82 protein-coding genes and 3 pseudogenes (2 of these 85 cut by a window edge) are annotated in these 115,343 nt (G+C 42.4%); 20 read left to right on the top strand and 65 right to left on the bottom strand.

The genetic code is table 11. The annotated features are described in order from the left end of the window. Nucleotides 1-321 carry the 3' portion of a M16 family metallopeptidase gene (locus tag ACYIA1_RS16370; protein WP_195320053.1) on the top strand. The gene continues 2,502 nt to the left of window position 1, outside the view, so 321 of the gene's 2,823 nt are visible here — the last part of the coding sequence; its start codon lies off the left edge, out of view; it ends in the stop codon at nucleotides 319-321. A 39-nt stretch (nucleotides 322-360) separates the two neighbouring features. Here the strand turns inward: ACYIA1_RS16370 and ACYIA1_RS16365 are convergent, their stop codons facing one another. The 29 genes and pseudogenes from ACYIA1_RS16365 to ACYIA1_RS16225 all read right to left on the bottom strand — a co-directional run bounded on the left by ACYIA1_RS16365 (nucleotide 361) and on the right by ACYIA1_RS16225 (nucleotide 42,759). After that, on the bottom strand, nucleotides 361-1,257 hold the full coding sequence (locus tag ACYIA1_RS16365) for a YitT family protein (protein WP_259013188.1): 897 nt from the start codon (nucleotides 1,255-1,257) through the stop codon (nucleotides 361-363). Between the two features lie 646 nt (nucleotides 1,258-1,903). After that, on the bottom strand, nucleotides 1,904-2,470 hold the full coding sequence (locus ACYIA1_RS16360; RefSeq protein WP_259013187.1) for a GNAT family N-acetyltransferase: 567 nt from the start codon (nucleotides 2,468-2,470) through the stop codon (nucleotides 1,904-1,906). A gap of 9 nt (nucleotides 2,471-2,479) precedes the next feature. Further along, nucleotides 2,480-2,635, bottom strand: a complete 156-nt coding sequence (locus ACYIA1_RS16355; RefSeq protein ID WP_154396191.1) for a hypothetical protein — start codon at nucleotides 2,633-2,635, stop codon at nucleotides 2,480-2,482. Nucleotides 2,636-2,773: 138 nt separating this feature from the next. Next, nucleotides 2,774-3,241, bottom strand: a complete 468-nt coding sequence (locus ACYIA1_RS16350) for a hypothetical protein (protein WP_480335905.1) — start codon at nucleotides 3,239-3,241, stop codon at nucleotides 2,774-2,776. Nucleotides 3,242-3,625: 384 nt separating this feature from the next. Then, nucleotides 3,626-6,526: a TIM-barrel domain-containing protein gene (locus ACYIA1_RS16345; RefSeq protein WP_480335903.1), complete on the bottom strand. Its 2,901-nt coding sequence runs from the start codon at nucleotides 6,524-6,526 to the stop codon at nucleotides 3,626-3,628. 19 nt (nucleotides 6,527-6,545) lie between these two features. Continuing rightward, a complete protein-coding gene (locus ACYIA1_RS16340; RefSeq protein WP_005863635.1) occupies nucleotides 6,546-8,234 on the bottom strand; it encodes a RagB/SusD family nutrient uptake outer membrane protein in 1,689 nt (562 codons plus the stop codon). A gap of 26 nt (nucleotides 8,235-8,260) precedes the next feature. Next, on the bottom strand, nucleotides 8,261-11,575 hold the full coding sequence (locus ACYIA1_RS16335; protein ID WP_480335901.1) for a SusC/RagA family TonB-linked outer membrane protein: 3,315 nt from the start codon (nucleotides 11,573-11,575) through the stop codon (nucleotides 8,261-8,263). Nucleotides 11,576-11,678: 103 nt separating this feature from the next. Then, entirely contained in the window at nucleotides 11,679-12,617 is a 939-nt protein-coding gene (locus tag ACYIA1_RS16330) for a FecR family protein (protein WP_480335899.1), read from the bottom strand. 105 nt (nucleotides 12,618-12,722) lie between these two features. Beyond that, entirely contained in the window at nucleotides 12,723-13,310 is a 588-nt protein-coding gene (locus ACYIA1_RS16325) for an RNA polymerase sigma factor (RefSeq protein WP_005863638.1), read from the bottom strand. Between the two features lie 174 nt (nucleotides 13,311-13,484). After that, entirely contained in the window at nucleotides 13,485-14,282 is a 798-nt protein-coding gene (locus ACYIA1_RS16320) for a carboxylesterase family protein (RefSeq protein WP_480335897.1), read from the bottom strand. A gap of 271 nt (nucleotides 14,283-14,553) precedes the next feature. Continuing rightward, nucleotides 14,554-16,347: a family 43 glycosylhydrolase gene (locus ACYIA1_RS16315; protein WP_122114995.1), complete on the bottom strand. Its 1,794-nt coding sequence runs from the start codon at nucleotides 16,345-16,347 to the stop codon at nucleotides 14,554-14,556. An 18-nt stretch (nucleotides 16,348-16,365) separates the two neighbouring features. Continuing rightward, nucleotides 16,366-18,642, bottom strand: a complete 2,277-nt coding sequence (gene bglX, locus ACYIA1_RS16310) for a beta-glucosidase BglX (protein WP_122114994.1) — start codon at nucleotides 18,640-18,642, stop codon at nucleotides 16,366-16,368. 14 nt (nucleotides 18,643-18,656) lie between these two features. Further along, the gene (gene bglX / locus ACYIA1_RS16305; protein WP_122114993.1) at nucleotides 18,657-20,912 is read right to left on the bottom strand and encodes a beta-glucosidase BglX; all 2,256 of its coding nucleotides are present in this window, start codon (nucleotides 20,910-20,912) and stop codon (nucleotides 18,657-18,659) included. Nucleotides 20,913-20,924: 12 nt separating this feature from the next. After that, complete coding sequence (locus tag ACYIA1_RS16300; protein ID WP_373133249.1) at nucleotides 20,925-22,319, bottom strand: glucoamylase family protein; 1,395 nt, start codon at nucleotides 22,317-22,319, stop codon at nucleotides 20,925-20,927. A gap of 9 nt (nucleotides 22,320-22,328) precedes the next feature. Further along, on the bottom strand, nucleotides 22,329-24,485 hold the full coding sequence (locus tag ACYIA1_RS16295) for a family 43 glycosylhydrolase (protein WP_480335894.1): 2,157 nt from the start codon (nucleotides 24,483-24,485) through the stop codon (nucleotides 22,329-22,331). A gap of 140 nt (nucleotides 24,486-24,625) precedes the next feature. Continuing rightward, nucleotides 24,626-26,791, bottom strand: coding sequence for an exo beta-1,2-glucooligosaccharide sophorohydrolase (locus ACYIA1_RS16290; protein ID WP_480335892.1), 2,166 nt, complete (start codon nucleotides 26,789-26,791; stop codon nucleotides 24,626-24,628). 112 nt (nucleotides 26,792-26,903) lie between these two features. Continuing rightward, the gene (locus tag ACYIA1_RS16285; protein ID WP_270645896.1) at nucleotides 26,904-28,373 is read right to left on the bottom strand and encodes a RagB/SusD family nutrient uptake outer membrane protein; all 1,470 of its coding nucleotides are present in this window, start codon (nucleotides 28,371-28,373) and stop codon (nucleotides 26,904-26,906) included. 28 nt (nucleotides 28,374-28,401) lie between these two features. Continuing rightward, a complete protein-coding gene (locus ACYIA1_RS16280) occupies nucleotides 28,402-31,443 on the bottom strand; it encodes a SusC/RagA family TonB-linked outer membrane protein (protein WP_272060385.1) in 3,042 nt (1,013 codons plus the stop codon). 334 nt (nucleotides 31,444-31,777) lie between these two features. Beyond that, on the bottom strand, nucleotides 31,778-34,636 hold the full coding sequence (locus ACYIA1_RS16275; RefSeq protein ID WP_196006818.1) for a triple tyrosine motif-containing protein: 2,859 nt from the start codon (nucleotides 34,634-34,636) through the stop codon (nucleotides 31,778-31,780). 91 nt (nucleotides 34,637-34,727) lie between these two features. Beyond that, nucleotides 34,728-35,556: pseudogene (locus ACYIA1_RS16270) on the bottom strand (glycoside hydrolase family 16 protein). Nucleotides 35,557-35,969: 413 nt separating this feature from the next. Next, the gene (gene tyrS / locus ACYIA1_RS16265; protein ID WP_008778966.1) at nucleotides 35,970-37,262 is read right to left on the bottom strand and encodes a tyrosine--tRNA ligase; all 1,293 of its coding nucleotides are present in this window, start codon (nucleotides 37,260-37,262) and stop codon (nucleotides 35,970-35,972) included. Nucleotides 37,263-37,365: 103 nt separating this feature from the next. Next, a complete protein-coding gene (locus ACYIA1_RS16260; protein ID WP_317198466.1) occupies nucleotides 37,366-38,037 on the bottom strand; it encodes a TatD family hydrolase in 672 nt (223 codons plus the stop codon). Next, complete coding sequence (yidD, locus tag ACYIA1_RS16255; RefSeq protein ID WP_005863660.1) at nucleotides 38,021-38,242, bottom strand: membrane protein insertion efficiency factor YidD; 222 nt, start codon at nucleotides 38,240-38,242, stop codon at nucleotides 38,021-38,023. The genes ACYIA1_RS16260 and yidD overlap by 17 nt, the downstream gene beginning before the upstream one ends. Beyond that, a complete protein-coding gene (gene rnpA / locus ACYIA1_RS16250; RefSeq protein ID WP_036630613.1) occupies nucleotides 38,242-38,628 on the bottom strand; it encodes a ribonuclease P protein component in 387 nt (128 codons plus the stop codon). Before rnpA ends, yidD begins: the two co-directional genes overlap by 1 nt. After that, nucleotides 38,628-39,383 (bottom strand): uroporphyrinogen-III synthase, encoded by a 756-nt coding sequence (locus ACYIA1_RS16245; RefSeq protein ID WP_029257164.1) that lies wholly within the window; start codon nucleotides 39,381-39,383, stop codon nucleotides 38,628-38,630. Before ACYIA1_RS16245 ends, rnpA begins: the two co-directional genes overlap by 1 nt. Next, nucleotides 39,380-40,105, bottom strand: a complete 726-nt coding sequence (locus tag ACYIA1_RS16240; protein WP_005860300.1) for a DUF4271 domain-containing protein — start codon at nucleotides 40,103-40,105, stop codon at nucleotides 39,380-39,382. The genes ACYIA1_RS16245 and ACYIA1_RS16240 overlap by 4 nt, the downstream gene beginning before the upstream one ends. 36 nt (nucleotides 40,106-40,141) lie before the next feature. Continuing rightward, nucleotides 40,142-41,488 (bottom strand): dihydrolipoyl dehydrogenase, encoded by a 1,347-nt coding sequence (gene lpdA / locus ACYIA1_RS16235; protein ID WP_122377437.1) that lies wholly within the window; start codon nucleotides 41,486-41,488, stop codon nucleotides 40,142-40,144. Between the two features lie 10 nt (nucleotides 41,489-41,498). Beyond that, nucleotides 41,499-41,903, bottom strand: coding sequence for a PH domain-containing protein (locus ACYIA1_RS16230; RefSeq protein ID WP_009016772.1), 405 nt, complete (start codon nucleotides 41,901-41,903; stop codon nucleotides 41,499-41,501). Nucleotides 41,904-42,054: 151 nt separating this feature from the next. Next, on the bottom strand, nucleotides 42,055-42,759 hold the full coding sequence (locus ACYIA1_RS16225; protein WP_005860303.1) for a TapB family protein: 705 nt from the start codon (nucleotides 42,757-42,759) through the stop codon (nucleotides 42,055-42,057). A 237-nt stretch (nucleotides 42,760-42,996) separates the two neighbouring features. On the opposite strand from ACYIA1_RS16225, the gene ACYIA1_RS16220 reads away from it, so the two are divergent. Further along, complete coding sequence (locus ACYIA1_RS16220) at nucleotides 42,997-44,196, top strand: hypothetical protein (protein ID WP_480335887.1); 1,200 nt, start codon at nucleotides 42,997-42,999, stop codon at nucleotides 44,194-44,196. 49 nt (nucleotides 44,197-44,245) lie between these two features. Here ACYIA1_RS16220 and ACYIA1_RS16215 read toward each other — a convergent pair whose 3' ends face one another. The 6 genes from ACYIA1_RS16215 to ACYIA1_RS16190 form a co-directional block, all read right to left on the bottom strand. Continuing rightward, nucleotides 44,246-45,823 carry an outer membrane protein assembly factor BamB family protein gene (locus ACYIA1_RS16215; protein ID WP_480335885.1) on the bottom strand — a complete coding sequence of 526 codons (1,578 nt, stop codon included), beginning with the start codon at nucleotides 45,821-45,823 and terminating at the stop codon, nucleotides 44,246-44,248. Nucleotides 45,824-45,909: 86 nt separating this feature from the next. Beyond that, nucleotides 45,910-46,281 (bottom strand): glycosyl transferase family 2, encoded by a 372-nt coding sequence (locus ACYIA1_RS16210; protein WP_480335883.1) that lies wholly within the window; start codon nucleotides 46,279-46,281, stop codon nucleotides 45,910-45,912. Nucleotides 46,282-46,346: 65 nt separating this feature from the next. Further along, the gene (locus tag ACYIA1_RS16205; RefSeq protein WP_057329586.1) at nucleotides 46,347-47,210 is read right to left on the bottom strand and encodes a leucine-rich repeat domain-containing protein; all 864 of its coding nucleotides are present in this window, start codon (nucleotides 47,208-47,210) and stop codon (nucleotides 46,347-46,349) included. 2 nt (nucleotides 47,211-47,212) lie between these two features. Further along, on the bottom strand, nucleotides 47,213-48,919 hold the full coding sequence (locus ACYIA1_RS16200; protein WP_480335881.1) for a hypothetical protein: 1,707 nt from the start codon (nucleotides 48,917-48,919) through the stop codon (nucleotides 47,213-47,215). Nucleotides 48,920-49,035: 116 nt separating this feature from the next. Continuing rightward, entirely contained in the window at nucleotides 49,036-49,425 is a 390-nt protein-coding gene (locus ACYIA1_RS16195; RefSeq protein ID WP_233524018.1) for a DUF3244 domain-containing protein, read from the bottom strand. Between the two features lie 132 nt (nucleotides 49,426-49,557). Continuing rightward, entirely contained in the window at nucleotides 49,558-51,327 is a 1,770-nt protein-coding gene (locus tag ACYIA1_RS16190) for a tetratricopeptide repeat protein (RefSeq protein WP_480335879.1), read from the bottom strand. A 213-nt stretch (nucleotides 51,328-51,540) separates the two neighbouring features. Between ACYIA1_RS16190 and ACYIA1_RS16185 the strand changes: the two genes are divergently transcribed. The 3 genes from ACYIA1_RS16185 (at nucleotide 51,541) to ACYIA1_RS16175 (ending at nucleotide 54,812) form a co-directional block, all read left to right on the top strand. Further along, a complete protein-coding gene (locus ACYIA1_RS16185) occupies nucleotides 51,541-51,918 on the top strand; it encodes a transposase (RefSeq protein ID WP_005862367.1) in 378 nt (125 codons plus the stop codon). A 26-nt stretch (nucleotides 51,919-51,944) separates the two neighbouring features. After that, nucleotides 51,945-52,907, top strand: a complete 963-nt coding sequence (locus ACYIA1_RS16180; RefSeq protein WP_009018803.1) for an IS3 family transposase — start codon at nucleotides 51,945-51,947, stop codon at nucleotides 52,905-52,907. Nucleotides 52,908-53,435: 528 nt separating this feature from the next. Next, entirely contained in the window at nucleotides 53,436-54,812 is a 1,377-nt protein-coding gene (locus ACYIA1_RS16175) for an MATE family efflux transporter (protein ID WP_087346916.1), read from the top strand. 44 nt (nucleotides 54,813-54,856) lie between these two features. On the opposite strand, the gene ACYIA1_RS16170 is transcribed toward ACYIA1_RS16175, so the two are convergent. Beyond that, nucleotides 54,857-56,524, bottom strand: a complete 1,668-nt coding sequence (locus ACYIA1_RS16170; protein WP_036616454.1) for a RagB/SusD family nutrient uptake outer membrane protein — start codon at nucleotides 56,522-56,524, stop codon at nucleotides 54,857-54,859. 16 nt (nucleotides 56,525-56,540) lie between these two features. Beyond that, the gene (locus ACYIA1_RS16165) at nucleotides 56,541-59,555 is read right to left on the bottom strand and encodes a SusC/RagA family TonB-linked outer membrane protein (protein ID WP_005863703.1); all 3,015 of its coding nucleotides are present in this window, start codon (nucleotides 59,553-59,555) and stop codon (nucleotides 56,541-56,543) included. 213 nt (nucleotides 59,556-59,768) lie between these two features. On the opposite strand from ACYIA1_RS16165, the gene ACYIA1_RS16160 reads away from it, so the two are divergent. The 5 genes from ACYIA1_RS16160 (at nucleotide 59,769) to nadB (ending at nucleotide 68,080) form a co-directional block, all read left to right on the top strand. Next, complete coding sequence (locus ACYIA1_RS16160) at nucleotides 59,769-60,380, top strand: RNA polymerase sigma-70 factor (RefSeq protein ID WP_057329613.1); 612 nt, start codon at nucleotides 59,769-59,771, stop codon at nucleotides 60,378-60,380. 23 nt (nucleotides 60,381-60,403) lie between these two features. Continuing rightward, complete coding sequence (locus tag ACYIA1_RS16155; protein ID WP_057327030.1) at nucleotides 60,404-61,405, top strand: FecR family protein; 1,002 nt, start codon at nucleotides 60,404-60,406, stop codon at nucleotides 61,403-61,405. Then, a complete protein-coding gene (locus ACYIA1_RS16150) occupies nucleotides 61,402-63,150 on the top strand; it encodes a RagB/SusD family nutrient uptake outer membrane protein (protein ID WP_196008805.1) in 1,749 nt (582 codons plus the stop codon). The genes ACYIA1_RS16155 and ACYIA1_RS16150 overlap by 4 nt, the downstream gene beginning before the upstream one ends. A gap of 16 nt (nucleotides 63,151-63,166) precedes the next feature. Continuing rightward, nucleotides 63,167-66,355 carry a SusC/RagA family TonB-linked outer membrane protein gene (locus ACYIA1_RS16145; RefSeq protein ID WP_480335875.1) on the top strand — a complete coding sequence of 1,063 codons (3,189 nt, stop codon included), beginning with the start codon at nucleotides 63,167-63,169 and terminating at the stop codon, nucleotides 66,353-66,355. 153 nt (nucleotides 66,356-66,508) lie between these two features. Then, the gene (nadB, locus tag ACYIA1_RS16140) at nucleotides 66,509-68,080 is read left to right on the top strand and encodes an L-aspartate oxidase (protein WP_057327032.1); all 1,572 of its coding nucleotides are present in this window, start codon (nucleotides 66,509-66,511) and stop codon (nucleotides 68,078-68,080) included. 75 nt (nucleotides 68,081-68,155) lie between these two features. On the opposite strand, the gene rbr is transcribed toward nadB, so the two are convergent. Beyond that, a complete protein-coding gene (gene rbr, locus ACYIA1_RS16135) occupies nucleotides 68,156-68,734 on the bottom strand; it encodes a rubrerythrin (protein ID WP_008777696.1) in 579 nt (192 codons plus the stop codon). Between the two features lie 289 nt (nucleotides 68,735-69,023). On the opposite strand from rbr, the gene ACYIA1_RS16130 reads away from it, so the two are divergent. After that, nucleotides 69,024-70,703 (top strand): SulP family inorganic anion transporter, encoded by a 1,680-nt coding sequence (locus ACYIA1_RS16130; RefSeq protein WP_005860327.1) that lies wholly within the window; start codon nucleotides 69,024-69,026, stop codon nucleotides 70,701-70,703. Between the two features lie 53 nt (nucleotides 70,704-70,756). On the opposite strand, the gene ACYIA1_RS16125 is transcribed toward ACYIA1_RS16130, so the two are convergent. The 4 genes from ACYIA1_RS16125 to ACYIA1_RS16110 form a co-directional block, all read right to left on the bottom strand. Further along, nucleotides 70,757-72,202, bottom strand: a complete 1,446-nt coding sequence (locus ACYIA1_RS16125) for a PA14 domain-containing metallophosphoesterase (protein WP_480335872.1) — start codon at nucleotides 72,200-72,202, stop codon at nucleotides 70,757-70,759. 104 nt (nucleotides 72,203-72,306) lie between these two features. Next, nucleotides 72,307-72,465: a hypothetical protein gene (locus tag ACYIA1_RS16120; RefSeq protein WP_005860331.1), complete on the bottom strand. Its 159-nt coding sequence runs from the start codon at nucleotides 72,463-72,465 to the stop codon at nucleotides 72,307-72,309. A 68-nt stretch (nucleotides 72,466-72,533) separates the two neighbouring features. Beyond that, nucleotides 72,534-72,989: a hypothetical protein gene (locus ACYIA1_RS16115; RefSeq protein ID WP_005860333.1), complete on the bottom strand. Its 456-nt coding sequence runs from the start codon at nucleotides 72,987-72,989 to the stop codon at nucleotides 72,534-72,536. Nucleotides 72,990-73,101: 112 nt separating this feature from the next. Beyond that, nucleotides 73,102-73,689: a DUF5025 domain-containing protein gene (locus ACYIA1_RS16110; RefSeq protein ID WP_480336322.1), complete on the bottom strand. Its 588-nt coding sequence runs from the start codon at nucleotides 73,687-73,689 to the stop codon at nucleotides 73,102-73,104. 228 nt (nucleotides 73,690-73,917) lie between these two features. On the opposite strand from ACYIA1_RS16110, the gene ACYIA1_RS16105 reads away from it, so the two are divergent. Continuing rightward, the gene (locus ACYIA1_RS16105; protein ID WP_005860338.1) at nucleotides 73,918-74,349 is read left to right on the top strand and encodes a hypothetical protein; all 432 of its coding nucleotides are present in this window, start codon (nucleotides 73,918-73,920) and stop codon (nucleotides 74,347-74,349) included. Nucleotides 74,350-74,427: 78 nt separating this feature from the next. Here ACYIA1_RS16105 and ACYIA1_RS16100 read toward each other — a convergent pair whose 3' ends face one another. The 3 genes from ACYIA1_RS16100 to ACYIA1_RS16090 all read right to left on the bottom strand — a co-directional run bounded on the left by ACYIA1_RS16100 (nucleotide 74,428) and on the right by ACYIA1_RS16090 (nucleotide 78,024). Then, entirely contained in the window at nucleotides 74,428-76,008 is a 1,581-nt protein-coding gene (locus tag ACYIA1_RS16100; RefSeq protein ID WP_005860340.1) for a hypothetical protein, read from the bottom strand. Nucleotides 76,009-76,087: 79 nt separating this feature from the next. After that, on the bottom strand, nucleotides 76,088-76,441 hold the full coding sequence (locus tag ACYIA1_RS16095) for a DUF3244 domain-containing protein (protein ID WP_005860342.1): 354 nt from the start codon (nucleotides 76,439-76,441) through the stop codon (nucleotides 76,088-76,090). A gap of 173 nt (nucleotides 76,442-76,614) precedes the next feature. Then, nucleotides 76,615-78,024, bottom strand: a complete 1,410-nt coding sequence (locus ACYIA1_RS16090; protein ID WP_480335868.1) for a hypothetical protein — start codon at nucleotides 78,022-78,024, stop codon at nucleotides 76,615-76,617. Nucleotides 78,025-78,681: 657 nt separating this feature from the next. Here ACYIA1_RS16090 and ACYIA1_RS16085 point away from each other — a divergent pair. Beyond that, nucleotides 78,682-79,788 carry an acyltransferase family protein gene (locus tag ACYIA1_RS16085; protein ID WP_057327035.1) on the top strand — a complete coding sequence of 369 codons (1,107 nt, stop codon included), beginning with the start codon at nucleotides 78,682-78,684 and terminating at the stop codon, nucleotides 79,786-79,788. Between the two features lie 77 nt (nucleotides 79,789-79,865). Here the strand turns inward: ACYIA1_RS16085 and ACYIA1_RS16080 are convergent, their stop codons facing one another. From ACYIA1_RS16080 to dinD, 7 genes are all read right to left on the bottom strand, one after another. Then, nucleotides 79,866-82,169, bottom strand: a complete 2,304-nt coding sequence (locus ACYIA1_RS16080; RefSeq protein WP_480335866.1) for a TonB-dependent receptor — start codon at nucleotides 82,167-82,169, stop codon at nucleotides 79,866-79,868. A 144-nt stretch (nucleotides 82,170-82,313) separates the two neighbouring features. After that, nucleotides 82,314-83,201, bottom strand: coding sequence for a LytR/AlgR family response regulator transcription factor (locus ACYIA1_RS16075; protein WP_196009294.1), 888 nt, complete (start codon nucleotides 83,199-83,201; stop codon nucleotides 82,314-82,316). A 108-nt stretch (nucleotides 83,202-83,309) separates the two neighbouring features. Then, the gene (locus ACYIA1_RS16070; RefSeq protein ID WP_480335864.1) at nucleotides 83,310-86,933 is read right to left on the bottom strand and encodes a glycosyl hydrolase 2 galactose-binding domain-containing protein; all 3,624 of its coding nucleotides are present in this window, start codon (nucleotides 86,931-86,933) and stop codon (nucleotides 83,310-83,312) included. 32 nt (nucleotides 86,934-86,965) lie between these two features. Beyond that, complete coding sequence (locus ACYIA1_RS16065) at nucleotides 86,966-87,745, bottom strand: radical SAM protein (RefSeq protein ID WP_122370271.1); 780 nt, start codon at nucleotides 87,743-87,745, stop codon at nucleotides 86,966-86,968. Nucleotides 87,746-87,778: 33 nt separating this feature from the next. Next, nucleotides 87,779-89,839, bottom strand: coding sequence for a ComEA family DNA-binding protein (locus tag ACYIA1_RS16060; protein WP_259013254.1), 2,061 nt, complete (start codon nucleotides 89,837-89,839; stop codon nucleotides 87,779-87,781). Between the two features lie 13 nt (nucleotides 89,840-89,852). Next, the gene (locus tag ACYIA1_RS16055; RefSeq protein ID WP_480335862.1) at nucleotides 89,853-90,662 is read right to left on the bottom strand and encodes a PorV/PorQ family protein; all 810 of its coding nucleotides are present in this window, start codon (nucleotides 90,660-90,662) and stop codon (nucleotides 89,853-89,855) included. 21 nt (nucleotides 90,663-90,683) lie between these two features. After that, on the bottom strand, nucleotides 90,684-91,511 hold the full coding sequence (gene dinD, locus ACYIA1_RS16050) for a DNA damage-inducible protein D (protein WP_480335860.1): 828 nt from the start codon (nucleotides 91,509-91,511) through the stop codon (nucleotides 90,684-90,686). 119 nt (nucleotides 91,512-91,630) lie between these two features. On the opposite strand from dinD, the gene ACYIA1_RS16045 reads away from it, so the two are divergent. Next, nucleotides 91,631-92,236, top strand: coding sequence for a DUF4294 domain-containing protein (locus ACYIA1_RS16045; RefSeq protein ID WP_008778681.1), 606 nt, complete (start codon nucleotides 91,631-91,633; stop codon nucleotides 92,234-92,236). On the opposite strand, the gene ACYIA1_RS16040 is transcribed toward ACYIA1_RS16045, so the two are convergent. Beyond that, entirely contained in the window at nucleotides 92,228-92,758 is a 531-nt protein-coding gene (locus ACYIA1_RS16040) for an RNA methyltransferase (protein WP_005863736.1), read from the bottom strand. The two genes, ACYIA1_RS16045 and ACYIA1_RS16040, sit on opposite strands and share 9 nt — an antisense overlap. A 696-nt stretch (nucleotides 92,759-93,454) precedes the next feature. Between ACYIA1_RS16040 and nadA the strand changes: the two genes are divergently transcribed. Next, nucleotides 93,455-94,441 carry a quinolinate synthase NadA gene (gene nadA / locus ACYIA1_RS16035; protein WP_005863738.1) on the top strand — a complete coding sequence of 329 codons (987 nt, stop codon included), beginning with the start codon at nucleotides 93,455-93,457 and terminating at the stop codon, nucleotides 94,439-94,441. 530 nt (nucleotides 94,442-94,971) lie between these two features. Here nadA and ACYIA1_RS16030 read toward each other — a convergent pair. Further along, on the bottom strand, nucleotides 94,972-95,934 hold the full coding sequence (locus ACYIA1_RS16030) for an IS3 family transposase (protein ID WP_009018803.1): 963 nt from the start codon (nucleotides 95,932-95,934) through the stop codon (nucleotides 94,972-94,974). Between the two features lie 26 nt (nucleotides 95,935-95,960). Next, nucleotides 95,961-96,338, bottom strand: coding sequence for a transposase (locus tag ACYIA1_RS16025; RefSeq protein ID WP_005862367.1), 378 nt, complete (start codon nucleotides 96,336-96,338; stop codon nucleotides 95,961-95,963). A 232-nt stretch (nucleotides 96,339-96,570) separates the two neighbouring features. Here ACYIA1_RS16025 and ACYIA1_RS16020 point away from each other — a divergent pair, with 232 nt between their 5' ends. Genes ACYIA1_RS16020 through ACYIA1_RS16010 form a run of 3 tightly spaced genes read left to right on the top strand, consistent with a single transcriptional unit; the run spans nucleotide 96,571 to nucleotide 101,449 of the window. Next, nucleotides 96,571-98,991 carry a TonB-dependent receptor domain-containing protein gene (locus ACYIA1_RS16020; protein WP_480335857.1) on the top strand — a complete coding sequence of 807 codons (2,421 nt, stop codon included), beginning with the start codon at nucleotides 96,571-96,573 and terminating at the stop codon, nucleotides 98,989-98,991. A 20-nt stretch (nucleotides 98,992-99,011) separates the two neighbouring features. Next, complete coding sequence (locus ACYIA1_RS16015) at nucleotides 99,012-100,454, top strand: MBOAT family O-acyltransferase (protein WP_048926947.1); 1,443 nt, start codon at nucleotides 99,012-99,014, stop codon at nucleotides 100,452-100,454. A gap of 35 nt (nucleotides 100,455-100,489) precedes the next feature. After that, a complete protein-coding gene (locus tag ACYIA1_RS16010) occupies nucleotides 100,490-101,449 on the top strand; it encodes a hypothetical protein (RefSeq protein WP_227154513.1) in 960 nt (319 codons plus the stop codon). On the opposite strand, the gene ACYIA1_RS16005 is transcribed toward ACYIA1_RS16010, so the two are convergent. The 6 genes and pseudogenes from ACYIA1_RS16005 to ACYIA1_RS15980 all read right to left on the bottom strand — a co-directional run. Further along, nucleotides 101,433-102,485: an acyltransferase family protein gene (locus tag ACYIA1_RS16005; protein WP_048926945.1), complete on the bottom strand. Its 1,053-nt coding sequence runs from the start codon at nucleotides 102,483-102,485 to the stop codon at nucleotides 101,433-101,435. The genes ACYIA1_RS16010 and ACYIA1_RS16005 overlap by 17 nt on opposite strands. Nucleotides 102,486-102,489: 4 nt before the next feature. Further along, nucleotides 102,490-104,820 (bottom strand): type IX secretion system anionic LPS delivery protein PorZ, encoded by a 2,331-nt coding sequence (gene porZ / locus ACYIA1_RS16000; RefSeq protein ID WP_480335855.1) that lies wholly within the window; start codon nucleotides 104,818-104,820, stop codon nucleotides 102,490-102,492. 1 nt (nucleotide 104,821) lies between these two features. After that, nucleotides 104,822-105,403 carry a non-canonical purine NTP diphosphatase gene (locus ACYIA1_RS15995; RefSeq protein WP_480335853.1) on the bottom strand — a complete coding sequence of 194 codons (582 nt, stop codon included), beginning with the start codon at nucleotides 105,401-105,403 and terminating at the stop codon, nucleotides 104,822-104,824. Between the two features lie 87 nt (nucleotides 105,404-105,490). Further along, complete coding sequence (locus tag ACYIA1_RS15990) at nucleotides 105,491-106,369, bottom strand: YitT family protein (RefSeq protein WP_005860386.1); 879 nt, start codon at nucleotides 106,367-106,369, stop codon at nucleotides 105,491-105,493. Then, a complete protein-coding gene (leuS, locus tag ACYIA1_RS15985) occupies nucleotides 106,366-109,206 on the bottom strand; it encodes a leucine--tRNA ligase (RefSeq protein WP_480335851.1) in 2,841 nt (946 codons plus the stop codon). The genes ACYIA1_RS15990 and leuS overlap by 4 nt, the downstream gene beginning before the upstream one ends. 89 nt (nucleotides 109,207-109,295) lie before the next feature. Next, a pseudogene (locus tag ACYIA1_RS15980) lies at nucleotides 109,296-109,451 on the bottom strand (ORF6N domain-containing protein); the annotation flags it as partial. 332 nt (nucleotides 109,452-109,783) lie between these two features. Here ACYIA1_RS15980 and ACYIA1_RS15975 point away from each other — a divergent pair. Next, the gene (locus ACYIA1_RS15975; RefSeq protein ID WP_480335849.1) at nucleotides 109,784-110,506 is read left to right on the top strand and encodes an Abi family protein; all 723 of its coding nucleotides are present in this window, start codon (nucleotides 109,784-109,786) and stop codon (nucleotides 110,504-110,506) included. A gap of 478 nt (nucleotides 110,507-110,984) precedes the next feature. Here ACYIA1_RS15975 and ACYIA1_RS15970 read toward each other — a convergent pair whose 3' ends face one another. From ACYIA1_RS15970 to ACYIA1_RS15955, 4 genes and pseudogenes are all read right to left on the bottom strand, one after another. Then, on the bottom strand, nucleotides 110,985-112,019 hold the full coding sequence (locus tag ACYIA1_RS15970) for a restriction endonuclease subunit S (RefSeq protein WP_480335847.1): 1,035 nt from the start codon (nucleotides 112,017-112,019) through the stop codon (nucleotides 110,985-110,987). An 8-nt stretch (nucleotides 112,020-112,027) separates the two neighbouring features. After that, complete coding sequence (locus tag ACYIA1_RS15965; RefSeq protein WP_480335845.1) at nucleotides 112,028-113,833, bottom strand: HsdM family class I SAM-dependent methyltransferase; 1,806 nt, start codon at nucleotides 113,831-113,833, stop codon at nucleotides 112,028-112,030. A 7-nt stretch (nucleotides 113,834-113,840) separates the two neighbouring features. Next, nucleotides 113,841-114,047 carry a helix-turn-helix domain-containing protein gene (locus ACYIA1_RS15960; protein WP_480335843.1) on the bottom strand — a complete coding sequence of 69 codons (207 nt, stop codon included), beginning with the start codon at nucleotides 114,045-114,047 and terminating at the stop codon, nucleotides 113,841-113,843. 217 nt (nucleotides 114,048-114,264) lie between these two features. After that, a pseudogene (locus tag ACYIA1_RS15955) lies at nucleotides 114,265-114,486 on the bottom strand (ORF6N domain-containing protein); the annotation flags it as partial. Nucleotides 114,487-114,925: 439 nt separating this feature from the next. On the opposite strand from ACYIA1_RS15955, the gene ACYIA1_RS15950 reads away from it, so the two are divergent. Next, nucleotides 114,926-115,343, top strand: the 5' portion of a protein-coding gene (locus tag ACYIA1_RS15950; RefSeq protein WP_480335841.1) for a tetratricopeptide repeat protein. It continues 1,259 nt past the right edge of the window; 418 of the gene's 1,677 nt are visible here — the first part of the coding sequence; the start codon lies at nucleotides 114,926-114,928; its stop codon lies beyond the right edge, outside the window.

The raw sequence follows: 115,343 nt of genomic DNA, 5'->3' as shown, positions 1-115,343 counted from the left end.
CAGATATTCTTCGATACGGACCCGGCTAAGTGGGAGCAGATGAACACAATTGTCCGCAATGAGTTGAAACGGCTTTCCGAGGTAGGCCCTCGTCAAGAAGATTTCAAGAAAACACAGGATAACCTGCTGAAACGTCATGCGGAAGTCTTGCAGGAGAACAGCTATTGGTTGAACGTATTGGATGATTATTATTATAAAGGATTTGATACCGATACGGATTATGAGTCGATTGTTAAGGCGCTGACTCCCGAGAAGATAAAGGCATTCGCCCAAAAGCTTTTGGGACAGGGTAACCGGGTAGAAGTTATCATGCAACCCTAGTTACTATTTTGAGAGGATGAGACGGGGCGTGCCCCGTCTCTACTTTGATTTCTTTAGTTTAAAATGATCGAATCCTTCCCCATAAACCCCGATTACGGCGCTTTGGGATACAAAGGCGGTCGGATCAATATCATTAATGATACGGAAAATCGTAGTGGATTGCCGTTTTTTAGCGAGCACGAACATCATCTTCTGTTCTTGCCCCGTATATAACCCGGTAGCATCGATCACCGTAACCCCTCGGTGCAACGCATTAATCTCCTTACCAATCTCTTGATACTTCTTCGAGATGATAAAGAATTGCACGGACTGGCGGGCACTGTTCACGATCTGATCCAGCACGAAACTACAAACATATAACGTTACGAAACCATATACCACTTTCTCCCAATCCTTTAGCACGAAATAACTGGAGGTGATAATAATCATATCGCAGATCATCATGACCCGTCCCAGCGTTATATCCCGGTATTTATTGATGATAGCGGCAATAATATCCGTTCCACCCGTACTACCGTTCGAGGAGAAAGCGATACCGATACCACTTCCGCAGAAAGAGGCTCCCAGCACACATGCCATAAACGGTTGGTCTTGTAATAAATGCATATCGGCCGTCAACTTCTGGATCAGCGACAGGAAGAAAGTAAGCGTAAACACGGCGAAGATCGTCTTGATACTGAACTTAAAACCTAATATTTTCAAGGCAAGCATCAGCAAGACGGCATTAATGAGGAAGTAAGTGTACTGAACAGGAAATCCCGTAGCCCAGAAAACAATGGAAGCGATACCCGGCACTCCACCTGTCGTAATGTCATTCGGCAAAAGGAAAACGGTCCATCCGATACCGTAAAGGATCATCCCCAACGCAATCATCAAGTAATCCTTCATCTCTCTGAACATTACTTGTCTGGAAGTCACTAATAAAGTAGGTTTCATCTTATTTGTATATTTTTGCGGGCGCAAAGGTAGTGAAAGTTATCGGACGTAGGTTATTTCCTTTTCCATATTCCCCATAAATATTCTCCCTAGTATCATCCCTTCAATAATATCTCTTTGGCAGCGAAATAAACGATAAAAAACCTTTTTGATCAACATGAGGCAAATATCATGACAAGTACTTCTGGCGAAAGTAGCGAAATAGCGGGAAGGAGAAGGCTATAAACGGCGTTTTTTGTTAAAAAGGACCACTTTTCACGCATGAATAGCCACGAAAGCCTATGCAATAGGCCGCATTAGGCGACGCATATACTCACGTCAGGCATCATGAGTAGTCAAGAATAGCGTCGCAAGTACTCGTGAATAGGCATTCGTACCCTATTATAACCCTATCATTACCCTATTATTTCCCTTTTTTGGCCTCCAGATATGAGTTATGATGAATAAATTCCGCTAGAATAAAAGGCCGTTTTCAAGCATCTATCTACCAACCAAGCAATTGCTGATTTTTCCTTGCGTATTTAGGGACAAGCCGTACTCTTGTACGGAAAAAACGATTCTCCGGGACTTTAGTCTACAAAGTGTCAGATTGATATATGAGCTTGTTTCGAGATGATATAGAGAACGTATTCGCTTCGCTGAATGGTTACGACACCGGATAAAGTGTCCTGAACATTCTTAATGTACCCTTATTTGGATTCGGATATTCGCAAGCCGAGAAACAACACTTATCATAAAAACCTACAGCATTGTATTCTTGTGTATTCAAGGCCTCTACTGTAATAAATTGGCAACCCGCCAAATCCTGCTTTTGTGCTTTTTGGACAATAGCCTCCACAATGATCTTCCCTAAACCAGACTTATGGTAATTCTTGTCTACCGCTAAATAAGCAATTTCCAATGCGGGATAACGGGGTTTAGTCAAAAATATATCTTTGTAATTAACAGTAAATTCTGGAATATTTGTATTAGAGACCCCTGTTATAATTTCATTTCGATCATCAATATCTAAATCCAAGGAATCAAAACTCAAAGCAAACAATGCTAAGACTGTCGATTCTTTTAAACTCTCCTTAACGATATAAGCACTACAATAATGATTTGCGATACTAAGATCAAAACCATCTTGGATAAAACAATCCATAGGAATAACACCACAACAAAAGTCATGTAAACAAGATGTATCTGTTAAGCGCTCAAAAATATATTCCATGATCAAATATTATTTCCATAGAATGGAAACCTCTTTGGTAATCCGACGGTTTCTTTGGATCTCCTTTTTATCTCGTTCGTCCAAATCTCCAGTCTGAATACGAAGAGCTTTCTCTTTGATCTCTTTGGCGAATTTACCAGAGACAAGCGTCCTCTTTGAATTCATTCCTAACATAAAAAACTCCTATACTTTAGATGTATGGAACAAAGGTATAAATTTTTCAAATCTGTTCCTAATTAACGAGTAAGAAATTTCCTAGAATGGTATGAGACGTAACATAACGCTACGTCTCTACAAAATATTTCACTCTGTACCTAAAAAACTCACATTATCGATCTCCTCTCCTCTTTCATTTCGCAGACATTGAATATCCTTGATCTGGCGGTCGAAAAACATGAGCAAGTCATTGATGAGCCTTCCGTTCTGGGATAAAAGCAAAACCCCATCCATCAATTGCGTTGACAGGTAGCGAACTTTCATATTACTTACATGCTGATCGGGACGCTGCAGATAAACGGCCATACATCTGTACAAAATTGGTGCTATTTGTATCCACGGCAGTTTTAGACCTACCAACAGATTTTTAACGCTTTGCAACTGATGGTTCAGATAATCAAGGTCATCCGCATCTCTCTCAAAACAGAAAGCTTCTTTCAAGCGTCGTACCTCTTCCTTAAAAAATACATCACTCAACATTTCCATGTTCGAAACCGGAGCGTCTTGCTCTGAACCGACAGGTTCAGTTACGGAATAGATCTTTTCCTCTTCCATAATATATTAGTTGTAAGCAGGCGGAAAAAAGAACGGTCCCGCCTGACCCGTTGATCAACACTTTACCAGAAAGCTGGAGGCACATTAATGCACTCCACGGGGGTACGGAACCGTCATATCGGATCGGTTACAGGCAAAAAAATGCCTGCAACCGAATAGAAGCAGGTATTCTACTCTGCTTTCTGGTTTTAAAATGTTGATCACAGCAAATATACTTCTTTTTCCGGATATCCAACCTATAGAGGATAAATAATCAAGGCAACCGTACCAATTATCTATTTATCTATCGGAAAGATTTAAATATATGTTGAGACTATAAATAGAGCCCCCTCACGCTATACTATCATGGAAATTGCGGAGGAGGCCGTTTCAGTCTAAAGAATCTTATAACTTGACAGAAATTTGTTCACCTTTGTACTCAATTACCTTTGCAGGCTTACCCTTATTATCCCATCCCGCAGGAGCATTCGGGCTTACGTAAATAATATTGAAAGTTCTCTCTGATAACATCCCGGGATAAGAGCCTTCACGACTACCGATTGTCAAAGTATTCGTCGCATCGCTATAATTAAAATCGATCTTCGAATAAGTTCCTTTCTGGTAATTATTGTTCGTACCTTCATCTTCATATAGATAGAAGGAGCCATCCTTTCCGGCATAAACATAGACATCTATCACTTCCGGTTTTTTCTCATTTACATAAGTGATCTCCGGACCATATAATAAGATACCACCTGACGGAGCAAATATCGGCATACGTTCGAATGGAGCCTCAACCTCCTGCTTTTGGCCACCTTTATAACGTTTACCCGTATATAGATCATACCAATCCGTTCCTTTCGGGAAATACACCTCACGGGAAGTCGCTTTATAGGTATATACCGGGGCGATCATCATAGAGGGGCCGAACATATATTGGGTAGAATTATCCCGGACAGCCAAGTCGGAGGCATAATCCATCACCAATGGACGCATAATCGTATAATCATCAAAATACGTCTTACCTGCCAACGAATAAATATAAGGCATCAAGCGGTAACGCAATTGATTATAATACAAGATCGTCTGATAGGCCGGATGATCTTCTGGGGCGATATTATAAATCTCACGCAATGGAAACTGTCCATGCGCACGGTACAAAGGGGTAAATGTGCCAAACTGATACCAACGGGCATTCAGTTCCCGCCATTCCTTCAAGTCGTCATTCTCAACACCGGTCTTGTCATAAATAAGCTGTCCTGTACGATAACGGTTCTCCACGCAGAAGCCACCGATATCCATTGTCCAATAAGGTATACCGGAGATTGAGAAGTTCAACCCCGCAGAAATCTGAGCTTTCAATTCCTCCCAACGAGTACCGATATCTCCGCTCCAAGAAGCGGTGGAATACCTTTGTAGGCCAGCGAATCCGGAACGAGTCAACAAAAATACGCGATCATCCGGATTTTCCTTCAATTGCCCCTCATAAATAGCCTGCGCATTCACCAACGCATACGTATTATAATATTGAGCTGAAGGGCCTAAAGCTGTCGGGCCGGTCAACGCCTTTTGGTAAGACATCGGTGTACAATCCTTAATATTCGGTTCGGAAGCGTCCATCCACCAAGCGTCCACTCCCAAACGATATAGGTTATCATTCATTTGTTTCCAGAATAACTTACGGGCACCGGGGGCATAAGCATCATAAAATGTAGCCACGAATCCAGGTGGAACAAAATCAAGGATGCTATCCTTAACCGCTTGCAGGTAAACCCATCCGTTAGCCGCCAATTCTTTATAATTCTTTGTGGTAGGATAAAATTTCGGCCAAACAGAGATCATGAAACGGGCATTCAAATCATGAATCGCATCAACCATACCTTTCGGATCAGAGAAACGTGCCGGGTCAAACTCATGGCTTCCCCATGAATCAGTTTTCCAGTACTGCCAGTCCATGACAATATTATCCACACCCATTTTACGTTTTCGGAGCTCACGCAAGGCCGTCAATATCTCATCTTGCGTTTTATACCGCTCACGGCTTTGCCAAAAGCCCATCGCCCAAGCAGGCATGATCGGCGATTTACCGGTGACATACCGATAGCCTGAGATTACCTCGTCCATCGAATCACCATGAATAAAATAATAATCTATATCATTTCCCATCTCCGACCACATAGACAATCGCCCTACTTCTTCTTCCGGACGAGGAGACAATACTTTCAACCCGATATAAGAGCCGGCTCCCTCACGCCATTCGATACGCACCGGGACTTTCTTTCCCGCTTGCAAATCGGCCGTGAATTTCAAGCTATTAGGATTCCAAGAGGGCCGCCAACGTTCTTCTACCACCAGTTTATTATCCAAGAAGACTTTCGTATACGCTCCATAGAATAACTTAAAATGATAAACACCACTTTCTTTCGGTTCGATCTCACCTTCCCAAACGACCAAGCTGTTCCTGAAACGGAATCCTTCCGGGAATTTATCAAACGTCTCTCCCTTAAAATCAAACGTCTTCGGAAGAGGTTGGTGCGTAAACAGGGTCTCGTAATCAATTCTGGACTCTTGACGTTCCGCAAAGACCTCCAATCCATTATTTTTATAATAAGTAGCGGTCAAACCTCCCTCTTTCCCATTCTTATCGTACAACTTAAAGATATCCAAGTTCGAATAAGGGCGTGGATCACCGTACCGGGAATAAGAATAGTTATCGAATAAGACACCATAATTCTTGGAAGAAACCACGAAAGGCACCGATATCTTGGTATTATACTGATACAACTCCTCATTTTTCGATTTATAATTAAATTCATCCGACTGGTGCTGCCCCAATCCATAGAAAGCCTCGTCTTCCGGTGAATTAAATTGCTGGCGAGTCGTATAGCCTTTGCGACCTTCTACCTCTATCGGCGTAAACTGCCGTCCACCGTTACTTTCTCGCAATATTAGCTTACCCGACATATCATAGAATGTCACTTCTCCCGTAACAAGACTGACGGCCGCACGTAATTTGCCGGTATTCAGAAATACGGAATCCGAAGTCGATTCGACATTCCATTTTACCGGGGCCTTTACCGGAGCGACACGGACTAAGCTCTGCTTATCCTGAATCTTAGCCTCCGGGCTTGCCGTCACTTGAATAACCTCATCATTCACAACCAACAAACGAACCGTTTTCGATTGGTTCAGCTCGCCTTCCAGCAAGCTGACCAATATACCATTCGCTATCTTTTTATATCCGGCCTGCGCCGAGAATGGTAAGACAGCCAATAGCCCATATAACAATAAATACTTACATCTCATATCCTCTAAATTTAAAGAATTAATAACCCGGATTTTGTGTTAATTTTGTATTTAGCTCAAGCACAGAAGTAGGGATCGGGAAAACGGTTGTAAAACCGGTATTATCCACTACGTAATCGCCAGTGGCGACATTATGATGCACTCCCGCATAACGATCAGTCGTAGGTTCCGTATAAGTCCCGAAACGTATTTGATCCTGACGGCGCATCCCCTCATAAGAGAATTCCAACATACGTTCATCCAAGATATCTTGCAAAGTCACGTTACTTTTCTGTCCGGCTTGTACACGGTCACGAATCTCATTCACTTCCGCATCACCGCTTTGTCCCATACGAACTTTCGCCTCAGCCGCCAATAACAAGGCATCTGCATACCTCCAGAACACCTTATCATTATTATGATTCAAATAAGAAGAAGTCGTATTATCCACCTCATATTTAGACATACGGGCTCCCGCAAATTTTAATATCTGGTTCGGTACATCCTCCTTAAAATCAACAACCACATCCATTGGGTTATAGCATAACTGAGCTCCATCGCCTAAACCCGCATCTATCGGCTTGCCATCCACGAACACCGGTCCATAAAAGAACGTCATATCCATACGGGGATCTTGTTCATCCGTACCGTACTTGAAAACTTTCATCTGTTCTACGGTAGCGCAGGCACCATTCCAACCTTGCAAGCCATAAGCGGATGCGTGGGCCGCATGTAATGTACGAGTCGGATTATAATCGCTCACTTTATAGGTAGTACCATCACTCGGTTGGGTCCAGATATTTTCTACCGAACTATCGTTTGTCTTGGAAAAATTCTGGGAGAAGTTGGGTTGTAGACTATATCCCTCCTTTTCTATCTGTTTCTGACAATAAAGAACCGTCTCCCAAGCGTCACGAGTCGTACCATCCAACGCAATCTTAATGTTTTTACCGGCTTGGTTTACATACGGCGCCACTTTAGCGATACCACCCACCAAAGAACCATCATTCCAATCATCTTTTGACAAGATAGGACTATTAATAGCGACTTTCGCCATCGCCATATACCCCACAGCCTTGGTCACCCGGCCATAATACTTGCCCATATTCTGGCATTTTCCACTGGGCAAATGGGGAATGCAATCCGTCAACTCATCCACAATAAACTGATAGACCTCACTTCTCGAAGATTGATTCACATCCGCCATCACAGTCTTCGAAGAAGTAACCAGAGGTACACGACCGAATAAATCGACCAAATGATAATACAGAATCGCACGCACGGCACGAGCCTCATATTGATAATCTTGCAGATAGCTCTCCCCACCCGCTTGAATGAAGGTCTCCAGATTATCGATCGAGGTATTACAGTTACCGATAATCGTATATAGCGCATTCCAAGTACTCTTTATCGTAGCGTTACCCGGACCATAATTATGCAAAAACAAGGATTGCCATTTACCTCCATCTACCCAGTCGCCTTGTCTTCCCGGCAATATCCAAGCATCGGAAGAAAACTCTTGTAAAGTATGCACATTATCCGTACTTCCATATAACCGATTCCCAAATGAGGTATAAATCGTAGCGATCGTATTTACATACACCAATTTCTCACTTTTATAAGCTTCTTCTTCCGGTATCTTACTCTTGGGATCCTCATCCAAAAATCCGGAACAAGCGGAGAATAAACCACCTAAAATCAGCATGGAGCTCACCAATACTTTTTTCATGACAATACGTATTAAAAGATTAACAATTAGAATTTAACACCCAGTGAGAGTGAATAAGTACGGCTCAACGGATAAATCAATTTATCATCCACACCCAACGTACCCGAAACAGAAGATTTAGACGCCACATTCGCCGAGTTGATAAGCGGCGTCATACCAGAATAACCTGTGATGGTCGCGACATTGTTAACAGAGAACGCCAAACGCAAGGATTTTAAATACTTCTCAATCTTCAGTTTCTTGACGGGAATATTATAACCTAACGTAATATACTCGATATTAACATAGTTACCATTTTCCAGATAATAATCAGAAATCTTGATGTCGTATATCCGCTTATCCAACGCCCCATCCAATATATTATAGGTTGGATACAATGATAAATTATTAAACGTCAAACTTGTACCATTATAGATTTTATGCCCGAACGCCCCATTTAATTGAACCGCCAGATCAAAATCTTTATATCGCATATTAACAAAGCCACCCATATATACCTTTGGTAACGCTTGACCCGCTATATAACGGTCACCGCTATCCGATAAGTCCACTTTGCCATCGCCATCCAGATCCGCGATATCATAAACAAACTTACCATCTTCCTTCTCTACCAATCCGTTGCAATGAGGAATATAGAATACGCCTAAGGGTTGTCCCTCCGTCAAGTAAGTAACACCCGCATACTGGGTTAAGCTAGGAGCGTTCACCGCCGATACTTGGATATATTTACTAGTCGTAAACTCTGACCCCATATATGTACCACTTAATGATTTAAGCTTATTCTTCTGGAAAGACAGATTCGTACCCACGGTTAATGAGAAATCTTTTTTCTTGATGATATCGCCGCTGATCGCTACCTCAAAGCCGTTATTGGTCATTTCTCCTAAGTTCGCAAGCATAGACGTATATACGAACGGAGGAACCGGAACGGTATAAGTGTACAACATATCTTTCGTAGTAGACGCATAATAATCCATTGTCAAGCGAAGACGGGATTGGAACATCGCTAAATCCACGCCCACATCAAACGTATACTTCTTTTCCCAACGCAAATCCGGATTTGGATTTGAATCGATATAGAAAGTAGTCGTAGCCGATCCATCCACCAAGGTCGTTCCATTCGGAGCCATCAAGGAGAGGGATTGATACGGATCGATCGCATCTTGATTACCGGTCACGCCATATCCGGCTCTCACTTTCAAGTTATCGATAAAAGTCAAGGACTTCATAAAAGCCTCGTTCGAGGCGATCCAAGCGACAGAAGCCGACGGGAAGAATCCCCATTTATTACCATAACCTAATTTAGAAGAACCGTCGCGACGGACATTCGCCGTAACTACGTAACGGCTATCATACATATAATTAAAGCGTGCCATATAAGATAATAAAGCGAAACGGGTAGCATTAGAGGTAGCGTCACCCCAACTTATGTTAGCACCGGCTTTCAAGTTATTATAGGTAAAATAATTCGTCTCGTAACCGCTGGTTTTCGTGGAAGACTCGAACAAAGACTGTGTCTGCGCCTCCAATAAAGCCAAAGCGTTAATGCTATGCCGTCCGAATTCCCTTGCGTAATTCAATTGGAGATTTCCCATCAAGTCATTTCGTTCCGCATATTTCAAATAGGCCTGTCCATTCCCGTTCATCGAACCCTGTTGGATATCATTCGGGATATAACGCCGGTCATTCAAGCTATAGTAAGTATACGAACCGAATCCCGTCAAGTTCAATCCCTTGATGATCTCCACGTTTACACGTCCGTTCACGTTCACATGAGAGGCTATTTTCTTATTTGTGATCTCCAACATACCTAAGGGGTTATATACCTCGATCGCGGTCTTATCCTCATCCCAGATACCCGTTTCCGGATTCTTATAGTTCGGATACGTAGGATTGTAAGCTGCCGCCGAATAAATCGTACGGTACATATCAAATTGATGATCGCCTTCCCTACGTGATCCAAACATGCCTAAATCAAACTTCACCCGTTTCTGGAAAGCATACTGGCTTGCGTCCACTTTGGCCGTATAACTATTGGAAGAAGAATTCTTCAACAAACCCGGACGGCGGATCACACCGAGAGAGGCCCTTAGATTGGAATTATCATTACCGCTCGTAAATGAGAGATTATGGGTCTGGGTAAGACTGGCAGAACGTTCCACCTCCTCAAACCAATTCGTACTCGCTCCCATATCATTCGTACTCAATCCCATAGCCACCGCACCGGCACGCCATTCATCGGCCGTTAACATTCCCAAATTCTTATAAACCTTATTAACACCGAATAAACCATTATATTCAATTTGAGCGAAACCGGCTCTACCCTTGGCAGTCGTAACGACAATTACCCCGGACGCACCCCGTGAACCATACTGAGCCGTCTCCGAAGCATCTTTCAAGATAGTCAAAGACTCTATATCGGAAGGAGAGATGGCGTTCAACATACTTAAATCTCCAAATACCCCATCGATGATAACCAACGGATCATTGCCTCCGGATAGAGAGGTAGTACCCCGGATACGGATATTCATATCACTCGTAGGGTCTCCACCTACATTACTGATAACAACACCAGCGACCTTACCCTTTACCGCATCCAAAGGCTCCGTAACGACACCCGAGTTCATATCCTCTTTCTTTACTTTCTCCACAGCACCAGATACGGAACGCTTGTTTCCTATGGCGTAACCCACAACAACAACATCATCCAGCCTTTGAACGTCTTCATCCAATGCAACATTAACCACCGAAAGATTCCCTATACTCACCTTCTTACTTACATAGCCAATATAAGAGAAGACTAATGCCGCTTTTCCATTTTGTACTTCCAGCACATAATTCCCGTTAAAGTCGGTTACCGTCCCGTTTTGGGTACCTTCCTCCAGCACGCTGACACCGATCATCGGTTCTCCTTGGGCATCTTTTACAACCCCGCTAATTTTCTTATTTTGTTGCTTTATTACCGCATGGATCTCTTTGTTCGCCTTCGCTTTGTAGATTATAATATGCTCATCTTTTATCTCATACGTCAATCCCTGTTTTCTCAGAACCTTATTCAAGACATTCTCGAGTGGCTCTTTGCTGACATCAACAGACAAAACCTCTTTCAAATTGACTTCACTACTTTTATAGATAATAGAATAACCAGATCGTTTTTCCAACTCACGGAACACTTGTTCTAAAGTAGTCTGATTCAGAGATAAATCAAGAACAACCGGAGACTCTGTGGCAGCTAATATATTACTCGTATTTAGTATTAAAAATAACATGCCGATTGCCATAACACGAACTATAAAGTATGGTGTTCCATACTTTACACGAATTCCTGTGTCTTTCTTCATGATAGATAAATTTAAATATTAACAATAACTAGAGGTCATTTCAAATAGCTTGGCTCCTACACTCTTTTCCAGATTTCACTTCATAGGCAAATTAATTTAAGTATTAAACGTTCTTGACTAGCTTGATTTTTCCATCCTTCTGAATATATGTCCATGAACGTTGGTAAGATAACTTTTTGAGAATATCATCCAAACTCACGTGTTTCCGGAAACTTGCGACATATTTATCATACTTTATCGACTCGGAGTCTATCTCGATCCTCACGTTGAACCGCCTTTCCAATATGGTAGAGATTTCTGCCAACGTCTGATCCTTAAACACCAGAATACCGTCCTTCCAGCACGTATAATCTTCCGCATCCACCTCATGGCAATAGAGTTTACCTGTATGGCTATCTTTAATTACCTGCTGATTAGGAGATAATATCATATTGTCCTTACCATGATCCGTCAATACTTGCACGGAACCTCTTTCCAAGGTCAACACGGCTTGGCGATCAGTATCATAAGCCTTGAAACTAAAACGGGTACCCAATACTTTCGCCGAGAATTGCTTTGTATGTACGATGAACGGGCTCTCCATCTTCTTCCTGACATCAAAGAAACCTTCACCCTGTAAGCACACTTCACGGTTATCGGAAAATTCGGCCGGATATGTCAAGCTAGATCCTCCATTCAACGTAACTTGAGTACCATCAGAAAGGGTGAGATGCGTGATAGCACCCTCCGGAACTTCCACGACAATAGGCGCTTGAGCCGTTAAGAGCTGCCGACTATTGATGATTCCGATAGAAACGATTACAGAAGAAAGAATCAAGATTGCGATAGAAGCGGCCACCGGCCAATAACGGAATAGACGGGTTCTTCTAGTTGCCATCAGATTATAACGACGTCCCAACTTCTCTTCCACCCGTTTGAAAACAGCCTCTTTTCCCTCCTCCGCTTCTTGAACGGATAAAGTGTGTTTCGCTTTTATCGCATTTAAAAGCTGTAAAATCAGCTTTATCTCTTTTTCTTGATTCTTTTGATTATCCACAATCATACACTTTTTACTTGTAGGAGCCACCTACATTTGATTAATGATTCTATAAATAAAGAGTATGGAAGTCTTTTTTACCTATAAAGGGTATCACGAGTTTAACATTCATTAAAACAACAGATGAATTCTCCTTTTAACGACATTGTAATATCGGCTCACCGCATCCAACATTTTCCGGATTGCGATATTCATTTGTTGCTCCACGGTTCCTTCCGTTATTGACAAGGCTTGAGCGATCTCTTTATGCTTCATTCGCTCTTCACGAGCCAATAAGAAGATTAATTTGCAGCGTTCGGGGAGTTCGGAAAGGGCTTTATTATATACCTCTGTCATCTCGGCGTCAAGCAGATCACTATCTACCTCATTCGTATCTATATACAAATCTATCGGTAGCTCATCAATGGATATGTTTTGGCGTTGATGCTCTTTCTGTTTCAAGTAATGGAAAGATTCGTTTCTACTGATGATAAATAACCAAGCGTTCAGGTCTTCTATATCAATCAATTCTTCCCTTCTTTTCCATAGGATACAGAATACCTCGGATACGACTTCCTCACGATCTTCCTTATTTGGCAGAAAATATCCCACAAAACGATTGACCGTGGCATATTGTATGTCAAACAACTCACGAAAAGAGGCATAATCTCCTTTCGCGACACGAGACAGTAGAGTTTTTAATATGAATTCGTTTTTCATTACGATTAGTCAAATCCATTGTCTTTCATAACAGATGGACTCATCTCTCTCCTTTTGTGGCAAAAGTAATAAAAAACTTATAAACAAAAAGCCTTATCAAATATTTAGCTTCTTCTTAATAAGAGGGAAGCACTTATATATGATAAGGCCTATAAAAGATACAAGACTTACTAACTATAAGCTATGCTGGAACATCCAAGCCAGATAATCCGGTTCGGCGAAAGCGTTATCCCAACTGTTATGGTCTACACCGGGAAATTCCTTATAACGGACATCAGCTCCTGCTTTCTTCAATGCCTCATTAGCGTCACGGGAGAATTGTACATCGACTACGCTATCGGAGCCGCCATGATAAATACTGAAAGCCGTCTTGCCCTTAAAGTTTGCCAAACGTTGCAAATTCGCTCCACCACAGATCGGGGCGGCAGCGGCAAACAGGTTCGGGTAACGCATCACGATATCGAACGTGCCCATACCTCCCATTGATAGGCCGGTTACGTAAATGCGTTTCGTATCGACCTTACCTTCCGCTATATAACTATCCAATAATTCCTTGACGGCGGCCATCGATTGTGTGGCCGGAGCATTCAACGGATAGAAACGCTTTCCTTCTTTTCCGGCGTTCAATCCCTTATATTCAGACCAAGTCTTCTCGGCCGGGCATTGAGGCGCTATAATGATAGCCGGATATTTGGTTTGATTCTCGAAAGAAGCGAACATATCGCCACCATGTATTAATTGGGCCTCATTATCCGACCCTCGTTCGCCCGCTCCGTGCAGGAACAGGATTACCGGGTATTTCTGCGCCGGATTATAATCTCGGGGATACAGAACCCGATAATTCAATTGATAACCATCACGAGCCGTAAACTGCTTTTTCAAAAAACTAGCCTTATCACCAGCATATCCAGCAATGGAGAGAAGAAGGCAAAGAGACAGAAAAAAAATACTTCTAAGTGTTTTCATAATCATATATTCAAATGTAAATACTATCTACCTAGATCGATAACTTCCGCAAATATAATTAAATAGTCTGTTAAGGCGTTGTATAATATCAAGATTAAACCAACTATTAGGACGTGAGCGGATTCGTTGGGATGCTTTAGATGTAGATTTGAGCTTGTCTATCATAGCAAATCCAGATAAATACCCGTTAGTAAGTAAATAATCGAATATTGTATGTATTTTGTAGAGACAGATTGTCCTATCTCTACAAAATACATTTGAAAATGATACCGAAAGATTATTGGGCTTCCTGTATTTTTGTCGCTTCTGATACACCGTTCTCGTTGAATGCCTCGATGGTGAAATAATAAGGCTGGTCGGTGGACAGACTCTTTAATAGTAATTCATTCTTTCCGTATAGGAGCCATGAATTGTATAGTTTATCGGGAGCGATACCCCAACGGATGTTGTAGCCTTGGCTGTTCTTGGCTGCGTCCCAAGTAATCATCGCATCACGGCGGTCCGCTTGGCGAACGACCTTGAAGTTCTTCACCGTCGCAGGTTTCTTGCCCTCACCGATACCGAACACACGCAAGTCCGAGATCGCCAGATGAGGCGTCGGGACCTCTATGTTCTTATAACGGACATAACGGACACGAGCCGGATTATCCACTTGTACGTAGTCATTCGGGACATCCTTATAATTATTCCGGCGATCCACCAACGTTACCCAATCCTGCCCGTCCAAAGAGCCTTCCACCGCATAACGGTGGCGTAAACCGGGAATACGTCCATACATATTCGATTGATGATCGTGATAATTCACTTGCACAGCATACACCGTAGCGGGAACCTCCAGATCGATCTCTACCCATTCGGTATCTCCATTCGTGCGAGCCATCCAGAATGTCTTACATTCCTCATCCGTCAAGTTGGCCGGAAGGAAATTGGCGGAAGTCTTGGGACGGTTCGATTCCGTGAATCCTTGCGCGGCGGGAGCGGAACCCTCCGCATACGAGGAAGCTTTCACCGGCTTTTTATAAGAAAGCAACATCCACCCCGTAAACTCTCCTTTCTTTCCCGGCTCGGCGGGAGCGTAATGCGGATAATCACCGAAGTTATTATCACAATACATAATGCCCTCCTTATCGAAGAAAGTAGGATACATGCAGAGGCGACGCTCCCAATTCACCGTAGCCGAGAGAGACATAGAGGCGAAATGCCAATAGTTGCCACCCGGCCCCACCAAGGTACTTCCGTGTCCGGCACCATTCATGAAACCACCGGGCTTATAGCTTACCGGGTTATGCGATTGGTACTTATACGGACCTAATGGGGAGTCCGCCACATAAACACCATCGGCATATACGTTGAATTCCGTACCGGGGGCGGCATACTGCATATAATATTTACCGTCGTGCTTGGTCAGCCAAGCACCTTCCATATAGCCCCCCAATACCGTATCGGTATGGTTCTCGCCAAAACGTTCCCAGCCATGCTTCGGCATATCCAAGCCGAAAAGCTCGACCGTCTCACCCTCGATCAAGAAACGGTCATCCTTATTCAGTTTCTTGCCCCGAAGCGGATAAACATTGGAAGAGCCCCAGAATAAATAAGCTTGCCCGTCATCATCGATGAATAAATCCGGGTCTTGTAGGTCGTGGAGTATAGCAGGAGTAGCGTTCCAATTACCCGATTTCGGATCATCGGTATAAAGAACGCTCATGGAGCCGGAAGGATCACCCATCACATAAAGCACGGAATCCTTATAATTATGAGCGGCGGGAGCGTTGGAACCCTGAGGATACCAGTTTTTACCGGGAGTGATAAAATCCCAGTTCAACAAATCTTTCGAATGCCAGTAGCCATGCGAACGGGTTACGAACATATAATACTCGCCCCGGAATTCTACGACAGCGGGGTCCGCACCCGAACGGTAAGACAGATTGTTCGATGAGTTATAAATCATATACGTATAATCCACATTAAGCGGATTACAATACGTATTCGCCCGCATGGATTGAGCGGTGGCGGAACCTCCGGAAGCAGCCAAGAACAGAGCCGAAAAGATATATTTTGATAATAGTTTCATGTTGATATGTATTAATTTTTACCGCAGAGAGAAAGAAGACTGATTCGTCTCGTCGGCAGAATTCAAGCCTACCCAAACCGTGAAATCACCCGGCTCGGCTTTCTTCTGCATATCGATACCATAGAAAGCCAGCAAAGCTTCGTCAATCGTGAAAGAGACTTGCTTCTTCTCGCCCGCTTTCAAAGTCACCTTCTCGAAACCTTTCAGCTCTTTAACCGGACGGGTCACGCTACCCGCCAAGTCGCGGATATACATCTGGACGACCGTCTCGCCATCCACCTTACCCGTATTCTCAACCTCAGCCGTTACCGTGATCTTGCCCCCTTTCGTGAAAGAGTTCTGATCCAGCTTCATAGAGTTCACGGCGAAAGTCGTATAGCTCAAGCCATAACCGAACGGATACAACGGTGTGTTAGGCACATCCATATATCTGGATTTATAATCCGTATCCGGAGCTTCCGGAGGAATCGGGCGGCCTGTCGGTTTCTGATTGTAATACAGAGGCAATTGACCTACCGTACGAGGGAAAGACATCGTCAGGCGAGCGGACGGATTATAATCGCCACTGATCACATCAGCCATACCATGACCCGCCATCGTACCCAGATACCAAGCCTCCAAGATACCGTCGACATGCTGATCCTCCCAAGAAAGATCCAAAGGACGTCCGTTCACCAAGATCAAACCAAGAGGTTTACCCGTCTTTTTCAATTCTTTCAACAAGGCTTGTTGAGCGCCCGGCAATTTCAAGTCCGTACGGCAAGCCGCCTCACCACTCCAGTTGAAATCCTCGCCCATAGCCGCCAATACGATATCCGCACGGCGAGCCGTAGCGATCGCCTCAGCGAATTTAGATGAATCATCAGTCAAGAGATCACATCCCTCGGCATAAATGAACTTCACGTTCGTACCGGCATATTTCTCGGTCAGACCCTCGAACAAAGAGATACTCTCCTCACGCTCACCCCGGCCGGCCCACTCGCCATTCTGGTTGATCTTATCTTTTACCATCGGGCCGATCAAGGCTACCGTAATATGCTTATCCTTCGAGATCGGGAAGAAGTTATTATCATTCTTCAAAAGGACGATCGAGCGAGCGGAAGTCTCACGAGCCTCTTGCAAGAACTCCGGCTTCATGATCGTATTCTTCTCACGCTCATTGTCCAAGTAACGATACGGATCATCGAACAAGCCCAAGAGGAACTTCATCTCCAAGATGCTCGCCACGGCACGGTTGATATTCTCTTCCGAGACTTTACCCTCTTTCACGGATTGTACAAGATATTGGCTGTAGATGCCACCCGTCATATCCATATCGATACCGGCGTTCGCAGCCAGTTCCCCAGCCTCCTTGTCATTTCGCACGATACTATGGGCTACCATCTCATTGATACCGGTATAATCGGTAACCACGAAACCATTGAAGCCCCAGTCCTTACGTAACAAATCGGTCATCAACCATTTATTACCCGTGCTGGGTACTCCGTTGATCTCATTGAAGGAGGCCATGAACGTAGCGACTCCCGCTTCCTTTGCCGCTAAATAAGGCGGCATATAATAATTCATCAATGTATTTTGCGACAACTCGGACGTATTATAATCACGTCCGGCCTCAGCGGCCCCATAAGCGGCAAAGTGCTTGCAACAAGCCAAGACCGTATTCACGTCGGCCAACGAACGCCAATCGTTTCCTCCTTGGAAACCCTCGACACGGGCCTTCGCGATCAAGCTTCCCAAATACGGGTCCTCACCGGCACCTTCCATTACACGTCCCCAACGGGCATCCCGGGAGATATCCACCATCGGGGCGAACGTCCAAGCGATACCGGAAGCGCTCGCCTCATCCGCCGCGATCGCCGCGCTTTTACGCATCCGCTCCAAATCCCAAGAGCAGGATTCCGCCAACGGCATCGGGAAAATCGTACGATAGCCGTGCACGACATCATAACCAAACAATACGGGTATCTTCAAACGGCTCTCGGACAGAGCCATCTCTTGCATTTTACGTACGCCATCTACCGTATATACATTAAACAAGCTTCCTACAAGACCTTGTTTCAGCAAAGTCTCATAATCCCCCGTCATAACCGGGCCGGTCACATCCCAGTTACAGGAGTATTGGGCCATCTGCCCCACCTTTTCCTCCAAAGTCATCAAAGAGAGCACAGAATCTACACGGCGTTCAATATTTTTGTCGCCGCTGAAGCTTTTCCAACCGCTTACAGCGGGCTGCTGGCATCCCCCCAAGGTAGCGGCAACGGCCGCACCAGCGATAAAAGTCGTTAACCTTTTCATTATTCGTATATGTATTATTTGTTCCAAGTCACCTGCGCTGATTTCACGTCTCGGGAGTTCGTACCTACGTAGATATTGAATAAGCCCGGTTCCCAGATGTATTCCAATGCGCTGTTATAAAATTTCAAGTCTTCCGGCGTAATCGTAAAAGAGACTTTTCGGCTCTCACCCGGTTTCAAGGAGATCTTCTGGAAGTTCTTCAACTCTTTCATCGGACGGGAGATGCTGGCAGCCGGATCGCCGATATATAACTGTACGACTTCCTCGCCCTCTAGCTTGCCTGTATTCGTCACCTGTACGCTGGCGGTCAATACACCGTTCTCTCCTTGCACACTCGTCTTATCCAATTGAAGATCACCGTAAGAGAAAGTCGTATAACTCAAGCCATAGCCGAACGGATACAAAGGATCGTTCGTGATATCCAGATATTTAGAAGTGAAATGATCATCCGGATTCATTGGGCGGCCTGTTTTCTTAGCATTGTAATACAAAGGAATCTGGCCTACGCTACGAGGGAATGTAGTCGTCAATTTACCGGAAGGATTCACGTCGCCGAACAATACGTCCACCAATCCGCGAGCCGCGGCGGAACCTCCATGCCAAGCCTCAACGATCGCGGAGAATTGGCTATCCTCCCACTCTAAGGTCAACGGACGGCCATTCGCCAAGACCAACACCACCGGTTTACCGGTCTCCAACAAAGCTCTTAACAGCTCTTTCTGGCTCTCCGGCAAACTAATATCCGCACGGCTGCAAGCCTCTCCGGACCAGTTATTCGGCTCACCCATCACGGCGATGATACGATCCGCATCTTTCACTTGCTCAACCGCTTCCTTCACCAAACGGGTATTCTCCACCGGATCAACCTTCAAGCCACTGGCTTTCGCCAACATCGGCTCGTTCGTCAAATTACATCCCTTGGCGAAAATCACACGGGCCTTATTGCCAACCATTTCCTGCACGGCCTGCACTACGGAAGCTGACTTCGCCGTATCGATACCACACCATGTCCCGAACAACTCAACCTTCTTATCCGCCAACGGGCCTACCACGGCGATCGTCCCTGTCTTTCGCAAAGGCAACAAACCCTTGTCATTCTTCAACAAGACAATGGATTTGCCGGCGATATGGCGAGCCGTATTCATATGCTCATCCGTGAATGTATTCTTTTTCGCACGATCCGCGTCCAAGTAGCGATAAGGGTCCTCGAACAAGCCTAATTTATATTTCGCCTCCAATACACGGCGGCAAGCCTGATCGATATCCGCTTGAGACACACGGCCCTCTTCCAACGACTTCTTCAAGGTCGTGATATAACCATTTGTCATCATATCCATATCCAAGCCGGCATGCAAAGCCAAGGCCGATACGGTCTGCGTATCACCCAAACCATGATTGGTCATCTCGCCGATCGAATTATAATCGGAAACGACAAACCCATTGAATCCCCATTGATCACGAAGCAAATCGGTCAATAACCAACGGTTACCCGTAGCCGGAATCGCCTCCACCAAATTAAAGGAAGACATGGCCGTGGCACAACCAGCCTCTACAGCCGCTTTATAAGGAGGGAAATACTCATTAAACATCTTGATACGGCTCATATCCACCGTATTATAATCACGACCGGCCTCGGAAGCGCCATACAAGGCAAAGTGCTTCAAGCAAGACAAGATCGTGTTCTCTTTCGTCAAGTCATCTCCTTGATAACCTCTCACCATGGCGGCGGCGATCTTTCCACCCCACCAAGGGTCCTCTCCACTACCCTCGGCGATACGTCCCCAACGAGCGTCACGGGCGATATCCACCATCGGGGAATACGTCCATGTCACACCGTTTGAGCTGGCCTCGATAGCGGCGATACGGGCACTTTGCTCGATCAACGTCGTATCCCAGCTACAAGACAAAGCCAATGGGATCGGGAAGATCGTATGATATCCATGAATTACATCCAGTCCGAACAAAAGCGGAATTCCTAAGCGAGATTCCTTAACCGCTATCTCCTGCAATTTACGGAACGTCTCCAGCTCCGAGCCTCCCGTAGCACCCAGCCAGCCCCGACGAATCGTCTCGTCCGCACCTTCCGAGCCACTCAAGATGCCGGGAACACCACCACCGGACAAGTTCAGCTGTCCGATCTTCTCATCCAAAGTCATTTTACCCATCAACTGATCGATAAACGTATCCATCGCTCTCGTATCTTGAACGGGCTTTTGTCCGTATGCCGCAAGTGCCAAACAAGCGGCGAATGATAATATAATCTTTCTCATGTTATTTAAATATTAAGATTCTCTCGCATTATGGATCGTGAAACCCAATTTCTTCAAACCGTCCTGGATTTCCGGACAGCTCATAAACAAACGCCACAGAAGGCCCGTACGGTAATTCTCGATCATCGGGGTGATCGTACATTGGTCTATCGCCAGATAACGATGCGGATACCAATTCTCGCCTTCACTGAAAGCGTCGTAAAAACCATACTTACCCCAGATGCTATCTCCCAGATTGAAATAGAAATGTTTCAATGCCTTCGAGGATTCCTCCGGTGTATACGGATAACTGCTCAAGGCGGCTGTCGGCGTAATTACCCCATGATCGTTGGAGGGCATATGCGCGTTATAGCCTTTCACGGAATAGCTGGCGGTCAATCCCCAGCAAGCGTCGCTATATCCCTTGAAGCCCTTCGGATTCTCCGCGCAATAACGGTAATCGATCAATACGTGATTCCGGTTCAAGTCCCAGTAGTTAGCGTATCGATCCGATAAGCCGACCGGACATAGGCCGATATAAGAATAATGTGCCCAGAACAACGGACCGCCGTACTCCTCGGCATAATTATGTTTCAAGATCAAAGGTAAATCGTAAGCGACCGCATCGCTCTTGATCCCTCCTTTACGAGCCCATCCGTTATGATAAGCGGAAGCCGGGATCGGATACGTAGGCGAAGACGCCGCCAAAATATAAGTAATCAGACATTCATTGTAACCTTCCAAAGGAAAATTCATCTCCCATGCGTAATTCGGGCTCCAATGCCAATACAATACATCCTGCCCGTTCAAATACCATGTCCATTCCATCTCACGCCATAGCTGGTCAATCTTCGCGGCCAACGCTTTCTCGCTCGCATTACCGTCCTTGAAATATTGGCGTACGCATAAGAGACCTTGCATTAAGAAAGCGCTCTCTACCAAATCGCCTCCGTTATCCTTCTGGCCGAAAGGCTTTACCTTACCCGTAGGTCCATGCATCCAGTGAGGCCAGACCCCATGGAAACGATCGGCCTTCGCCAAGTAATCAGCGATTTGATGAAAACGGGCCACACCTTCCTCACGGGTGATAAAGCCACGCTCAATACCTACCAACAGCCCGGCGATGCCAAAACCACTACCTCCGGTGGTCACGATATCAGCGTCGTTCTCAGGATACACGCCATCCGTATGGATACGCTCACAGGCCAGTCCGGAGGTAGGCTCCGCACCTTCCCACATATAATTAAAGTGAGCCTTTTGTATATAGGTCAAGAATTCATCATCCGACTGAAAATCCAACTTACGCTCATTGGGCGTAGACTCTGCGGATGTGTCACTTTTCTTGGCCTCATGACAAGCGGTCAACGAAAAGCCAAGCAACAGGGTAACAACGCCTGTACGGAAATAGGTATTCATAGATATATACATTTAAAATAGTTATCGTCTCAATACTTTACTCATCGGTGAACGGCCGCTCTCTCCCAATGCCTCGATCGAGAAATAATAGTCCGTATCCTTATCCAAGCCCCTGAAATCGTACATCGTATCTCCCAGTACCGTGATACTGTTGTACAATTTATCCGGCGCTATACCATAATAGATATTGTAAGCGTACGCCTCTTTTACCGGCTCCCAAGTGATCATCGCATTCCGCTTATCCGCTTTTGAGCGTTCCACCTTTAAGTTCTTAACGGCGGCGGGAGCTTCTCCCAAACCATTTCCAAAAATACGAAATCCAGACATAGCGAAGTTGCCCGAAGGCACATGTTCGTTCACTATTTTCAAATAACGGGTTTTCAAAGGCTCACGCAACTCGATATAGTCGTGCGGAACGTCCTTGTCGTTATCGCTCTTATCGACTACCAATTCCCAATTTTGTCCATCTATAGAATGATAAATACGATATTGATGATACAAGTCCATCGCCTTATTATGCTGTACGGCTCTATGCTCGTAATAGTTCAACTGGATCGCACGTACCTCTTTCAATCCCTCTAAAGAGATCTGGAGCCATTCACCCGGCTCTCCCGAGCGGGCGGACCAGAAAGTACGCATGCTCTCATCCGTTACATTCTCTGGTACTAACGTACTATCCATGGAAGAGGCCATCACCGGTTTTCCATACGATAGCAACATCCAACCGGAAAACGTATTCGCGATATCATCGACCTTCCCTTTCGGCGTAAGCAAAGGATAGTCCCCGAAAGCGGTGTTCGAATACATCACGCCATCCTTATCGAATGCCGTAGGGTACAAACCAATACGACGCTCAAACTTATATTTCAAAGAAAGCATGCAAGTAGCCACATGCCAGTAATTGCCATACGCATCCTCGAAAGTACCACCATGACCGGCACCTTGTACGAAACCTCCCGGCTTATAGCTCATCGGGTTATGTTTCTGGTAGGTGAACGGGCCCATCGGCTTGTCGGATACATAGACACCATCCGCATAGACCTTGAACTCCGTTCCCGGCGCACCGTATTGGAAATAATATTTACCGTTATGCTTGGTCACGAAAGCTCCTTCCGTAAAAGGCGCTAAAGTCGTACTATCGTCATTGTTCATCCCGAAACGTTCCCATCCGTGTTCTTCCGGGCGCAGCATCATGATCTCTTGGATCTTGCTGATCGGGTGGAAATCACGGCGATCCAGTTCCACTCCCTTCAAAGCGAACTCATTACTTGAACCATAGTACATATACAAACGTCCGTCATCATCCAGCAAAAATGCCGGGTCCCAGCTAGGAAGAGCCGTTTTCTCCACATACCGCTTGAACTTTCCGCTTTTCGGGTTCGTACTATACCAAATAGGCAATCCCGCATAGGTAGAACCGGTATAGAACAAGGTATCTCCACTTACGAAAGCCGCCGGAGCGCACAAGTCGTCATCTTCCGGATAACGTTGGAAACCGGTGAATACGAACTCCCAATTACTCAAGTCCTTGGAATAATAGAATCCGGCTTGATTCGTGGCGAAAAGGAAATATTCCCCTTTATACATGACCATCATCGGATCGGCCGTAGAGCGGAAAGAGCCATTCTTCACCAAATCCGGCAGATTCGCCCGGAAGCAGTAGCTCAAATTCATCGGGTTGCAATAGGTAGAGGGATGATCGGCCGTAGCGTCGAACCAGCGGGTGGCTTGCTGAGGAGCTTTTACCCGTACATCACGAGGATCCGCCTCCATCCGGATATCTATTTTCGTATCGTTATCGCCAAAGGCGCGATAAGCGTACTTCATCCCCGGATAATACACGAATAACTCATGATCGTAGCGGCTTGCTTGTATCTTATAATAGCCTGTCGCATCGGTGGTATAATGAACCGGGCTAGCCGTGAACATCACCGTAGCGCCTTCCAAGGGCTTGCCGTCCGGTCCGGTAATCGTACCTTCCAGAAAATGTTTTTGGGATACGGTAATATAGTAATCGCTTACCTGCCCCTTGATCACGATCACGGAATCTCCCCGCTCGTTTACTTGAGCGTTTACGGTAGAGACCGCAAAGAAAGAGGCAAGAAGTGATACGAGCATACACTTATTGTAGGCTTTTAAGGAAGCGCTAGAAACTCCTACGTCTTTCCGGAAAAACATGTACGTGTTTTCCGAAAAAGACGTACATGTTTCCGAGAAAACACGTACATGTTTTTTCCAAGAAGCGATAGCCCTATTTATTCTATTACATGCCAGCATATTATGTTCAAGATAAGTTATTGTTGTTTTTTGTCGCATTATTATTTTATGGATTGAATCTTTTGGATACCTTTCTGGACATCCGGATGGCTCATGAAAAGGTTCCACAACAGATTCGTACGGTAATTCTCGATCATAACCGTTACAGGCGCTTGATTCAATCCCATAAATAAGGGAGATACCCAATTTACAGTCAAGTTGAAAGCATCCCGGAAACCGTACTCACCCCATAAGAAGCTGCCGTAGTTACGATAATAATTCCGCAAGGCTTTCATGGAAGCGCCCGGCGTGTAAGGGAAAGAAGCCAGAGCGCCCGTAGGTGCCATCGTTCCGTTATCCCGGTGCGGCATCGGCTCCTGAGCTTGATAGTTCCAAGCGAAATCGCTGGCGGTCAATCCCCAACAATCTTCTCCATAACCTACATACCCCCCTTGGTTCTCGATACAATACCGTTGATTGATCTTTGCCATTTTCTGGTTGTTCTCGAAATAATTCGTGTACTTATCCGTGAACTTATGCGGATCCAACCCAAGATAGGAGTAATGGATAAAGAAAAGAGGACCGCCCTTGGAGACACCGACTTTTAAGTTCTCCCCATAATAGGTATTACCATTCGTATACATCTTACCATCTTCTACACACCCCCAACCGGCACGGTATTCCTGCGCATACTCCTCTTGGCTGGCCCAGCCGCTATAATACATCTCCGGAGAGATTCCGTATTTCGGCCCCATGATAGCCAACATATAGGTAATCATGGTCTCATTCCAGCCGATCAATTTATGATTGATCACCCACGCCTGATCTGGAGACCAGTGCCAATATAGATATGGGCTGTCCTTAAATTGCTTATACCAGCTCCATTCCACGTTTTTCCATAGATTATCGATGCTCTTACGGATTTGTTTCTCCTTGTCATTCTCTTGGTTGAAATATTGACGAGCCGTTAACAGCCCTTGGAATAAGAAAGAGGTCTCCACCAAATCACCTCCATTATCTTTCGGGCCGAAGAAAGCGACCGTCTTCCCGGTTGTCCCATCAATAAAGTGAGAGACCGCCCCATGGAATTTATCCGCTTTCTCCAAGAAAGAAGTGATTTTCAAGAAACGCTGTACGCCCTCTTCCCGGGTGATAAATCCCCGTTCGATACCCGCCACGATCGCCATGATACCGAAGCCGGAAGCCCCGGTAGCGATCATATCATTCCGTCCGGGAATATTCTCACGGGCAAGACCGCTGTTTGGCTCCGCTCCCTCCCAATAGTAACGGAAGTTCGCTTCCTGTACCATATCCAGCAATTGCTCGTCCGTCATTGGATAGGTAGTGGCCGAGACTGTCTGGGAATCATTGGATTCATTCAGCGCATAATCCACGGCTGTCACCTTATAATAAGCCTTTTTACCAACCTCTCCCAAGAAATCGGTATAACGATTCATCCAAGGGCGGCGGATAGCGACCGGTTGGTAAGTAACCCCGTCGAAAGAACGGTAAATGCGATAGTATTTTATATCCTCCTTCGATTGAGGAATCCATTTGATATCGATATGACGCTCATACGCCTTGGCTTCCTGCAAGACCGGAGCGTTTAAGGCACTTACCGACGGGAGGGAAGCCGGCAAAAGCTCTATATCGTCCAGATAAATCGTATATTCGTTTCCATCGGCCGTACCGGGACGAAGGGCTACGGCCGCTAATTTCTTGATGTTCGTATCGTTCACGGCGTTTAATCCGAAATCCTTCAAAGGAATGGATACGGAATGCCATACGCCGGGACGTGTATCTTTCAGATAATTTCTCAGGTTTAGGTATTGGGTATACGTGCTGTCCGCATAACGAATAGCGATATTGGGAAGAGCGGCAGCATTCATGCTCTCTCTCAACCGCACTTGCATAGAGAGCGTAGAGGGCTCACGAAAGAAGTCATTGCCACGGACCGGGCAATATTGTATCTCGCTATACCAATCTCCACCGGGAGCGGATACATAGGTAAGCTCCAAGGAATTACCGGGCGTAAAAGCGACAGAGCCGGCAACCGGAAGATGATGTCTCGCATTTTTAATCCAAGAGGGTGAGGTATATTTCGCTTGAGAATAAAAGTAATCCCCTTTCATCAAGCTATTCTCGAAGAAAACATAGTCGTAAGGTTTCTCCACCGCTTGCAAGCTGGCGGATAATAAGAGAGTAGTTAGTAATGCGATGTGTTTCATGATGCTGATATTTATATAAATAAAGATATGATTTGAGATAAAATAGGCGGTGCCAAACGGGTTGACACCGCCTTGCCAAACTACAAAGGTCTAGTAAATAATGAGAATCTTATTATTCTGCTGTCGTTCCAGCCTCAAGTTCCAAGTTCGGATTCAAGTCGATCTGATCTTGAGGTATCGGATAATATTCGCTTTCTCCCTTCACAAAACCCGGAAGTTCTTGAGCAGCCTTATCGGTACGAACCAAGTCATAGAAACGTGATCCCCATTCCAAAGCCAATTCCACTTGACGCTCTTCCAATATCTGGTCTACCGTAGCATTCTTGATCGGAGCCAAACCGGCACGTTCACGAACCAAGTTCAGAGGAGCGTCACCATTCTGACCCTTACGAACCTTAGCCTCAGCATTCATCAACAGGACGTCCGCATAACGAAATACGCGTATATTATTGCCTGCGCCATATTGCGTACGGCCCGGGGTCATCTGGTTCTTCGGGGTATAGGCCTTACCGTTATAGGCGCTTTGACTACCTGCCGGTATATAATCACCATCACGGGTCGTAGCATCTGTCATTAAGAAAGTCGTCTCGGCACGAACCGTTTCGCCTCTCTTGGCAAACAATTTCTGTATTTTCTCAGTCGGTTCGATAAATGCCCATCCTGATATCGGAGCCTCGCCACGAGGACCTTGGAACGCAAACCATTGGTCTGATTCTACGATCTCACCACTACCATTACCGAAATCAGTAAACTGATATTCTAATAACGATTCGTTACACAACTTTCCCGGAATTTTAAACAACTCATAAAAATCAGGATATAGCTCAAACTTACCACTATTGATGATGTCCTCTGTCAATGTCAAAACATCGTCCCACTCATTATTATACATTTTCACGCGAGCTTTCAATACCTCCGCCGTGTACTTCGTTACGGCACCCGGATGTTCAGACTCGTTCGGACGGATAGCCGGAAGATTCTGGATACAGAAATCCAACTCATCATAAATGTATTTCAAGACATCCTCTTTTTTGCTTTTCGAAATGTTCAATGCCTGATTGTCAAGCAACAATGGAACATCCCCCCACAAATTAACCAATTGATGATAAGCTAATGCCCGAAAAAAACGAACCTCCGCACAATATTTAGTATTTAATGCTTTATCTGAATCATTTTTCAAATGCTCAGCATATTTAGCCAATGACTCTAAAGCGGAATTCGAGAGAGAGATTGTATTATAGTAACTACCCCATGTTCCATTTAATGCCCAGAAAGTTTTTAACTTCTCATATTCGAAATTACTACAATAATTATACTCAACTTGGTCGGTAGGAGACCCACCTTTATTCACGTCATCACCACGCACGATAATACATCCCCAACCAGACCAACCGGCTAAGTTACTACGAACTTTAGCATATATGCCAGAAACCGGCATATACATCTCAGAGGTCTTTGAATAATCCACGGACTCCGCCTCTACAGAATTTTCCGGAAGCTTATCCAAGAAATCGCTACAACCAGAAAGCGTAAAAGCCAATGGTATCGCAATAAGAAGCTGTTTCTTAAATATATTTTTCATATACTCTATTAGCATTAAAGATTAATAATTAATAAATGATACGGAGGCCTAATGTGTAAGAGGAAGACAGCGGATATACTTGCTCATCAAATCCATAGGATGAAGAAGGCATCGTTCCGTCATCGTTCTTTACGCTTGATAACTCCGGACTGAAGCTATTGGCCTTGAAGATTGTCAATGGACGATCTGCGGTCAAGCTCAAACGTACGCTCGGCATCTTGAATTTACCGAAATCCTTTTTCGGGAACGTATAGGCTACCTGTACATTCTGGATACGGAAATAAGATCCATCCTCTACATAGAAGGAGTTGAATTTAGCGATATTCCAAGGATTTATAGATCCTGCGGCAGACGGGTAGCTATTGGTTGAACCTTCACCTGTCCAGCGATTCTCAACTTGATCGGCATCATAATTCAACTCAGAGTGCCAACGACGGTCACCACGCTTACGGTTCACGATCTCATTACCGGTTACACCTTGCATTACCATAGAGAAATCAAAATTCTTATAAGAGAATCCAAGGTTAATACCGTAGGTAAAGTTCGGGACATATGATCCTAAAGTAACACGGTCCTTATCATCGATATTGCCATCCTTATTCTGGTCAACATATTTGAAATCACCCGGTTTCAAACCATTCGCTACAGCGATGGGATCTGCGGCAATCTCAGCGTCATTCTGGTAAACACCAGCGATCTCATGTCCATAATAAGCGTTCAACTCTCCACCTACTTTTGAGATCGTACGGAACTCTGCGGAACCACCATATAAGTAAGATAGACCGTTCAAGTCTTTTACCTCATTATGCAATGTCGTTAAATTAGCGCCAATAAAATAAGAGAAATCTTTTCCAATTTTATCAGACCAATTCAATGATAACTCAACACCCGTATTTAAGATCTCTCCCTGATTACCTAATAAGTCACCGGCACCCATTGGCAGCGGAGCGTTAATCACGGCATTCTGTGTCAGACGATAGTACCAATCAGCCTCCAAGCTTAAACGGCTGTTCAATGTGCGGAAATCCAAACCAACGTTCGTCTCGTTTACGACTTCCCAACCTAACCAACTAAAATATACTAAGTTCGTATATCCGGGAACAGCGCTACCAGCAAAAATACCGGAAGTTGTCATATCCTGTGTAATAGAAGCGAAACCATCGCTAGCCTTGATCTTATCGTTACCTAACTTACCCCAGCTAGCACGAATTTTCATGTAATCAACCCATTTTTGATCTTTCATGAAGTCTTCCTCCGATAGATTCCAAGCGGCACCTACAGATGGGAAATACCCCCATTTCTCTTGATATTTAGAAGAACCATCGGCACGCATTGTTGCGGACAGTAAATATTTGCCTTTATAATCATAGGAAACACGACCGAACCAAGATACTCCACGATACGTAGTGCCGTTATCCCCAGTAGTGCGTCCATCCGCATTTCCCTGATCCAAATAATAATACTCATCATGTCCACCCGGAACACCGGTAGCCTCACCCCATAACTGGCGCCAGTTCTCCTCACGAACAGAATTACCAAGCATCACTGTCAATCCATGGTCACCGAAAGTATCGGAATAAGTCAGTGTATTATCCCAAATCCAACTGTGGTAGGTATCATCTTGTTTTTTCAACTTTGAAGTTGAGTTAACCTGTGTTCCACCTACTAAATACTCCGGAGTATAGGTACGGGCCTGTACGATATTAATATCTTGGCTATAAGCAGTCTTGAAAAATAACTTATTCTCTGGCAAGAAATCAAACTGCGCATAGAAAGAAGGCATTACACGTAATGTCTTGTTCTTAGAATCATAATAATCGGCTGTAGCGAGAGGATTACCAAAGAACTCACTTAAGTCAATACGTGCAGGAGACGCATAATTAACAGGATACGCACCTAATTTATTCTCTTCATCATAAACAGGGAGGATAGAAGGGGTCCTAAAAGCACTTAACCATACAGCGCCATTCGGTAATTTTTGCGTAGAGTTACTTAATACGATATTAGCTCCAACTTTCAACCAATCAAAAGCCTTATAATCAGCTTTTGTACGTAAGTTAAAACGAGAATAATCATTATCCGCATTTAAGATACCATCTTGATATAAATAAGAAGCACCCACAGAATAAGAAGCTTTCTCGGTACCACCCGAAACATCAAGAGAATGATTATGAGTCAAAGCCGTATGAAGAATCTCATCATACCAGTTCGTATTGGCATTTCCCCAATATTTCAAACCTTTATCCACTTTAGCTTGCATGTCAGCATCTCCGATTTCCTTAACCATCGTACGATATTGATCCGCGCTAGCCATCTTCAACACGTTCGTAGCTTTCTGGAAACCTACGTAACCATCATAAGTAACCGTAGCCGGACGGTTCAACGCGCCTTTCTTTGTCGTAACCAAAACAACACCGTTTGCGGCGCGCACACCATATATAGAAGCGGCGGAAGCATCCTTTAATATTGACAAGTCCTGAATGTCACTGTTATTCAAGAAGTCGATATTATCAAAGAACATACCATCCACTACATACAGGGGCTGGCTATTGTCATTCATAGATCCGATACCACGGATACGAACGGAAGGACCGGAACCCGGCTGACCATTATTTGTGATCTGCACACCGGCAACTTTACCCTGCAGGGCACCCATCGGAGACGAGGTAGCATGCTTCGTAATCTCATCAGCCTTGATCACGGCAATAGGAGCGGTTAAGTCTTTCGCCTTACTCGTACCATAACCGATTACAACAACTTCGTCCAGGTTCTGTGTATCCTCTTCCATTAGAACATTAACTACAGATTGTCCGTTTACCGGAACTTCTTTTGTAGACATACCCACATAACTATATACCAAAGTGGCGTTCTTAGGTACATCGTTTAATGTGTAATCTCCATCCATAGAGGTTATGGTACCGTTAGTCGTACCCTTAACCAAAACACTCACCCCGATAGCTGGGTATCCTGTGGCCTTTTCAGTTACCACACCAGTAACTGTCAGATTCTGCGCAAACATAGTAGTCGCAGCAAGTAACAGGCATAAACAAAGCATTAATTTAGCTTTCATTCATTCTAGTTTTAAAGTTGAACATTTGTTTTTACACTCATTATTAAATTTGAAGCAAATGAACACCCAAACCTAAAAAAGGGCAAATTTTTGTATACTTCAACACTACTGCAAGCCTTGCGCAAGCAGAAAATTACTACTTTTATACTACTGCAATACATATTAATTATCTTATTTTCAGTTATAATACATTTGTTAATTCAAAAGGAGAACATTATATGTTACTAAACACATTTCACTAAATATGGGAACACAAAAATGACAAGGAAAACTCATAGTTATGATTTTCTTATTTCATAGTTATGATATTTTTCATTCATAACTATGAAATTTCTTAGTGGAACTGGATCATGAAATCTACCAAGCTTTGGCCCTCCGGTAGATTTAGTTTTTTACGCAATCGATAGCGCGCCGCCTCGATACCACGTACGGAAAGATTTTGCATACGAGCCATATCCTTAGTTGGCATATTCAAACGTAATAAAGCGCATAATCGTAAATCGCCCGGAGTCAAATCGGGATACCGCTCTTTTAGATTCGTAAAGAACTTTTCATGGATACGATCGAAATTAGTCTGGAAAATGGCCCATTCATCCTCGCCTGATATATTCTCTTCGATCATGCGGATAAGTTTATCGAAGAATCGTTTCGTATAACTTCCTGATAATTGTTGAGCTTGTATTTCCTTTTTTAGACCTTCAAGGAAATCATTATGAGAGATAACAGACAAAGTAGCGCTGGCTAATTCCTTACTCTTATAAGTAAGGTCATTTTCTAATTTTTCATTCTCTAGCTTAACAATTAATTGCTCTTGCGCCCTCAATTGCTCTTCTTGCAATCTCTTTTGCTCCTCGTTAGCTTTCTTCTCACGCATGACAATCCACATCGTATACATTCTCACTAATACAACCAGTATACATAAAAACAAAGCAAAATAGATGATCAGAGCCCACCAAGAGCTATAAAACGGACGTTCGATCTTGAATGGATAAGACAGAGAAGATAGCTCTTTTCCTCGATCGTCTTTCACAACCGCATGTAACACAAAATTACCATAGGGTAAATTAGAATAAGTCCGTTGAAAATTACTGGTGCCTTCTATCCATTCATTATCAAATCCGTCCAATTTATAATAGATCAGGAAACGGCGCCCCGTAAAATCCGGATACGAAAACTTGAAAAGGATTGTATTATAACTATAACTCAATGCGGACGCACCAGCTTCCGGTGCGTCCGCTCCCTTGCAAGGGAGCGGAGCGAACTCATTTTCGTGCCGATTATAAGCTCTTACTTGCGACAAACTCAATGGAACTCGAGTCGTATCCACATAATTCCGGTATCTGTCATAACGAGCGATCCCCCCGTTTAGACAAAAATAAGACGTCCCGTCGGAAGCCACATAAATATTTCCCCTATCCTCTATGGTCGGATTATCAAACAAAGTAAAAGGAATACGCTGTTTTAACTGGAATCGCCCGGACTCATATCCTAACAATACATATTCCGAATTCCGGATAAACCAATATAAATCATTATTCAAGGAAACAACTCGATAGGTATCGCTTAACTCGGGAAAATCCTCATTCAACAAATCATAAGGAACGATCTTTCCAGTCAAATCCTCATAAGTATAAAACTTACTCCCATCCGAGAAAACAATACGTCCGCGTAATTTCATTACATTAATCGTACCACTCTCATTACCTTCCTCCAGTTTTCCGATATACTCCATCTCTTTCACACTCCTCAAATCCTCATTCAAGCGAAGACGATAGATACCTTTATACATATGGCTAGCCCATATATTGCCGGTAGGGTCAACCTCAAACGATTTGATCAAATTAGAGAATCCTTCTACATTATGGCTAAATTTCCAACGATTAGTAACCATATCCCGGGTGAAAACACTGAGTGGACGGTAAGACATCTGGAGTAAAACTTCCTTTCCATGGATAATTGTCTTACGTAATGCGGTACCCCCTCCATTGGGCCCCGGTATCTGAGTAGCTTTTCGGCCCTCTAGCTGTAAGGTACCTGTATTATGTCCGGCAATCAGTTGATTTCCGACATCGGAGATATACCATGTCTGTTCTTGAGTACCGGGAATCAAGGTTGGATAACTATCATTCTCAGATAACGCATAAAGACCTTGGTTCGTAGCTAAATAAACAATACCCTTCTCTATCACCATATCATGCACCATACCAATCTGGGCCTCAAGCGGTTCATAAAAATAGATCGGAGAATTCACATGTATCTGCGCGATACCATTATCCAATGTAACCCATAAATTATCCGAATTATCAGCAAATACTCTCAATACCGTATTATTAATCAAGCCATTCTCCCGGTTGATATGCCACAAAGTTTCCCCCTGCTTATTAATCGCTACAACCCCATTAGAAATCGTACCCACAATAAAAGTAGAATCTTTCATCATGACTCCCCGGTTTGCGATCCCTTCCTTTAATATCTCATTGGCTGGTGTATTCCACACAGACAATTTTTTACGCACCTCATCATAGATAAAACATCCACTACGAGCCGAGACCAATAATAGCTGATGATCAAATGGCAAGACCGAAACCACATCATCCTCCAAAACCTTTTTCGATAGTAACTCTGTAAACTGGCCATCATCCATTCGACAAAAGCTTCCTCCCTCCATGAACTGAACGTATAGATGATCGTCTAATGTGAAAATATACAATGGAGACAGGTCGGATACACCTTTTCTTACTTTTTCCCCGTCATAAATAAAAAAGCTCCGGAATGATTGAAAATAAATCTCACCCTTATATTCATTAATCGTCCAGAACTCATCATTATTCAGATAGACGTTCATCTCAGACGAACTGAGTGAATGATAAATCAGATCATTCTCATCATCCATCTCAAAATACCCGAACTCCTCGAAAGAGCCGACATAAATACGTCCGTCCTTCGATATATACAAAGCACGGACACCTAGATTATTCGGTAATTTCACAAGATCCCAGTGAATACCGTCAAAAACCAAAAGCCCCCGGTTATTACCAATATACATCTTTCCTCCCGGACCTTGGGAGACGGCCCAATTCTGGTTTCCCGCTTTGTAATCGCTTACGGAATAATTGATGATTTTAGGAATATAGGGTACCTTCGCATTCCCCGTTATACAAAACAACAAGGCAATAACGCAACAAATCAACATACGAACCAACGTCCTCTTAAGTATCTCCTTCACTATATAGTACAGAATGTTATGTACCACAAAAGTAAATAAAAAAACATCACGTTACACCCTACTTCTTATAAACTCTCACATAATCAATCTCAAACACATGTGGAAAAAGAGAATCATCAATACCCTTTTGGCCTCCCCAATTCCCCGATCGCCAGATTCAGCAAGATATGAAAGCGTTTATCGTAAGGCCAAACCTCATAGCCTGTCCCCTCGTTCTTAAATGTAAAGTATAATTGATCATCTACATAAAGCCGGTACTCATCTTCCTCCCATTCCAAGGCGTACACGTGAAACGCTTTATAACAATCCGGACACGCAATTTTAGCATTTTTTTGAGTTCCGATCGCATGATTATATTTTTCCGTATGCGAAGAACCTACGATCGTGTCGGGATCATAGCCCACATTTTCCATAATATCTATTTCCCCGCTTTTTGGCCAATCCCCGTATTCCCAATCCGTTGGAAGCATCCAGATGGCCGGCCATGTCCCTCGTCCAGTCGGGAGTTTCGCCCGAATCTCAAAACGTCCGTACAACCAATCCCCTTTTCCTTTCGTAATCAGGCGAGCCGATGTATATGAACGACCTTCCATCGGTTCTTTCAAGGCCGTAATCCTCAACACCCCATCCGATACCCAGGCGTTCTCCTTTCTGCCGGATGTATAATATTGAGCCTCGTTATTTCCCCATTGATATACATTACCTTCCGTATCATAAGACCATTTCGTAGAATCAGGAAATCCCGTATAGTCAAACTCCTCACTCCATATCAATTTCCACCCGCCTTTATCCATGGGTGCAGACAAATCGATATCACTAGCATTCGCCAGACTGCTCAAGAAAACACGATATAGGATAAAACTAAACAAAAGAAATGAACGTGACATAACAATATAGATTTAAATCAGAATTTCCACAAATGTATAAAAAATAAATAAAAGTGTAGATAAAAAACACATCGCAAGGTTATCCCCGCAATTATACTGCGAATACCACAGGAGATATACTTCAAGTGGCAGAGAAGATATACTTCATTGCCAAAGTAAGTACTACCTCATTTTCCCTAGGGATTTATCGGATAAGCTATCTATACGGGAAAATGCCACAAAATAAAAAAGGGATGCCAAAATTGACATCCCTCTCTCTGGATTGTTAAGTTGTCTCACGAGGATTCGAACCTCGACAGACAGAACCAAAAACTGTAGTGCTACCATTACACCATGAGACAATCCGATTGCTTTACTAAAGCGATGCAAAGGTAAGAATAAAATCTTACCTTGCAAATTTTTTGATTATTTTTTTACTTTGCGATCAACAAATAATAATTTTTCTTACCTCTTTGAACCAATAAATACTTATCGTCAAGCAGTGAAGAACAGTCGATTACAGTATCAACCTCCGCTAATTTCTCTTTGTTAAAACTTACGCCACCACTTTGTACCAATTTACGCATCTCACCTTTTGAAGGGAAGATAGCGGCTTTTTCAGTACACAAATCAACAGCCTTGATTCCTGCGGCCAATTCATCACGGGAGATATCGAAATGAGGAACACCCTCGAATACGGCTAGTAATGTGTCCTCATCCAATTTCAACAAAGCCTCGTGCGTGGAGTTACCAAACAAGATATTGGAAGCCTCGACAGCGGCCTCATAATCTTCCAAAGAGTGAACCATAACAGTCACCTCTTTCGCCAAACGTTTCTGCAACGGACGCAAATGAGGAGCGGCCTCTTGCTCCGCCTCCAAAGCGGCGATCTCTTCTTGGCTCAAGTCCGTGAAGATCTTGATATACTTGGCGGCGTCAGCATCGCTTACGTTCAACCAGAATTGATAGAATTTATACGGAGAAGTATAGCGACGATCCAACCAGATATTACCGGATTCCGTCTTTCCGAACTTACCACCGTCAGCCTTCGTGATTAACGGGCAAGTCAAGGCATAAGCCTCCCCTCCCAACGTACGGCGGATCAATTCCGTACCAGTCGTGATATTACCCCATTGATCAGTACCACCCATCTGTAGGCGGCAACCCTCATGCTCATACAAATACAAATAATCGTAACCTTGTAGCAATTGATAAGAAAACTCGGTGAAAGACATACCTACACTAGATTCGCGGCTCAAACGTTTCTTCACTGAATCCTTAGCCATCATGTAGTTCACGGTAATATGCTTACCAATATCACGGATAAAATTCAAGAAAGAATAACCCTTCATCCAGTCATAGTTGTTCACCAACTTAGCGGCATTAGGAGCGTCGGAGTCAAAATCAAGGAACTTAGCCAATTGTTTCTTGATGCAATCCTGATTGTGACGAAGAGTAGCCTCGTCCAGCAAATTACGCTCGGCAGACTTCATAGACGGGTCACCAATCATACCGGTAGCGCCACCCACTAAAGCGATAGGACGATGACCGGCACGTTGGAAATGCTTCAGCATCATCACACTTACTAAGTGTCCGATATGCAAAGAGTCTGCCGTTGGGTCGATCCCCACATAGGCCGATGTCAACTCTTTCTGCAATTGCTCTTCCGTCCCGGGCATCATATCAGCGATCATGCCCCTCCATCTTAATTCTTCTACAAAATTCATCGTATTAATTTATATCGTATTACATTAATATATTTGTCACTTTATCTCATACGAGGCAAAGGTACGACTTTTTAATTAAGAATCGAAAATTGATAATTGATAATTATCCGTTTAGGTGGAAGATAGAAACGTTTTTAGCGATTTGAATCCGCAGCTTTTCTTCCGGAATATCCAACGCTTCCGCTACATTTTGGTAGACCCCGCGGATATCAATCGATTTATCATCGGTCTCCAAGAAAAGGAAATCAGGCCATGTGGCACGCAAAGCCGATGGATTAAAACGATCTCCAAAGGAGAGATAAAACCCCAAGCAAACCAATTGGGAGGCAAGTTCACCATTACCTCGAAAGCCATGGATAATCCAAGGCATCTCCGGTTTCACGGCCTTTTTACAGGCAATGAGATCCGCCCACGCTTTTACGCAATGGATGATTAATGGCTTATGTGTTTCCTCCGCTAAATTGGCTTGTGCCAGAAACACCTCTTTTTGCAAATCCATTGGAGATTCGGCCAGTGTATCAAGTCCAGCCTCTCCGATCGCCACGACTCCCGAACCAGACACCAATACCCTAAGTAGGTCCATCTGCTCCTTTACATTATATATATACCACGGATGGATACCATATGAGCGAATAACCGTATCAAGAAGTGGACCCGGCTGCATATCACCCATTGGACTCACGATCCTATTTATAATCGCGATATCCTCCTTATGGAAAGGCATCTGATGCGTATGTATATCATAATAACCCATGGCGTTACGGAACCGGATCATAACCGCTCCCACCCCAAGGATGGCAACGAAGTATTCGTTTAACCGCAAGATACAATCCTTTCACAGGACCATATTTCTTCAAGGCTTGCACCGCATATTCGGAACAAGTGGGCGTATACCTGCACGAAGCCGGTGTCATAGGAGAGATACAATATTTGTAGAAATAAACCGGCAATAAGAGTAATGTGGTAAAAAAGCGTCTCATTATTCTTTATCCCGAAGGATATGGATCGCTTTCTTCATTGCCTTTTCCATCACAGCGTACGGATGGATCTCTTTATCGAGGTACAGGAAAGCGATTAACATGCCCTTATTCTTCGCTTCCAACGGTTCCAGTAAATCATATTTACGAACCCGGTAAGCCTCACGTACCTGTCGTTTGATCAAGTTACGCTTTACGGCTCTCTTAAATTTTTTCTTCGGTACACTCACTAAGAAGGAAGCACGGGCAGGCATCTCTTCCTCCATCGGTAAATAAACGACCCGCAGTGGAAACGCCACGAACGATTGTCCTTTTTCGAATAATAGGTCAATGTAACGTTTCCACGACAGGCGTTCTTCTTTTGAAAGGGTATACCTTTTTGTCGTCATTATTTTTTACCGTCTTGCTGTTTTTTCAGATATAAATCCAAAGCAGCAGTCATAGAAGGGGCTTCCACCGTGGGAGCCTCAACGTCCAAACGCAGACCCGCATCTTTAACAGCCTTTGCCGTAGTAGGGCCAAAGCAGCCGATCTTTATATCGTCTTGCTTGAAATCCGGGAAGTTCTTCAATAAGGAAGAGATACCCGACGGACTAAAGAAAACCAACATATCATAATCGAATTTCTCGTCCTTCGCGAAATCATTGCTCACCGTACGGAACATCACCGCTTTCGTATAGTTGATTTTCTTCGCGTCTAACAAAGCGAATAGATCATCTTTATGTACATCGGAAACAGGTACTAGGTATTTCTCCTTCGCATGTTTGGCGATAACAGTCACCAAATCATCTGCCTTACCGGTCTGACCATAAAAAATCTTACGTTTTCTATAAACGATATACTTCTGGAGATAAACAGCGATCGCCTCTGTCATACAGAAATACTTCATCGTTTCCGGGATAGCCACACGCAATTCCTCGCATAAATGAAAGAAATGATCGATAGCCGTACGAGCCGTAAAAATAACGGCGGTATGATCCAAAACCGAGATTCGTTGCTGCCTGAACTCCTTGGAAGATAAAGGTTCAACCTTGATGAACGGGCGGAAATCTATTTCCACACCGTATTTTTCTGCAATATCGAAATATGGTGATTTCTCCGATGCAGGCTTCGGTTGTGATACCAATAATTTTTTAATATTCAATGCCATAGAGTACTTGACTCGATAAAGTTATACAAATAAATAATGCCTTCATACAGAAAAACTAAAGGCAATATTTCTTGGCCGCAAAGGTACAAACTAATATATAAAAAACTGCTATTTTTCCTGTGAAATATCCGTATGGTCTTATAAATTATCACAAAACGACACAGAATATAGAAAAATACAAACAACAAAACAGGAATCTGTATACTGCTCCCCACGAATACCAACCAAAGTGCCGGAATGTATAAACAAATCCCCCACGCTCCTATAATAGCGTTATAATTAGTCTTCCAAAACTTGTATTTCGGAGCGTCCGTAAAAACAACCCCCAATAAATAATAGAAACAGCGCTTACACCAATAAAACAGTATCAATACCATCATTATCAACCCAATAGATATCAACACCGTATTTTCTAGCAAATGGTTGAAATACCCATATGCCCTAGCGATAGCAAAAAGGCAAACGCTACAAAGAAACAAGGCTTGAAACGTCATGAAATTCCGGAAGAGCCATTCGCTCCCCCTCGTTACCTCAAATAAATTTTGACGTTCTTTCACATATACCACATCACGCATCATCTTCAGGAATAAACGATAATTGGTACGGAACACCAACGCAAAACACATAAATAAGACGAACAAAAGGCTAAAGACCACATCGTCCACCAATTGTCCGTCCCACAAACGAATCCCTACATATCCTTCAAATGTACCCATGTGCCGCTATTATCGGCACAAAGGTACATAATTATTTCAATAAAGCGCTTCCTTAATAATCTCTCCTACCGTAGGATGCGGGAACACAAACGACTTTAACTCATCCGATTTCATCCCCTCCTCAATAGCGATTCCGGCGATCACGATCAACTCCGAGGCCGGATTACCCAACATATGGGCACCGATCAACGTCTCATCCTCCGACAAGATCAACTTACAAACACCATTCCCCATCTCATTCTCCGCGACAAAACGCCCAGAGAATGCCATCGGTATTTTTTTCACGGTATACGAAATACCTTCTGCCTGCAACTCCTCCTCTGTCTTCCCGACACCGGCGATCTCCGGATTCGTATAAACGACACCCGGAATAGCCTTATAACTCATCGGGCGCGATTTGCCCAAGAGATGATCCACGGCCACCTCCGCCTCGCTAACTGCCGTATGCGCCAGTAAGGAAAAAGCGGTAATATCACCACAAGCATATACATTTGGCAGGGAAGTCTGCATGTACTCATTCACCTTCACCCCATTACGAAAAGTCTCCGGAGCCAGTGTCTCCAAGCCAAAACCTTTCGTAACCGGACGACGCCCTACACTCAAAAGGACCTTATCGCCATGTAACGTGAATGTCTCCCCGTCTTTCTCTACAGAAACCTCGGTTCCATGCACCCCGGTCACTTTATGACTTAGATAGAACTTAATCCCCCGTTTAGCGTATTCCGCTTGCAACATTTCGGACAGCTCACGATCCATCGGGCCTAATATCTTATCCAACATCTCCACGACATGTACCTCTACCCCAAGGCTATTGAAGAAAGAAGCGAACTCCATACCGATCACGCCTCCACCGATTATCACCAAAGAGGCCGGAAGCTCCTTCGATTGCAACGCCTCCCGGCTCGTCCAATATTCCGTCTCCGCCAATCCGGGTATAGGAGGAATTACCGTTTCCGATCCCGTACAGATCAAAAGGTTCGCAGCCTCGTATAGCTCTTCTCCGGCGGCGATCGTAATCGTCCCGTCGGCCGCACGTCCTTGGATACAAGCTTCCGCCGTAACCATCACCACGCCATGCTCCGTCATTTTCATACGGATACCGGCTGTCAGCTTTTTCACGACCTTATTCTTACGGGCGATGATTTTCGGGAGATCAAAAGAAGGATTCTCCGCTTTCACCGCATACTTGGAAGCATGCTTGATATTATCATACGTCTTAGCGGAATAAAGAAGCGTCTTTGTCGGCACGCATCCCTCATTCAAACAAACCCCGCCCAATGCGTTTTTCTCAAAAAGAATCGTGGAAAGCCCACCCTGCGCCGCTCTCTCCGCGGCAGTATAACCGGCAGGACCTCCACCGATTATAGCGACATCGTATTTCATACTATTAGATCTATTTAAGTTGTATATTAGGATTAATCTTTCTCAATTGTTTGATAAAATCAGCCCGGTTGGTCGGAGATATGAGCATCCAAGGTTTCCCATTGCTCCATATGATCAGCCGATCCAACGAAAGGGCGTAGCTTGACACCGGCATCACGGTAGATTCCAACGCCTCTATATCAGCGATAGCGATCTTCTTCTCCGGGAAAATACTACAATGCGCTATCAACATATCATCTTCCGTTATCCGGTAATACGTATTAAAGAAAACATGAAGCACCCCCAACGCAGCGACCATCATACCCACTATAGCCGATATATTGGTACGCAAAAATGCAGCCACGCAACCGATTACCACCATGATAATCACCAGATGATACCACCATCCCACTTTTGATTTATATTCTCTTTCCATTTTCCGAAATTTGCCGCAAGTTAACGAAAAACGTCAAACAAAAAGAAAATTGCCCAATCTTTCCCATAAAAGAAAATACGCTGTCACTTCTCAGCAACAGCGTATCCACTTAAACCGGTTAATACAAATCATAAGATTGTAGTCGCCTTTTTTATTTTAATTCTTCCAATACCGTATAGGATTGTAATACGTTATTCTTATCATATTGTTCCGTACGCACTAAGCCTACATTCGGGCTGTACCACTCATACCCATACCCAGTGATTGTCTCCTTTGATTTAGGGGAACGTGTAGCGATATTATATTTTACCTTAGCGCAATCGAACGTACCGGCAGGAGTTGTTATGCTTTCCGTTTTAATAAACTCACGGTCCTTAATGGCCATATCCTTACGATTCTTCCGATTCTTCTTATCGTAGATCTTTACGGAAGCCTCGTCGAAATACACGTTATTCTTATCGAAATTAGCCGCATACGGATTTGGGTAATTTATAAAGTTCTCCGTGATATCCACATTCGTATTCATTTCCGATACCACTCCCGGATAAGAGAGTGTCTCTTTCGAGTCGAGGAAAAATTCTCCATTCTGGCAGTATGCCTTGATATCTCCTTTGTTCACGATCGTACCGGAGGGATTAGTATATACGTAGTCCGCTTCCACCTCTTGGCCGGAAGGCAATGTTTCCACCTCATCCACTTGATAACTCATAACAGATTGTAAGTTTCCCTTTGCGTCATATCCTTTACGGACCCATACCGTTCCCTCTGTTTGCGGAAAGAAGAACGTACAATCTTGCGCCATCGCTCCTCCCGCGATCAATGAGATTAAAGCCGTGTATAATATTTTCACCTTCATAATTTTGACGTTTAATTAATTCACTACTAAATACATGCCGGATATCCAATGCTTTGTTAGAACAGAGTGAACCCCTAAATGTTCAGAAGGTAAAAATTAAAAATAGCCAAAATATCTTTCTTGACAATACATTTAACCATAACTATGAAGTAATCTATTACATATTTACATGAAATATACCAGTTTATAAAGGATATGTTGTAATTTTGTAATTAATATAGACATTAAACAAGCATAATGGAACTGGAAGAAAACAAGATATCAATCTCAACAATCAAACAATACCTACAATTAATAATACATGATTTGGGTAAATTTACTCATCTAGAGTTTCTGACCTTGAAAGGATGGTTACTATATTCACTTTCTTTAGTGACTATCTTTTGTATACCTTGTATGGCTATTCTAATTATTACAGGTCTCATATCCGGAAATATTCCATTGGACCTACTGATCGCAATCTCATTGATTCCCTTCATATTTATTTTACCTCTGACATTGACATTGACTTTTATCAACAATTATAAGAGACCAAAGACATTAAGAAAATACATACTTCAAGGATTGGGACTCTATCTTTGGGATAGTCCACCCAAAAAGGTCAGCCAAACAGCATTCGAATGCATAAAAGAGGGAAAACTTTTCAGAATTGAGGTTTGCCTTTTAAAGAATGAAGGAAAAGAAGATTGGTTCACTTGCATGATTATTCCTTATTATATACCTAAATCAATAAAAGACAAAGAACAGCATATCGAAAATGTGAATCGCTATCTGAGCGAGAAATGTATTTTTGAGATAAAGCAAGATATGGCCTTTTTCACCATACCAGTCAAAGTCTTTCCGAAGTTAGACCTAAATAAAAGTATTGAAGAACTTTTGTACGCTATGAGACGTTTTGATTTGCGTACATCCACATTCTATAATCCCACCGCAATATTAAATAAAGTACCAAACACCCTCGAGATACTTGCCATGACAGTATTTGATATGGAAATTGATGAAAAATGGATAACCTGGTCTAAAAATATGATAAAAGCAGACTTTGTCAACAAGAACATGCAAGACTTCGCTTCTCAGATACCTTGTATAGATAATCAAAAGGATCTAAGGAAAAGAATGGATATTCTTATATGTGAGTTCAATTTAGATATTAACAAAGAATACATACTTTTGAACTATCTTCGATTTCTCTTATTTGAAAATTATCACAAAAGAAGAACTGTCTTAGAAGTAATCCAATGCTTAAGTCAACTATATATACATTCCAAAATATCTTTACTGCGTGACTTCGATTTATTGTATAGGGCTAAAAAAGAAATTGATGAAACAGGAAAGCAAGTTTCTTGGACAAGGGATACCCTAGAACCTAAAAACATTGATAGTTATATAATAAACTATTTGGATACATTGTCAAAAACAGGGATTCTATCCATGTAAGCATTTGTATACGACTTACCAATCCAACCCGCCTTTGGATATCTCCTAATTATAAAGGAAATTCATATATCTTTTTACCATCCAAACTATAGATGAAAAACTTTTCACCTACCCTAAACATCTTGGATGAAGTATATAAATAAGCTTTCTTCTCACCCTTTGAATTAACCCACAATGTTTTGTCTCCCAAGAATATCAAATTATCCCCATTTGGTAAAGCCTTAAACGTACGCAACTTAGACAAAGGATAAGTTTGTAAAACATTCAGTTGCTGGTCTAGCTCAACCATTTCATTCTTATCAGTAATCAAACAATAAATCGAATCCGGGCGTTTATATCGCTGATAAGATGTACTATCCCCAAAATCCTGCAAGAAATAAGAAGAATTGGTAAGATATAATAATTTCCCGTTTACTTCGGTATCCCATGATACCTCACTCAACAAGGAATCCCCAGATAACGAGTACTTCCGGATATGATCGGAAAACAAGACCATCAGAGCATCCTCTTCCCAATTTATATCAAACTCCTCCACCATCTCTTTCTTATCCGAGAGCTGGCGGAACCAAACCTTCTCACCCTTTCGTTTATCGAAACAGGCGATAAACGGCCAGCCAACCTTCAGTCTTAAGTATTCGTGAGCATAAGCCTCAGAAGTATCAAAAATAGTATTTCGATACCCAGTTCCCATATTAATCATATAAAGGCTATCTCCTCTCGCAAACAAATGAGAGCGAGATCCCATTCCATCAGGTATCGGATACCCCCATTTAGGTTGCAACTGCCGATCCAGGCAAAACAAATTCTCCCGGCTTGCCACGTAAAAAACTGTGTCGTCCGATAAAACATTCGATACCAGTTCCATCACCTTCTTCGGCCCGGTAGGCACTGCCGCAAAACCGGTTAAGACACCCGTCACCACACCGAGCGCACCAAGGGCGACGGCCTCTTTATAATCACTTGCCCCAGTCGGCATGGCATAACTCGGCCCTTCCCCATTTCCCATGTGAACCAGATGAATCCCATCCGAGACAATCAATCGAGTAGAGTCATCCAGTAAACCACTCTCATTCCATCCATATACATGGCTCATTTTCCGGCTCCACATCTTTTCTCCCGTCGCAAGGCTATGGCCTTCCAACTCGTTAGACACCCCGTTCATATAACTGCCTTTATAAGCCAAAAACATCCGGTTCTTAGCGTCCACCCAATAAGGAATCATTTTCTTTTTCTTCCAAACCTCATTACCTGTTTTCAAATCCAGCAACGATGTAGCCTTCCCCATTGTCACGAACAAAACTCCCTCTGAAGTCAACTTTGGATCTTGATTAAAATAATTGACAGGACGTTGCCATAGCATCCTCTGATCAGCCAAGGAGTAAACGGAAATTCCCCCCCTATTTTTCAAGGAAGTCTCATTTTTCGACAAATTCCGATACCGGATAAAAAGCAAATTATCCGTCGAATCCACATCCACTCCAAGAATCCAGCCGGGTAAAGCCAAACTTTTAGCAATGATAACAGAGCCATCCTCATTGATACCCAATGTGTCCGACAAAAATGTTTGAGATTGTACATCTAATGAAATACAACAAACAAACAGCAAGAAAATTTTGATGACCCTCATATCTCCACAATAATTATTTGATACAATTTCACTTTTGATATTTTTCTAACGAAATACAAGTCACATTATTATAATTAGATTCCTCTTCATGGAAAGTTCATAATACTTCTAAGGAACCCTGTACCATATCCCAATAATTGCGTAAAAGAGGCTATTACGGATAGCGATCCTACACGTAAATCACATTTATTGCGGAACATTGCGTCTACAAACAATAAAAGGGCATAAATAATAAGAGGCACCAGAAACAAGCGGCAAAAGAATGAACTGATAACCAATAGACAGACTGAAAACGTGAATAATGCCGGTAAGCAATGTACCAGCTTCTTTTTCTCGTTGCGGGTACCACCGGTCGTCAAGAACGAGGTCATGGCGTAATTGATCGCCTTCTGGATCGGGAAAAACGAGACATACGCCTTATCCGGACCACCGAACACATCCACCAAATAATGATTCAACGAGTCATGTACATGACAAAAGACTGTTTAACTTCAGATTGTCAAACAGTCTTTTTAGCGATTTTTCAATGCTCATCTTCTTCCGGCGGGTAATTAGAATATCCATATCCTTTCTCTTGACGTGATATTTGAGTTTTCCATCTCTCCCACTTCGGAGATTTAAATACCTCATCTGGAATGGTTCCAGATAGCCTATTTCCCCACAAATGAGGTACCAAACAATCATCATCATCTGTGAAAAAAGACCATGGAAACGATGTAAAGCAGTTATAGCTCAGATCGATGCCACTAATACCGCTTGATTCATCACTATTTTCATAAAACCGCAACGTCTCCGGTACCTCACCCGCAAACTTATTGTGTTGCATCATATAGACACCCGATTTGGGAAGATTGCCGAACTCTTTTGGTATTTCAGTAAATTCATTGAAATAAATTTGCATCACTTCTATATTCTTTAAATTGCCAATTTCTTTAGGCAATGCGCCACTTAAAGAGGTAGAAGAAATGACAAGACTTTCCAAATTAACTAAATTTCCAATCGTCTTTGGAAGCTCTCCATACAAACCTTTCCCATAAAGACTCAAACTTCTCAACTCCACTAAATCTCCAATCTTATCTGATAAAATACCATTTGAACCATCCTGCATCACAAAACCAACTACCCGATATTCATTCATAACAGTGTCTAGGGCAGCAGTCACACCACCCCATGTCTGTATGTTTTCCAGATCCCAATCAACCAGTGTCCAACCCTCTCCATGCGCCTGTTTATAGATGTCCACCAAAGCCAGACTGTCTTTCACGTTCAAATAAGGTTTTGCAGGTGTAGGTATTTCCTTTCGTTCATCATCAGAACAACTGCAAACCAGCATTAATAATGCGATTATACTCAACCAGCATTTTTGTTGTCTTCTTCTAAAAATCATATCTATATTTCATTTTTAATACTTTGAACTTCTACATCTAGAGAGTAAGGAAATACATCTTTATAATTATTATACCAATCTGGATGCCATTCCAATCGAGGTACAAATGTCTTTGTTGAAACAAAAGTATGACTTACTCCACCAAGATTAACATTAAAGCTATGGGTCATTTTACAAACATGATCCGATTTAAACTTTATACTGTTTCCCCTATCATCCTTTGTATAAGGAAGAAAGATACTACGATGGATAGTTGTTGTCGGTTTTACATATCTTACAGTAATAGGAAAACTAAAATTCTGCATATATATAGCTACATCATCATTATCTTTATATAACAAATATGAATCATTCAAGGGACCTCCCCATATTCCTTTACCCAAAGAACCACAATCATATTTATCTGAATTAACCCCTTTAGGAAAAGAAGAATATCGGACAAGAGAATAAGATGTACCCTCAGACGAAATTTCAGATTTAATTGTAGGATTAATTACGGTTTCATATTTAACTCCACCCGTGCCTCTTAATTTATATGTTGCTTGAACATAAGAATCACCCGGATTATCAACATGTTCCGCCAGAGGATCCAAATAAATAATAGGAGTTTCTTTTAATCCCCACACCCCTAAAGTGCCTACATTTTGTTTGGATATATTAATACGGATAGGATAAACTAAACCCGTTTGTACCGAAGTTATAGTACCACTAATATCAACAGATCCTAGTGTAGATATTTGTAGTTTTTGATTATTAGGCTTAGCAGGAGAGAAAATACCCAGAAATGAACCTACAAGAGAATTAAGGCCTAAATTAACAATCTGTTTTACACCTTCAGTTAATATAGGAACGGTAACTTTTTTAAATTTATCATTAGCTAATTGCTTATTAAACCACTTCTCTGCCTCATCACCGGCGCCATTAACTATACCATCAGTAACTTTATTCGTTGATTTTGAATTAGCAAGCGAAGCAATAAATCCTTCTGATTTTGATTGAAAACTACCACTCAAATTAATGGATGAAGTAGTCACCATTTGAGGAGTTACATACAAATAACCACTTGTAAAATTAGGATCATAAGCCAATTCTTGTTGAAAACAATTCCATCCCGGAAGAAATCCTTTAGAACTTTCTTTTGTAATATTCGTAATCCCTACCGAGTTGTTTTTCACATTGCTATTAACCGCTGTTGCAAATTTATCTGCGAAATCTAAAAGGGATTGATTAGGTTCAATAGAGATATTCCAGATTGCTGTATTATTAGGGGTAGTACTTCCTTCTAAATAATAAAAGCCTTTCAACAATCCTGAATATTTATTATAAAATATAATATAATTCAATCCTTTATCACTTGTTGAAAACATTGTGTGAGCAATTATATTCCAACCGTCCTGCTTTTTTATATCAAAACAGAAATCTTTTGGAACAGAAAGTGATACAGCTCCACTTTCATTCCATGGTGTGGCAACACTACTACCAGAAGCTAATGTTACATTCAAATAACTTTCCCAATTTGAACCAAAATCTCCACCAGCCTTTGTTTGAATACCATTTTGTTGATAATTACTTGAAAGTGGATATATGACATTATCCAACTCTCCCATTTCTGTACTAATATTCAACTGTTGTATATCTGTCTCCAGCTCGTTTGTTGTACATCCTAGCAATGTTAGGCCAACGATAAAATAAGATAATAAGTGTTTCATAACAATAGATTTAATAAATTCAACATATTCACTACATATTTTCTCAATTAATACATATTTTTAATAGGTCTTCTCTTCATAGGATAATAGCCATTTCATCCTTATATTTTGATTTCTTATTCTAATGCAAATTCACCATAAAGATGATCTCCCCACTGATTTGTCAGATTCAAAGTATAAACTCCACTCTTGTTATCTTTCAAATCAATCAATATATACCCCGTTTTTTCCGCTAAAACGGTCTCTTCATAAACCATGGTGGAAGAATCCATTATTCGGATTGTTATATCCGATCGCAGAGAGCTACTTTGAATGATCAATTCATCATTATCTAAAATTACAATTATTGGTATATCTGGAGAAACTGAACGCTTCTCCTCATCCCAACTTCCATGCACTCTAACTCTCTTCTCACCCATTGTCTTTGCATACACATTTGTAAACGCAAAACCACTTATTAAACAAATGAATAATAAGCCTACTAATCTACTTGTTATTTGTTTCATAAATTCAAAAAAATTACAATACAAATGTAGACTCATTTTCATACATAGTCAAGGAACACACATGGACAAATCAAGACCAGATAGCACTGATAATCAATAAATTAAAAACACACATATGGACATCCCCTGTTTTTAGTACTCTTTGAGATATTGATCTAGTAAGAAACTTACGTCGGAAGGTATTTGTTTGCTTTTTTTGATACGCTGTTTGATACGCTGTTTCTGTTTGGATACAGACTCGGGGAGAGAGTTCGCAAAAACAGCTATTTGGGAAGAACTGAACCCCATCTTGATTAAACAGCAATATCGCTTATCTAATTCGGAGAAATCAGGGAAATCTTTCTCTAACCGTGTATAGAACTGATGGTATTGCAAGTTTGTCCAGTTTATGATTAATGACCAATCTGCATCCTTCAGATATCTAGGATGCTCTTTTAGGTCTTTCAATTTATCGAAATAAGGCAATTGCTCATCTAGTTTCTTATATGAGGATTTCAGTAGCTCTTCATATTTCTCTATCTCTTTATGGGACTCCGCATTTTGATCCAATAAACTTTTATTCTCTGAAACAATCTCATCGATTTCCTGCTGTTTATTATTTAACGTGGCGATCAATTGCTCATTTTCCTTTATACGATTCTCATTCTCTTTTATCGATTCCTTGTAAATTCGTATTTGCTCTCTAGCATGCGCTAAAGATTTTTCCTTCCGCAATACACGATATTGATAGACGATTATAAGAATCAACAGAACCGCAGTGACAAACAAGCCGATTATCTCTTGATTCGTTTTTTCTAGTTTTAGCTGGTTATTTATGTTCAACAATCTCTCATGATCATACCGAGCCTGAATTTCAGCCAATTCTCCAACATGATTTATTACCTGTAGCGAATCTGAGTAAATAAGATATTGGTTATTATATTCTATGGCCTCCTTGTAAAGTTTTTGTTCTACACATATATAATATAACACCTCATAGGCTTCATTTAGCGTATATAAATTGTCTGTTTCTAACGATTTCTGAAAGTAAACCTTTGCAGAGTCTAGTTGCCCCAAACTCCAAAAAGCACTACCTATCTTGTAATATACTTGAGGAAGCTTATGTAAGGAAGATATTTGTAAACATAAGTCAAGCTCTTTTCTAGTGTAATGTAAAGCTTTTTCTCCTTGACTTAATTTATTATAAACAACGCCTAGCTCTCCCATAGCCATAGCTTCGAGCTCTATATTACCTAACCTTTGAGCATTATCTAATGATTTACCAAAATAGAACAAGGCACTATCCATTTCATTTTTATGCACATAAGTTCTTCCTAGTTCTGATAGAGCATAAGATATCCGTTCTCCATTTCCTGATCGTAATGCGTATTGATAGGCATCTTTCAATTGTACCAACGATTCTTCATAAAGATCTTGATAACGATACGTATTTCCTAATGATTGGCAAATCAGATAAGTAAAAAGCGGCTCATCCAACTTTGTCATCATTTCTTTAGATTTTAGAAAGAAAGGCATCGCTTCCGTTATTTTTTTCTGATCCTTCAATAACTGTCCCTTATAATAATACGTTTGCGCCATTCTTTTCAAATTTCCCTCCTTCTCGAAATAATCCATCGCATCTTGAACCAACTTATCCGAAAAAGGGATATTCAACGAATCCGGAAGGCGTTTACCATATACCTTATCCCGGGCTTGTGCCAACAATAGTGCCCAAGTAGCATAGTTCTTTCCGCTTGAAAGTGATGATTGAGGCATAGAACGTAATATAGATAGAGCGCTATCCGGATGCTCCCACATAACAGATTCCGCACGAGATAATTCCGCAGGTAATGGTTTTTCTTGGCGCATACAAGAAAAAAGGGTAGCGAAAAGTAGCAAAGTCAGTCCTAGTGTTCTCTTCATTTAGATTACGGTTTACAACTTAAACGCAAGTTATAAAATTTATTTTATAAATACCACTAAAATATTTGTTTTTCAATAGTGATTTTGAGATACAATCAGCCAGTAGGGAGATGCGGCACACTACGTATCTACTAGTTGTATTATGTATTTAAAATATTTGTCTTATGCTGATATAGGTAGACACATTCAATAACAATAAAATGTGTAATTATTATGCGCAAAAAACATGAGCATTACAGCGAAGAAGAGAAATTGCATCTTCTTCATTCTTATTATCAATCCGGCATGAGCAAAACCAGTTTTTGCAAACAACATGGTATTAGTGGGATAACTTTGTTAAATAAATGGCTGGCGAAGTATGAATCAGTGGTAAAAGAGGTATCTTTGGCTCCGTGTCAAGCCCCTACGGATATGAGCGATCGAAGCAAAGAGGATTACCATGATGAAAACGCGCGACTCAAGAAGCGTGTTAAGGAGTTGGAGAAGGCCCTTGCCTTCTCCCGGTTGGAAACCGAGGCCCGTGATTTAATGATCACGCGTGCGGAAGAGTATTTTAACATTCCCATCAGAAAAAAACCTGGGGCCAAATAGTAACGGAACTGGTCAGGCTTCGCAAGATGAAAGTAGCGCCAGCCTGCCGTCTGTTTGGCCATTGTCGTCAAGCCTATTACCAGTCCAAGGCTGACATAGGGAGCCATGTGAAGAATGAACGTCTCATGCTGGATACCGTACGTGAGATACGTGGCGAGGATCCCGGTATCGGTGGTTACAAGCTGTGGATCATGCTCACCGCCCTCTTCGGAGAGAGGTTCATGCCCGGTCGCGACAGCTTCTACACGCTGCTTCGTCGACACCGCCTGATGCTTCCTCCGCGCAAAGCCAGGGGCACAACCAATTCCAACCATCGTTACCATAAGTGGAAGAACTTGATAAAGGGCTTTGTCCCAACCTCTCCCAATCAACTGTGGGTTAGCGATATTACCTATATACCGCTTGCCGGCGGAGACGTCTGTTACCTGCATCTGGTCACGGATGCTTATTCCCATAAGATAGTGGGATGGGTACTGGCTGATAGCTTGCGTGCCTCAGCCACGCTTGAGGCGTTGCGGCAGGCCATAGACCAGGCCGTTGAGATGACAGGGAGTGAAAATCTGGAGGGCCTGATACACCACTCTGACCGTGGCGTGCAGTATTGTTGCGACGCGTACGTGGAGCGCCTTCGGCGGCATGGCATTGCCATCAGCATGACGGAAGACTACAAGCCCACGGACAATGCCGTGGCGGAACGTATCAATGGGATAATTAAAGTGGAACGCCTCTATAGGCAAGGGCTGTTCGAGACCATCGAGCGTGCCGCGAGCGTGATAGAGCGCTACATCTACTTCTACAACTACCGCCGACCGCACATGAGTGTCGGTTATAAAACCCCGGGCATAGTGCACGGGGAGAAGGAAACGCAAATAAAAATGTGGCGGAATAAAAGAAAACCCGTGAAAAGTAACGAGAAAGAGATGGATACGATAGCTTTGCAAAGCCGAACAACTAATCTCTCAGAAGGGCTCTGTTCGGCCCAGAGGTAATGTGTCTATGTTATCAGTATGAAGTTAAAAGAAGTGACTACTATATCAGTATTACTTTATAACTACTGTCTACTGATTACGTTTATAAACAAAAAAAGTGTCTAGATAAATCAGGAAAAGACAATTAGCATATAAGCATTTGCAGTTTTTATGGTAAAAAACAAAAGTTTATCAAGCAGAAAACTTTTGTTTCCCTATATAGAAACTAAAGTTTCTTCAGCACGAAACTTTTGTTTTCCCTAATAGAAACTACTTTTACATATATAGGCACTACGACACACGAACCTAAACGATAATTTGGTTTCTTGCGTTTTCTATCAAAACATGGTAGATAAAGAATGATAATTGTAGATATTTTCTATCTACAACCACTATATAAGATGTTTATTTATAAGGCATATAAGAAGGAATTGTAGATGTGGTAGATATTAAGTGTTTTTTATTAACTGGTAATTTATGGAACTCGATTATATAATCCAACAAGTTCTTGTAACTTTGCAGCCATTTTAATTGAAATCCCGATTGAATATGAAGAACAAATACGAGGCTAGGCTAGGTACGGAACGTATGCTACCGCTGGTTTTCAAAATGGCGCTTCCGGCGGTAGCGGCCCAATTTGTCAACTTACTTTATAATATCGTAGATCGTATCTATATCGGGCATATTCCCGAGATCGGGACAAACGCTTTGGCCGGTATAGGGGTGACCACCTCCATCGTGATCTTGATCTCCTCTTTCTCCGCTATCGTGGGAGCGGGAGGTTCACCGTTAGCGGCCATCGCTCTCGGACAGGGCGACCGGGAACGGGCCGGAAAAATAGTGGGAAATGGATTTATATTGCTTATCCTATTTACTATATTCACTTCCCTCATCACCTATACCTTCATGGAACCGATCCTGCTTTTTACAGGAGCATCAAAATATACGTTAGGATATGCGGTGGATTATCTCTCTATTTATTTACTGGGCACTCTGTTTGTCGAGATATCCACGGGCTTGAATGCCTTTATCAACGCACAAGGGCGTCCGTCTATCGCTATGTGCTCGGTTTTGATCGGGGCTTTATTGAATATCGTATTAGACCCTATCTTCATTTTCTGGTTGGATATGGGGGTAAAAGGCGCCGCGCTCGCCACGATCCTATCGCAAGCTTGCAGTGCCATATGGGTATTGAGCTTCCTTTTCTCAAGACGTGCCTCCTTGTCTTTGGAAAGGCGGTATATGAGACTGGACCGAAGAATCGTACTCTCGATGTTCGCTTTGGGAATTTCTCCGTTCATCATGGCCAGCACGGAGAGTCTGGTCGGTTTCGTCTTGAATAGTAGTTTGAAAAATTTTGGCGATATCTATGTGAGCGCATTGGCTATCTTACAGAGTGCCATGCAATTCGCTAGCGTACCGCTGACCGGTTTCGCCCAAGGATTCGTACCGATCATAAGCTATAATTACGGACATGGAGACAAACAGCGGGTGAAAGATTGTTTTCGTATCGTGCTAATCGTTATGTTCTCTTTCAACTTGATACTCATGCTATTCATGATCTTATTCCCCTCAACCGTAGCCTCCGCTTTTACAAGCGACGAGGAGTTGATCGATACCGTCCGTTGGGTCATGCCCATCTTCTTGGCGGGTATGACGATTTTTGGCTTACAACGAGCTTGCCAGAATATGTTCGTAGCGTTGGGACAAGCTAAGATATCTATCTTTATCGCCTTGCTTCGTAAAGTAATCCTCTTGATTCCTTTGGCATTACTATTGCCTCATTTTATGGGGGTAACCGGCGTATACGCAGCAGAAGCCGTATCGGATGCCACGGCCGCTATTTGCTGTACGTTGTTATTTATATGGAAATTCCCGAAGATACTAGGGAAAATCAAGCAAAAAGAAGAAAGGGCTGCCCAATAACGGACAGCCCCCTGATAAAGCCTTAAAGATTAAAATGAATCGTATTAATATCCCGGATTTTGTGTCAAGTTAGGATTCAGGCTAAGGATATCGGCATAGATGGAGAATACCGTTGTATATCCCGTCTTATCCTCTTGATAATCCAGTGAGCTGGCGGAATGTTTCACGCCTACATAACGGTCTACCGTAGCCTCGGTAAACTTGCCGAAACGGATCAAATCCTGCCGGCGTACGCCTTCCCACGCTAATTCAAGCATACGCTCGTCTAATAGCGTATCCAGCGTTACGTTTTGTAGCGGTTTGGCGCCTACACGGTTGCGAACTTGGTTCACCTCATCGTCTCCATTCTGTCCCAAACGAATCTTGGCTTCCGCCTTCATCAGCAACGCGTCGGCGAAACGGAAGATCACGCAGTCATTTCCATGCAAGTTTCCACCATCCTGAGCATTCTGGTCGAACTCATATTTAGCCATACGAGCTCCGGCGGTCTTCACCAACAAACCATCGGAGGCATCCATATATACCTTCGGGGCGTTCGGCTCATATTTCAAAGGAACTTTCTGTCCGTCCCATTCCGTATAGATCGTCTTTCCGTCCGGACCGGTTACCTCGCCCGTAAAATAAGTAAGCTTACAACGAGGATCCTCATCCGCCGTACCGAACTTAAACACGTTCATCGCCTTCACCGTAGCGCAAGAGCCATTCCATCCGGATTGGCCGTAAGCGGTTGCATGATCATAATGGCGGGTACGTACCAAATTGTAGTCCTTAGCGTCCGGATAAGCAACCGGGTCCATAGGAACCGTGAAAATATTCTCAACCGAGGTCTCGTTCGCTACGGCAAAATTCTCCGAGAAGTTTCCCTGCAATTTATAGCCCAAAGCCTCCAACTTATCCACATAAGCGATCGTAGCTTCCCAAGCGTTCATCTCTTTACCGTCAACGGTAAACTTGATGTTCTTTCCAGCTGGACGATTGCCGTCCGTCCAATTGTCGTCCGCATAAACCTCCGCATTCAACGCCAACTTAGCCAAGATCATATAAGCCACCGGCTTGGTAATACGTCCGTAATACTCACCTTTTTGGTTACTGCGGTTATCTGAAAGATAAGGCAACGCCTCCTCCAACTCCGAACGGACAAAGTTAAATACAACGCTACGCTCAGATTGCTTTACCTCAGACATCGGTGTCGTAGAGGAAGTTACCAACGGAACACGAGCGAACAAATCCAACAACTCATAATAGAAAAACGCACGGACCGCACGGACCTCTTCCAGATAAACCTTGAAATATTCCACGTCCGGTTGTTCCTCGGCAAAGGCTTGCAACTTATCAACACTCTGGTTGCATTTTCCGATCTGCTCATACAAGAAATCCCAAGAGTTCTTGGTCAAATCATTCATCGTGCCCCAACGGTGTAAGAAAATATTCTGCCATAAACCGCCATCTTCCCAGTCGCCAATACGGCAAGGAAGCATAGCCTCATCGCTGGAGAAGGTATTCAAGTCATATACATGACGGTCGTTACCCATGATCTTAAACATATTATTGTACAAGCTCGCAACCGTGTTTACATAGACCAACGTAGGGCTTTGGAACGCGGTCTCCTCATCAAACGCGTCTGTAGGACGCTCTTCCAAAAAATTAGAACAGGAAGAAAATGCCGCGGCGGCAGCGGCTATCATAAAGCTATATATAAATTTCTTTTTCATGACTCTTTAAATGGATTTAGAAGTTAACACTCAAACCTAATGAATACGTACGGGATAACGGATAGAAACGTTTGTTATCCATACCTAGGTCATTATTATCTTTATCGACCGTCGTACTGTTAATCATCGGAGACAAACCGGAGTAACCCGTGATCGTAGCTACGTTGTTCACCGAGAATGTCACACGGATATTCTTCACGTATTTCTCGATCTTCTTGCAATCGATGTTGTAACCCAACGTAATATAATCGATATTCAAATAATTGCCCTTTTCCAACCAATAATCAGAGATCGACTGGTCGTAGATCTTGCTTTCCGGAGCCTTAGCCAACGCGTTGTATGTAGGGAACTGGCTCAAGTTCATATAAGCTAGCGATGTACCGTTGAAGATCTTATGACCGAAAGCGCCGTTCATCTGCGTCATCAAGTCAAAGCGTTTGTAGCGGAAGCTGAAGTTCATTCCCAGATAATATTTCGGCATGGCTTGGCCGGCGATATAACGGTCGCCACCATCATTGGTATCCAAACCCTCTTTTCCATCGATCGTCTGATCCAAGTTGTAGATATAGCGGCCTTCGATAGCGTTTCCATTCTCATCCAAAGCCGGAGTCAAGCCCAAGCAACGAGGAATGTAGAACACTCCGACAGGCTGGCCTACCATCTGATAAACCACACGGTTGTTTCCTACGAAACCGGCACCACTCATACTGGACAGATCCATATATTGTTTCGCCTGCAACTCTTGTCCCATATAAGAACCGCTCAAGGAGTTCAATTTATTCTTCTGGTAAGAGAAATTCACGCCCATGTTGAAATCGAAATCCTTTGTCTTCACGATACCACCGCTTACAGCCAATTCCACGCCGGAGTTGGTCATCTCTCCCAAGTTCGCCAATAATTCCGGATATACGAACGGAGGAACCGGAACCGCGTATTTATACAACAGATCCGTAGTCTTGGAAGTATACCAATCGGCGGTCAACGTAAAGCGGCCATCGAGGATACCAGCGTCCACACCCACATCGAATGTCTTTTTCACCTCCCAACGCAAGTCCGGGTTCGAGTTACGTGTAAAGCCATAGGTAGCGGTAGAATTTCCATTGACGGAAGTCACACCGTTCGGGCTCATCAAAGCCAACGAGTTATAAGCCTCGATAGCATCTTGGTTACCGGTCAGACCATAACCCGCACGTAGTTTCAACTGGCTCAGCCAATCCACGTCTTTCAAGAAAGCCTCCTCATTCAACACCCAAGCGGCGGAAGCGGAAGGGAAGAAGCCCCATTTATTATTCATACCCAATTTAGAGGAACCGTCCGCACGTAAGTTCACGGTGGCGATAAAACGGTTGTCATACATATAATTGAAACGACCCATGAATGAGGCCAGACGATTCTCGTTTTGGAAAGAAGTCACGTCTCCGTATTTCACCGTACCACCCGCTTTCAGGTTGTTATAACCGAAGTAATCCGTCTCAAAGCCACGGGCACCGGCGCTAAATCCCGTATAATGATATTTTTGTCCCTCTACCAAGGCCAAAGCGTCGATATGATGTTTCTCATTCAAATCCTTATTATAGGATAACTGGATATTACCCATCAAGATATTCTGCTTATTATCCGCACGGTAACCATGAGCGTCGGAAGTTTGCGTAATCGCCTTCAAATCTTTCGGGATATACTTCATGTTCTCCTTCACGTTATACGTATAAGAGCCGAATGCGCTCAGTTTCAACCCGTCCAGAATCGTCCAAGTCAATTTACCGTGTACGTTCACGTAAGCGTTCTTCTCACGATCCTGTATCTCAAGGCGTCCCAGCGGGTTCTGGATCTCGTTCGCGTAGGGATCCTCATCCCATTTGCCATCCTCATTCTTATGCGTAGGGAAGGTTGGGTTGTAAGTAGCGGCCGAATAGAAAGTTTTCTCATAATCGTTCGTATAATCCACTTGCTTCAAGGAACCGAACATACCGAACTCGATTTTCAACTTATTGTTGAACATATTCTGGGAAGCGTCCAATTTAGCCGTATAATTCTTCATACCGCTATTCTTGATAATACCCTGTTGATCGATCACGCCTACAGAAGCACGATAATTCGAATCGTCGTTACCCGCGCCGAAAGAGATGTTATGGTTCTGCGTATAACCCAACTGCTCGATCTCGTCGAAGAAATTCGTATTACCTCCCATATCCAGCGGAGTCATGCCTAACGCCTTCGCCGTAGAGCGGAACTCATCGGCGGATAACATCTTCAAGTTCTTATAAACATTACTGATACCGAAGTTGCCGTTATAACTCAACGTCTTCATACCGTTCTTACCTTTCACCGTAGTCACTACGATTACACCGGCGGCACCACGTGAGCCGTACTGAGCGGTCTCGGAAGCGTCCTTCAAGATCGTGAACGTCTCGATGTCGGCGGGAGCGATTGCGTCCAACATGCTCAAATCACCGAATACGCCATCGATAATCACCAAGGGATCATTACCACCGGACAAAGAGGTCGTACCACGTACACGGATAGAAGGCTTAGAGGCAGGGTCGCCACCCGTCTTGGAGATTACCACACCGGCAACCTTACCTTTCAAGGATTCCAACGGCGTATTCACCACACCTTGGTTCATATCCTCTTTCTTGATACGCTCTACCGCACCGGAGATCGTACGCTTGCTACCGGTAGCGTAACCTACTACTACCACCTCGTCCAACGCCTCTACATCCTCGTCCAGAATGATATTCAGGTTCTGCTGTCCATTTACCGGGATCTCTTGTGATTTATAACCGATATAAGAGATGGTCAGAGTCCCGTCTTTCGGAGCTGCCAACGTGAAATTTCCGTCCATATCGGAAATCGTACCATTCGTTGTTCCTTTCACAAGGACACTAGCTCCAATAATCGGATCGCCGAATTTAGAGTCTTTCACTACACCTTTTACGGTAATGTCTTGAGCATAACTGCTAAAGGAAAGAAAAAGTCCCAAAAGAAGTAGGAACAAACCTCTTTCCCGCAAAGAGAAGAAATGCTTTTTCATGCTTTACAATTTAAGATTACTAAATTAATTTTATTTATTTCGTTTGCTTGATAAAACAACCAAGAGGGGGAATCCCCCCCTTCTCGGACATAAAATAATCTTACAGGAATAAAGGGCGGGTAAAAGCGGGCCTAGTTGTTATATAATAAATTGATTTGATCATAAAATAGAATACTTTTGTTACATTTGCCTCAATCTTTTATCTAAAGTGGTATGTGTGAGCAATTGTATCTAACGGATGATCGTCTTCTTTTCGATAAGATCAGAGGGGGCAACGCAAAGGCGTTCGAATACGCTTTTCGCAAGTTCTCTCCCCGTTTAGAGGCATTTGCCCAGAAATACACCAACGATACAAACGAGGCGGAGGATATCGTACAGGATGTATTCTTGAAATTATGGGAAAGAAGGGAGTTGCTGGATAACATCTCGCTGACCTCTTTTCTTTTCATGATGGTAAGGAATAGTTGTCTAAACTATTTAAAACACCGTCAGATAGCCGATTCGGTACAGCAACGGATACCGGATACCGAGACTGCCGAGCGATTATACGCGGCGGATTTCGTACCCGACCCTTCCTCCTTGCTGATCCAAAAGGAACTGTCCGACTCGATCGATCAGATTATGGAGGAACTACCGCCCAAATGCAAGGAAGCGTTCGTTCTCAGCCGTCTGAACGGCTTGAAAAACCGGGAGATAGCGGAACATATGGCTATTACGGAGAAAGTGGTGGAGAAACACATTACCCGTGCCTTGAAACGATTCCGGGATGGATTAAGGCGTTATGCCTTATTACTGGGAACGCTCCTTAGTCTTTGGAAATGGTAATAAAGATTTAGTAAAACAGGAAAATGGAGAATAAACGATTCGAACATATAATTACACGGTATCTGAAAGGCAAGGCGACCCCGGAGGAAGAAGCGGAGTTGCTTCAAGCCATCCATGTCTCAAAGGAATGGGAGGCCGCTTTCCGGAAGCGAACCGCCGAATGGAATCCTTTGGAAGAGACTGAAGCCGATCCGGAAACGGACCGGAAATGGAATCGGATCGCTTCGATCATCACGCCCTCGGAATCTCAATCGCAAACAGAAGAGGCACCGGTTATTTCTTTGGTCTCAACTTCTTCCCGAAGAATATGGTTCTCGATAGCAGCGGTGGTCTTACTATTGCTTGTATCCGGAGTTACCGTCTATTTCTTGAATCAAGGCGGAAAAGCGGGAACAGGAAATGCCGAATGGCAAACGATTATAGCTGAGCAAGAGGATCGTTCGATCCTTTTACCCGATGGTAGTTCCGTTTATTTGAGAGAGAATTCCGAGCTAAGCTATCCGGAGGTATTCGCCTCTTCCGTACGAGAAGTGAAAATCAGAGGAGAAGCCTTCTTTGAGGTCACTCCCAATAGCGAGCAGCCTTTTATAGTTGATGCTTCCGGCTTATCGGTCAAGGTACTGGGAACCTCTTTCAGCGTACAGACCTCCGATCAAGGAAACGAGATCTCCGTGATCTTGGTAGAAGGAAAGGTGAGCCTGAATAACGCGCATGAGAAAGAATTGGTACAGTTGCATCCGAACCAAAAAGCCGATTATTTCGTGAATGACGAACATTATACGGTAACGGAAGTTGATAGTGAACGGCTTACCTCGTGGAGAAAAGGGATCATCTTTTATGATAACGCTTCCCTAGATGAAATCGTACGCTTGATCGAACAAACCTATAAGGTCTCACTCATGTACACACGTCCGGAAAACGATGATCAACGTTTCTCCGGCGCTTTTCTAAAGACACAAAAATTAGAAACCGTATTACAACAAACCAATAAACTCACGGGTACGAACTTGATTCTTATTCAATGAAGAGATACGCGCCACTGCTGTTAACCTTTCTTTTTCTCCCGCTGCTCTTCTCCTGCTTCGATCTGGAAGAAGACCTATACGACCAGCTGGAGAAAGAGGATTATTATACGGATTATGAATCTCTAATGGCTTCCGTACTCCGCCCTTATGAGCACGCGAAATGGGCGGAGACTAATTTCTCTTTCTGGCTGCAAGAGTTATCGGCGGATCAACTCGTGATCACCCAAAAACGAGAGCATTGGGAAGACGGGGGCGTATGGCGTATGATCCACCAACATACATGGGACACGTACGAGAAAAACAGCGAGCAAATGTGGAACGCTTGCTACGGAGGTATCGGATATTGTAATAATACATTGGCGGATATCCAAGAGTTATCATATGATAACTTCGGACTCGCAGAGTCCGACAAGCGGCAGCATATCGCCGAGCTTACCGCTTTACGGGCTTATTTCCAACTTTTACTTCTGGATGCGTTCCGCATCCCCGCAATTTCCCTCACGACAGAGGAAGAGGTTGGTTCAGCCACCCCACAAGAAAATTTCCACTTTATAGAAGAGAGCTTATTAAACGCCATCCCCGATTTACCCAAGGCACCCTCTAAGAATTACGAAGGACGTATCACACAAGGAGCGGCGGCCGTATTATTGATGAGGCTCTATTTTAACGCGTCTTGGTATATCAATATACCGATGTGGGAACAGACCGGAGCGCTTTGCGAACGGATTATCAACGGAGAGTTCGGCACTTACTCTCTCACCTCGGAATGGACCGATTTATGGAATGCGGGCAATCAAGATTGTCCGGAACTAATCTGGTCTTATCCCCAGTCCCGGCAAGTAGGGTATGATGATTTTTACTATCTGTTTTTTATGCACTACCAAGCGCCCGAACGATTCGGCTGTGGCAAGGATTTGCCGGCGGCCTATAATGGTTGTCACCTCAGTCCCTCTTACGATCCATCCGGCAAGCCCTACCCTTATACGTTAGGACGCACGTTTTCCAAATTTCCTGATACGGATCTCCGGAAGAAGAACTTCAAGGTACTCTCACAAGGCATTTACGAGGGATTATTCCTCTTCGGAGCCCAACAGATATACAATAGCGACCAGCTTCAGTATGGTGCCGAGGAATGGGGAAACTACCCCCTCATTTTCATAGATCAAGTAGCACGTTATTCCGACCATCTATCCGATACGGAAAAGAAAGCGCTCACAGATAAACAATTATCTTCCGATACGCCGTGGATCATACAAGATAAAAGATTCACCTCCCTCGCATCCAATATCAAGACCGGCGAGGAGAATACAGGTATCCGTATCGTGAAATATCCGCTTTATCCATCCGGAGACGTGGGGCTGATGGCGAATAATCTGGTAGTGTTACGGCTAACAGAGGTTTATTATACGCTGGCGGAAGTTTCCTTTCGTCTGGGTAATCCAGCCAAGGCCGAGGCGATCTTGAACCAGATACGCAAACGATACTATGCGCCGGAAGACTGGGAACAAGTACGCTATCCGGAAGATGGCTCCGTCCTTACCGCACAGGAATTATTGGATGAATGGGGACGTGAATTTCTAGCGGAGAAACGAAGACGTACCGATTTAAACCGGTTCGGCCTATTCACGACCGGTATCTGGTGGGATAAGCAACCCTCCGATAGTTATCGCCGGTTCTATCCGATACCTGCCCGGGCGATATCGGCCAATCCCTTATTGAAACGCTCGGAAGGATATATCTATTAACCGTTTAATTCACCCTATGCAAATCAAGATATACATATCATTCTTAATAACGGCTCTGTTCCTTTGCGTCCCGCATACACGGGCCCAAGAGATCGAGGTTCCCATCACCTTGAATGAACATGGGACTCAATTAAGGGATGTATTGCGGAAAATAGAGCAACAATCCCCTTATCTTTTCCTATACAACGAGACTCAGTTGGATATGAAACAGAAAATCAATGAGAAAATAACCTCGCCGGATATCCGTAAAATACTAGACCGGCTATGCGGACCGATCGGGATACGCTATGAGATCATGGACGTACAAATCTTGTTGATGCCTAAGATCGATACAGGGAAGCCCAAGCCCTATCCAGTCCCGGTTACGGGTTATATCACGGATGAGAAAGGGTCTCCCATGGAATTTGTCTCGGTAATCGACCTTCTTTCCGGTAAAGGAGGACTAACGAATGAGGAAGGGTATTTCCGCTTCTTTACGGATAAGGATTCGTGCCGGCTACAAATCTCCCATCTGGCCTATAAACCGGAGCTAAGGACGGTGGGGCCCGATAACCGTCATTTACAGATCCAATTGATACCGGCTGTCTTTAATTTGGACGAGGTGGTAGCGATCGGCTACGGAACCTTGGCACGCAAGGAACTGACATCAGCCGTGGGTTATGTATCCTCGGAACGGTTCTTATCCGGGAAGGTCAACAATCCCATCCAAGGCATCAAAGGATTGATCGCCGGAATGAGTATCTCGGGATCTTCCTTGTCCGATATAAACTCGATACCGGATATACAGATACGGGGCGCCGGGTCTATTTTGGCCGGAAACAATCCGCTAGTCGTGGTAGATGGGGTACCCGGAGTATCCTTGAATAGTTTATCGCTAGCCGAAATCGCCTCCATATCGGTATTAAAAGACGGGTCTTCCGCCGCCATTTACGGATCGAACGGGGCTAACGGAGTGATCTTGATAACGACCAAAAGCGGTAAAAGCTCGGATAAGTTGCAGGCTAATTACCAAACCTACCTAGCGGCCGCTCACGAATATAATAGACCTCGTATCCTTTCGCCCGAAGCCTTTGTAGCAGCCGGGAGAGACGCTGATCTAGGGTACCATACCGATTGGCAAGCCGCTTTGATACGTTCCTGCCCCTTGGAACAAAATCATGATTTATCCATTCAAAACGGATGGAAAAGCGGGGCGTTCCGTATCTCCATGAATTACAGGGACGGACAAGGGCTAGACATTGTATCCTCCCGCCGGGAATACGCCTTACGTACCCATATCAGCCAAAACCTCCTCTCCGGCTATCTGGAACTAACCGTATCGCTCGCTTACAAAAAACAACATTTGCGCCTAGGTAACCATACAGCTTTCCAACAGGCGATGCTAGCCAATCCTACCGCCCCGATCTATACCGATGAGGAGGAGACGGAGTATCTCTATCCTTCCGGTTTCGAGCGGGATAATCCCGTAGCCTCACTAAAAGAGGAAAACCGGCAACAAGAGAACCAGTTTATGACCGGCTCGCTAACCGCACGGATCAACTGGAGCAAACCTTTTTACTCCACCATTATGCTCGCCGAGAACCGGGAAGAGAGTGAGGAAAATGTCTATTGGACCTCACGGGCCAAAGAATCCGTAGACAATAACCGGAAAGGGCGAGCGGATCGTACCTCTTCCAAATATGTAAACCGGACGCTAGACTGGACGAATCATTACGATAAAGCGTGGGACCAGCACACGGTCAAAGCGATGATAGGCTATTCATTCCAACGTTGGGATCATTCGGGAATGAACGCCGGAAATGCCGACTTTCCTACCGACTTCTTCACATGGAACAACATAGGCACCGGTTCTTATCTAACCGATGGAAAAGCGACTTTAAGCTCGTTCAAGAATTCCAGCAAGTTGATTAGTGTCTTTGCCCGGTTTAATTATTCCTACCGGGACTTATTGATGCTTTCCGCTTCGTTTCGCAGGGAAGGTTCCAGTAAATTCGGGGCGAATCATAAATGGGGCAACTTCCCTGCCCTTTCGGGTGGTATACGCTTGAGCGAGTTACCCGCCTTCCAAACGGAATGGTTGGACGATCTTAAATTCAGGGTTGGTTACGGGGTATCGGGCCGCCATAATTTCTCCCCTTACCAATCGCTAGAGACGTACGCCGGAGCGGGTAAAGTCATGGTAGATGGCAAATGGATACAAGTATTCGGACCTAGCAATAACCCTAATCCGGATTTACGCTGGGAAAAAAGTCTGCATACCAACATAGGCGCCGAGGCGATCTTATTCAACTCCCGCCTCATGCTCTCCTTGAATCTATTCAAACGTACGACAAAAGATCTCCTGTTTGTCTACAACGCGATCAAGCCTCCCATGATCCATGATAATATCACGACAAACGTAGGCACTATCGACTCCAAAGGATTGGAATGGGAAATGAATTGGCTACCTGTGCGTACAAAGAATTTTCAATATTCGGCAAGCCTCACGGGTAGCCTATTGAGCAGTACGCTGAAAAGTCTTTCCAACAATCAGTTCAAACTAGGCTATACCTATCTGTATGATCTTCCCACCCCCGGATTACCCGGCCCGGCTATCCGCTTGGAGGAGGGAAAGCCAATCGGCTCCTTTTTCGGTTGGCGCTATGCCGGAACCGACGCCGAGGGTAATATCTTGGTATGGAGCAAAGACGGGAGAAAGATCCCGACCACGGAACGAACCGAGGAAGACAAGAATTTTATCGGCAACGGCGTACCGAAAGTGCAGCTCTCTTTCAGCCATACGTTTACTTGGAAGAATTTTGATTTACGATTGTTTTTCACCTCTTGGCTGGGGTACGACCTGTTGAATCTGAAACAAATGTACTACGGGCTACAAAACGTACCGGTTACCAATCTTTTAGAAGACGCTTATACCCGTAACGACGCCATCAAGGGAGACAAGATCTATTGCGATTATTTTCTTGAGAACGGTAATTTCCTGAAATTAGAAGAATTGACCTTGGGATATAAAATTCCTCTCCCAGACAATAAATGGATTCAATCGTTACGCTGCTATTTCTCGGTAAATAATGTATTTACACTTACCGGATATACCGGAGGCGATCCCGCTAATATCAACGTGAATGGCGTAGAACCCGGTATCGAGACCACTTCCATCTATCCTGTAGCCCGTACCTTCACGCTGGGATTATCCGTCCAATTCTAAAGGCCTCCACTGCAAGCCGGGTTGCAGTAACACAACCCGCAAGGCTCTATCCGGGAAACCTGTAGTCAATATTTATTTTGTACGAAAAGCAAGCGCAAAAGGAACAACCTAATCAGTTAATCCCTAACTTTGTGAGCCTAAACAGTAGAAAACATGGTACAAAGATTCGATTACTTAGTGATAGGCTCAGGAATCGCCGGTATGAGTTTCGCTCTGAAAGTAGCCAATGAAGGCAAGAGCGTAGCACTTATCTGTAAAGCCGGACAAGAAGAAGCCAACACATATTTCGCACAAGGAGGTATCGCTTCCGTAACCAACTTGAAAGTAGATAATTTCGAGAAGCACATAGAAGACACGATGATCGCCGGCGACTGGATCAGTGACCGGGCGGCCGTGGAGAAAGTCGTGCGCGAGGCCCCTGCCCAGATCGAGGCGCTTATCCGATGGGGAGTTAATTTCGATAAGAAAGAAAGCGGAGAATTCGATCTGCATAAAGAAGGAGGACACTCCGAGTTTCGTATCCTGCACCATGCCGACAATACGGGAGCCGAGATACAGACGAGCTTGATAGAAACGGTAAACAACCATCCCAACATCACCGTATTCACGAACCATTATGCGGTAGAGATTATCACCCAGCACCATATGGGCATTATCGTCACCCGCCATACCCCCGGTATCAAATGTTTCGGTGCCTATGTATTGAACGAGGATACGGGCGAGGTACATACTTTCTTGTCAAAGATAACCGTTATGGCGACAGGCGGTTGCGAGGCCGTTTACCGGAATACGACAAACCCGCTGGTAGCTACCGGAGACGGTATCGCCATGGTTTACCGCGCGAAAGGCTCCGTAAAAGATATGGAGTTTATCCAGTTCCACCCGACCGCCTTGTATCATCCGGGCGACCGTCCCTCTTTCCTCATCACCGAGGCAATGCGCGGATATGGAGCTGTATTGAGAAACCTTGGCGGCGAGGAGTTCATGCATAAATATGATCCCCGTCTTTCCTTGGCTCCCCGTGATATCGTAGCCCGTGCGATCGATAGCGAGATGAAACAACGGGGTGAAGACCATGTCTATTTGGACGTGACGCACAAAGATCCGGAAGAGACGAAGAAACATTTCCCCAATATCTATAAGAAATGCCTCAGCTTAGGGATCGATATCACGAAAGATTACATCCCGGTAGCCCCTGCGGCCCATTATTTATGTGGAGGTATCAAGGTAGACTTAAACGGGCAATCCAGCATCCGTCGCCTATATGCGATCGGAGAATGTTCTTGTACCGGCCTGCACGGTGGTAACCGCTTAGCTTCAAACTCATTGATCGAGGCAGTTGTATATGCCGACGCTGCGGCGAAACACTCATTAAGCGTCATGGATCGCTATGAGTTTAACCAAGATGTACCGGAATGGAACGATGAGGGAACGATCACCAATGAAGAGCGTGTATTGATCACCCAAAGCATGAAAGAGGTAAACCAGATCATGGAAGCGTATGTAGGTATCGTTCGTAGTAACACACGTTTGATCCGTGCGTGGAACCGTCTGGATATTTTATATGAGGAGACAGAGAGCCTTTTCAAACGTTGTAAGGCATCCCGTGAATTATGTGAGTTGCGTAATATGATCAATGTAGGTTATTTGATCACTCGTCAAGCGATGGAACGGAAAGAGAGCCGGGGATTACATTATACGATTGATTATCCGCCGGTTAAATAATTGAAAATTGAGAATTGAAAATTGAGAATTAACATAGTTAGTAATTCTCAATTTTCAATTCTCAACTTTTAATTATCAATAGTTCTGTTTCATCGGTTCGAAATAAGCTTGCGGATGAGCGCATGCCGGACAGTTAACCGGAGCTTTCTTGCCCTCGAATACGAAACCACAGTTGCGACATTGCCACAAGATAGCCTCAGCTTTCTCAAATACCGTACCTGTTTCTACATTATTCAATAACTTACGGTAACGATTCTCATGCTCTGCCTCTACCTTAGCGATCATCTTGAAAGCTACAGCGATAGCGGGGAAACCTTCTTCCTCTGCGATCTTAGCGAACTCAGGATACAATTCAGCCCACTCCTCATTCTCACCAGCTGCCGCGGCGGCCAAGTTCTCAGCGGTTGTTCCGATTACGCCTGCAGGATAAGAAGCGGTAATCTCAACCATTCCACCTTCCAAGAATTTAAAGAAACGTTTAGCGTGTTCCTTCTCTTGCTCGGCTGTTTCCATGAAAACACCTGCGATTTGCTCGTAACCTTCTTTTTTAGCTACGCTAGCGAAAAATGTGTAACGACTTCTTGCCTGAGATTCTCCGGCGAATGATTTCAATAAATTCTGCTCGGTACGTGTACCTTTAATACTTTTTTCCATAATGCTAATTTTATGTAGTAAATTAATGAGTCTGTTTTTTATATCGTTTTTCTTATGACCGATCAAAAGTAAGAATTTGTTTCCAAACATCGATTACGCAAACATTAAATAATATCTATCTCTCAATAGATATCACTTATTTATCAAGGAAAAACTTCTCCTCCTTTATACAATGAAACAACAAATCCTCCTAAATTGTTTACACAAAACCGGAATGCGTCTTTAGATTTTTTGCATCTTCTTTATTTTATTAACTTTGCATCCTCAAATCAAACAGGCAAGAAGAAAAATGAAGAACAAATTTGATTTTCAGCCCAAACTCTTTACGGCGCTGAGAAATTATTCCAAAGAGAGGTTCATGACGGATCTCATGGCGGGTATAATTGTCGGCATAGTTGCCCTACCACTCGCCATCGCTTTTGGTATCGCCTCCGGGGTAAGTCCGGAGAAAGGGTTGATCACGGCTATTATCGGTGGATTCATCGTCTCCCTTTTAGGAGGCTGCAACGTACAGATCGGCGGACCTACCGGAGCGTTTATCGTGATCGTTTATGGCATTATACAGAACTTCGGTATCGAAGGGCTTGCCATCGCTACCGTCATAGCGGGTATTATTCTGGTATTGATGGGCGTGTTGAAGCTCGGTACCGTGATTAAGTTTATCCCCTACCCGATTGTCGTAGGTTTCACGAGTGGTATCGCTATCACTATCTTCACGACACAAATGAAAGACTTATTTGGATTGACTATGGATAAAGTCCCCGCCGATTTCATCTCTAAATGGATCGCATATTTCGGGGCGTTCGATACGGTTAACCCTTGGGCATTCGTTATCGGTATCATTAGTATCCTGATCATTACGTTAAGCCCGAGGCTAACGAAGAAAATTCCGGGTTCCTTGATCGCTATCGTCATCATGACGATCGTTGTTTACATTATGCGTAATCATTTGGGTATTACAGGTATCGAGACGATTGGAGACCGGTTTACTATTAACGCTTCCTTGCCAGCCCCGGCTCCGATCACGTTTAATATGGAAACTATCAACTTATTGCTTCCCTCCGCCTTTACGATCGCTATCCTCGGGGCTATCGAGTCTTTATTATCCGCTACGGTAGCGGATGGTGTGACAGGCGACAAGCATAATTCGAATACGGAACTAATCGCCCAAGGCGCGGCGAATATCATCGTTCCTATTTTTGGCGGTATTCCCGTGACCGGCGCCATCGCCCGCACAATGACCAATATAAATAATGGTGGACGAACTCCGGTTGCCGGTATTATTCACGCCATCGTATTATTATTGATCTTGCTTTTCCTCGGACCGCTTACCAAACACATTCCAATGGCTTGTCTGGCTGGCGTATTGATCATCGTATCCTATAATATGAGTGAGTGGCGTACGTTCCGTTCCTTGATGAAAAACCCGAAAAGCGACGTATCCGTCTTGTTGGTGACTTTCTTCCTGACGGTTATCTTTGATCTTACGATCGCTATCGAGATCGGTCTTTTGATCGCCATGTTATTCTTTATGCGCCGTGTGGCCGAGACCACGCATGTATCCGTCACCACGGATGAGATCGATCTTTCCGACGAGGGCGAGATTCATCATGACGAGGAAGTCCTCTCCCTGCCTAAAGGTGTAGAGGTATACGAGATCGATGGTCCGTTCTTTTTCGGCGTAGCGAATAAGTTCGACGGCATCATGAAAAGTATGGGAGATAAACCGAAAGTCCGCATCATCCGTATGCGTAAGGTTTCGTTTATAGATTCTACCGGTCTGCATAACTTGGAAAGTCTTTTCCGTCTTTCCGAGGCAGAGCATATCCATATGATACTTTCCGGGGTCAATGAACATGTACATCGTGTATTGACAAAATCCGGATTCGATAAGAAGATTGGCGCAGAAAATATTTGCAGTAATATCAATGAGGCAGTAGAGAAAGCGAAAGCTGCCGTACAAGACTAAGATACTATCAGACAGTGGGAGACGCAGCATGCTGCGTCTCTACAACTGGATATTTATTCCGGTAAATAATACCAGTCCTCTGGTAAGACAGCTTCCTTTATTTTACGGCTGGAAACCCCGACCTCCAAGGCCTCGCCCATATAATCCTCGAAATACAAAACACGTAATTCGTGGAAACCAGCGTCTAACGCTACCTTTCCTTTCGCTATACGAGCATTATGAGAGCCATCATTATCAACAATAGCTTTACCGTCTATAAATAGTTTGGAACCATCATCCGAATACGTATAAAAGCGATATACACCTTTTTCAGGGATATTTATCAACGTACGGAACTCATAAGCGAAATGATCCTTGGCCGGAGCCTCCTGAATAGAGATATTTTTCATCGTACCCTCTTTCACTTTTGTCCCGGAAGCGATCTGATCCGTATGTTTAAATTTACCTTCATAATAGGTATAAGCTACCCCGTGCTTTTTAGGTTTTACCGTTTTGGCGGGTAAGAATTCCATCGTTTCCTCATCCTTAGAGGTCAGGCCAGATGGATAATAATACGTATATTCCTTTCCGGACGGGGTACGAATCCATGAATCAAACTCAAACTTGCCTTCACGCAATTCAATGATACGGCCACCCCGCTCGAAATCTCCATAAGCGTCCCATCCGGATACACGCCCGAAAGCTAGCCCCACATTATATAACATTCCTATATAATCGTTATCATGATCGTGCCCGGCGAAAGTAGCCATCACATCCTTCATTTCCACCAAGGAAGCGAAGAAGCCCGTGTTGATCTTGGGAGAGGCGATTCCCTCTTCTTTCTGTCCTAATGTAGTCTCCGCCCCAACGATCTCATTATATTCCAGCAGAGGAATATGAAAAAAAGCCAAGGCTGGCAACGGTTTGCCGCCATTTTCCTTGGTATAGCGCATACTTTGCTCACGATACCAATGGATCTGGTCGAAATGAATCCAATCATACGTGCCATAATCCTTCAGCGTAGGATAATCATTGGAGTCGATACAATACAATAAGGCCGCCGGTTTCTTTCCATCCGAACTGTAGACCGGTATCACATAGTTTCCGGCTCCATGGATATCACCCGGTCCCTTCTCGCCCATAAAATAAGGTGATTTACTAAGCATGGCATAAATCTCGTCCTTGGGGACGATCTCCGCGTCATGATTTCCCATCATGACCGTAAACGGTATCTTGGCCTCCTCAAAGATCCCGATCACTGACTTCCATCCTTCCAAACCGGGGCTTGCTGTCACCACGTCGCCCGTCAGCATTGCCACATCCGGATTCTCCGCCTTTAATACGGATTGTATCGTAGCGACTGTCTTAGCGCATTTAGATGATTTCTGATCCCAATGAATGTCTGTAAATTGGACGATCTTGAATTTCCCATCCTTGAAAGCAAGCTGTTTTTGTGCGAATAAGCTCATCGGAACGCAAAAGCACAACAAGGCGATCGCTAATAAAAAAGTCTTTTTCATGTTCTTCGATTTAGTAATTGGGGGCTAAGTTATAAAAAAAAGAGAGCGATGTATAAAAACAGGCTCTCTTCCTTATGTTAAATGCCACAATGAAACCCTTGCTGTCAAACAAAAGCTATATACATATCCGCAAGCCGGGTTTTCCTGTCAAAATGCGGGATCTCTTTTACTATTTTCTCACAATCCTCAAGGCTCATTCCTCCTTTAGGTTCCCCCCAGTACCAAAGTTTAGGGGTATTCTGTTTTTTACTTGTTGACTCCATAATTCTCGTTGTTTTTATCGTAAGACAGGAAACGCTCAAATACCCCTATCCTCAAAATATATAAAAGATTAAAATAATGTGAATTTATATCCAACCGACAACCCCAATTTCAAATCCCGGTCATTGACACAATTCTGGAAATAGTTCACTCCCACATAAAATCTTTTTACCTCTATACCGGCCGCCGCCGTAGCTCCCAGATTCCAATATTCACCACTACCGGTGTAAGCACCCGCATTTAATCGGAGATTCACTTTATCGCTCAACGGAATATGAAAAGAAGCATACACGGGTACAAAAAAATCAATATTCCAATCATCTCCATATGAAAACGAATTCCCCGCGGTATGCAACAACAATCCCGTTTGTATAGAAAACAACCGTGATTGCGGAAAGTTTATATACGCCCCGGTTTGAAGTCCCCATCCATCTCCTCCTAATATACCGGTACGAGCCTCTATATCAGTTGCCTGCGATCGGCCAAAAAATAAAAGCAATATCAACAGAACAAATAACTTCTTCATTACTTACAAGGTATTAATATTAATATTTAGATTGAATAAAAGTTCGACATATCATGATATAGAACTCCCATTCAATCTAAATATTGCTTCTATATCATTATTCGGCTCCAAGTTAGTGTATTCCGAATATAGCGTCTTTTATGACGATCGAATCTTCCGAATTCTCTATATTATATAAAATACCTTCCATCTTCCCTTCAATATAAGGGGTACCACTTCCCTCATGAAAACGAATACTATCCACTTGTATCCGAAATGAAGATTTCAGTGGATGATACACTATTTTAGCGTCATCTTTCGTGATCCTAACAGTAGATTCTATCTCTTCATTCAATAATTTACCCTTATCGATCAGATATTCTCCTTCTCTCAATGGAATCAATGAGATCCTCAGCATAGGATAAGGATAGTCAGAGATATGCACTCCTAATGGTATCTCCCAATAGAAACCGCTTAAATCGGTATTTACCTCCTGCCAAAAATTTCCATGATCAATGAAAGAATGAGAGTTCGACTGATTAGCTATAGAAATATCTTGACTATTCACCTTTCCTCCAAAGTACCCCAAATAGTAAGGAGTTTCTTCAAAAGAAGTATCCTCATCCTTGTCACAAGAAACGAATGAGAATAGTAAAAGAATGAATAAAGAAAAGATGAAACCTGCCATCATTCCTTTTTTAGCTTCATCCCAGTAAAGCATAGAGATATTCCGTTTTTCAGTTGTTGATTCCATAATGACTATTGTTTTCTTATAAGACAGGAAACCATCAAATACCCCTATCCTCAATGTATATAAAAGATCACAATAAAGTAAACCGTATTTTATTATTTCTATTTTACACAAAAAGACATTAATTATATTTTTACATATAGCCTATTACAATATATTCACTACATTTGAAATATTAATCAACATAAAATATAAGCCATGCAAAAATCATCATTTAATAAACTTAGCATTTTACTATTTATTATAGTAATTCTATCTTCTTGTAATAAAGATAATGGCATAGAAGAGATTAGTGAATCATATATTGAAATAAAAGTGCTTAGAATTAGCAAAGATAACACAAAAACACCTATTTATAATGCAATAGCATACATTTATTATGATATAGCACCTATTGATCTCGCAAATTACACAGATAAAGGGAATGGTATATACTCTAATGGTAAAAATACAATTATACCTAATCAAGTAAAAAGAACAAATATAGATGGCTATCTAGAAATAAAACCAGAAGAAACTATTCATTCTATTACAGTTTTCATCCATGACACTAATAGTAATATGATTTCTCACTCATATTGGTCAAACCGTCAAAATCAAATAAAAGAAACTATTACATTTTATTACTAATTATATTTAAGATATGAAGTAAATAGTTATTTATAAACTATTTACTTCATATTTAGCTTATTCATATAAGCATATCCATTAATACATTTTCAAAGGAGCCAACTCTATTTTATAATAACCATTATAATATTTACTATTTAATGGAATTGAATATGCCGTATCTCTACGTCCTGCATATTCAATCCAATCACCAGAAAGAACAACAGGATCATAAAAATTAACAATAACATCCCCCAATTCATCATTACCCAATGTAAATGTTTTTTCAAATGTAGTCGTAATTGTCTTTTTCGCACTTGCACCAAATTTCAATCCTACTTTTTCAAAAACTCCTTTTACAGGATTAAGTTCAAAATTTCCTGCAAATTCAGCAGTAGTTTGGCTAAGCGTCCTTTGAGTTTCTGTACCATCAATTTCTTCTATAGAAATTTTTATTACACAACTAAAATTTTCTATATTCCATTCAAACAGAGGTAAATCAAGAGGAACAACTAGGCATTCTTTTACACCATCAACTTTAGAATTACCTCCTCCTATATCTTTGTAAGATACTCTAAATAGATCTTCTGGTTTTACGCCAAAAGAAAAAGTTTGTTCTGTCCCTATAGGACTTTTTGTTCCAACATATACTTTAACTAAAAAATCAAATTTACCATCAGTCCAAGGAGTAGCTTTATAAGATTGCCTAGGATTAAATATTTGATCATAATCTAACTGTGCATCTCCTGTTTGATCTGATATCTTTTGGAAAGCTATATTTGGATCCCCTTTCATTTGGAAAGAATATAGTGTTTCTTTATAATCATAAACAAATACACCTTTATCTGAACCTGGAACCATATCATAATATATATAGTCCCTATGCCATCCATCCTTATTTTTATAAATATTATATGCATCAACTGATTTTTGTAATCTATCTTTCATACTTTTATTTACATTTCGAGATCTTAAAATGTTTTTTTGTTTCATATTATTAAAAGATTCTCCAAGAAAAGAATAAGTTATTCCCGATTTAGAAGAAAAAGTAAAATTAGTACTACTAAAATTACTTCTAGACAAATTACTATATTCATTCGCTACGATTCTTTCATTATCCTTTAATACAACAATAGGATACATAGGAATGAGATCTGATTTTATAATTTTTTCTTCCCCATCCTTATCATATATAGGAACATCGTTACTGATACAAGTTCTAACAGCAACAACTGGTATTTCTTTATCAGTATTCCAAAGAGCAGCAGAGAACGAATTCTTAGGTAATTCTGGAACAAAAATTGTTAGAGTAGGAAACTTTTCATTAATAGATAATAATTTATCCATTTCAATATATTTCCCTATATACTGTTCAAATGTAATATTATCTTCCAGCATCTCATCTTTTACTAATTGATAAAGAACATCATAATCATTATCAATCATTTTTAAAGCCTCGTTTTTAATCAAATTTCTAGCCATTAGGCTTTCATTAAAAACTTTTGATAATGCTTTAGCAAAATCTTTTTTCAAAACTAAGTCTTTATTCATTAGAAGAGAATCATGAATAGAAATTTCTATATTATTTGTAGATAATATATCATTTCTTTCCATCACTAAATCATCATTACAAGATGATATAAAAACTAAGCAAATAAATAATAAATACACCTTTTTCATAATACTACTTTTTAAAAGGTAAAACAATAGAAAATTATATTTTTACTCCTATATCATTTACAAATACAAAAGTTTAAATTTAAAAATCCCCAAATACATGATTATAATCATTCATTATATGTAATACTCCTTTTTCTTGATCTCTTACTTTTAGAGGTATTACTAAATATGGCATAGTACTCGTTTGTACCTTTTCATTATAGATCACTTCTCCCGTAGAACTAGTGACGATAACACATACATCACCAAGATCCTCGTGAAAGTTTACTATCAGTTCTCTATTAGCCTCCTCAATCGATGCATCCATTGGCAAACCTATTGGAATGGATTTTTTCTTATGTTCCCATTTACCATGTAGATCTATAGGCTTACCCCAGCATGGCATAGCCCATAATAAAGCTATTGCCGCTAATAACAATTTAAGCTGTCTCATTTCGTTTTTATTTTTTCAACGTAAAGATCAAGCCTATAGAAGAAACAAGCAAATATAACGCTAAATAATAAGCGACAAACGAAATTCATAATCAACTAATATTTAATTGATTATAAATCAACTAGCAGGACAAAGGGTAAAGCCAATATTAATAGAAGCTATTGTTTATCAATCTATTGTACACTATTAATAAGATAAGCACATAAATCAAGCTCTTTCGCTATGATTCCCAGCCTTTGGCGTACACGCTGCCGACGCTTGTTTACCGAATCCGGCTGGATATGTAACAGGATAGATTCACCTATCGAATCCAAACCCAACAAGCTCAAATAACAATAACGCAATTCGGCGGCAGATAAATTAAACGCAGCGAGTCGATCCGCTAAAAAAGGATAAACCTCATTCACTTGCGTAATAATATTTTGCCAGTCTTTTTCTGATAGTGGAGATTTGGTAGCTCCCGGTACTACTTTTTGGGATAGCTTGATTACTTTCTTGGCTATAGCGGATGATAAGAATAGATCCTTACGCCGTTCCGCTATCCGAAGGACGAGGGTTTCCTCTTCTTTTTTTATTTGTTCATATTCTTTCTCCAGTTTCTCTCTTGAATCAAGTTCATTCAGTTTTTCATTTTTTTCAGACAATTGAATAGATAAAGCCTCTAATCTATCTTGTTTGTTACGTAAATTATCCCGTAGTCTGAATAATTCATTACTCTTATTCGACAAATCGATTTCCTGCTTAAGAAGTCTTTTATTTTTTCTATCAATTCGTATTTGAAAGACCCATAATAATATTAAAAGAATAGATACAGATATTACCCAATAGATAAAATACTTTTGTTTATCCGATTTTAATCGCATATTTTCCAATGATATTTTTAAATGCTCATATTCCTTTTCTATTTTTATTATGTTTTCCCTATTTCGTATCGTCAAGATCGAATCTGAGGCACTGTTATATTCATCCAAGTAAAACCAAGCCTTTTCCCAATTACCCTCCGCTTTCTCTAACAAAGAATAACCATAAAGTACCGAAAAACGGGTCATATCATTAAAACTAGGTACACTTGCTTTCTCCAAACAAATACGTGCATTCTTAAAATCGCCTTCTTCTATATATATACCAGCCAATGTCCTGTAACTTGGTGCGTCATCAAAATCTGACATATTGACATTTTTCCACAAATACAATTTAGCTAACTCTTTATTACCTAACATATTATAAATATTTCCTATTCCATTATATATAGTCCCTATATCAGAAGAGTCACCTACTTCAACTATAATAGTATCCGCTTTCAACAAAAAAGTTAACGCTATATCTAATGAATCTGAAAATGCGTACATTCTTCCTATATCCTGCAAGGCGAAAGCTGAGCTTCTCATATTCCCCGCTTTTCGAAAATAAGATTCCGCTTCCTTATATTTGTCCTTTCCTAACAGATAATCACCCTCGAAATCATACAGATCTCCCATATAGCTACAAATATATCCGGCTTGATTATAGTCTTCACAACGTAAAGCGATATCCAAAGCCTGCAAATAAACTTTCATAGCCTTCTCATTCTCCTTATCTTCCACATACGAACGCCCTAGGTACAAACCTATTTTCGCTTGTTCTTGCTTCGTCCCATGATCCTCATAATAGGCTTGCGCACGTAGCAATTGTTGTATATAGGGCAGATCCGTGTACAGCGTATCCGCTACTCTGCCATACAACATACACCAACGAGCCAATAATTTATCGCTCAAATTATCGGGCACGGCTATGCTATCCAATAGGATAAGGGAACTATCCGGATCAGATTTCAACAAGGATTCCGCACGATCGATTAGGTATGTGGCATCGCTTTCATCTCGACAACCTATAAATGAGAGTGTGTATAATAGCGATATCAAAATAAGTAAATGCCTCATTGGTTCCTATCTTTAGATTCTATGCGCAAGATAGGCATATTTTTCATCAAACCTTAAAGAATAATTGATTATTAGGCTTATTGTATAAAATTCTTATCGCTTGGATATCTCCATCATCTTTTTGGAAAAACACGTACGTGTTTTCATAAATTCTCGTACGTGTTTCCGAAAAAAGACGTACGTGTTTTTCCTAAAACATGTATATGTTTTTATACATCTGATTTTCAATATACTAAAAACAGTATTCCCGAAGGCAGGGATATTGTAGGAAATTCCATTATCTTTGGACTTTCATTGGTAACTTTTTAATCTACTATCAATATGGCACAACAATCCGGAAGATTGCTATCCCTCGACGTGATGAGGGGAATTACGATTGCGGGGATGATTTTGGTAAACAACCCCGGGTCATGGAAGTATGTATATACGCCTTTAGAGCATGCACGTTGGAACGGCCTCACTCCCACCGATTTGGTATTTCCGTTCTTTATGTTCATCATGGGGGTCTCCATGTTTTTCTCGCTTCGGAAATATAACTTCAAGCTGTCGAAAGAAAGCGTGACGAAAGTATTGAGACGCACGGTATTGATATTCCTCGTGGGATTAGGGCTGAATCTGTTCGGGCATGTTTGCTACAATGGATTTACCGATTTCCAGAATTTACGTATCCTTGGGGTGATGCAAAGGTTGGCGCTGGCATACGGCTTCGGGTCGTTGATAGGATTAGCGATTAATCATAAGTATATTTTGCAGGTAGCCGCTGGTATATTGATATTTTACTGGGCATTACTAGGTTTCACGCATAGTATGGAAATGTCGGAGGATAGCATTATAGCGATCGTGGACAGAACTTTATTCGGTACATCGCATATGTATCACGATGATATGGCAGATGGTACACGGATCGCCTTTGATCCGGAAGGGCTCTTGAGCTGCATCGGTAGCATAGCGCATGTATTACTCGGTTTCTACGTAGGAAAGGTAATACAGGATTGTAAAAAGAACAATGAGTTGATTATCCGTAATATCTTCATTTTCGGTACGATTATTCTTTTTGCCGGTTTCTTACTAAGTTACGGCTGCCCGATCAATAAGAAGATATGGAGTAGCACGTTCGTCTTGGTAACTTGCGGATTCGCCTCCTTATTCCTCGCTTTATTAATCTGGATCATCGATATAAACGGGAAGAAGAAATGGACGTTATTCTTTGAGTCGTTCGGTATCAACCCGTTGTATCTGTATGTACAAGGGGATATATTGGCCGTATTGCTGGGAATGAGCGGTATCTCCGCCTTTATGTATATGGATCTGTTCAGGTCGGTATTCGGCGATTTCGGAGGATCGCTGGCTTGGGCTATCTTCTTCGTGGTGTTAAACTGGATACCGGGATATTTCTTGTATAAGAAGAAGATTTATATAAAGCTATAAAAGCAATATTCATATAGTAGCCTCGTAGTGATCGAGGCTACTATATAAATGAGAAATACCCCATAGAGACGGGTTTCTTAGAGCCTTCTTATTTCCTCCTCAGCGGCTCCTTTTCCCTTATACTTATTTTTGGTCGTATTAAACTTATAGCGAACGGTCAGTCGTACCTCACGGCTATCGGTTACATTATTCACCGTCAGATCCATGTGTTTGTTATAAATCACGTTGCCATCTTTACGCCCATGCGTAAGATCAATACCTTGTAGATTAAAGGAAAGACGGTCATCAAAGAAAGACTTAGTGAGCGAGGCATCCATCATAAACACGTTCTTGTTGATATAAATATTTTGGAAATCACCTTTACCCTGAAAAAACAAATCTACATGTAGTGTCCATCCATAAGGAAATTGAATTCCATTGTTAAACCGGCCGATAAACAACGGTCTATCCATAGAAAGCATCCTACTATTATGCTCAATATCCATCCATTGTTTCTGTAAACCTATCGTGAGTTGAGGATGCCACTTCTTTATAATAGGAGACGCTATCAAAAACACCGATACGTTATCAATCCGGTCATAATTACGATGCGTAATGATCGTTATAGCAGGATTTTTCTCATATTGATCCGTCATATAAAGAATAACGTCTTTTTCTCTCTGGTAGCTCAACATAAATTGAAACCAATCATAACTGCCTGATAAAGTGATATCGTGTAGGTTTGTAGGTTTTAACGCCGGATTACCGTTCATATAGGTAAACCGATTGATATAGTTCATATTACTTGACAATTGAGCGTAAGTAGGGCGTTTCGTTTTCGTCGTATAACCAAGTTGGGTTTGTAGTTTTCCTATTTGCGTGGATAACGAGACATTTGGAAAAAAATTATCATAGGAACGTTCTGTTGAAACATGTTCATAACGCAAACCCATATTTAGGTAGGCGATACGGATAAACTTACTATATTCAGCGAAAGCTCCCGCACGATCTTCCCGGATATGGCTATCGGTTGTAGGAAGGATTTCCTGTGGATTAGTAAATAAGTCTGTACGGCGGGTACTGGTAAACTCCGAGCCTAGGCTCAAATTACCACCTGCTAATGGATAGGAAGCAATCAATTTAGCGGCGTATAACTTATTGTCCACATTATTAGTGGAGGTCACGATACGACTTTCTCGCTCTTGACTGTTTTCTATTACCTCATTTCCTGTCCTCGCTTCGCTCCTTAGCATATCCGCATTGAAATCCAAAGAAAGCTTCCCTACGGCTCCCGAATAATAAACGTTGATTTGGTGAGCTGGATGTTTCACGGTCGTACTATAACTCTCACTCAATAAATAGTCATAGAAATCATCATTGGCATCAATCCGACTTTCTGTTTGTCCCCTTATTTTATTTTCTGGAGAGGCAGACATTATATAACGGACAGCCAAAGAATGGTTATCGTTAACTTGATAATTCACTCCCAGCTCTCCCCGGTAATCATTATCCAATGAATGCTGCTCCATCCGATTCTCTTGCCGCCAAAGCGTATCGACATATACTTGCTGACTTACATTATTGATGAGCAAATAGTTGTTATGCACATATTGAAACATAGCAAATACATCCAGATTATTATGACGGTAGTTTAAATTCAATTGTTCCGTAAAATCCGTGTTTTGCGACTGTCCCCAAGTAGAGCGAGCCTCAAAGCTCATCCCTTCACCTTCACGCTTTATAGTCTTAATACGGATAACTGATTTCACTTCCGCCCCATAACGTGATCCCGGATTAGTAATCACCTCTATTTGACGAATCTCAGAAGAGCTAAGACGATCCAGTTCGGAGAGATCCCTTACTTCACGTCCATTGATATATATAACAGGAATACCTTTACCGAACACCTGAAACTCCCCCTCTTTGCCTTGTATGCCGGGAATATACTTCAATACGTCGTTCGCTGTCCCGGATTTGCTTAGCAGGCTGTTTTCTATGCGGGTTGTCAAGGTACCGTCTTTGATCTGGAAATCCGGTCGTTTCCCTATGACAACGGCCTCATCCAACAAGATCGCCTCATCCGACAAAACGATATTTTCCATATTACCGGCTCGTGTATCTCGGTAGATGGTTTGATAACCGATCGAAGATATTTTGATCACATAAGTTCGTATAGATATAGAATCTCCTGTTTGAATGCGAAAACTACCACTCTCATCACTAACCGTACCTTGAAGGAAAGAAGAATCCGGAACAGATAACAATACTATATTAGCAAATTCCACAGGTAAACCCTGACGATCCGTAATTGAGCCGGTGATAAATTGCGCCGATCCATTGACAGCCACAAATAATAACAACATAACATTAATAAGAATCTTTTTTACTACTGACTTTTCCATATCGCTGATTATTTTTGCAATTGATTTTTCAGCAAATATAAAGTGGGTAAAAAAGCCAGTCAAACAATAGGGATAGATGTCAAGATTTGGTGATAAAACATGGAAATCTGTGCCTTATCACAAGTTTTAGGGATAAAATACAACCTAGTTTTCCTTATTAAGAAAACTCTTAAAGTCTTTTAGATAGGTACGTGAGACAGGAATCTCTTGTTGTGTATCCTCCAAATTCAAACGGTAGCCTTGCGCATTACCGTTTATGTTCATGATTTTATTCACGTTTACGATATAAGCCCGGTGACAACGGACAAAACAACCATATTTCTCCATCATCTCATCCATTTGCTTGATCGTGGAACGGAGAAGTTTATGCTTCATATTCCCTTCCTCTCTATAACAGACATCTACATAATTACCAGAAGATTCCATATACATAATATTATCCGGAAGTACGCAAATCGATTCTTTTGTATCGCCGGACAGGGTTATGGCATCACCCCCTTTCTCTTCTTGTATATTTCGTTCGGATAATAGTTTATTCATCCTTTTCGCTTCTTGCAAATTACGTTTCAAAGCATTATTCTCTATAATGAAAAATCCGAAAATAAGGGGAATAATAACAATCGTGATCGCCGCTGACACATCTATAAGCAACATTTTATAAAAAATAGTCGTATCTAAATCACTCCAAAAGTCCATTCGCATCAAGAAGTAATAGTCATAAATGAAACAAGCGAGTCCCAAAAATAACAAAAAGCAGGAACAATGTAGTAAGTTTTTACCAATAGTCCATCGTTCAGGATCATAAAAACGTTTGAATAATTTAGGAAACAAGACAAAAGCGACAACAGAAAATATAAATGTCAAGCCTACGAAACACCATAATACCCAAAACTGTATCACGCTATTTAGCCGATAGTGAAAAGGCTCGAAAATAGCGAGTATTAACGCCACTACCATCGAGTTTAACAGAACGATCACCCATGGTCTATCTATAGCGTACGTAGGTTTATTAAGATATTCCTTCAAATTCATATTCAATTCTCACATGTAGTTAAAGATAAAATTTTCACAAAGGTATGCATTTGGATATAAAAAATCCCCTAGATCAAAATCTTTTGACCTAGAGGATTAATCTATCTATTACTCTACATTATAACCGGAGATAACCACCTTCGGGGTCTCGCCTCTCGTATCTACATCTTTCCAATGGATGTTGATCTCTTTCTTCTCGCCCGGAAGCAAGGAGAAATAGTTGTCGCTATAGAACATCGGGAGGAATTGCTCGCCATCCTTCTCGCCCACTACATTCACACGGATCATCAGAGCCGGGGTGGATGAAGTATTCTCTAAGGTAGCGGTAGCGGTCCAAGTACCGTCATTACCCTTATTGGTTGCCACGTTGGATCGTAAAGTAACCTTTGGCATCTCACGCAAAGCTTGGTAGTTGCCTTCCTCTACGCCACGCAGATAGAAGTTATCCGATACGATCTTGCCATTCTCGGTCAATGTAAGCTTCACGAAATGAGTATTGGACACACTAGCGGGAAAATCTAATTTCATACATCTATTTGTCGTATCCTCCTTGCTGTCCACGGATACCTCGTTTTCCCACGAGATAGAACCGTCCATATTGATGATTTGAGCCTTCGCCGTCAAGCCATCACGTACGCCGGCGCTATAGTTCACCACCTCGATCTCGTCCGTCACCGGATTCCATTGGATATGCAAAGGCTCGGAAGCTTTCTTACAGCCAAAATAAGCGGCGGTAGGCTCGAAATAATAGTCATAGGTCTGCCATACCATAGAAGGCCATGCCGGATGCGTCATCCACAGCAATAATCCCTTACGGTTCAAGCTTCTCGATTCGAACATACCCCGGTAACCATCATAGTTTACCCACTGAGCCAGATCGGCGAATTCCTTGGCGTTGTTCGGCTTACCGAAGCCCTTTTCGATGATAGCGTTGAAAGAAGCGCAAGACTGGGCGCCTTCCATCGTATAATCATGTTGCCCCCATTGAGCGTTTTGCGGCCAAAGCGCTTCCGGAGAGAAAGTACGAACCAAGCTCTCGTAATTCATCACGTTGGGCATACCCCGCTCACTATGGAACTTATCACTACCATTCTTCAAGCTAAAGTATTCTTTAACAGGAAGCGCACGGTACGGGCCATGGCCACTTACCACCTCATCCGCCGAGCTGGAGATATAATGTAAGCCCGGATGATCCTCTTTCACGATACGGCGTAAAGCCTTGTCGATCTGCTCCGGCGGGAAGCCCTCGTTGCGCCCGCAATAAATACCGATAGAGGCATGGTTACGGAAACGTTTCACATAATCCTCAGCATTAGCGATAAACATCTCCGGATCATAAGGATCGGGTCCGTCGGAAGGATTCGCCAACCAGAAATCTTGCCAAATCATGATACCATGACGGTCGCAAGCCTCATATAATTCTTTATCGCCAATCTGTCCTACCCAGTTACGCATCATCGTAAAGTTCATATCGGCATGGTAAGCCACGGCGATATCGTACTCACGACCCCGGTAATTCAGATTAGACTCACCAAATCCCCAGTTACCGCCACGGCCTATAAAACGACGACCATTGATAAAGAGACTCAAGATACTATTATTCTCATTGAAGGTCATTTGTCGGATACCTACCTTGAAATCCTCAGAGTCGGATACCTTATCACCTACCTTAAAGGTGAAATTAGCGTCGTATAAATAAGGAGATCCGTACCCTTTAGGCCACCACAAACGTGGATTCTGAACCTTCAATTGGCTAAAGGTATTCGGGTCGAAAGCAACGCTCTTCTCCTCGTTGGCGGCCAATTCCACCGGTTGCTCGAAAGTGATATCACCGATCTTTCCTGTCAATATACCCTTCACGGGAGCGGCATCATGGTTCTTCACGATCACTTCCGGAGTCAAGGTAGCGGAAGTCGTATCCGGCAACGGTAATACAACCTGTACGAACGGGTCTTGAATCGTTACCTTGCCTGTAGAAGTCAAGTACACATCATCCCAAATACCGATATTACGACCACGGATCGTCGAGATCCAATCCCAACCGATCGAAGCGTGGAAGGTCGGGTTATCAGCGCCTAAGATACCACCGTTGAAATCCGTATTCTTCTCACATTTCTCCTTGATAGCTCCGATATGCTCATTCTTGATGATCTCCACCGCGACAACGTTCTTACCCGGTACGACCCTGTCTGTAACGTCAAATACACCCCGGATAAACGCTCCCTCGATACGGCCGATCTTGTTACCGTTTAAATATACATTCGCTTTCCAGTTGATACCATCGAAATTCAAGAACAAACGATCTTGCTTGAATCCTTCGGGTACCTCAAACTCATCCCTATACCAGAAATTAGAGTTGAAGAATGACTCGGATATCTGCATCAAGTTATCCGCGTAATTCGGATTCGGGATAGCTCCGATATTCTTATAACTGCTCAATACCGTTCCCGGTACGGTCGCCACGATCCAATTTTCCGGAGAGAAAGAAGGTTTCGATATTTCCTCACCAGAAGCGGTTACCTCGGAAGCTCGTTGTACTTTCCAGTTTCCGCCCGACAAACGGATCTCGTCTTTTGTAGAAGCCGGAGCAGCAGCCGGTTGGGCAAGCAAGCCACCTTTACCCATCACCTCTATCTCGCTTAAGATATAGCGTCCGTCATTAGCCGGTTGCTCCATCCATACCCGTACGTAGCGGCCCTTTCCTTTTAGCTTGATCTCATCCAGATTAGCATCTCCACCCGGAAGATTCGCTATGTCAACCCATTGTTTCGCATCGTCAGAAACTTGAATCTTACCCTTGATCGCTTTATTGATCCAATGTAATTTTACTTTGTCGAATTCGGATTGGCTACCCAAGTCCACATAGACCCACTCCTCTCCTGTCGTGGCACTCATCCAAGCGCTATTAAAGAATTTGGAAGGAAGCAAATCTATCAACTTATCTTGGTTATAGAAATTCATCTCGAAGAATGCCCAATAAGCGGCACCTTCCATTTTCAATCGTATCCGATAATAAGCATATTCACCCGGTTGATCGAATGTCAAAGTCTCATTCAACATACGGGTGGGCAACGTACCCGGATCCCAGCTATTCTTATTCGGGTCCGAATGGGCCTTATACTTGCTGGCCTTACCCGGCATACCTTTACCCTTTAAGGCAGCCAATTCCGTCCAAGTATTTCCATCATTCGATCCCTCGCAAACAATCTCATATCCATCCTTAATCTTATTCTCGTCATAAGCCACGCTGCCACGAAATTGTACCTTGTCGGCTTTCTCTTTCCAGTTATTCAGCGTGAACAGGAAATAGGCATCCTCGCCTGTAACCGCATTACGAGAATAAGGACCTTGATCGATCATCCACTCACGCTCACGACGAGCAATCTCCCCATTTTGTGTGGAAAGATCCAGATACTGAGGCTGTTTATCGCTAATAACACCATCCGTCACCAGTTGAGCCGTTAGATTGTAATCATAACTGGAGGAGTTGTAAGCGCTACGCAAAAGAGCTATGTTACGATACGTGGAATAATCCGGACGTAATGAAGGAGAAAAATCCTCCCCCGGATCTCCCGGATACGAACCGATACCTCTGGTATAATAATCCGACCGATCGAAAGATTCCGCCGGAACACCGCTCTGCCCACATCCCCCTAGCAATGCTGAGACCGCTACCGCTCCACAAAGCGTCAAGAGTCGAGGCAATTTTTTCTTTTTACTGAATGTTCTCATACTACTTATTGTGTTTCTCTAAATTAGTTAGTTTAATAAGATACCGTCACGTCAAAACCCTCCTTCCGGGCCCGTTCCGCAATCGCATCTAATTCTTCTTTAGTAGCTTTTTTCAAAGCTTTAACCGGGGTCTCCCTATCTATCGTATAAATCATGACTTGTTTCGGACGGATTTGTTTTAAGGCGGAAATCCAGCCCGCTATCTCCTCTTCTGTCATATTATTAACCGATTCCCCGTTTAATTCCCCCTTCAAGAACATGGTCTGTATAATCAAGTTTCCGTTAAAACGACATAATTGTTTTAATAAAGACTCGAAATTAAACGCCGGAGAATTAGGTACGTCTATCTGCCGAATCCGACTGTCTAATACAGAATCCAGTTTCAATATGTTATCCTCTATTTTATTCAAGGCTTGAAAGACCTCCTCTTTCTGGAGCATCGTAGAATTAGAAAGTACGGCGATTTTAGCATCAGGGAAAAATCGATCCCGGGTAGCGATCGTATCATCAATGATTCCACCGAATTCCGGGTGTATCGTAGGCTCTCCGTTTCCGGCGAATGTAATTACATCCGGAGCGATCCCTTCCGCTTTCATGGAACTTAGTTTTTGCTCTAAGGCTTCCCTCACTTCCGTACGAGTAGGCAGTTTACTATGGGTCCTATGATTCTCATTCAATCCACATTCGCAATAAATGCAATTAAAAGAGCATAATTTCCCGTCTGTAGGAAGTAAATTCATCCCTAAAGAGACACCTAGACGCCGACTATGTATCGGGCCAAATACTATTTTATCAAAAAGAATTGTAGACATAGCGCTGTTTGTTTTTACCCACGCAAATCTACTCTAAAATTTCCAGCGAAGCAAAGCATAAAGATCTGTTTTATCAGAACCGCTTATCTCCTCCGTATCAGTACCTATCAAATCCCTGTCCCAATAATGGGTGTAAGCCAGTTTCGCAGATAAGGATAAACGTTTCCAAATATCCAGACGAAAGGTAAGGGCAAACCGCATCCCATCCCCATAAAAAGAGGGCATATTAAAGGCATACAATATATTCTTCTCATACGAACTGACCCGGCTATTGTAATCATCCGTATGAAACCACGCTAGATAACCATCCATTTGAAGAGGTAGGGTAGTGGGCTTCCAGCCTATACTTTGGGAGATCATAATTCCTTTATTAAGTTTCTTTATAGGATCATCGAATAGAATACCATCTAAGGAAGTCTTAAAAATAAAAGGAGAAGAAAAGTTATAAACCTGTTGAAAACGAATACGATGTTGTTTATAAGAATTGATTCTCAATAAATTATCATTTTCAAAAGTTCTATTCTTTTCTTTTTGCCGGTATTTATAACGAAGATAAGCTGAATAGTTTCTACTAGGGGTATAATCTATCTGAGCCATATATTCCTGTCCTCCGGAAGGAGCGTCTATCCCGTATTTCAACCAAGGAAAACGGAATAAGTCCGCATAAATGGATAATTTCCAGCGGGCGATCGGGGTTAATTGCAATCCCATATAAACCCCTTGCTCATTCTGAACCGTAGAGCCTTGCGAGAAAGCGTTCCCAAACAAAGCTTGATAACGGCGATCGTAATAGCGGTATAATACCAAGAAAGATATATAAGAAGCGGGTGTTAACTGCAAGGCATTCAAGGTAGAAATAGCTCCGTTTTTCGAAAGAGCGGTCTCGCCATAAAACTTGATACGGTTACTTTTCAACATATAGTCAACACCGATGTTGAAATTGTTGGAACCTCTGAAATAGAACAAATTATAAGGTTTTGGATCGGGGTCCATCTTAAACTTACCGAATGAATAGGAGAGAGCCGTTAAACCTACATGAAAATGAGATGTAGCATAGCGGATATTTCCTCCATATACCTGCATCGTTATCATTTTCCTCTTTTCCCAATCCCGTTGTAAACGATGAAGTCCATCCGTTTTTAATGAGGTGAATGTCAAGCGATCTACGGCCGCATCCATTTTTCGGTACGAATAGAAAACACTTATATCCAAGTTTTTAATCGTGATCGTACTAGCCACCCCTCGGAAGAAATCCTGTTCATTGGTTGAGAAGTGCCTACGGAAGCCATTTGTCCTTCGCTCCGCTTGAGCGACTACTGCCGTACGACTAGGAGAAAAGTCATTGCTAATCACCAGACCTTGTCCGAAAGACATCTTGTAATCCCCTATAGCCAAGCTTTTTAACCAGTTGATATCTTTTAGGAATAGATGTGCGGAATAAAAGTCATATCCTTTATGATATGCGTTCCAAAAAGGTTCGCCCGCATCTTTCTCGGCTACGAAGCCTGCTTGTAAACGATCCTCGAAAGTATAGGAATAACGTAAGGAGTGATAGAAGGGTTCTCCTCTATATTTACGATTCGGATGTAGCGAAAGTATGCTGTCCGTTTGTTCACCATATCCCTTTTTCTGTTGAAAACATTGATCATACCTGATTTGTAATTCATTACGACCATATTTCAACAGGTTCTTAACCGTAAGTAACCGTTTTTCAACAAGATTATTACCTATATAAACAAAGGGAAGGAGAAGAGATATCGTCTGAAAATCGATATCCTCTATATTCTTCAACTCATAGATGCTAACCATATTTCCGTATCGTTTCCGGTAGGAAAGTAGCTGCTCGATTTGGCGATCGGATAGAAAAGGTAATCGCTTCAGTTGTTCTTCCGTCACGGCATTCAAATCAAAAGGATGCTCAGTTAAATAAGATAAATCGGCATACAAACTTTCGATACGCTCCGTATCCTCGGTTTCCAAGGCTAGTTCCTCTACATACTCCATCCACTTATCAACAGAATATTCTATTTGAGAATTAGCGTAATAACTATTTATCAACAGGATTATCGACAAGATTATAAACAATCGTTTCATAGCTAAGTATCATTTAAAAAGAGAATGATAAACCAAGACTGGTACTCATCCCTAAAATCGGATGGTAAATAGAGGCTACATCTATCGTAAAGCAAGAAAAGTTATAACCAATTCCTAAAGAGGGCAGGAGAGGAGCGGTCTGTATTCCGGTACGAATAAAAAAAGAATCGAAAGCGGTGTATTCAAGACCTAAGTTTCCAACAACTAGGTTTTCATTTTCCGTTCCTACACTTCCTGTAATTAACAGACTGTTTATAATCTCCCATTGAAAACTTATTTGAATTAAATAATAATTAAAATCTTCTATTTCAATATCTTTATCTCCTATAGAAACAGAAGGAAAATTCATTATTAACATTCCTATTAACAACTTATCAATAGGAGAGAAAGTGATTCCAATATCTGTTGACAGTCTGGATCTTGTATTTTCCAATAGATCAGTTTGCAAGAAACTATAGTGAACTCCAAGCCCTAACGCCCATTGATCCCCCAAGCGTTTTCCTCCCAGCACACGAACCATCATCTCCCTGTACTTATCAAACCCGAAAACAGAGATATCAACACCTGCGGATAATAGTTGATTCGGATAATAAAAACTACCGGACATCGTACCCAGTTCTTTCAACATGTACCGATTAAAGTATTCTAAATGAATGGATTTTTTATCTTTATCGACAATAAGGGCCGGATTGAATAAAATAGATTGCGTCGCCACATTCCCTCCCATTCCCACGCTACGAACATCCGGTAAACGTAAGTTATCAACACCATGTACATACAATGAAAATACCCCCGCAAACAGGGATAGCAATAGATATTTCATAGTTAAGATTTTGTATGGTTTCTATTTATTCTTCAAGTTTTGCTTATTATCCTTATTTATCCTACGCTGTACCTTTTTAATATCCTCATTAGGAGAAAGTTGTTCAGGCTTAATCCCCCTTTGCAATAACATATCACGTACAGCAGTATTGTTATCAATATGTTCTTTTTCAATAGGAGATTGTCCATATAGATCCTTCGCTTGCACATTTACGTTTGTCATTTCAGTCGCTAGGTCTTTAGCTTTTATACTTATAGTCGGTAAAAAATCAGCGATAGGTCTATTCGTGGGGACGTTCATTCTCTTTTTCAACATCTGTGTACTTAAATTGAATAAAGCTTGATCTCCCTTAGAACGAATAATCGCAAATCCTTTATTATCAATACCTCTTTCGTATAAGATTCCAGATAATTGTTTTTCAGTCTGACTCAATTTTTCCCTGGCCTTTAAGCGTTCACAATCCAATAGACGTTGTTCAATCACCTCGGCCTTACGGGTTTGTACCGCAAAATAAGTCTGTGCGAAAGCGACTTGTGGTTTACGGCTATCACCATTTTGTGCGATTAAATAGCATGCGTAGCGTGTTAATAAAATGTCATCTATTTGTTTTTCAACACCATAACCTATTGAAACCATTTTCCCGACGTCGGGAAAATGGTTTTGTACATCTTCTCCCGCATTCAGGCACGCTTCTTTGGCTTTCACCACTACATTATTGATAAAGTTATCCCATTTGGCATATCCTAATAGAGGTTGTAACTCTCTGGCACTCCAGCATTCTATGCCTTCTACCTCACATGAAATGGATTCGAATTTTCCGAATAGGGCGGTAATTTCTTCTTTCTTCATAGTTAATATATTCTTAAGTTGTTGTCAATTGCGCAAATGTAATGTTTTATATTCATTTAGCAAGTTATTAACAGATAAATGATGCTGAGAGTCACGCAGTATTTATATTTTCGCGGTATATGATACGAAAAGGGATATATTGTATTTTGGCTCTACTCGCTCTCTGTAGCTTTAAAGGGATGGCGCAGGCGGTAAAGACAAATATTGTTCCGGAAGGTTATCAGAAAGCTCAACTGTATGAAGGTGATACAATGGCTGTCGTCAACCTTCGGGAAGTTTTCATATATCCTCAAGTTAAGTTTAAGAATAAGCGTGAACAAGCGAAGTACAATAAGTTAGTACGAGACGTAAAGCGTACTTTGCCCTATGCCAAGATGGTGTATGATACGTTGATAGAGACCTACGAATACATGGAAACCTTACCGAATGACAAGGCCCGCCAAGCCCACTTGAAACGGATGGAGAAAGAGTTGTTCGCCCAATATAAACCGGAACTAAAAAAATTATCCTTCTCGCAAGGTAAGCTACTTATCAAACTGATCGATAGGGAATGTAATCAATCCAGTTACAATTTATTGAAAGCCTATCTAGGAAGTTTCCGTGCGGGCTTTTGGAATTTCTTCGCCGGAATGTTCGGAGCCAGTCTGAAATCGGAATACGACCCGAAAGGTAAAGATGCCATGACCGAACGGGTCGTCGTATTGGTTGAGAATGGTTTAATCTGATAGTTGCTTGAAGAAATCCCAGATCACGATACCGGTAGTAACCGATACGTTCAAGGAATGCTTTGTACCGTATTGAGGTATTTCAATACATATATCACAGTTATCAACCACATTTTGTTGAACGCCTTTTACCTCGTTACCCATGACGATAGCGTATTTCTTTGTTTTGTCTAACTGCAAGTTATCTAACATGACACTACCTTCCGCTTGCTCTACGGCACATACCGTATACCCCTCTTGGCGCAGTTTATCAACAGCCTCCGGGGTATCCTTGAAATATTCCCAATCTACGGTTTCTTCCGCTCCTAAAGCGGTCTTATGGATCTCCGCATTCGGAGGGCAAGCCGTAATACCACAAAGATAAATAGCCTCTACCCGGAAAGCATCGGAGGTACGAAACACGGAACCCACGTTGTTTAGACTTCTAACATGGTCTAAAACAACGATTAAAGGTATCTTCTTACTTTCCTTAAAAGCCTCGGGAGTCAGGCGGTTCAATTCGGTTACTTTTAATTTTCGCATAACAAATATCTTTGACCGCAAAAGTAGCGAATATCCGTGGATATGCCGTTGAAAAGCTATTAATAAGTAGTGGACATAAAATGAAAAATATTTCTTGCTTTATTCAAATACTTGTCCATACACCCCCCTTTCTCAAATTAGCAAATGAATAAGCCACTTATTTATTACGCGCTATCAACAGCCCTTATACACCTATTGACAGCCTTGCTGGAGGATCTATTTTTTCACAATCAAGGTTATCAACAATAAACAGCTAAATATTCATAAAGTCTATAACTATAAGAATTACAATCTATAGATAGACATCCATGCTGTTGGTATCCTTTTGATAAACCGTTCACAGACTTTAATAAGTCAATAACCAAAGATTGTAACAAAAATGTATTAACCATTTCAACAGCCTATCATATTCATCATATTTATTTTTAAAATTAAAGATTAATAAGAATATAATATAATGATTGTGGATAACTCTTGATGGTTCACGACAGCTCATCCATCGACAGCAAAGATAAGAATCTTTCTTGTTATTTCTATAAATGAAGAAAGTTTATACCTTTGTGCTTTGTGAACAATAGGTTGATAAACTAGATAAGATGAAGATTATCAGTAATACTTTCTGTGGATAATATTGTTTATATATAGTGAAAAGCCTATTGGGAGCAGTAGAAACAGGAATCATTAATATATAAGGCTATGTTGACAAACCAATCAATCGGGTACATGGATGCGCCCGTTCCTAAGGATTTAGACCTTAAGGAAGCGATCGACAAGTTACGTAAAGAGAAGAATGCGATTATTTTGGCGCATTACTATCAAACAGGCGATATACAAGATATAGCGGACTATGTGGGAGACAGTCTGGCCTTGGCACAATGGGCGGCTAAGACGAAGGCGGATATCATCGTGCTTTGTGGGGTTCACTTTATGGGAGAGACGGCGAAGATCCTCTGTCCGGATAAGAAAGTGCTGGTACCGGACTTGAATGCCGGTTGCTCCTTGGCGGATAGTTGTCCGGCTACGGAGTTCGCCGAGTTCGTCAAGCAACATCCCGGTCATACGGTAATCTCTTACGTGAATACGACCGCCGCCGTGAAAGCGGTCACGGATGTGGTGGTTACTTCCACGAACGCCCGCCAGATCGTGGAGAGCTTCCCGGAAGGTACACCGATGATTTTCGGTCCGGATCGTAACTTAGGTAATTATATCAATAGCATCACGGGACGTAATATGTTGCTTTGGGATGGCGCTTGCCACGTGCATGAGCAATTCTCATTGGAGAAGATCTTATCTTTGAAGAAACAGTACCCGAACGCGGAAGTGATCACCCATCCGGAATGCAAGCAGCCGGTTATACAGGTCTCAGACTTCGTAGGATCGACCGCGGCTTTGCTGAAGCATACCATTAAGTCCGACGCGAAACAATTCATTGTAGCGACGGAAAGTGGCGTTATTCACGAGATGCGCAAGCAGAGTCCGGATAAGGAATTCATCCCGGCTCCTCCGAACGACAGTACTTGCGCTTGCAACGAATGTAATTTCATGCGCTTGAACACGATGGAGAAGCTATATAATTGCTTGAAGTTCGAGATGCCGGAGATATTCGTGGACGAGGAGGTACAGAAGAAGGCCATCAAACCGATCAAGAAGATGTTGGAGATCTCTGAGAAGCTGGGACTCTGATCCAAACAAATGCGGGATAGATCTCAACCGATAGGCCGGACTTGAGTGATATAAAAGCTAAGCCCGGTCTATTATATGTAAATAATCAAAATTATGTACAATATCTACAACTATCCTTATAATCATTTGAATTTAAAATATTTATCCTATTGTTGTAGATAGGAAAACATCTACAATAGTAAGTCTTTATCTACCATCATTTCCCGCTTTTAGTAAGTGTCTTTGCCATGCCATCAAAGGAATTTTCTACACTCTACGTATATAATCAGTCCGTTTTTCTTCCTTTCTTTATATAGATAAAATATTAATATATAAGTATTTGTGGTTTTTTATGGTATAAAACAAAAGTTTTACACATAGGAAACATTTGTTTTCATAGAAGAAAACTAAAGTTTTGTACTGAAGAATGTCTTTTCCTGATTTATCTAGACACTTTTTTTGTTTATAAACGTAATCAGTAGACAGTAGTTATAAAGTAATACTGATATAGTAGTCACTTCTTTTAACTTCATACTGATAACATAGACACATTACCTCTGGGCCGAACAGAGCCCTTCTGAGAGATTAGTTGTTCGGCTTTGCAAAGCTATCGTATCCATCTCTTTCTCGTTACTTTTCACGGGTTTTCTTTTATTCCGCCACATTTTTATTTGCGTTTCCTTCTCCCCGTGCACTATGCCCGGGGTTTTATAACCGACACTCATGTGCGGTCGGCGGTAGTTGTAGAAGTAGATGTAGCGCTCTATCACGCTCGCGGCACGCTCGATGGTCTCGAACAGCCCTTGCCTATAGAGGCGTTCCACTTTAATTATCCCATTGATACGTTCCGCCACGGCATTGTCCGTGGGCTTGTAGTCTTCCGTCATGCTGATGGCAATGCCATGCCGCCGAAGGCGCTCCACGTACGCGTCGCAACAATACTGCACGCCACGGTCAGAGTGGTGTATCAGGCCCTCCAGATTTTCACTCCCTGTCATCTCAACGGCCTGGTCTATGGCCTGCCGCAACGCCTCAAGCGTGGCTGAGGCACGCAAGCTATCAGCCAGTACCCATCCCACTATCTTATGGGAATAAGCATCCGTGACCAGATGCAGGTAACAGACGTCTCCGCCGGCAAGCGGTATATAGGTAATATCGCTAACCCACAGTTGATTGGGAGAGGTTGGGACAAAGCCCTTTATCAAGTTCTTCCACTTATGGTAACGATGGTTGGAATTGGTTGTGCCCCTGGCTTTGCGCGGAGGAAGCATCAGGCGGTGTCGACGAAGCAGCGTGTAGAAGCTGTCGCGACCGGGCATGAACCTCTCTCCGAAGAGGGCGGTGAGCATGATCCACAGCTTGTAACCACCGATACCGGGATCCTCGCCACGTATCTCACGTACGGTATCCAGCATGAGACGTTCATTCTTCACATGGCTCCCTATGTCAGCCTTGGACTGGTAATAGGCTTGACGACAATGGCCAAACAGACGGCAGGCTGGCGCTACTTTCATCTTGCGAAGCCTGACCAGTTCCGTTACTATTTGGCCCCAGGTTTTTTTCTGATGGGAATGTTAAAATACTCTTCCGCACGCGTGATCATTAAATCACGGGCCTCGGTTTCCAACCGGGAGAAGGCAAGGGCCTTCTCCAACTCCTTAACACGCTTCTTGAGTCGCGCGTTTTCATCATGGTAATCCTCTTTGCTTCGATCGCTCATATCCGTAGGGGCTTGACACGGAGCCAAAGATACCTCTTTTACCACTGATTCATACTTCGCCAGCCATTTATTTAACAAAGTTATCCCACTAATACCATGTTGTTTGCAAAAACTGGTTTTGCTCATGCCGGATTGATAATAAGAATGAAGAAGATGCAATTTCTCTTCTTCGCTGTAATGCTCATGTTTTTTGCGCATAATAATTACACATTTTATTGTTATTGAATGTGTCTACCTATATCAGCATAAGACAGAAACTTCTGTTTTCCCATATAGAAACTTTTGTTTCCTTAGGAAGAAACCATTTGCTTCGCTACTCGAACTCGGACGATCCCGGGAAAGAATATATCAAGAATGATCGCTATTAATTACCGTAACATTCTGAATTTAGTTACTTTTGCGTAGAAATCTAATTGTAATTCTCAATATCATGAAAAAGATAGGACTAATGTTGGCCTTATTATGGGTGATTTGTGCGCTCTCGTGGGCTTCTTCTCCGGATGCCCGTATTAAGGGGCAGTTAATAGATGCCTCTACGAATCAAGTGATTAATTATGCGGATATCTTTCTGTTTGCGATGGGAAGTGAAAAACCTTTGCAACAGACTTTTCCGGACGATCAAGGACGTTTCTCGTTTACTAAGGTGGCTCCGGGTAATTATGTGGTCATGGTCCGTCTGATGGGATATGATGTGTTTACAAAGAATGATATCATCTTGGATGCCTCGTCTCCGGTGGATTTAGGTAAGTTGATGATGAGTCCCTTGGAGGTAGGTATCGCCGAAGTGGAGGTAGTGGCTGAGAAACGCCAATTGGTTTATAAGTTGGATAAGAAAGTGGTCGAGGCTTCCTCCAATATGATGGGAGGAGGCGGTTCCGCCGTGGATATATTAGAGAATACGCCTTCCATACGGGTAGACGCGGAAGGCGATGTTACTTTTCGTGGAAGCAGCGGCTTTTTGGTTTACATAGATGGTAAGCCGAGTGTCTTCTCGGGTACACAGGCTTTGGAGCAAGTCCCGGCCGGGCATATAGAGAATATAGAGATTATCACGACGCCCTCCGCCAAGCATGATACGGAAGGCGACGTGGGCATTATCAATATTATCACGAAGAAGCATTCCCAGCGAGGATTGAGCGGGATGGTGAATCTCTCGGGAAGTACGTGGCTTTCCCGCCATGTCGATTTCTTGTTGGCACAGCAACATCAGCGTTCCCGTTGGTACATCGGCGGACAGTGGACGGATCGTATGCGTAAGAGTGATTTCGATCAAGAGAAGAAGACGGTGGTTGGCGATCAAACAACGACTTCGCATTCCGTCGGGCCTCGTACGGGAGACAGTTACCATTATACGCTGAAAGGCGGTTGGAGCCTGAATCTTCCCAAGACAACCATCGCGTTGGATCTGGAGGGCGGCTATGGCGGAAATAAGCGTAAGGGAGAGATGAACTATAAGGAAACCCGTTCGGTAGCGGGCGGCTCTCCGGTGACGGAAGATTATCGAAGCATAGATGATTATGATAATGATGAGAATATAGGTTTGGGAAGTCTGGCGGTACAGCATAAGTTCAACGATAAGGGGCACGAGCTTTCCGGTAGCGCCTATTACAAATATGGCGGTCATGCGTTGGAATATTTCTTTAATGACTTGATGTCTTTGGAAGGGCAACGCCAACAGGGGCACCGTGCTTATGAGGCCGAGCATCGGGAAACGATGCGTATCAATCTGGATTACGCCTTGCCTTTCGGGAAAGGAGGTAAGCTAGAGGCGGGTTACCAATATTATTCTTATCTGGAAGACGGCGATTACAATATGGAATGGTGGGACCCCAAGGGACAAACGTTCTTTTGGCGTGACGATATCTACAACACGTTTTATTTTCAAGAAGGGGTGAATTCTATCTATACGATTCTTTCCCATACGTGGAAGAATTTAGAGGCGCAAGCCGGCGTTCGGGGAGAGCATACGCATACGGTCTTGCGAAGTTCCGTGGAGGGAGCGGATCGTACGAAGAATCGTTTTGAGTTTTTCCCATCGGTGCATTTGGGCTATACGTTCCCGAATGAGCATCGCTTGTTGGCTTCCTATTCTCGTCGTACCACACGTCCGCAGCTTTTCTATATGGAGCCTTATATTACGTATCGCGACTTTTATACGGCCGAGATCGGTAATCCGGATATACGTCCGGAGTACATCAACTCCTTTGAATTGAACTACCGGAAGAATTTCGGGGAAAATACGGTATCCGCTACCGCCTTTCATCGGTATCGGAAAGATAAGATCGAGCGGTTGCGCGTACCTTATTCAGCCGGTGTAACCTTAGACTCGATGTCAAACGTAGGACATGATTATTCAACAGGTATCGAGCTAAGCGTCAGCCTGCATCCGGTACGTTGGTGGAATACCACGGTCAACGGAAACGTTTATCACTATAAGGTGAAGAACGAACAGGCCGCCGGTGGAAATACGACCTCAAGCACCAATTACGATATCCTATGGAATAACCTGTTTAATCTGGGGAAATACACCCGTATCCAATTGGATGGTAGTTTTGTAGGCCCTTCCGTAACGACGCAGGGCCGTACGGACGCTTATTGGTATGCGAACGTAGCCGTTCGCCAGCAACTATGTAACCGAAAACTAACCGCTACCTTAGCTTTCCGGGATATTTTCCGTTCTGCCAAATATATCAGCGATATCCAAACAGCGGATTTACGCTCCCTGACACGTATCAAACCCAAATATCCACAAATCACGTTGACGTTGAGTTGGACATTTAATAGTTTCAAGGCCAAATCCACCCAAGCGAAAGAAGATCGCTCGGAGATGTTCGAGGGTATAAAGCATTAGTATATATCTTCGCGGTTATTATGCTATTTAATTCGATTGAATATTTGATTTATTTGCCAATCGTATTTTTATTGTATTGGCTTGTCTTCGGAAAGCGACTACGACTACAGAATTTATTTGTAGTCGTAGTTAGTTATCTTTTTTACGGGTGGTGGGATTACCGGTTCTTGGCATTGATAGCCCTTACCTCTTTCTGTAGTTGGCTGAGTGGGATAGGAATAGAGGAAGTACGTGCGAGGGCCGGGAAGATACCTCGCTGGTTCGATAAAGGTATCGTGGCTGCGAATGTCATATTTAACTTACTGATACTCTCTTTCTTCAAGTATTACGACTTTTTTGTGGATAGTTTGATAGATGCTTTCTCTTATATAGGGATTTCATTGCACATCTCTACGCTTTCTCTCTTATTACCGGTCGGGATTAGTTTTTATACATTCCAAGCCTTAAGTTATACGATTGACGTGTATAGAGGTAAATTACCGGTAACAAGAGATATCGTTTCCTTTTTCGCATTTGTTAGTTTTTTCCCTCAGTTGGTGGCCGGTCCTATCGAACGGGCTACTAACCTGTTGATACAATTTGAGAGACCTCGCAGCTTCGAGTATAACGACGCTGTAGATGGGATACGACAAATGATGTGGGGGTTTTTCAAAAAAATCCTGATAGCCGATAATTGTGCCTTGGTCGTAGATGACATATTCGGGAACTATGGAAATTACCCGGCTAGTACTTTGCTATTGGGAGCCGTTTTGTTCTCATTCCAGATTTATGGAGATTTTTCCGGATATTCAGATATCGCTATAGGTACAGCCAAGTTGTTTGGGATACAGTTGAGGCAAAATTTCCGGTATCCCTATTTTTCTTTAGATATAGCCGAATTTTGGAGACGTTGGCATATCTCGTTGAATACTTGGTTCGTAGATTATGTATATATTCCCTTGGGAGGTAGCCATAATGGTTTCTTTAGACATATTCGGAATATCTTGATCATATTTTTCTTGAGCGGTCTTTGGCATGGAGCGAACTGGACATTTGTGGCTTGGGGTGTTTATCATGGTTTGCTATGTATAGCATTGTTGATACTAAAGAAATATGTAAAGATAAGGTTGATACCATCAAACGTTGTGTCTATGTTGGTTACATTTGGCTTCGTGGTGATCGGATGGATTCTATTTAGGGCTGAGAATATATCAATGGCATTCGATTATATATATGATCTGTTCTCCTCTTCTTTATTCCGTGTGCCTAAGGTAAGTGGGGCCAATAATGTTTCTGCTTTATTATCGCTTATTTTTATTGCTTGTATGCTGGTGGTCGAATGGATGAACCGGGAACGACCGTTTGGATTTGATATTAAGAAAATACGAAGTATATATATACGATATACTTTATATGCGATCCTCTTATTTTGTATATATTTCTTCGGAAATAACGCTTCTAGCTTTATTTATTTTCAATTCTAGCAAGTATGAAACCAACGCATAAACAAATAAAGAGTATGATAAGATTCCTGTTGTTTCTGGGGATCTTGTTGTTTTTGTTCAATCAGATCACTCCCTATCTCTATCGATTATTGCCTAACGACTACGTACGAACACGACTTATATGGAGTACGTTAAATAATCCGGAAGAGCGTCCGGATCTTGTCATTTTAGGTAATAGCCGCGGTATGAGTGGTGTGAACGGATACAAGTTAGAAGCAGAGTTGCGAGGAAATCCCTGTGTATATAATCTTACCTCTACCGGTCAGAGATTGAGTGAGAGTGCCTTGTATTATTCCTATTTACCATCTTCTGTTCAAGTAGTTGTACAGTGTGTGGATTTAGATCAATTACGTGGCCCGATCGAATTGGATGATCCCAACCGGGTAGCTCTACATATGTATGGATATAAAATGGATGGTTTTACCCGTGAATTACTTCCTGCTTTAGAGAAACCTCTAAGTGAACCGAATTTATACTATAATTATGTGGCTCGAAATTGTTTATTCTCCGGCTTGACTACTTATCTGCGTAATAAGTTGGATGATGATGTTATCCCCGGAATTATAACCTCTGATTTACGTTATCCAAACTCTACGATGTCTGATAGAAATGAATCTGTCTATAAACGGAAAGTAGAAGAACAGAATGAAGAAAATAAATTCGAGGCATATCAAATCACTCCTGAATGGAAAAGGTTAATAGAGCGTTCTTCCGTTTATTTTAGGGATAGGGGTATTATTTATTGTCTGGTTGTCATGCCGTATAACCCGGATATAACAGCTTTTACAGTAGCGGAGAAACAACGAGCTTTGCGAATGTTTACTCAAATGTTTGATTCTATCCTTATCGTCGACTGTATGGATCTATTGGATACGTCGGATTTTTATGACGCTATCCATCCGAACCGGAAAGGAGCGGAGAAGATAACAGATCAGATCATCCGGTCATTGCGTTCTTCTAGGCTTTCTTTTTAGGATGATATAAACAGGGTTTCTCTATGTATTTCCAGGATAACATACCCAATCCGGTGCTAAGGATAGTGGTAAGAGCCAATGTCAATATCAAGCTATACCGATCAAGTCCGTAATGAATGAATATTTGGATGATCGGGAAATGAATCAAGAAAATACCATACGAGAAATTTCCCATCCGGTTGAATACATGTAACCACTTGAATCCGTAAGCTACCGTGATAATGATAGAGGCTAGAGCGATAGGCTCGAAAATACTCAGCAACATATACTCTCTACCCAATAAAAGAAATAGGCTGACAGGGAACAAATATCTCATATATTTTCGAAAAACAGGGAAATAGGCAAGTATGATAATACCGGAACAAAAGTACATCATTTGTCCGGGGAATTGTCTTTTCATGAATTCATAAATAGGGTTGTGTGTCATATCATCTAAATAATTACACGTTGTCGAGTAGATGAAAGATAAGATATAAATAAGAAGTAGGCATACCAATTTATTGTATCTTTTCAGTAACCAATAGATAATGGGTATGGTGATATATAGCATGAATTCAACCTTGATAGTCCATAAAGACCCATTCATCGCTTGTAAAGGATTGGTATCGAATACGCCGGGTAAATCCGGCGATAAAAAGTTAAATGTAAGTAAATTACAGATAAGATAGGTGTATAAGCTAGAAGAGGTGAGGTATTCCCTGCAGGATAAAGAGGTAAGGAATAATCCGATTAAGGCACATAATAAAATAGTCAAGCTGTAGGCGGGCATAATACGTTGAATACGTTTACGGAAAAAAATCCGGGTATTAGGCGTACGTAAGAAGCTAAACATAACAAGAAATCCACTAATAATAAAGAAACCTTTCACTCGAAATCCTCCGCTAACAAACCAAAAAGGATCTGTCTCTGTCAGTGTGCTGAAATGGTTGAACATGACAGAATACGCAAGAAAGAAGCGAATAAAATCAAAATTATTCGCTTCTTTTACTTGATTTATTAATCTGGAGTTGAGTAAAACTTTCTCTGATTGATTCATTGTTCTATTTGACTACAATGATTTTTGTTACGACGCTCTCTGAGGCTTCCTCTGTGGAAGCTAGTACAAGATATACGCCTGTCGCTACACGTGATCCGTTTGCGCTCCGGCAATTCCAGATAGCTTGTCCCCCCAAGGATTTAGTTTGATAAATAATATTTCCGTTTAAATCCGTGATTTTTACATTCGAATTATCCATTAATCCTACAATCGTTACTTTATCCATATGTTCGGGACGTACCGGATTAGGATATGCATAGATCTCCGAGTAATCAGATTTACCTTCCGAAGCTTCTCCTTGATAGGAATTTAGTCCTTTATCGGTACCGATAAAAACCTCACCGGTCTTATCGTTTATCTCTATATCGTATATGTTATCGGAAAGGAGCGGGCTATTGGTCGTATTAAATTGATAAACGATTGTCTCATTATCATTATCTAGAACATAAACGCCATTTCCTTTGGTTCCAATCCATTTTCGATTACCTGCGTCTACTTTTAGGGTCGTGACGACAACGTTATCTAAGAAATAAGCGAGATTGCCAGTTTCCTCATTGGTATATTTTACCCTTGTACAACGTGTAGCGGCTTTATCCTCAGCGGAAGAGATCCTAGGTTTAGTGAAATATACGGCCCCCCGATTCGTACCAACCCAGATATATCCATCCTTATCCTCGGCTACGCATGTATAATTACTAGGAGTCAATTCTTTTCCGTCGGTATCAATAAGTGTAGTAAACTCATACGAGGAAACTTCGTCTAAAGACTCGCTATTCGGTATCATTACAAGTTTAGGGGTGTTACGAGGCACATAAATCCATTTATCGTTCGTGGAGGTTATAAGTATATCGTTTATTGTATAGACTCCTCTAAGTTGCTCGATATCCAAACGATGCCATGCTCCTGCTTTGTCAAGAACAAGTACCGCATGGTTAACCTCTGAGCTTGTCATCCACAAATTTCCATTTTTATCAAAGGCCAGTCCATCTATATAACAATAACCGGACCCATAGCCTCCTGCGGTTTCTTTAAAGGCATTCTTTTCATTGTATGACTGGATGGGAGTTCCATTCTTATATTGGATAACGCCATCACCCATGGAAGAGGCGTATACGATCTCATCATTAGAATCATCGGTCGTTACGGCTATACTTGTATAGTCTCGTGGATTTCTTGGTAAATTGAGTTTCTTTTGGGCTTCTTTAGGATCGATAAAAGACCATTTATCATAATCGTATGTAAGAATATAACCTCCTTTGTCGAAGCGCTTACCATTTAGGAGGTCTTTACCTCCTATGATCATATATACTTTATCATTTTTACAAACAATATCGAATGCGCTATTGCTGTAAGGTCCGTCTAAAATGATAGGTTCATTAAGAGCCTCAAAACTATTTGATCCTTTCCGTTGGATAGAACGTAGCCCTTTGCTTCCTTCCGCTATCCAATATTTGTCTGTTTGATAGGTACTGATATCATTGATACTTAAGTTTATTTGGTCAAACTTTTGCGTATCGGATACGATGAAAACCCTTGAGTTATCTATACATGCTAATTTTTCGCCTATTACTTTCATGTATTTTAGGGTTGAGCTATTTATTATTCGGGAAAGCTCTCCATTGTTTTCATAGAAGATACCTTGCTGACTGACCAAGTAGAACAAGGTATTCTTGAATGAAGCGATAGCTGAGATCGTATGACTATCGGAAAGGTTTGATAATCCATAGGGCTTCCAGTTTGCCTTATCCAGTAGGTTTTCTTTTAATGAGGCGTATATAATCCCCGAAGATACTTCTGCCTTATTGGTTGTAGAGGCATATATATTGCCATTCTGTATGGCACACGATGTTATATTTAAGGAAAGCTTGTAGGTATCCTTTATTTCCTTTTTGGCCATATTGATCACGACGATACCGAATGCTGTCGATAAATAGGCATATTCATCATGTACCAATACTGAATTGATTTGTTTGTCTCTTATGGACGTACTGGTCGACAGATAAGGTAGATTTGTCGCCACTCCTCCCTCAAGTATATCTATATTTGAATTATCATAGATAATAAGGAGTGATTTTGTTTGTTTATTATAGCGGATCAAAGAAATCGTATTATCATTTAATCCGTTTCCTTTATAATATTGCTTAATACTATTATCTTCTTTTCCATACGTATAAAGAGATCCTTCCGCTACCACAAATACTTGGTCGTTCGATTCCTCTACGCTGTTTGTGTTATTGTAAGAAAGATACGTTTTCCATCCGGTTGTATTAAAATTCGCGGCTAATACAGTGAATGAAAAGAATGAAAATAGAATGATAGTAAGTATATGTCTCATATTAACAATTGTAATCAGATAAAAATGATGTTAACTTCATGACGGCTTTCGCACGATGGCTGATCTGGTTTTTTGTATCGTTACCCATCTCGGCGAAAGTTTGTGTATAGGTATCAGGCATGAATATAGGATCGTATCCAAATCCGCTATTTCCGCGTTTTTCGGTAGTGATAGAGCCATTCACGATACCGTCGAAGGTATATTCTTTTCCGTCAAGGACTAGAGCTATGACCGTGCGGAAACGTGCTTTTCTGTTTTCTTTATGATTCATTTCGGACAACAGCTTGTTCATATTAGCTTCCGAGTCGTGCCCTGTTCCTGCGTAACGAGCCGAATAGACTCCCGGAGCATTATTCAATACCTCGACTTCTAATCCCGTGTCGTCAGCGAAACAATCATATCCGAATTTCTCCTTGATATAGCGGGCTTTTAGCAAAGCATTTCCCTCTAAGGTATTTGCCGTCTCGGGGATATCGTCATGGCAATCTATATCGGATAAACTTATGATTTCCGCGTATCCGGCGGTTATCTTGCGGACCTCGTCCAGTTTGTGTTGATTATTTGTCGCGAATACAAGTTTCATATTTCGTAATCTATTAAATAAGAAAGCATTTCTATACGGTAGATATATAACGTATGGAAATGCTTTAAATTGTTTGTATATTCTTTTTTAAGTCTTTATCTGATCGAACCCCTCACCATATACCCCTCGGACAATGCTTTGGGAGATGAACGCTTGGTGGTCTATCCGTTTCACGATCCGGAAGATGGAGACGGATTCGGATTTCTTGGCGAGTAGTACGACTACCTTGACGGGTTTGCGGGAATAACCGCCCTCGCCGTCCAGTATCGTGCAGCCACGGCCTAAGTCATGGATGATGCGATCCGCTATCTCGTCGTACTTCTGGGAGAAGATGAGGAATTGTACGGATTGGCGGTTACCGTTCAATACCATGTCGAGAACGTAATTGCTTATGACCATCTCCACGAAACCGAAAACGATCTTGTCCACGTTATGGAACAGGAAGAAAGAGGAACTGATGATGAAGAAATCGCAAAACAGAAGGATACGTCCGATCGATATATTCTTATATTTATTGATTACCGCACCGATAATATCCGTACCTCCGGTACTACCGTTCGCCGAGAATACCAATCCTAGTCCGGCACCACACATAAACGCTCCGATTATGATAGCCATAAACGGCTGGTCGTGCAGTATAGGTTGTCCTTTCAGCAGCCACTCGAAGAGAGAGAGAGAAGCCGAGAGTGAGAAAACTCCGAAAATAGTTTTTATCAAGAATTTTAGACCAAGGATCTTTAAGGCTACCACCAACAAGGCTACGTTGATGACAAAATAAGATACGGATACCGGGATCAATCCATTGGAGGCAAAGAAGATCAACGCACAGATACCACTTACCCCACCTGTCACGATCTCGTTGGAAAGGATAAAGGCGTTGAATCCGAATCCGTATAATAGAGTTCCGAACAGGATCATTAGATAATCCTGTACGGAAAAATAGATTTTTGTGAGTTTTAAGTTCATCCCACTACGATATTAACGATTTTGCCGGGAACGACAATAACCTTCTTAACGGCCTTGCCTTCCATCCACTTCGCTGAGTTCTCATGGATCAAGGCCGCCTTCTCAGCGTCTTCACGGGAGATATCTGCCGGAAGTTCGAGGTTGAAACGGGCTTTACCATTGAATGAGATGACGTAGGTAACTGATTTTTCTACCAGATACTCTTCGTTATGTTCCGGCCACTGGGCATCGCAGATGGTCGTATCATGTCCTAATTGATGCCATAGCTCTTCCGTGATGTGGGGAGCGAACGGAGCCAATAAGGTGATCAGCGGCTCCAAGATGGCGCGCTTGCTGCATTTTAAGCTCGTTAACTCGTTCACGCAAATCATGAAGGCGCTAATGGACGTGTTGTATGAGAAATGCTCGATGTCGAACGTTACTTTCTTGATCAACTTATGCAAGGATTTCAATTCGTCGGCCGTAGGCTCGGCATCGGTAACTTGCAGGGTATCCGTATTGCCGAAGAACAAGCCCCAAAGCTTCTTTAAGAAACGGTGTACGCCGTCGATACCGTTCGTATCCCAAGGCTTGGATTGTTCCAGCGGGCCTAGGAACATCTCGTACAAACGTAGGGTATCGGCACCATATTTCTCAACGATCATATCCGGGTTCACTACGTTGAACATGGATTTGGACATCTTCTCGACCGCCCATCCGCAGATATATTTACCATCTTCCAATACGAACTCCGCGTCGTTGTATTCTGGACGCCAGTTCTTGAAAGCCTCTATATCCAACAGATCGTTAGATACGATATTTACGTCTACATGGATAGGGGTGACCTCGTATTGGTCTTTCAAGTTCAAGGAAACGAATTTATTGGTTCCGTTGATGCGGTACACGAAGTTCGAGCGTCCTTGGATCATACCTTGGTTGATCAATTTCTTGAACGGCTCTTCCTCGCAAACGATACCCAAGTCGAACAAGAACTTATTCCAGAAACGGCTGTAAATCAAGTGGCCGGTAGCGTGTTCCGTACCACCGATATATAAATCCACGTTTCTCCAATATTCATCCACGTCTTTAGCTACCAAGGCTTTATCATTATGCGGGTCCATATAGCGCAAATAATAAGCGGAAGAACCGGCGAAGCCCGGCATCGTACAAAGCTCCAGCGGGAAGATCGTCTGGTTATCGATCTTTGATACCTCGGTGACTTTTTGGTTTACCGTGTCCCAAGCCCATTTAACGGCGTGTCCTAATGGAGGCTCGCCCGTCTCGGTAGGCAAGAATTTATCTACTTCCGGCAGCAACAAGGGCAGACATTCTTCCGGCAACATCTGAGGCATGCCATCGGCATCGTAATATACCGGGAACGGTTCGCCCCAATAACGCTGGCGGCTGAAAATAGCGTCGCGCAAGCGGTAGTTTATCTTCACACGTCCCAGATCGTGATCTTTTACGTATTTCTTGGTAGCGGCTATCGCTTCCTTGATCGTCAGTCCGTTCAAGGAAAGATCGCAATAAGGAGTAACGCCGGCTCTCGGAGAATTGCATACGATACCTTCCTTGGCATCGAAACTTTCCTCGCTTACGTCGCAACCTTCCACCAACGGACGGATTTCCAGTCCGAAATGCTTCGCGAAAGCGTAGTCGCGGCTATCGTGCGCCGGAACCGCCATGATCGCTCCCGTACCGTAGCCGGCCAATACATAGTCGCTGATCCAGATGGGAACCGCCTCGCCCGTAAACGGGTTAATAGCGTAGGAACCACTGAATACACCGGTTACCTGACGGTCGGCGATGCGCTCGCGCTCGGTACGTTTCTTGGTGCGATCTAGGTAAGCGTCTACTTCCGCTTTTTGGTCTGCCGTAGTTAATTGTTGAACCAATTCGCTTTCCGGAGCTAATACCATGAAGGTAACACCAAACATCGTATCGGCACGGGTCGTAAAGATCGTGAATTCCCTGTCGCTGTCTTTTACCTTGAAGCGAACCTCGGCACCTTCGCTGCGTCCGATCCAGTTCTTTTGGGTCTCTTTCAAGGAATCCGTCCAGTCGATCGTATCCAATCCGTCCAACAGGCGTTGCGCGTAAGCGGATACACGTAAGCACCATTGGCGCATGATCTTTTGTTCCACCGGATAGCCTCCACGCTCGGAAACACCGTTCACGACCTCATCATTCGCTAATACGGTACCCAAGGCGGCACACCAGTTTACCATGGTCTCGCCACGATAAGCGATCCGGTAGTTGAGTAATATCTCTTGTTTTTCTTTATCGCTCTTGGCTTTCCATTCCTCGGCGGTGAAACTAAGTTCCTCTCCGCAAGCTACGTTCAGACCTTCCGTACCACTGGTCTCGAAAGCCTGTATCAACTCGCTGATCGGGCGGGCTTGCTTCTCGTCGTTGCAGTAGTAGCTGTTGAACATCCGGATGAAGGCCCATTGCGTCCATTTGTAATATTCGGGATCGCAGGTACGGATCTCACGGCTCCAATCGTAGCAGAAACCGATCTTTTCCAATTGCTCCCGATAACGGGCTATATTATTCTTTGTCGTGATCTCCGGATGTTGTCCGGTCTGGATGGCGTATTGCTCCGCGGGCAATCCGTAAGCGTCGTAACCCATCGGGTGCAATACGTTAAAACCTTGCAAACGTTTGAAACGCGAATAAATATCAGAAGCTATATAACCGAGCGGGTGGCCAACGTGCAATCCCGCACCGGAAGGATAGGGGAACATGTCCAATACATAGTATTTAGGCTTATTCGTGTCCTTTTCGACTTTATAAACCTTTTCGGCAATCCAGTAGTCGTGCCACTTCTTCTCAATCTCTCTGAAATTGTACTCCATGATCGTTTATCGTTTTTGTATCGTTTTCTATTTAAGGCCACAAAGTTAGTGAATTTATTTATTTTATATGAGTTATTTACATGAACTGTTTATTTCACGTAACCAATCCGGGGGCGAGATTGATTCTTGGTTCTTCTCGCTTGTAACTCAGCGAGTGACAGATTGATTAGCTCAAGTTGCGTACGGGTATCTTCGTTGATGTCGTTGTAATCGGCAAATGCTTCTTCGATATACGCTTTGAGTTCCCAATTTGTGATTTCCAATTATCTACTTCCTCATTTGTTAGTTGAAACATGAAATCATCGGTTATTTTGTGTAGGCGATTAATAACATGGTTATACAAACAAGAAACATATAGAAAGAATAAAAAGCATACCTAACAACAGAATTAAATATATCGGTATATAAATAGCCTCAAAGACCAAAATTATCCATATCTTTTATTATATTTGTACAAAGAGAAAGCCCATCCTTGATGAATGGGCTTATATCTCAAACTTGATTACGTAGCTTTGATAGCTAGAGGCTTGATCAAGCGTTACGATGCAAATATACAAACTAAAAATGGAATTGGCTAATGAAGTTTAATCTATTTATGAAATATTACTCTTATTCAAGAGCTTCTAAATACTATAAGGCGACTTCCCATAATAAAGTCAAGACAATGATACTTTATAATGGGAATCTCAAAATTTCACAGGTATTTTATCCATTACTGGGAGTATTGGAAGTAATCCTTAGAAATCGTATTCATCGTGAGATGGCATTCATGTATAGCGATAAGAATTGGATTATCAATCAAAAGACCGGTTTCATGTCCGATAAGTCTCTTACGAAAAAAGATAAGCGTACCGGCAAATCAATCACTAACGATTACTTGCTAAAAGAGGTGGTGAGTGCTGAGAAAAAATTAAAAAAGAAAGGTGTAACTTCCATTTTGGCCGGGCAAATAATCGCAGAACAAACATTAGGGTTCTGGACATCTTTTTTTGATGTTCCTTATTATAGGATTTTAAAGGGTGCGCCTACTAAAGCCTTTAAGTACTTACCTGCGGGATACGGTCGCAAAGATATAAGTAATACTCTATTTGAGATACGTGAATTTAGGAATCGCATATTCCATAATGAGCCGGTTTGTTTTGTCAACAACAAAATTGATTTCTCATACGCTAGGAGCATTTATGCATCAATAATCAATATCCTAGTATGGATTGACCCTAAAATTAAGACTTCTTTACTCGAAATTGACAGGGTTTTAAAAGTGATTGATGATGAGGAAAGAAAACAGAATAATCCTTAATGTATAGTGTTTACACTTTATAACTAGCAGCTATCTGGATAGTCCCTCAAAATTTAAAGGAATGGCTAATCAATATCCGTGAGTTGCGTATCTCAGCACAGCGAGTTGAGCAACTCAACAAACTGAGTCAGGCAACTCAGAACTTTGAGTTGGGCGACTTGACAATTCGAGTTGCCCAACTTGCTTCCTGCACATGTATACGCCGTAGGCTTTTAAGGAACGGAAAAGCCATAGTTTATTAGGGCATTTTCTTCACGCAGTGCCGTGCACCGCTAAAAACGCTCCAATAAGCCAACAGGGTTGTACCCCTTTGGACATCCCCACTTGCTTCCGATAGAAGCAGCAAGTTGTCCTTTAAGTTACCCAAAGGCTTATGAGCTACTCCAAAGCCGGAACTCTTCTTTTCGGGTAGTAGCAAGTTTGTGTTTCGGTCTACCCGAAACTTGCTTGTTGCCCCTCCCGTTGGTCATGAAAAGATTTATTGCGCCAATCCGATTGTTCTGAAACAGCCAAGTATTTTTTGTTTGCATTCAAGACTTCGCATATAGTTTTCCATATATACCCAATCTGGATCTCCTTTCGCATTGATTGGGAGCTTGATAATTTCCTTTTTGAGTAATTCCGGGAACAAGCCATTATTATAGGAATACCTGCCTACTATGGTTTGGAGACAAGTTATGAGAAAAAGACATGATTTTATTGGAATGCCCCGCGTGTCTATGTAATAAATATCTCTGCCCGAACACCATTCTTCCGCTTGGTAAAAAAACGAGGCATTCTCAGAGCCAAAGGAAATAACCCCACCGGGAGAAGCTACAATGCCAAAGTTCTTATGAACTCTGCACTTTATGCCATTGTTGAATTTCGAGCGGACGACATACGGGATGCCATTGAAATCTTCTTTTACCTCGTATGTATGATAGACTTGAGGCTTATGGATTTTGAATAATTTGCCTACTCTAAATTCACCCCAAGTAGATATATTCAAGGACCTTTTACCCTCCCCTATAACTTTTATTAACTTATCGAGGGATGTCTGCGTTCGTTTCTCTACAGATTTCATGTACTGCTCTATATACTCCCAGTTTGGTTGATTATTTTCCTTAACTGGCAAGTAGATAACACTGGCTTTCATGTCTTCTATCTTCCATTTGTCCGTATAAGCATAATTTCTCCCAACAGACCTTATCAATGGGGTAATAAACAATGCCGTATATTTACTCATTGGAAACTTGGGGTATAGCACATTTACATCGTCTGTTGCCCAAAATTCCTTGTCCTGATAATAAGTCTGACCAATTGAACCATTGTAACATACAGTCAATGTCCCCGCTGGATGGGTTTCTTCATTGTTGCCAATGTGATTGGTTATCCCGTTGTTGAAAGCTGTAGCTCCGATATACCGTATATCGCCCTCTTTCATATCTTTTTTTGTCAATCGGCTTCCTTTGACAATATCAAATAGGGTTTCTAACTTGAACGGCTTCCAGTTATGTATATCTATCCTGCTCATTCTTCTGCTTATTTTGGAAATTCTATCACCACTGCGTCATCATTTTCTTTTATGGTACTGCTGTATAATACGGATTTCATTACCTTTTCATTAAAGTCTTTCACGTCTATCCTGCGTTGGAACATTTCGTAATCCATCATCGTTTTGATGAAATCTTCCTCGAATATCTCAAAAGGAGCGGTGGGCATTTGGTACGAAAGATGTTCCAACGGATTGATTATCTGGCGTGTGCCATACAAGGCATCCTCACCATCTCTGATAGCCGCAATCCAATAATCCTCTTTTTCCTGCCAGCGGTCTTTGATGTCTTGCCTTCCTTGGTTTTTCACCGTTTCCAAGCCGTCTTCTTCGATATAATAACCGATAATGTTGCGCCCGTTTTGTGGTTTGCCTGCCTCGAATACAAAGATTGAGGTAGTTACACCCACGCCGAAGAACAGATTTTCGGGCAGCTTTATAATGGTAGTCAATGTATTGCTTTTCAGTATTTTGTTGCCATATTTCTTGTCAGCACCATCTTTCTCCAATTTCTTGTCTGGCAAAATAAACGCACATTTTGTTCCAGCAGGAACGGATTTCAAGACGTTCTCAACAATATTCAAACAGCCGTATTTTCGTTCATAAGGAGGGTTCATCAAGACTTTTGTTATATTCTTACCCTTAATCCATTTGCAGGCCTCATCGGTACGAGTGTCCAACTGTTCGAGATTAGTCTTTCCGTCTTTGTGAATGAGCATGTTGGCGCAGGCAAGGGCAAAGATTTCCCTGTCGAACTCAATGCCAAACAGTTGGCTTGATTTGATGGCCATTGCTTCCGAAGTATTCACCCCTCCAACTTCTTTTACCATATTACACATGGCTTTCACAAGGAATGCGCCCGAACCGCACGTGGCATCAAGCACACGGTCATGCTGGTTCACCTCTATCAGCCTATACATGAAAGAAGTGATATGGTCTGGAGTGAACACTTGCCCGCTTTCCGATTTCTTTTTATAACGGTTGAACTCATTGAAAAATATTCCCATCACATCCTCTCCGTTCCAGTAGTCGGAATTAACGCAATCGGAAATCTCAGAAACCCAAGTGATAAAGTTGTCTATGGCCTCTTGGTTGTTGGTCATATTCATCTTTATCTCCGAATAGACTTCTACAAGAAGGTCTAATTTCAGGTTTTGTTTTCGGTCTTTTGCAAGAGATTTCGACAGCGTGTTCAGGATGGAGGATGTCATAAGCGAGTATTCCATGCCCTTTTCCAGCATAGCCCCATATCTTTTGGCCACCAATGCACAGGCCGTGATAATCATCCGGTGGTATAGGTTTTTAATGCCGAACTGGACGTGCAGGCAGTCGTTTATCTTCTTTGTCAGGGAGTAGATCAACTGCTTGTTGATTTTGTTCTCCTTAAAAAGCGCTATGTAATAACGCTTGTTTTGGAGCGTTTTTGCCACATCGCCAACTTCCTCATATTGTTTTCCGTCTTTGGTGTACTTGATTACACGAACATCCACGCCATTGTAAAGGATGCCAACGATGCGCTTATACTGCCGGGATGCGATTTCTACATTTTTGACCAATTCGGCAAAATGCTTATCGGAAAAGACATCCTCTTTCTCTGATTTAGTTTCGAGAATGATGGCTATGTCTTGTTTGTCATCGGGCAAATACCAGCCATCGGGTTTATCCGAGATACCCTTAAATCCCAATTGGTTAAACGTTGTTATTTGCCCTGTTCCTTGTTTTATTTCAGGATCTTTCTCGTCAAAACCGAGTATTGCTTTTGCATAATCTCTTATCTCGTCTTCCGTCCGAACCATAAGCATATCAAGATTGGGCAGTTCTACTATTAGGTAACAACAAATCCCTTACATCCACTTCCAAAATGTCTGCAATTCGATATAGAACGGAGATAGGTGGCTGCACCTTATTCGTAGCGTACAAATTGACCATGTTGAATGTCTTTCCGAGCTTGTTTGCCAACTCGGTTTGGCTGATACCCTTTGTATCCAAAACTTCCCTTATCTTGTTCATGCAAAACATTTTTGAGTTTAACAAACACAAAGGTACATAATTTTATTTGGTGTAGAGAAAGACTTCCCAAGAAATGTATTACCTTTGTTCTCGTAAAAGAGTTACCCGAACAAGCAAAGCGATGCAGACCGCAGCAATTAGAACGATTGCCAAGTCATTACCCCAAAACGAGGTAATTCTTCTAACTCTCTTGAGTTCAGGGAGGTTTATTTCTTATACTACCTCTTCCTTTATTCAAGATACCAAATTGGCATCTTGAAAGTTCCTCCTTGGTTAACTCAAACATGAAATCATCTCCTTCAAAGCGTTCTATATTACGTCTGACCGCACGTTTCAATTGGGCAGTTTCCGTTCCATACATTTCCGCCAGATCAAAATCCAGCATGACTTTCATACCTCTGATCTCGTGAATCTTGTTTTGTATCGTTTGTAATTCCATAGTAAAGTTTTTAGTTTAATATTATGGTCGCAAAGGTTTGTAAAATAATTGAGATAAGCAATAAGCTAGTTGGATATTTATGATTGGTTGCATTTGTAAGTTGTACAATGAGTTATTGCTGATCCGGCTTATTGTCTATTTTTTATGTGTTCTTATTTTCCTTATAAGATTTCCGGGAAAAACACGTACGTGATTTATGAAAAACACGTACGACTTTTCGGAAAAACATGTACGTGTTTTACGGAAAACATGATGATGTTTTTATATCACTGATATTCATGTATATATAACTTGATACCTTTGCATGGACTTATTGTGTGTTTTTTCTTCTTGTATTTGTTATTTTGTTGTTCTATCGTTTGTTTATGAATTAAAAATATTTAATTTTGCTTATCTATAATAAAGGATGAAGTCATTTATATATATACTATTAACTTCCTTGACTTTCCTTGTGGTAGGATGCCAAAATGAATCTGAGGAAATCCGTTTGATCAATCAGGCGGAACGCCTGTTTGATGCCTATCCGGATAGCGTAATCACTACATTGGATTCCATTCCGCTCCCGGAAGAGATGAGTCCCCGTCTGGTAGCCCGTTGGTGTATGTTATACGCACGTGCCGCCGATAAAATAGAGGACGAGATGCCTTATACGAACCAGCTTGAGATCGCCTTGAAATACTATCAAAAGAAAAAGATGCGGGAAGAGGAGGCTGAGATCGGCCTTTATCTGGGGCGTTCGTACGTGGAGGATAAAGAGTACGAGAAGGCAATGAGGGCTTACTCCGATGCGCTGGAGGTAGCGTTGGCAATTAAGGATTATAATCGTGCCGGGTATATTTGTAGTTATATGGGAGATT

It is taken from the genome of Parabacteroides sp. KHUB-02 (assembly GCF_056640955.1).
Note: the sequence above shows the minus strand (reverse complement) of the source record. Positions and strands in the feature narration are given on the sequence as shown.

Excerpts from the sequence above, each read along its gene's own strand:
- ACYIA1_RS16295 (WP_480335894.1), bottom strand. The coding sequence starts at position 24,485 with ATGTTTTTCCGGAAAGACGTAGGAGTTTCTAGCGCTTCCTTAAAAGCC.
- ACYIA1_RS16240 (WP_005860300.1), bottom strand. The coding sequence starts at position 40,105 with ATGGGTACATTTGAAGGATATGTAGGGATTCGTTTGTGGGACGGACAA.
- ACYIA1_RS16055 (WP_480335862.1), bottom strand. The coding sequence starts at position 90,662 with ATGAAATATCTATTGCTATCCCTGTTTGCGGGGGTATTTTCATTGTAT.
- porZ (WP_480335855.1), bottom strand. The coding sequence starts at position 104,820 with ATGAGACATATACTTACTATCATTCTATTTTCATTCTTTTCATTCACT.
- ACYIA1_RS16015 (WP_048926947.1), top strand. The coding sequence starts at position 99,012 with ATGCTATTTAATTCGATTGAATATTTGATTTATTTGCCAATCGTATTT.
- nadB (WP_057327032.1), top strand. The coding sequence starts at position 66,509 with ATGGTACAAAGATTCGATTACTTAGTGATAGGCTCAGGAATCGCCGGT.
- ACYIA1_RS16360 (WP_259013187.1), bottom strand. The coding sequence starts at position 2,470 with ATGGAATATATTTTTGAGCGCTTAACAGATACATCTTGTTTACATGAC.
- nadA (WP_005863738.1), top strand. The coding sequence starts at position 93,455 with ATGTTGACAAACCAATCAATCGGGTACATGGATGCGCCCGTTCCTAAG.
- ACYIA1_RS16180 (WP_009018803.1), top strand. The coding sequence starts at position 51,945 with ATGAAAGTAGCGCCAGCCTGCCGTCTGTTTGGCCATTGTCGTCAAGCC.
- ACYIA1_RS16215 (WP_480335885.1), bottom strand. The coding sequence starts at position 45,823 with ATGAGGGTCATCAAAATTTTCTTGCTGTTTGTTTGTTGTATTTCATTA.
- ACYIA1_RS16100 (WP_005860340.1), bottom strand. The coding sequence starts at position 76,008 with ATGAAAAAGGTGTATTTATTATTTATTTGCTTAGTTTTTATATCATCT.
- ACYIA1_RS16330 (WP_480335899.1), bottom strand. The coding sequence starts at position 12,617 with ATGATTGTGGATAATCAAAAGAATCAAGAAAAAGAGATAAAGCTGATT.
- ACYIA1_RS16065 (WP_122370271.1), bottom strand. The coding sequence starts at position 87,745 with ATGTCTACAATTCTTTTTGATAAAATAGTATTTGGCCCGATACATAGT.
- ACYIA1_RS16005 (WP_048926945.1), bottom strand. The coding sequence starts at position 102,485 with ATGAATCAATCAGAGAAAGTTTTACTCAACTCCAGATTAATAAATCAA.
- ACYIA1_RS16145 (WP_480335875.1), top strand. The coding sequence starts at position 63,167 with ATGCAAATCAAGATATACATATCATTCTTAATAACGGCTCTGTTCCTT.
- ACYIA1_RS16030 (WP_009018803.1), bottom strand. The coding sequence starts at position 95,934 with ATGAAAGTAGCGCCAGCCTGCCGTCTGTTTGGCCATTGTCGTCAAGCC.
- ACYIA1_RS16060 (WP_259013254.1), bottom strand. The coding sequence starts at position 89,839 with ATGAAACGATTGTTTATAATCTTGTCGATAATCCTGTTGATAAATAGT.
- ACYIA1_RS16285 (WP_270645896.1), bottom strand. The coding sequence starts at position 28,373 with ATGAAAAATATATTTAAGAAACAGCTTCTTATTGCGATACCATTGGCT.
- bglX (WP_122114994.1), bottom strand. The coding sequence starts at position 18,642 with ATGAAAAGGTTAACGACTTTTATCGCTGGTGCGGCCGTTGCCGCTACC.
- ACYIA1_RS16010 (WP_227154513.1), top strand. The coding sequence starts at position 100,490 with ATGATAAGATTCCTGTTGTTTCTGGGGATCTTGTTGTTTTTGTTCAAT.
- ACYIA1_RS15965 (WP_480335845.1), bottom strand. The coding sequence starts at position 113,833 with ATGGTTCGGACGGAAGACGAGATAAGAGATTATGCAAAAGCAATACTC.
- ACYIA1_RS16355 (WP_154396191.1), bottom strand. The coding sequence starts at position 2,635 with ATGAATTCAAAGAGGACGCTTGTCTCTGGTAAATTCGCCAAAGAGATC.
- ACYIA1_RS16105 (WP_005860338.1), top strand. The coding sequence starts at position 73,918 with ATGCAAAAATCATCATTTAATAAACTTAGCATTTTACTATTTATTATA.
- ACYIA1_RS15995 (WP_480335853.1), bottom strand. The coding sequence starts at position 105,403 with ATGAAACTTGTATTCGCGACAAATAATCAACACAAACTGGACGAGGTC.
- ACYIA1_RS16170 (WP_036616454.1), bottom strand. The coding sequence starts at position 56,524 with ATGAAAAAGAAATTTATATATAGCTTTATGATAGCCGCTGCCGCCGCG.
- ACYIA1_RS16110 (WP_480336322.1), bottom strand. The coding sequence starts at position 73,689 with ATGCTTTACTGGGATGAAGCTAAAAAAGGAATGATGGCAGGTTTCATC.
- ACYIA1_RS16185 (WP_005862367.1), top strand. The coding sequence starts at position 51,541 with ATGCGCAAAAAACATGAGCATTACAGCGAAGAAGAGAAATTGCATCTT.
- ACYIA1_RS16320 (WP_480335897.1), bottom strand. The coding sequence starts at position 14,282 with ATGATTATGAAAACACTTAGAAGTATTTTTTTTCTGTCTCTTTGCCTT.
- ACYIA1_RS16325 (WP_005863638.1), bottom strand. The coding sequence starts at position 13,310 with ATGAAAAACGAATTCATATTAAAAACTCTACTGTCTCGTGTCGCGAAA.
- leuS (WP_480335851.1), bottom strand. The coding sequence starts at position 109,206 with ATGGAGTACAATTTCAGAGAGATTGAGAAGAAGTGGCACGACTACTGG.
- ACYIA1_RS16350 (WP_480335905.1), bottom strand. The coding sequence starts at position 3,241 with ATGGAAGAGGAAAAGATCTATTCCGTAACTGAACCTGTCGGTTCAGAG.
- ACYIA1_RS16230 (WP_009016772.1), bottom strand. The coding sequence starts at position 41,903 with ATGGAAAGAGAATATAAATCAAAAGTGGGATGGTGGTATCATCTGGTG.
- ACYIA1_RS16275 (WP_196006818.1), bottom strand. The coding sequence starts at position 34,636 with ATGTTGATTTGTTGCGTTATTGCCTTGTTGTTTTGTATAACGGGGAAT.
- ACYIA1_RS16225 (WP_005860303.1), bottom strand. The coding sequence starts at position 42,759 with ATGAAGGTGAAAATATTATACACGGCTTTAATCTCATTGATCGCGGGA.
- ACYIA1_RS16025 (WP_005862367.1), bottom strand. The coding sequence starts at position 96,338 with ATGCGCAAAAAACATGAGCATTACAGCGAAGAAGAGAAATTGCATCTT.
- ACYIA1_RS16075 (WP_196009294.1), bottom strand. The coding sequence starts at position 83,201 with ATGAATTTGAAGGAATATCTTAATAAACCTACGTACGCTATAGATAGA.
- ACYIA1_RS16080 (WP_480335866.1), bottom strand. The coding sequence starts at position 82,169 with ATGGAAAAGTCAGTAGTAAAAAAGATTCTTATTAATGTTATGTTGTTA.
- ACYIA1_RS16345 (WP_480335903.1), bottom strand. The coding sequence starts at position 6,526 with ATGAGATGTAAGTATTTATTGTTATATGGGCTATTGGCTGTCTTACCA.
- bglX (WP_122114993.1), bottom strand. The coding sequence starts at position 20,912 with ATGAGAAAGATTATATTATCATTCGCCGCTTGTTTGGCACTTGCGGCA.
- ACYIA1_RS16300 (WP_373133249.1), bottom strand. The coding sequence starts at position 22,319 with ATGTATATATCTATGAATACCTATTTCCGTACAGGCGTTGTTACCCTG.
- ACYIA1_RS16335 (WP_480335901.1), bottom strand. The coding sequence starts at position 11,575 with ATGAAGAAAGACACAGGAATTCGTGTAAAGTATGGAACACCATACTTT.
- ACYIA1_RS16220 (WP_480335887.1), top strand. The coding sequence starts at position 42,997 with ATGGAACTGGAAGAAAACAAGATATCAATCTCAACAATCAAACAATAC.
- ACYIA1_RS16125 (WP_480335872.1), bottom strand. The coding sequence starts at position 72,202 with ATGAAAAAGACTTTTTTATTAGCGATCGCCTTGTTGTGCTTTTGCGTT.
- ACYIA1_RS16175 (WP_087346916.1), top strand. The coding sequence starts at position 53,436 with ATGAAGAACAAATACGAGGCTAGGCTAGGTACGGAACGTATGCTACCG.
- ACYIA1_RS16070 (WP_480335864.1), bottom strand. The coding sequence starts at position 86,933 with ATGAGAACATTCAGTAAAAAGAAAAAATTGCCTCGACTCTTGACGCTT.
- ACYIA1_RS16040 (WP_005863736.1), bottom strand. The coding sequence starts at position 92,758 with ATGCGAAAATTAAAAGTAACCGAATTGAACCGCCTGACTCCCGAGGCT.
- lpdA (WP_122377437.1), bottom strand. The coding sequence starts at position 41,488 with ATGAAATACGATGTCGCTATAATCGGTGGAGGTCCTGCCGGTTATACT.
- ACYIA1_RS16115 (WP_005860333.1), bottom strand. The coding sequence starts at position 72,989 with ATGAAGAAGTTATTTGTTCTGTTGATATTGCTTTTATTTTTTGGCCGA.
- rnpA (WP_036630613.1), bottom strand. The coding sequence starts at position 38,628 with ATGACGACAAAAAGGTATACCCTTTCAAAAGAAGAACGCCTGTCGTGG.
- ACYIA1_RS16315 (WP_122114995.1), bottom strand. The coding sequence starts at position 16,347 with ATGAAACTATTATCAAAATATATCTTTTCGGCTCTGTTCTTGGCTGCT.
- ACYIA1_RS16260 (WP_317198466.1), bottom strand. The coding sequence starts at position 38,037 with ATGATCCGGTTCCGTAACGCCATGGGTTATTATGATATACATACGCAT.
- ACYIA1_RS15990 (WP_005860386.1), bottom strand. The coding sequence starts at position 106,369 with ATGAACTTAAAACTCACAAAAATCTATTTTTCCGTACAGGATTATCTA.
- ACYIA1_RS16190 (WP_480335879.1), bottom strand. The coding sequence starts at position 51,327 with ATGAAGAGAACACTAGGACTGACTTTGCTACTTTTCGCTACCCTTTTT.
- ACYIA1_RS16290 (WP_480335892.1), bottom strand. The coding sequence starts at position 26,791 with ATGAAACACATCGCATTACTAACTACTCTCTTATTATCCGCCAGCTTG.
- ACYIA1_RS16195 (WP_233524018.1), bottom strand. The coding sequence starts at position 49,425 with ATGAAACAAATAACAAGTAGATTAGTAGGCTTATTATTCATTTGTTTA.
- ACYIA1_RS16340 (WP_005863635.1), bottom strand. The coding sequence starts at position 8,234 with ATGAAAAAAGTATTGGTGAGCTCCATGCTGATTTTAGGTGGTTTATTC.
- ACYIA1_RS16160 (WP_057329613.1), top strand. The coding sequence starts at position 59,769 with ATGTGTGAGCAATTGTATCTAACGGATGATCGTCTTCTTTTCGATAAG.
- ACYIA1_RS16365 (WP_259013188.1), bottom strand. The coding sequence starts at position 1,257 with ATGAAACCTACTTTATTAGTGACTTCCAGACAAGTAATGTTCAGAGAG.
- ACYIA1_RS15970 (WP_480335847.1), bottom strand. The coding sequence starts at position 112,019 with ATGAGCAGGATAGATATACATAACTGGAAGCCGTTCAAGTTAGAAACC.
- yidD (WP_005863660.1), bottom strand. The coding sequence starts at position 38,242 with ATGAGACGCTTTTTTACCACATTACTCTTATTGCCGGTTTATTTCTAC.
- ACYIA1_RS16205 (WP_057329586.1), bottom strand. The coding sequence starts at position 47,210 with ATGATTTTTAGAAGAAGACAACAAAAATGCTGGTTGAGTATAATCGCA.
- ACYIA1_RS15975 (WP_480335849.1), top strand. The coding sequence starts at position 109,784 with ATGAAGTTTAATCTATTTATGAAATATTACTCTTATTCAAGAGCTTCT.
- ACYIA1_RS16130 (WP_005860327.1), top strand. The coding sequence starts at position 69,024 with ATGAAGAACAAATTTGATTTTCAGCCCAAACTCTTTACGGCGCTGAGA.
- dinD (WP_480335860.1), bottom strand. The coding sequence starts at position 91,511 with ATGAAGAAAGAAGAAATTACCGCCCTATTCGGAAAATTCGAATCCATT.
- ACYIA1_RS16120 (WP_005860331.1), bottom strand. The coding sequence starts at position 72,465 with ATGGAGTCAACAAGTAAAAAACAGAATACCCCTAAACTTTGGTACTGG.
- ACYIA1_RS16020 (WP_480335857.1), top strand. The coding sequence starts at position 96,571 with ATGAAAAAGATAGGACTAATGTTGGCCTTATTATGGGTGATTTGTGCG.
- ACYIA1_RS16165 (WP_005863703.1), bottom strand. The coding sequence starts at position 59,555 with ATGAAAAAGCATTTCTTCTCTTTGCGGGAAAGAGGTTTGTTCCTACTT.
- ACYIA1_RS16280 (WP_272060385.1), bottom strand. The coding sequence starts at position 31,443 with ATGAAAGCTAAATTAATGCTTTGTTTATGCCTGTTACTTGCTGCGACT.
- ACYIA1_RS16085 (WP_057327035.1), top strand. The coding sequence starts at position 78,682 with ATGGCACAACAATCCGGAAGATTGCTATCCCTCGACGTGATGAGGGGA.
- rbr (WP_008777696.1), bottom strand. The coding sequence starts at position 68,734 with ATGGAAAAAAGTATTAAAGGTACACGTACCGAGCAGAATTTATTGAAA.
- ACYIA1_RS16150 (WP_196008805.1), top strand. The coding sequence starts at position 61,402 with ATGAAGAGATACGCGCCACTGCTGTTAACCTTTCTTTTTCTCCCGCTG.
- tyrS (WP_008778966.1), bottom strand. The coding sequence starts at position 37,262 with ATGAATTTTGTAGAAGAATTAAGATGGAGGGGCATGATCGCTGATATG.
- ACYIA1_RS16155 (WP_057327030.1), top strand. The coding sequence starts at position 60,404 with ATGGAGAATAAACGATTCGAACATATAATTACACGGTATCTGAAAGGC.
- ACYIA1_RS16200 (WP_480335881.1), bottom strand. The coding sequence starts at position 48,919 with ATGAAACACTTATTATCTTATTTTATCGTTGGCCTAACATTGCTAGGA.
- ACYIA1_RS16045 (WP_008778681.1), top strand. The coding sequence starts at position 91,631 with ATGATACGAAAAGGGATATATTGTATTTTGGCTCTACTCGCTCTCTGT.
- ACYIA1_RS16095 (WP_005860342.1), bottom strand. The coding sequence starts at position 76,441 with ATGAGACAGCTTAAATTGTTATTAGCGGCAATAGCTTTATTATGGGCT.
- ACYIA1_RS15960 (WP_480335843.1), bottom strand. The coding sequence starts at position 114,047 with ATGAACAAGATAAGGGAAGTTTTGGATACAAAGGGTATCAGCCAAACC.